The following is a 113,615-nucleotide window of genomic DNA, read 5'->3' on the forward strand; positions in this document are numbered from 1 at the left end:
TTCGTGAGATAAAACGACGAACTTCTTCGTTCTCAAATACGTTCTCAAACACACGACTGCCGACCGCGGAGTCGTGGCTCAACGCCTTCGCCGTCTGGTGGAATCGATGCCAAAGTTAACACGACCCGCCTTCTTCGACGTGCAAGATGTCAAGTGAGTCGCTCCGTGAGCGTCCCGATTCACGATGGTGGTACGGTGTCGCGTTCTTCATCGGAGTTTTTCTAGTAGTGCAGGCATCGTACGGTCTCCTTCAGTTAGTGAGCGAACCACAGGCTGGGTCTCCTCCAAGCCTTGTCCCCGCTAGTCCAGAGACTGGCTTGCTGTTCTTGTTCTCCCTCCTCACGGTGGCAGCGACGGTGCTCGTCGGGAGTCTGCTGGCTCCGCTGTACTCGGTGTGTCTCTATCTCGATGTCCGTACGCTCCATCAAACCAACAGTAATTGGATACCCAGCCGAGTGCTGTGGGGCGTTGTTGCCGTCCTTCACTTGGGTTCGTTCGTGTTTTCAGCCGTGCAACTGGTCACGATTCCGGCGGGTGTACTATATCTCTACAGGCGCCACAAGAAAATCGGGCTCCGATAACCACACAACCTCGCCCTTCTGCAGTGACCGATTTACGATCCGTATGTAACATGGCCGCAGATACCGCCCCGAACGCGATCAGAGGGGGCGGACAGAATACAGAGGGTGCAGGCAGTAGTGGTCACTTGCTATCCAACAGAGCAGGCTTCACGAGGTAGAATGTGAGCAGCACTCCAGCAACGCCACCAAGCCCAGTCATCACTCCCGCGATGAGTGATTGGCCCAAAAAGACCGAAACAAGAGTCACAAGTGCTACTGAGAGGGCGAACAAGCCAATGGCCCAGTTGGGAGGTCTGTTCCGGGAGGAAGCTTTCACCTGAGTTTCTCCCGCTGTCTAGGTTATAAATACAAGAGGCCAGGCCGTGTTGACTATGCACTCTGTGTCTCATTCACCAACTACTCGAACCCTGTCAATTCCTACGTGCGAGAGATAGAGGATGTATAGTAACGTTTGAAAGAAACTGCTCATGCTGTTTCTCAGGCCACCGTCGAAACCGGCTAGGATAGTCCGCGAGACGCACTCGGTTACGAAGAGTTTCAAACGCTACCATATCTCTCATGGAGGCTCCCCGTTTGCTACATCTTGTCTGGATGAACAGCCCGCGAAGTAGCGCGTGCCTATTGTCCGCGGAACAACCGGAATAGGAACATACCGGTTCCCAGGCAGGCACCGCCGAATAATAGTGATCCAGTGAGCTTGGAGGTGAAAGAACTGTTAACTGAGAGTTGCCACAGTACGGCAACGACTGTTACAGATAGAATCACACCCCAGCCAACCAAGCTGAGGGAACCGTACCTCTCCACAGTATACGGCTCTGCTGCTGACGTTAAGACTGTTACGTACGTCAGCGTTATTGAGCGATTTGAGCCCGCCGTTCTAGGGATCGAAGGTGGCACCGAACGCCACGCGACGACGCCGGCGACGGTGACTGCTCCGAAGGGCGCCGCGACCGCGGCGAATCCGACGAAGGGTCCCGACGATCCGGTCCCGACGGTTACCGAGAAGAGAAGCGCGCCGACGAATTGTACGACGAAGTAGAAGGCTGCGGCCCCCGCAGCCGCGGTTGCCATCGCGTGTTCGGCACCGATCTTACCGTCGTCGCCGCGGGGTAGCCGATGGAGGTTCTAATAGGGGGTCACGGCGGTTGGAGCGGGGAGACCCATACTGGAGACTCACAGTATTATCAATTCATTCTTTTGACGGCATCGACATGAGTCTAGACCCCTATCAGCCCGCAGAACACTCTCAACCGGGTCTACACGTTCACAACATTCACCCGGAGCAGACTGAAACCAGGTCGATTCGGGTAGTAACGCGAGGAAGGCGAGTGAGACGACCCCAGGAATCAGTGGAAACACCAGCAACGTCGGGCAGTCTGTCATACACCGTTCGCAAGCGCTACTGCAACCAGTCTGAACAGTCAATACAGTACTGCATACTAATCGCCATTGAAATATGGGATTGCTATATGTATGAGAACGAACAGCGCTAATCCAGATAAGATAAAAACAAACCCAATCACCGGTTGTTCTCCCCAGGGTAGTTCGAGTGGCGCCCTGTCAATCAGACCCACCCTATCTGGGTTACGTATTTGTCCCCAACTTAGTGCAGCGCCGATTGTGACGAGTATCCACGGGCCGTATGTGCCGACTGTAGCTAGATATCCGGTAGTTTGAGTCGGGGCATGAGATGTGGCGTCTTCTGCAATCGTGTCTGAATCGACGTCGAACCTGTATGTGGTATCATCCCCAGTCGTGTCTGATTCGGTGTCGAACCTGTCGTACCAACCGGCGTACAACAGCACCCCGCCGAGTGCAAACAGGGCCGTCCCGAGCGTAGCTGTTTCGACGGGTAGTTCGACCCAGTTGGCTGGAAGGAAGTACAGTATCGCCCCACCAAGCATGAGTATTATCGGAACGTATCCGAGTATTGTCTCGATAGTTCTCATGTCATGAACATTTTACCCGAAGCATTTCAATAACACGCAGTCGGGTTGTGTTTCAGGACGATGGGGCTCCAGATCATCATTCGGAGGCGGCGTTCGAGACGTGCGAATACCATTACGAGTCCTCCCGTACGGACGGCGCTCCGGTTCCAGTTTCATCCCGCACGACGAAGTAGAGAACCCAGACGACGAAACCTCCCATCCCTCCGAAGAACACCCCGAGGAACGATCCGGCACCCCACGCGAATGCGTGAGGTTGACTTCGGCGCTTTGCGTCACGATATATCCACACAGCAACACCAATATTGACGAGAAACAGTACGACGGTAATTCCAAGCACGATGAGGAGTTCGATATTGACCGGACCTCCGGCTTGAAGAACGACCGACATGATTGTGTGTTGAGAGGGAGCCACTATAAAAATGAACGTGGATTTCGCGGCCACGAACCGGTTATTCGCGGCCGTGAAACGGCTGAAGAGGCTCACAGGCAACGTCTACGACCTAGCAGCGCCCCGGTCGTATGATGCGACAGCAGCAAACGCGGCTCTGTTGAGCCCCTTGTCAGCCGATTCATGTTGCCTTTGTGGTGGTCAGTACAGGTGACTCACAGACCAGAGTGGGTTCACCGCTGGTCTTCAGTGATGTACCGCTCATAGCCGTACCCCACAAGCGCACCGAGTGGAACGATGATGGGGGCAGTAATGAGGCCACCGAATACAGCGATTAGAACGGTCAAAAACAGGAACTCGGAGATAGCACCAGCGGGCGCGCCAGCGGAAACCCGACTCAGCGAGAATATAAAACCTATCGAAGCCGCGAATACGACCAGCGTACCGAACGCTGAAGCGACGCCTGCTGCGGCGCCGTAGAGTGGGTTCGGCTCATCCGGCATCATCACGCGCCAGACGACAGTCCCGACGAACGCAGCGACAATCGGTGCGAAGATACCCCCGAGTAAGATGATCCCATTCACTCCCCGTGAATACTCCGCTATACTGGCGGAGTCGAATCCTTGGGCCCTGAACGTCTGGAAGATGTTCCAGAGGTTAATCAGGACGGCACCAAGGAGGGCCGACCCGCCGGCAGCGAGGCCTGCCCCGACATCCCGCCGAGAGACACCCAGATAGTTGGTCATGTTCTAATCGCTAAAGATTGTGACTGCTTACTGATAAAAGAGATGTGTCCCTATTACGGAGATTCAAGGAGAAAGCCCCGTGCTTTAGCGCGGGGATGAATCCGACACTACCTTTCACGAATCATTGCCGATAGCACGGTCTGATATTCCAATAGTTTCTTAATATAGTAACTATTGTTACAAATGTAATGGTCACGGTGACTGTCACCGCGAAGTTCCACAATCCATCCCTCTCACGGAGGAAAGAGTGGCAACAGGGTACTCGTCTCTACCGTGACACCAAGCAGTTCTGTATCGACGGGTGGGAGAACGGTGACTTCGGGAAATCCGTGACCACTGCCAGCATTGACAACGACCTCTACTCGGCCATTCAGAACCAAGCCATCCGAGAGGCAAAATCCGACCACAACAAAGACGGAGAGGTTCGCTACCGAGAGAGTCAACCGTTCGCCGTCAACAATCAGAACTGGGAGATCGACACGACCGAGAACGGCACAGTCGTCGTCGGCTTCCCGTGCGTCTCCCAGTGGTGGTACACGCCTATCGAAGTGTACGACGACATTGCCGACCCCGTAGACCGGCTGGTCGAGGGAAACGCGGACAAGACTCGCCTACAGGTCTACCGTCGTGGCGACGACTGGTACTGTACGTTCAATATCGAGTACGACGCCGACACGTCGGGTGAGACGCCCATCGGTGTCGATATTGGCGAACGTCACATCCTCGCTGTGACGGCCTACGGTGAGGCCGAGTCGATGCTGGTGTCGGGTGGTGAGGCGAAGTACGTTCGACGCAAATATCGTTCCCTACGCGATTCGCTTTCGGAAGCGGGTGCGCTTCGCGCACGCAACCGTGTGGGTGACAAAGAACAGCGTCGCATCAAAGAGCTGAATCACAAACTCTCCCGTCGTCTCATCACGTTCGCGGAACAGTTCGAGAACCCCGTCATTCGGATGGAGGATCTCGAAGGTATCCGTGAGAATAGTTCGTGGTCAGGTGTTCACTCGTGGCATTTCCACCAACTCCAACAGTTCATCACGTACAAAGCCGAACGTGCTGGTATTCGTGTCGAGAAGGTCGATGCGTACCACACCAGCCAACGATGTTCGGAATGTGGTTCGATGGGAACCCGTGATGGCGACCACTTTTCGTGTACGGAGTGCGGTCGAGGAAGACACGCCGACCTGAACGCTTCGGAGAATATCGCACAACGGGAGGGAGAACCATGCACGGTCTAACACTTCGGGTGAGGCGAACCGTGCTACCTCGCTGGTTGGATAGCCAGCCGTCGTTGACGCCCGCTGTATGCGGGGAGGAAGGCCCCATTGACAGGGCTGTACGCGCTGAAACGCACACCGTTGGTCACAACCCGGTGGCAACCTTCGACGGGTCACGCGAAAGCGTACTTGCACCCCGAGGAAACGCGCAACCTGAATATCCACTTCGTGGAATCCTCGCCCTTCAGGGCGGGGAGGATGTCAATGACGTTTGTACACCAGCCAGTACGAGAGTGGGAGTGTAATCGTGAGGATCACGAACGTCCCGAGTAGCTGGCTATAGACGTCTGGAGGCGAGATCTGGGCGGCGATTGCGAATCCGAGGATAATAAGAAAAGACTCGTAGATGACGAACCGGGGAAGGCGTGATAAGTTCATAATCTTGACTCGTACTGCCCTACGAATAACTCCACCGACGACCTTGCAGACCTACCGAGCGGCTGTTGCACGGTCCGGTGTGTCTAAAGAAGAGAACTTCAACAGAGCCGCAAACGCTTATGTAGTTAGTTCGATCCGTGTCAGTTACCGGAGACCGACTGGGCACCGACCGTGTCACTGCCATCGGTCAATCCAGACCCTACCGCACAATGCGCTCGCCAGCGAACAGGAACAGTCCGGCGATCAGTAGCTGCAGTGCGGTGACGCCGACGAACAGCCCGCCAGTCGCCAGGACGGCAGCGAGAGGTTCAATGGGACCTCCAGTATTGTCCAACAGTCCGAGAACAACGAGGGTCGTGATGCTGCTGAGTACAACTATCACCGACAACCCAGCGAGTACGAAGAGCCGGAGGCCTGCCGTGTCCGAAACTGTGAGGAAGCCGATGGAGAGCCGATCGTGCGGGGCTTCGGCGGCGAGGGCGTCTTTTCCTTCGGGAGATAGCGGCCAGTTCGACTCCTGGTAATTGATGTAGTACAGCGTGACCGAGTCGGGATACGTTTCGGCGGCCACGATATCGATTTCCTGCAGCTCGTTCAGTCGATTCCGAACCGTCGCTTTGCTCACGTCCGGCTTAACGAGCGCTTGGAGCTGACGAGCCGAAAAGAACGGCCGCTCGGAGTCGACCATCGTCTCGACGACGTGCTTCTGGGAGAGCGCGTCGTCGAGGTTCTGATCGAGCCGATTGTCGATCCAACTCGGAAGCTCGGACACGGTGGTTCGGTTGAACAGCCGGGAGAGTATAAATACCGAACCGGATTTCGTGGCCGCAAACCGTGAATCAGCAGGTGTGAAACGACGGGGTACTGGCGATCGCAGCGAATCGGTGTGGCGTATCGATTCGGCCTTCTCTTTCAGCGAGTGAAGAGTTCGGGTATGAAGACGATGTTCGCCAGCATACTCACCAGTACAGAGAGGGCCGTGAGCCGTAGGATACCCGCCGCCAGCTGTCGGGGCCTCGGGGGAGACTCAGCAATACCGGCGATGGCTATCACAGCGATCAGAAACTACGGCACTGACTGGTGTCGCACCTTCCACAACGACGTAGTACCCAAACGTGCCGGACAACACGAGTGCTCCACAGAGGTGGACCAGTGCAAGGGGACGACCGGAGGGCTCGCTAAACACGATTTCGGTGATGATGGAGGGCATCGCGTTAGCCATCTCCCGCGACGGACAAATGCTGACTGGATTGGCTTCCCTGCGATAGGTCCACTCATATCTGCGCCGAGCAAACAGCCCGATGGCTCTGACCGACGCGCGGTCTATCCAGAGTCTATCAGTAACAGCATGCTCGATAGAGAGTGTGTATGCAGCACTTCGGTTCTGCGTATGGTACCGGGCACACGGTGCATTCTTTGAAGTAGAGAACAACGGCTCTGTTGAAATCCTATTGTTGCGACACCTTTCTCGCTGAATCAGCCGTTAGATAGGACTGCGTATCCCGCAGTATTCGATCTGTTAGGATACCTCGTAGTGGTGTTCTACGATTCCGCTGCCGTGTGTAGTCGTGTCGACGAGGCTCAGTCTCTGACCGTCGTATTCACCCGAGAACAGCGGTATTCCCTCTCCTAAGAGAATCGGAATGAATGATAGTCGGATTACATCGATCTCTCGCCTCTGGAGAAATGACTGTGCGAGTTGTGCGCCACCGACCAACCATATGTGGTTGTATTGCTGTCTGATTTCAGGCACAAAATCTGCTATCTCGTCGTCAACGAATTGTACTGCCTCGGTTGCGGGTGAGAGACTTCTGTGGGTGAACACGTACGTTGGCTTGTTCCCATAAGGCCACTCACCGAAGTCGATAACTTGTTCATAAGTCGCTGACCCCATTACGAGACAGTCTACTGTCTCGAAGAATTCCGAAAATCCTTCGACATCCTCATCGCCGTCCGACTCCGTTTGAAACTCTTCCAGCCAGTCAACGCCACCCTCCTCATCGGCAATGTATCCATCCACGCTCGCCGCGATGTAGAGTGTGATTTTATCTTCACTCATATGACCTCTTATCGACGCTGATCGTCATTAGAGTTCGGAAGTACATCTTAGTGCTGACCATCCCCTATATCTAACGTTCAGAGTCCCTTGTCGATGTTGTGGGTGAGACAGCCAATAGCGAGTTCACGGAACTGCTTCCACCAGCGTCGTGAGCGGACGAATGCGCCGTATTTACGTTTGAGACGAGAATTCACCGTCTCGTTCTGACTCCGCTGCCCGTAGAGGTCAGCGTCAAGTCGGGAGTTCCACGCCTTGTGGAGTGGCGAAAATTCTCGGTGCTTGATGAGCGGTCGAACACCCGTTTCACGGGCTAACGCGCGAATCTTCTGGTCATCGTACCCCTTGTCACCGAGGAGTATCGCTACTTCATCGGTATTCCGCTTGATGAGTGACGGTGCGATCTGTGAGTCGTGCTTTCTGGTCGTCGTCACGTGCAGATCAATAACCGCGTTTGACTTCGTGTCTACGAGAAGTGTGACTTTCAGCTGCTGAATCGTCAACTTCGTCCGCTTCGTATAGTGCTTCGAGGCGTGACTGCGATCAAAACCGGATGCATCGATACCGACGATACTGTTGGTTGGGAGAATAGTGACTGAGAGATTGAGAAGAACCCGCCAAACAGCCATATCAAGACGGTTGAACGCTTTACACAACGTCGAAGGAGATGGGATCTCCTCAAGATCGAGGGTACTCCGAATCCGAGGCATTTCAATAAGTTCGTCAAGAAGCGCCCGGTACGTCGTATTCTTCCGCACCTTGAGACAGAGGAGGACGATGTGTTGATGAAGTGTGTACCGCCGTTTCGAGAATTTCGACGAGTAACGAGCGACTGCTCGCTGAGCCAACTGCATAGCTTGCTCAACGAACCGGAGTAACCGCGACTTCGGGAGGGTTTTCATCCAGTCAGACTACTAAGCGAACGAGTAACCCTCTGAGGATTTCAACAGAGCCAGAACAACGTATATACCGAACATGGGGTTAGGTGGGGGAATCGCCGCCGTCTGTAAACAGTACGGCCCGGGCCGGCTTCCGTACGCACATCGGCGGGATGTCGGCGCAGGCTATGCGATGGCAACCGTCGCAACACTCACGACGACGGCGTTTATTCTGGTGACACAGCTCGTCGGTATCTCGACGATCATGTCCTCGTGGTATGCGGCGTACGATGGACCGCTGCTCGAGCAGGTCATCGGAATGGTCGCGACGGTTCCCGGAGGATTCCTCGTCTGGCGGGTCCCGAGACTTCGCGTGTGGCGTGGCGTTCCAGCCGGGCTCGCGGCGATGGTCTTGATGTACCCCGCGAGCACCCTGGTCGATTTCTTGGTCATATAGCCGCTTCAGCAGTTGGTTGCCGGCCCCCCCATGTCGCTGTCGGAGTTTCTCTGGCTGCCGATAGTGGCACCGATCTGGGCGGTGGGCTTCGCGTATGCCGCGTTCACGACGACGTTCTGGCTCTCCTTGCCGGCCGGTGCGCTCGGGGCGTACATCCACGAGTACGGTCGAACGCAGTCCACCGCATCGCAATAACCCAACTGCTAGACGTTCGGTTAGTAGATGGCTCCCGATCCTGGGCGAGCACTGCGTCCGCGGTCGATCTGACCCCCATCCTGCATTCGTGCCTGGTATGCAGTACTACCCTCTCTAACTCCTCAGTATGTGTCAGTACCGGTGTGCCCGATACAGAGGGTGTGTACATCACTTCAACGAAACGATTAGTACCGTTGCAAGTAGTCGGTGGATATGGATGACGGCACCTCGTTGATTGTAAGCAGCTTGGGTATGCTGATAGTTGGGAGTTATCAATTATACGCGTACACGGCTGGAGACTCCAGTACAGGGCGACTCTGGCTCGCAGGAGTAGCATTTCTGGTGATGCTGGGAGCAATCTATTCTGGAATGAAGATGAGGGCAAAACGAGATTCTAGAGAATCTTTCTGACATGATGGCTAGAGCATTCGCGCTCTGAATTCAGCACGGGCCTGAAGAACTACCAGCGTGCAGTCAGAACCGGCGTGACCGATACAGAGGCTGAGTTCAGCAAATCACCGATTGTGAATCAGGAGTGTATGCATTCTGTTCTACCAACAAACCTACAATCAAAACTGGAGTAGAGAGAATATGCTACCGAATACCTCCGTTAAGTTGGCTCTCCTTGGAATTGCTATCTTGGTGGCAGGCGTCGGTGCTGTGGTTTGGGCACGATATATTCTATCTTGGATACGCAATTCGAGGAGCTGAAACCTCCAATAATTGGCGAGGAGATGCCAGTTATGTTGACCGACTTGCGCTCTGTATGCAGCATAGCTCGTTTGAGTTTCTCAGTATCTGTCAGGAACGGTGTGACCGATACAGAGGACGAGTTCAGCAAGGCGAGGGTGATGAATAGCAGCACAAATGAGGTAGTCGTCATTTTATTGTTGTCAGCCACGTCATGCGTCATTATGGAGCCCTCCGACAAACTCAATGAAGAAAACGTTCGTGCCATCGTACGTGACGAGCTTATTGGTACAAGTCGCACACTGATTGGAACGATATTCTGGACAATCCTCTCTGTATTTACTGTTCTCGTAGGTCTTCAACTGTTCCAGCTTGCATTTTCCACCTCGTCAGTTCTCGGTTTAGTCGGGGTTCTTCTCGCGGGAGTGCTCGTTCTCGGAGCAAGTCTCTACCTCCTCTATCTCCTCCACTGGAAGTAGCAAGAATTGTTTGAGGCGACCCTTCCAATCTTCGAATTATGGTTGTTTCGAAGTGACCGACCCGCGCTCTGTATGCAGCACAGTTCGTTTGAGCTTCTCAGTATCTGTCTGGAATGGTGTGACCGATACAGAGCGCATAGTCAGCAAGACGCTGCCACCCAAGACTCCCCCTGACGTGAATCAAGGTTACAGGCCGGAGTACTCCTATACTGAGAGCTGAGCAGGTAGTGTCGATCCAATATAGTCCACATGTTCGAAGTCACTGGGGACAGAGGCGGTATACATGAATCGTTCCAACTCGCCCGAAGCAGGGTTCATCGACCCGAGTGGCGATAACGCCGAAGCCGTCCAGAACCTCGCCAAGGACGTCGTTGATCAGCTCCTCGGACAGCTTACAGGGACACAAGACCGGTCGCCGTTGCCAGACGATTCCACCATCCCCGAGGTCAGCATAATTCGAGGTGGAGCCTCCGGCCTCAAGGAGCGACCGGAGCGTAGCGGAGAGAGCGAGTAGGCCGGAGAGGAAACCGACATAGTACGACACAACCGGCATACCCGACCGGCAGACTCCCAAGCGTATAACCACCGCCGCACCTTCTCTGAAGTATGGACGTGCGTCGAACCGCTGTCGTGAAACTCGCCGTTTCCGATGAGCAACGCGACGCACTCCACCGAACCGCCGAGCAATACCTGTACTGCGCGAATCGAACCGCCGACTACTGTTGGGCCGACGCCTCCTACACCGAGTGCAAGACCAACAAGCGGCAGGTTCGTGACGCGCTCTACGCCGAACTTCGAGAGGAGACGGACCTACAGGCACAACTCGTCCAAGCCGCCATCAAACGCGCCGTCGAAGCCGTCAAAGCGTGTGTCGAACGCTGGAAGAAGAGACAGCGCGTCTCTTGTCCGACGTTCACCGCCGAAACGATGGACTACGACGCCCGGAGCGCGACCATCTACCGCAACAAGGTGTCGCTGGCAACTGTTGAGGGTCGAATCGAACCCACGTTCAGTCTCCCGGCAGACAGCCCGACGCCCTACGAGCGGTACGTTCTCTCCGGGGATTATGAGTTCCGTGAGAGTACGCTCCGGTACGACGCGGCAACCGACGAGTTCTACCTCAACATCTCGACTCGGCGGATTGACAGCGACGACACAGAGGTTCCAGCAGATACCGGGCACCCCGACCAAACGGTCCTCGGTATCGACCTCGGTGTCAACAGTCTCGCCGTCTCCTCGACCGGCACGTTCTGGCAGGGAGACGACTACGACCACTGGTGCCACGAGTTCGAGAAGCGGCGTGGTGAAATGCAACAGCGCGGCACGCAGGCCGCGCACAACGCACTCCTTCGCCTCGGCAAGCGTGAAGAAGCGTGGCGGAAACAGTACATCCACACCGTCGCTAACGAACTTGTCACAGAAGCCGTCGAACACGACTGTGACGTTATCGTGTTCGAGGACTTGACAGACATTCGAGAGCGACTACCGCACGCGAAGTGGCACCACGTATGGGCGTTCCGACGCCTGTACGAGTACGTCTCCTACAAAGCACCCGAGCGCGGTGTCTCCGTGGAGCAAGTCGCACCGAACCACACGTCCCAACGCTGTTCGCGGACGGACTGTGGATTCACGCATGAGGATAACCGCCACGGAGAACACTTCAAGTGCCAGAAGTGTGGGTACGAGGTGAACGCGGACTACAACGGTGCGAAGAATATTGGGCTACGGTACGCTCGCAAGCGGACACACAGACTCCGTTCCTCGCCCAAGTCGGGGGGCGGAGACGTAGAAGTAGACCTACGTGTGAATGGTGGGACGTTGAGCGGCGAGAGTCACCAGCCTATTGCTGGCGACTGATTGCCGGGAGTCCACATCAAAGCCCCACCCTCAAGGACCGAGGCGCGGAGCGCCGAGGGAGTAGGGTGGGGTAGTTTACTTGACCGAGACTATCGCCAGGGAGTTCGGCCTCGGGCCCGACGCTGGCGGAGTCCTCACTAGTGGCGGTTCGCTTGCGAACCTTCACGCCCTGTCAGTCGCCCGGAACAACGCGTTCGACGTTCACGAGAGGGGCTCACCGGGCTGGATTGCGAGCCGAAAGTTCAATAGATTCACACTACAGCAGCAGCGACAGCGAGTAACCGATTGGAATCGTAATCACGAGTCCCGCGACGAGACGGGCGCGTCTAACGCCGAGGTCGCGTGCGTCCTGAATCGCGTACGTGAGGAGATAGCCGATCCAGAGATACCCAACAAGACCGGTGAGTGCATTGAACGCGACGAGCCAGAAGGGCATCGTCCCGGGAGCGGTAATCGCCGGCAACCCACCGAACAAGTAGAGAACCAACACGGTCGCAGTGGAAACGCTGTTCGCGATGAGGAGCGGCAGGGCGGCCCACCCGATGTTCGCAGCCGTTCGCGTGACCGACCCTGAGCCACCAGCGGCCTGCGACAAGAGGTAGACGAGAACGGTCGAACCCATCCAGATTCCGGCCGCGCCGATCCCCCCACCGATGAGCACCGCGACGAGAATCACCGCCAGTGGGAGTTCGAAGCCGCTCGCCTGGTTGACGAACGGAGCGCCACTTGTGACGGCGACGACTCCCGTCAGGTAGAAGATGGCAGCAGCACCGATCAGCGAGGGCGTTCGTTGGGCGAAGAACTGACGTGGGGCGAACAGCGGCGTGGAGGGCATCGCTCAGACGAAAACACCACGAGATAACTGATAAACCCGTTGGCCAGCCCGAGACACTCCCGTTCGTCGGTGGTCTCGAACTACACGGCGTGCTAGGCTTTTTGAAATCCCCGTTGTCAATCGGCCCGGACGGGAGCTTCCTGCTCCTGTTGACGGTCGGTGTCGTCGTCCCGACTCTCTCCGATGAGTACTGGTCGCCGTACGACCGAGCGTGGAAGGCAGTCGGCTGGGTGGTCGGTGCCTCAGTAATCGCGTCGGGGTGTTCGTGAGTCTGTACTGGGTCGGAAGCGAACTGGTCGGGTTGTCCCCGCTCCTGGCCAGTGCCGGTGCGTTCCTCGTCACAACGATTGGCGGTATCGCCATCCTCCGCCGGTAAGTCTCAAGCGGTTCTTCGGGATACGCCTGAAAACCGACAGTGGGTCACATCGTCGCTCAAATCCTCGTCGAAGCCTTCGCTGGATTGTTTGTTCCGCCGCCCACCGTGTTCAGTGCCGACGTTTCCTGTCGGCATGAGCTCCTGCCCACTGCGTGACGGGATATGCTCTGTCTCGTCACCCCCACCACCCGTTTTCAGTCACTGGACAAACCACGGCGGCGACCCAGTTTCGCCGTGGAGCAGCCCACAGGAACAGTCACGGGTGGGGGTTCGCCCACTCACGATACAGTCCTCGATACGCCACGATCGCCCCGACAATGAGTAACGCGAACGGGACAGCAGACAGGGGGCTCTCGGGGTTCGTATAGGCAATACAGAGCAGCGATAGCAGCCCGAACGCGAGACAGGCCACAGCCCGTACCCGCCACCGTTCCACCGTCTCTCGGTCGGGGAGAAGCTGGTAGTACACGCCGACGAGAGCGAGAAGAGTGACCCCATACTCGGCGCCGTCCGGCCAGAACGACGTGTCGAGAAGGTCGTCGGCGAGCGCCAGACACCCAAAGACCACGCAGACGGCGAGACAACAGTACAGACACAGCCGGAGCGTTCGAGACGAGACAGTGTGGAGGGCCATCGTCTCGGGCACGAGAGCCCAGAGGTAAATAGCTATCAAGTCCAGGCCCGTTGCTCGGTACGACAGGAACTCCGATGCCCGACGAACACGACACGCCGGCGGACGGTGAACGAGTGGTCGCGGCGCTCGACGCGGTCGACCGCGAAGCGCTGTCGGAACTGCTCACCGAACTGCTCGTGGAGGCGGTCGACGCGGAACGAGAGGAATGACACGGGAAGGAACTCATCGACACGACGCCGCCGACACGCCTGTCGAACCGAATCGCGCGGTGGGAGGCGCAACCGAGTGATGAGTTCGGATTACGACAGACCAGCGCCGCTGGTGGACCTTCTGGAAACAGTCGGCCTGCTCGTCCTCCCCGCAGTGGTGGTGGGTCTCTCCGTGAGTGCTCTCAGCGGACCCGAGAATTTCGTCGCCGGTGTCGCCATCGGTGGACTGTTCGGGGCTATCTTGGCAGGGCTCAGACGGGGGTTCGTTGCCGTTCACACGAGCGACGGAGTCGAACGGAGGCAGCGACCGACCCCGGACGATACCGCGTGGGCACGCCTCGCAGACGTGGAGTACGACCCGCGGTACGACCGCGTTCTCACGGTCGTCCTCTTCGGAATCGCTGTCGTCGCGTTCGGAGCGATTCCGTTCGTCGACCCACAGAACGATTCATTGAGCCTGCGGCTCGTACTCGTCGGGTTCTTCGGACTGGTGAGTGCGCTCGTGAGCCTCGGAGCTTCGGGTGCCACGGACAGGTAGGTGCGGATTCGGGGAGAGGCGCATCAACGACGCCTGAGCGGGCGTGACCACCTCCACACATACATCCCCGTCAGGGGAGGGTCCACTGAATGCGCTAATCCCCGCTCGCACGCGAAGAGTCGATGAAATGAGATGAGATGAGGCATGCTTCGGACGTTGCGATGAGGGGAGCCGCTTGATTTCGGGCGCGCGACTACTCGTGTCGTTCGGTTCGCTCCAGCGCGACACCCGCGTACACACCACCGAGCCATACGCCGCCGAGAAGCAGGACTAACGGAAGCCCATCGGCGGGCGACAACAGCGAACTGTACTGTGGGGTGAACATCACGACGGGTGCAAGCACGCCGACGAGAGAGTACCAGAACCGAGCGTGTGACCCGGACCTCCCCCGATGTTCGGGAAACGCGAAGAGACCGTACGCCGTAATCGTCCAGACAGCCGTGAGCACAGCGCCGAGTACCATATCACCACGCTGTATCCCGAACAGATAGCCAATCGAGAGGCCGACTGCCGCTCCGGCTAACCACGAGTAGCGAGCGTCCATGTCGGTGTGCACTCACCGATTCAGTGTAACCGTTCTGTTCGCACCGGCAGAGACGCGAGCAACGAGTAGAGACGAGTATTGCCGTCAGAAGAGCCCAGTCGTGGTCGACCGCGAACGGCCGTTTTTGATCGTGAGAACTCCCATTGCGGCCAGTGTAAGCCCACAGACGCACAGCACGACGACGAGGAGCATTCGGAACGGGTCGGGAAGCACGCTGGCACTGACGCTGTCGAGAAACAGTAGAGATTGCCCTCGCCCGACGAGGAACAGGCCTGTCGGGAGGGTACCCAGAACAATCATAATCGTACCCGAGACCAGGTCCTCAATCCGGTCCATTTCCATCGATGTACCCACTCCCCACACCCACTTCGTTCTTGTCCCCACCGCAATCACCCACGCCCCGCGACGAACCCCCCGATGGTGAGAACCGTTCCGACGAGAAGGAGAAGACCGTTGACCTCCTCGGGCGCGAGTCGCAAGTCCTGAAAAACGTAGCCGAGCAACGTCAGCTGGACACCCAACAGCATCTCTCTGATACCACCGAGGACTGTCTCCATACCGGTGTCTCTGTGGACCTGATATAAGTATCCTCCAACACGTGTTCTACACGACCATGGCCTCCGACCGGAACGTGGTGGTGAGCCTGTCAATCGGGCTCGTCCACGCAGCCGCCCTCCTCCTCGTCGCCACTCAACTCGGCTATGCAGTCGGTCCCAGCGACTACTCGCTCGTCGGGATGGGGTGGCGGTACGGTGGTCTCATCGTCGTCGCTGCAGTGCCAGTGTGGCTCGCCCTGCGGTACACACTGGTTACACCGCTGTGTGCACTCGTCTTGACGACCGGCTACGTTCTCGGGATGGAACTGTCCCCACCCGGACCGACGTTCCGGGACATCGCAGAACTCGAGCGACTCTCCGAGCCGACCGGCATCATCGTCGTCGAGAACGGCCTCTACATCGTCCGGTACATGCTCAACGCGTCCGTCTGGACGGTCGGGTTCGTCTTTCTCGGTCTCGTCGAATACGTGAGTCGACTGGACTGGGACTGGCTTCCGTCGGTTCCAACTCCACTGCAGTGGGTGCCGATACCCGCCTCGCGGCGACGGGCAGCGACTCTCGCGACTGCTGGCGGTGTCCTCCACGCCGGCGTGATGGTGTGGTTCGCCGTTCGGCTCGGTGTGACCGCGACCGGTGGCTTCGAGTTCCTGTTGTACCTGTTCAGTACCGTAGGAATGTGGCTGCTCGCCGCCGTTCCGCTGTACCTCCTCGTGCGCCACCGGCTCGTCTCTCCTGGGACTCTCCTCGCGGTGTTCGTGCTGAATGACGCCAGAACGGAGTTCGTCGCCACTGTCGACGACCCGCACGCCTTGTACTTCGGGGCCTGGTTCGTCTTCTTAGGGGTCATCCTGGTCGCTGCAGGCGTCGAGCTCGGAGGACGGCGACTCGCGCTCCTCGAGCGTGTTCCGTCGTTGGAGTAGCGGTTCACGCTCGCAGACGGTCGATTCGGTCGCCCAACGCGACGTTCACCGAGAGCGGATTCGGGACTTGACGTCGGGACGGCTCCATCGAGTGGACCGCCGCGTACCGTTCGAACGCGTCGACGACGGTCGAAGCGCCGACCCGGGCGGCGGCGTACTCGTCGGCCGCCCGGACGCCGCGGCGCGTGAGCCAGAACCCGACGAGTACGACTCCGACGGCTGCTACGACGAGGAGCCACCGGGCATCGGACCCCGTCACAGCCGCGACTAGCAAGACGCCAGCGACGATGACGGTCCCTGCACGCCGCGCGAGCAGCCGTGTGCGAACACGCCCCGCCTGAACCGCGAGCAGGGCAGCCGCCGTGTCGTCGTCGAACCGTTCGAGGAACGTGCTCGTGACGAATAAGCGCCGGTAGCGGGGAGGGCCACGAACGAGGGCGTTCGCCGTCTCCTCGGCTTCAGTGTCGAGGATGCGGACGTCTCTGACCTCGAGTCCAGCACGCGTTTGCAGGGCGTTGAGGCGGTCCACGGTCTCTCCGGTGGGTTTCGTCGTACTTCGGAGCACCGTAATAATCCATGGCGACCCAGCCAGGGAGCCGACGACGACCACCGCGAGACCGAGCAAAAGTCCGATGGGTGACGCGAGAGTGCCCCAGAGGCGAAGCGGCAGGAGGGCCACGGCAAGAACGACGCTGACACCGAGAACGTATCGCGCCATTCGGGCCACGGCGGTTCGAGTCGACAGGTCGATGTCACGGGCCGAGCGAATCCCGCGAAGGGTCGGTGTGTAGGCTGCGAGGCCGACGAGTCCGGCAGCCAAGAAGCCGAAGAAGTCGGCGACGAGTGTGCTGACCGGTCCGGCTGTCGGGACAGGGAGCTTCGCGGCGAGCGCGGGGCCGAACGCCAGGAGGGCAAGGACACCGTACGAGAGGAGGGTGAACGGAAGCAGCATACCGAGGTAGAACAGTCGGTACTTGCCAACCGGATTCGACAACCGGCGAACGACGGCGCTCCCAGCCGCCCCCAGGATGAACCCACCGACGGTCAGTACAGCCAACATCGCCGCTGGAGGGGCGAGAGCGGGAGGGGTCGCTTGCAGGACCATCACAGGACGAACGCGATGTCGCTTCGGCAAAAATCGTATCGACTTCTGTTCGTCTCTCCCCACGGCGACGTGGAGGCCGAGACGAGTTTCCGACACTGCGACACTCCCGTCCTGTGACACAGCGAGCATGGGGTATCGAACACAGCGACGCTCGACATCCTCCCCACCTCTCTGCTCCTTTCAGGGTCCGTATGTCTGGTTCGACACGGCGGAAAGAGTACGGCTGGATAACATTTGTCATCCTACACTTATTTACAGTGTCGCGAGAACGACCTGTTCCATGCTCTCCAAAATCAGAGAAATCGTCTTCAGTGAGCCCTCTGGGAGAATCCATGCGTTCGTAATGGTTGCTGGCTCGCTCGTCATGTTGAGTATCTACATCTACTAGGATATTCTACGCGGCGGTTCCTCCATCAGTTCGCTTATCATGGCGGTTGGATTCGCGCTGTCTGGACTCGCCGAGTCCCTTCCGACGGAACACCGACAGATGGCTGGTGGATTGCGTGTCACTGCGATTCTGTTGTTGACCGGTCTACTCAGTCTCACGCTCTTCACTCCCGACGTTGTTCTCGGGCCATCGTAGGAGAGCCCCGTTCAATTCGCACACAGACGTACCAGCTGTTTCAGTCGGAGTCGTGTCGAATCAGTAGCCCTTCGCAGGGTCGATGCGGTGTACCCCGTCTCCTTCCGAGAGCTACTCCGGAAACCCGCCCAGCACACCCCATCGAAGGCGGTAGGCGACGGTTCCCAGACACTGGCCGAGGGCGAATCCGTACCCTCCAGTGACTGACGGGGGCCGAAGCCAGACTCGAACGATGTTGATGACCACGACGAACGCGACCCGACGGAGACGAGAACGCCGAATACCAGCGAAGTCGTAATCGTGAGCAGCATGGTACGAGACCGCGTAGACGACTCCCGCTCCAAGCAGAAGCACTGGGGGACGCCGTGAGTCGAGGCCAGACTGACGTCTCGCGACGACGACCAGGACGAGGATCCAAACCGCGTTGGCGACAACCTGGAAGCGTGCGCGGGTTCGACGAGCAAGCACGATTCGACAAGAACAGACCGGATAATAACCTTTGCTTCGGAGGGATGATGCGGTCCTACCATCCGGCCAACAGCTGGGGGATGACAGTGGAACAATCAGTCCGCGTGGGACCAAACACGCCAAGCACATCGAGCGGTTTTCAGCTCCTCGATCGGGGGCTGATCTGGTGCGTTGAGCGACGGTCTCGGGTATCTCCTACGTTCTCCCCGAGATTTATTTCATCGGAGGGGGTACCACCGGCTATGCCCTCCAAGTACAGACGAGGTCTCGACATCACGTCCGAGAGCCTCGATATGTTCAGACAGAACGCGACGCTCGCGGTGCTCCCCGCGTTGAGTCTGCTCGCCGTCGGGAGCGCATTTGCCGTCCTCGCTGCGCTCGCGTTCCGGCTCGGAATCGTCGACTCCCTGTTCACCAACGACCGCTACAGGTACGGAGCGTTGTTCTGTGCAGTCGCGGTCTCTTCGAGCGTGGCGACGTTCTTCAACGCAGCCGTGGTGCACTGCGCTGCGCGGATGTTCGACGGCGAGGAGACCTCGGTCCGAGACGGCCTCGCCGCTGCATGGCGCGTCCGTCGGCAGGTCGCGACGTGGGGAGTGGTGGCCGCGACGCTCGGGACACTCATGTACGTCCTCGACGAGAAGTTCGGTGCCATCGGGAGCCTCGCGAGACTCGTGTTCGACCTCGCGTGGGTCCTCCTGACGTACTTCATCGTCCCGGTCATCGTCCTCGATAGCGAGACGGGGATTCGACGACAACTCCGCCGAAGCGGGTCGCTCTTTCGGGAGACGTGGGGCGAGAGCGTTTCCGCGACTATCGGCGTCAGCGTCGTGTTCTTCGTCGCCGCGATTCCGGGACTCGTGCTGTTGGGCGTGGGATACTTCCTGCTCGACGGCCTTCTCGGGACAGCGGCGCTCGTCGCTGGTGGGGGTATCGTCGTCGCTTGTCTCGTCTGCTCCCAGACCGTCCAGGCGATCGTCCGAACGGCGCTGTACCGGTACGCGACGACGGGTGAACGGGTCGGCCCGTTCGCATTCCGAGATCCGGCGGGCGTGTTCCCCGAGAAGTGACGGCGTCGGTGCTGAACTGGAAGCCATCATACGAGCACGGCATCGATACATCGTGCGACGACGTCGGCGTTCAGTCGAGAAGCGCCATCAGCGTGAACCCACCGTAGAAGCCGAGCGCGTGTAGGACGACTTCGGTCACGAACTCGGTCGGTGTCGTGATGTCGAACGTGTGAATGAACAACACGTCGGTGGTCACGACGACTGACGTGATGCAGAGACAGACGACCACGCGGCGACCGCTGAGTACCGGACCTGACCAGATGGTATCACTCACGAGTGTACTTCTCGTTCGACTGTCGAGATTTTAATACCTGCTATCGCCGGGAGTAGACGAATCGAGCGCGGGCGGACGAACAAGCACCTGTACTGGGACATCTAGGGGTGATTCTGATTACTGGATGTCAGCGCGTTCGAACCGGAGATACCCGAGAACGAGCGGCAGAGCTGCCCAGACAGCGAGGATGACGAAGCCGACCCAGTCGTCGAGGTAGAACGCACTCCCTTGGGGATAGAACGTGATCGCACTGTACTCGGGGATGACCGCTCTGACGGCGTGCATGAACGCGGTCGAGGGGTTCAACAGGCCGATGAACTTGAACCAGTCCGGCAGTCCCGTCTCGGGGATGTTCTGCCCGTAGATTGCCAACTGCAGCACCAACAGAAGCACGTCCCAGCCGACGAGGAACAGCGAGTACAGCGCTCCGGCACCGACGAACGCCTGCTGGCGTGACTGCATCGCCGCCGAGAACCCCGTGGCGAAGGCGATGTAGACCGCGCCATAGAGCACCGTGAGGAGCGTGTAGCGGCTGAACACGACGAAATCGAACGACTCGTACGTTGCCAGGGCGATGACACCAGCGACAGTGTAGCCGACGAGTATCGAGACGGTGATGACGCCCGTGCGACCGATGAACTTCCCGAAGACGACTTCCAATCTCGAGTTCGGAAGACCCAGCAGGAGTCGGAGGCTCCCGCGGTCCTGCTCGCGGATGATCGTGTCGTACGCGAGGACGAAGCCGATGAGCGGAACCATGAACACAGTCGGTTGTCGCATACTGTTCAGGAGGGCCAGCGTGCTCGCGTCCACGGCGCTGTCCCGGTACATGACGGGAATCCACTGGATGGCGGCGAGACCGGTTGCGAAGACGACGAACAACAACGTCGTCGACAGGAGTGAGAACGACCGAATGGAGTCTTCGAAGTCCTTCCGGATGACGGCCGAGAGACTCATGTACGGCTGTCCACACTGGAGCCACATCGATATTGGGGTGTGAGTCGCGCCGTTCAAACCCGGTTGTGGAGTGGGGAACTACCATCCCGATACCTGGATGTCGTGCTGGCGGACGAACACGTCGTCGAAGGGTGCGTCGAGTGCGGTGGCTGCTTCAGCGACGAGGTCCCACAGGCGGTACAGGCCGGGGGATTCGGCAGCTTCACCGAGAGAAAAGCGAGTCGTCGGCGCGACGACGGATTCCCCCATCCGGCCCTTCGTTGCCGGCCGCGACGCCGGTCTCCCCGCAGTCGTCGATATCGAAGCGAGCCCACCCAGAGACGTCGTGCAGGGCTTCGTCGGCGTCTCCCTGTCTTGATTCGGGGGCGACCGGTGCCTCAGACGTCTCGTCACCGAGGAGTCGCACAAGGGCGTCTCGGGAATCGGTCCGTGATGGCGGGGCTTTTTTATCGGGGTGACCAAACGTCAATCACCCTGTATGTCACGCGACGATGTGCCCCGCTCACTTCGCAACCTGCTTGTCGGACCCGGGGACACTCGCTTCAGACGGAATCTCACTCTCCTGTCCGCAGTCGTACTCGCCGTGTCGACGTGTCTCGCGTACGCAGTCGACCTGTTCACCGTCGCAGGAGGAATCCTCATCATCCCGGGAGACGCGACCGTAGTGGGTCTCGTCGTCGCGACGGGTGTCGGGTACCGGAGTGGGGGCTTGGTTTTCGCGTGGATGCTCTTTTTCGCGGCCTATCTCGGGTTCCACGCTGACTGGGCATTCTTTGGACTCTCGGGAAGAAGCCTCTCTGGAGAACTGGCGTTCTTTTTCGACCCGGTCAGTCTCGCCGTGTTCGGCACCGCAGCTGTACTCCTCGGAACACTCGCCTACGGTGCTGGGTCACTCACTCGCCGGTCCCTCGGCCGCCTCCGTCAATCAGCGACACGAGGTGACCCCTGAACGTGTGCTACAGTGGTGACCGCGCTCACACGTGTACAGGTAAATCACTCGTGATTGACGTATCCCATTACAAGATAAAATTACAGTTATAGCTATGTAAGGCTGTCCTCGAAGTGAGTCACTGTATCACGCTCTCTGGGGGTTGAAAAGCGCGCTCCGCGGCAGCACCCGAACGGCCCTATCTGGCAACGAATCAGTATCTCTTTACACCGCGTTCGAGCTAGTGCAGGTATGGCAGTCCTCCAAGCGCTCCAGACAGCTATCGGTGCGGCGAGACGCAACCCACTGGTGTTCGTCATCGCTGCGGCGTTCAGCCTGTTTCAGGTTCCCAGTGTGCTCGCACAGTCGCTCCATCCCCTCGTCGGGAGCGTCGTCTCACTGGGGGTCAGTGGACTCACGATCTTCGTCGTGCCGTTCTTCTTCGGTGGAATCATCGGGATGGCGAACGAGGCCATCGACGGTCGAACCTCCTTCGAGACGTTCGTTCGCGAAGGCAAGACGCACTACGTGTCGATTCTGGTGGTCTATCTCGGCCTGTTCGCGATAAACCTCGTCCTGGGATTCGTCATCACGTTCGCGGCAATCCTCGGTGGCATCTTCTTCCTCGGAAGTGCCGGCCAGCCGAGTCTCGTCCCACTCGTGATTCTCGCCATCATCGGCGGAATCGCGCTCCTCGGATACCTCCTCATCGCGTTCGTCGTCCAGTTCTTCGGTCACGCGGTCGTCGTTGACGACCTCGAGGCGGTCGACAGTATCAAACGGAGCGCGTGGTGCGTCCGACACAACCTGGTGGCCGTCTTCGGCTACACCGTGCTGGCGGCCGTCGGCGGTGCCGTGTTCGGCGTGTTCGGTGTGCTGTTCTCGCTTCTCACGTCGCCGCCGTTCTCACAGGGGGAGGGTGTGGACCCTGTCGGACCGGCCGCGGGTCCTCTCCCGGTCGACCTCCCGTCTGTGGGCCTCGCTGGCACCGCCGTGCTGGTGGTCCTCATCGTGATACTCACCGGTCTCTTCGCCGGCCTCTTCGCTACCTTCTCGACCGCGTTCTACCGGACGATCCGACCGGTCGATGAGCACACGACTGAGGACGGGACCGAAGTGAGCGGGTGAGCAACGTGAGATCGGTCGCGGCCACCACAAGCGTTGACCGTGCTGCCCGTCCGACCTCCGACGACGAGAAACGGTCAGCTTCGGATTCCTCGGACTCGTCCTCATCGAACCCGGGCAGAGGCGGCGAGCAAATCATCGGAGAATTCGAGAGACGAGTCGTCTCCGGTTCGTTCGCCCACAGTGGAGACGCAACCAGCCAACTGGAGCGCACGTCCAACAGAGCGGGTCGAGGGCGTTCTTGATTCGTGGGGATGACACCCTAGGTACATATCGTGTGCATCTGAAGATGTGGCGTACAACCTGGCTGACAAGACTGCCATCGTGACTGGTGCGGCATCGGGAATCGGAGAACAGACTGCAGAGCGGTTCGCCCAGGAGGGGGCGAACGTCGTCGTCGCGGACGTAGTCGCCGAGGAGGGGCAGAACGTCGTCGACGAGCTCGAATCCGCAGGGGGCACAGCGACGTTCGTCGAGACGGACGTCAGTGACCCTGCCGACGTCGAAGCGCTGGTACAGACGGCTGTCGAGACATACGGGAGCGCCGACATCGCCGTCAACAACGCAGGCATCGAGGGCAGAGATGCCCCGCTCGCAGAACTGACGATGGACGACTGGAATCGAGTGATCGACATCAACCTGAAGGGCGTGTGGCTGTGTATGAAGCACGAACTTCGGGAGATGGTCGAGAACGGTGGCGGTGCGATCGTCAACACCTCGTCGATCGCCGGGCTCGTCGCCGCTGGTGGGCCACCGTACGTCGCGAGTAAACACGGCGTGCTCGGGCTGACGAAAGTCGCTGCGACGCAGTACGCACAGGAGGACGTCCGCGTGAACGCGGTCTGTCCAGGGGTCATCGACACGGAGATGGTTCAGCGCGCTGCCGACGAGGACCCCGACTCGATCGAACAGTTCGTCCAGATGCAACCGCTCGGCCGGATGGGGACGCCGGAAGAAATCGCCAACGCGGTCGTCTGGCTCTGCTCTGACGAGGCCTCGTTCGTCACCGGCAACGCCTATCCCGTCGATGGCGGTTACATGGCGCTCTGAGTGCCCCGGGCCGGCGGAATTTTTGGTCCGATGATGAAAGAAGAGCCCCCATACCCTCCGAATGACAGTCAGCCCACGGCAACCGCGAAATCCTCACTGTCGCCTCAATGAGCCGGGTTTCATCCTGGCTGGAGGTCGCACGACATCGAGCCGGGTATCCAGCAGACGAGGACCGAGTTGGCGTCGGTCCACGCTGAGAGAACGCTACGTCTGCACGGGAAATCTCTCACCCGTCCTGTGACGACGTACCCGTGGTGTCGGCGAACGACCCGCCAGTTCACCGGATTCTCTCGAAACCGAACACGCTACCCCTCGTACCGAGCACGCAGCTTACGACACTCGCCGCCCTCTTCTCCCGTGGAATGCCGACAAGCTCCACCGAACGAACGACCAGGACCGACACGAGAATGAAGGCCGTCGCGGCCACAGCGTACGGCGGCCCGGAGGTCCTCGGGCTCTACTCGGCGCCGAAGCCCACCGCGGAGCCCGACGAGGTCCTGATCCGCGTTCGGGTGTCCACCGTCGGCCCGGCCAACTCGGCCATGCGCGAAGGACGGCCGTTCCCCGTCCGCTTCTTCAGCGGCCTCCGACGTCCCACGTCCATCCCGGGCGACGCGTTCGCCGGTGAGGTCGCGGCCGTCGGCAAGAGCGTCACGCGCTTCGCCATCGGCGACCGGGTGTTCGGGACAATCGCGCCAGAGTCGGGCGCGCACGCCGAGTACGTCTGCGTCCCCGAGGACGGTACGGTCGAACTGACACCCGCAGGTGTGAGTGACGCCGAGGCCGCCGCCGTCGCCGATAACGGCCTCACAGCGATGCTGTTCCTCCGTGACGTGGCCGACCTCCAGCCCGGCCAGTCCATCCTCATAAACGGTGCTTCGGGCGGTATCGGGACGTTCGCCGTCCAGCTCGCCACCCACGTGGGGTGTGAGGTCACCGGCGTCTGCAGCACTAGGAACGTCGACCTCGTGCGCTCGCTCGGTGCCGACAGGGTCGTCGATTACACGACCACCGACGTTACCGAGACGGATGAGACGTACGACGTAATCTTCGACGCCGTGGGCAAGGGGTCGTTCGCGGGGTTCGCGGACGCGCTGAACCCGGGCGGGCTGTACATGACGACCGTCCCATCAGTAGGGGTTCTCCTCGCCATGGCCCGGACGAGGCTGGTCGGCGACAGGCGGGCCGTCTTCGCGGCCACGGGGATGAAGCCAGTTGGCGTGCGGAGACGATACCTCGGGGAGCTACGAACGCTCCTCGACTCCGGGGAGATCCGCTCGGTAATCGGGCGACGGTATCCGGTCAGGGAAGTCGTCGAGGCGCACCGCTACGTCGACACCGGGCACAAGCGCGGAACGGCCGTGGTGACGATCGATTGACCGGCCACCCCGCAGACGAGTCGAGGCAGACACGGTCGTGGGGGCGGCGGCAGAGGTCCGGTCGCTCCCTCGGATGCGGCGCGGAGGTGGCCGTCCCCGTCTCGGCCGTGGCCGTCGTCTCCCGGTCCGGGTGATGATGGCACCGTGAACGAAGAGTCACGAGCGGTGCCCACGAGTCAGCCTCCAGCTGTCCTGCATGGCCGCGACGAAGTTCTCGTCCTCGACGGCGACGGAGACGGATCAACCCGGACGAGAAACCGTTCCAAGGCGAAAACAGCGTAGCTTACCCACGGGAGGTATCGCTTTGCAGGGGTGGATGGGGCACGTCGCCGGTCTTTCGCAGCGTCTTCGCCCCCCAGATCACCGTGATGAGGACTGCAGTCAGGACCCAGGCCGGGTAGTAGTACTCGTCTGCGACCTCGACGGTATCGGACACGAAGTTCACCCATCCGTGCAGGAGGATGATGCCGAGGATGCTACGCGAGGTATGGTTGTAGACCCAGGTGAAAATGACTGACAGTGCGACGATACCGATCATGAACAGCCAGAAGCCGCTCGTCGCGAATCCGACGAACTCGCGTTGAAACGACCCTTCGACGAAGAACAGCGGGAGGTGCCAGACGGCCCAGACGACGCCCAACAGTAAACTTGCACCGAGTGCCGATCGGTCCAGCTGAAGTCGGTCTAATGCGTACCCGCGCCATCCGAACTCTTCGAGAATCGGCGGGAGCGTCGCGAAGAACAGCGTCGGGAGAATCGCCAGTGGATTGCGACTCAGTTCTCGAACGGCCTCACCCCAGACAACGCCTGAGCCGCCCAGCAGTGACGCACCCACCGCGGCCACGACCGTCACTCCGACCGGGGTCAGCAGGATGACCAGGAACCACCGTACGCCGATACGGCGGGGTTGTTTGATTCGATTCCAGAAGTCAGCCCGCCCCCGGTCGTCGTAGACGAGATAGATGAATCCGATACCGGCAGCCCCCGGGCCGAGAAGTGCCAGCAACTGCAACACTACCCCTTCGACGCTCTGAAAACTCACGTCCAGAACTATCGCCAGCAGCAAGAAACTCCACGTAACGGTGTAGGTCACACCGAAGAATATCCACGGATTCCCGAGAGAGGTCGACATCCCACCGAGTGAAATCCGTCTCGGTTCTTGCATGCCGAGAGAACACATGTTATCTATTTAATATTTTCGCGGGGGTGTCACCGGTCGTAAGAGGTGAGGAATGAGGCGATTGATGTTCGAATGCACTCTGTCCGAATTCGACCACCTCAGCCGAAGTGCCGAGTAGATTGACGCGGGATGTGTGGAGCGACAGTGGACACCCCGAGGTCGCGATTCAGGTGTGTATTCAGTTCCGTCTTGCAGAATTATCTATTCTAAATACAAAATAGCAGCTTTATATTTTGGCTTCGATTGGGTTCCGACCGTGACCCACAACTGGGTTCAGAAGGCAGACGTACAGCCCGACATCGATGTCGAATCGAAGCGGATTGTGGTTGACGGAAGTGACAAACAGCACGTGAACGACGTCACGTTTCTGATCGACGAGACGGCTCATCTCGAAGCTGCACTCGACTGACTCGGCCTCCGACATCGCGTGAGTCGGCATGAGAATCGAAACGGTGTCGAACGTATCCATTTTGGATAAGGTCGAAGTACTTGTTATCTTTCAAATATGTTTACGAACGCTCGGCTCCCGACCGTGGACTCGTGGCTGGACTCTTCGCCGGCTGGTAGAATCGGTCGTGAAGTTGACACGACCAGTTGGCACGGCCCGGAGTCCAGCTTCGTGACCTGTCCAGCGGATTCCAACCCCAGCGAATATAGATTCAACAGCAGTTGAAGCGTTCCCCGGATTCATGTACGGCAGTCGTGAAGCAGAGGTATGGCCCTCCAACTCGGCCGTGCGTTGAGCCGCGGTGTTCGACGCAGTGTGTCAGTCAGTGGTCTCGTCGTCCTGGGGTTGACCGTGCTGTATCAGGTCGCGCTCGTCACGTCGCTGAACACCCTCATCCTCAATCAACTCCCGGACCGGATTCAACCACGCGAGGCGGGACTGAGTAGTCTCACACTCCCGCTCTCCACGGACGCAGCGATCGTCGTCACGGTCGTGTCGCTCCTCATCGGATTCGGGGTGTTCCTCGTTGCAGCGCGATTACTCAGCCGGGACCCCGCAGAACTCTCGACGCTGCCTGCCGAGGTGTTTACCCGTCGTATCGGGCGAGCGTTCCTGTCAGCGGCCGCGGTCAGCCTCGTTCTCGGGGTGGTGCTTCCGCTCGGCTTCGCGCTGTTTCTCGTCCCGGGCCTCTTCTTGGCCATCAGTTTCCAGTTCGCCATCTTCGCGGTCGCCGTCGAAGACGAAGGCCCACTAGATGCCTTCCGTCGGAGCTGGGAACTCGCGAGAGGGAATCGATGGCGACTTCTCGGACTGGTCGTCCTCCTCGGAGTGGTTGGCGGGATAGCTGGAGCCGCAGGGTCGTTGTTCTCCCTGGCCAGCCCGCTAGTCGGCCAACTCGTTTCGCTCGCGACGAATTCCGTCTTCCTCGTGCTGACGTATGGGATTCTCGCCGACGCGTTCCTCCAACTGCGTGAAGAGCCACTTCTCGGGAGCGGTGGTGGTCACTCTGGTACGCCCGACGTCGAAGCGCTCTAACGGTAGAGGAAACAGCACGTATCGGCCACAGGAACGGACACCCCTCTATCGATCTGTCCGACGTGTTCTCGTCCGTCCCGAATCGTGTCCGCCTACCAACGAGGTGCGAGCCAGTCTACCCACCTCCCGTTCCCCGAGAGAAAACACCGAGTCGGATGGTTTCGGCCCGCTCGTCGTCGATATGCCCCCGTGAACTCTCTGGTGACTTCCGGTCGACTCGATTGGTCCGTTCCTGAACAGTTCGAACGGATCGATAGAGGGGTCGGCGGACACTTCGAGCCGACCGTGTCTAAGGCCAGACCAGGGTCATCGAGTCCAGTGAGGTACCAGAACAGGAGGGTGCCAGTTCACACACCTCGTTAGACTCCTGCGATGGCAAGTCCGTCCACCGACTGAGCCCTCAGGGATTCGGAAGCGGCACCTCACTTTTTTATCAACACGAGTACAATACTGCCTATGGCTGCAGATTCGACCGCGGTGACAGGCACAGACTCGCTCGTCAACGTTCCATCCCATCCAGTCGCGTACGTCGCGATTCTCGCAGCGGTTGTTACGGCCATCATCCATCTGCTCCTCGGGCCTCGTGTCATGGGATTCAGTCAGCTGCTCGGGATTCTGTTTATCCTGAACGGTCTGGGGTTCCTTGGTGGGCTCGTCCTCTACGTGAGTCGGTACTGGCGACGCGAACTGTACCTCGTTGCTGCTGGGTATTCCCTGGTGACGATTCTGGCGTTTTTCGCCTTCCAGGGCTTCGGCGTGGACGCGTTCTTCAGGAGTGGGAGCCTCAATCAGCTGGCGGTCGGAGCGAAAGCAGCTGAACTCGTGCTCGCCGTGTGTGTAGGGTATCTGTACACGAACACGTCGCGGTAGGTCCGTCGAGCCTCTTTCGGCCGGTCTGCCGGGTCGCAACTTTCTTTTATTTATCATGTGACGTTGGTTCGAACTGAATCGACCGATGAGACTCTCTCCACTTCGCTCCCTGCGCTGGGCCACGCGTACCGCTCTGGCACTCGTGGTGCTTGTCTTGGTCATCGAAGCGACCACAGCGACGCTTGTGTACGACCCACCCGAGATCCAGACCGGCAACGTCGAGTCGTCTGCGACCGGGGCGACGCTCGTCGCGGTGCAGGGGTGGCACGTCGACGGACGTGGGAACGAAAACAAACCGGCACGACTCGTCTCGTTCGATTCCTCCGGGAACGTCTCGTGGGTGCACGACGGTCCAGAACGCAGTGTCGGCTGGTTTTACGACGCCGATCCTCTGCCGGGCGGTGACGTCCTCGTGGTGAACACCATCCGGGAGGGTGGCGTCGGCAAGACGCTCGTATACAGACTCGATCCGGAGACCGGAGACCGCGTCTGGCAGACAAAATTCAACATCACAGATACCCACGACGCAGACCTGATCAACGGCGATCAACTCCTCGTGGCCAACATGCGCGAGTGGGATGCGGAGAACTCGACCAGCAACGACCGGCTGTTCATCTACGACCTCACCGAGGAGCGGATCGTCTGGGAGTGGTACTTCAAGAACCACTACCCAGAATCGATGGACGGAGGAGTGAATCCGGACTGGACCCACGTGAACGACGTCGACAAGATCGGACCGGGGCGGTATGTGGCCTCGCCTCGAAACTTCGACCAGGTGATCGCGGTCGACCGAGAAAGCAAGAACATCACCTTCCAACTCGGTGCGGATGACGACCACGACGTCTTGTACGAACAACACAACCCGACGTATCTCGAAACCGACGACGGCCGGCCGGTCGTCCTCGTCGCCGACTCCGAGAACGACCGCGTCGTGGAGTACACCTGCACCGAGCGCGTCAATCAGAGTTGCACGTGGGAACGCACCTGGACGGTCGGCGCGGGCCAACTCGACTGGCCGCGTGACGCGAACCGGCTTCCGAACGGGAACACGCTAATCACCGATTCGAGGAACCACCGTATCATCGAGGTGACACCGAAAGGCCGCATCGTCTGGGAGGCCTACGTCCCCTGGGGGCCGTTCAGCGCCGAACGAGTCGCCCACGGGAACGACGGCGTCAGGTCACCGACGATGCACGACCTGGGATACCGGGGCTCTTACAATCTGACCGGAACCGCGGGGCTCACACCCGGCACCGAGGAGGATGGCCGCCTGTTCCCCGGGTGGCTTCGTGCGAACTTCGGGGGGCTCCCGGTCGTGGGTGACCCTGCCCGCGCACTCGCCGACCGCTGGCAGGCTGGAGCACAGTGGGTCCGCCCCGTCTGGATGGCTCCCTGGTCGTTCGTCTATCTCGTGTTCGGTGCACTCAGTACACTCATCTGGGCACTCGCGGAGGGACTCTATCAACGCCGTCGGCTCGTCAGTGCGATCAGAACGATTACGGACCGGGTACGGGCCTGGTAGTGGACAGTGCTCGTCAGTGCCGGCCGGTGAACCGGACCGGCGTTGTCACAACGACTCATCCGTCGGACGACCCGCCAATAACTTTCTCGTGTAGGCGGTATCCGGAGCGCCGCGGTCCGGTCGGCGAACTCGTGGGAACCACGAGACATATGCCGTTGGTGCCACCAAACCTACAGAGAGACGATGGTCCCCCTCACCCGCCGCCGCCTCCTCCACGGAACCGTCGGTCTGGTCGCCGGTGTAGCCGGCTGTAACGGACTCCAAGGGAACGGTTCGGCACGAACGTCCTCCCCGACTGCCAGTGAAGATAGCTCTGACACATCCACCGACTCGACGACGAGTCCCGAAACCGCCCGTGTTCGAGTGGCTGACGGCCGTCCACCGATCTGGCTCACAGGTCCCGACCGAAACGACGGCCGTCCCGCTCCGGACGCCCACTCTCGTCACATCTCGTCCCTCATTGTCGACAGTCAATCCCGGGCCGAACGTGTCGAAATCGTCGATGTTCCGGCGGCCGAGCGCGCGCGGTCGTTCATCGCGAGTACATCGTTCGACCGCGAGACGGTCTACATCCAGAACCATCGGGTCAGAGAGTGTTTCCGGCTCGACCTCTGTCACGTCTCGTGGCACTCCACGACAGTCGAAACCGACTACGCGCGGATACTGCTGCCGTACGACGAGCGGTGCGCGGCAGACACGTGGGCCGCCGAAAGCTGGCTCGTCCGCATCCCCGCCGCGCTCTCAGAAGACGAGGTGAGCGGCTACAGCACCTCCGTCGGATCCGCTGCCTGTGACCGTACAGCGGGTCCTGGCGGAGCCACCGGAGAACGTGGCAGCGCCGACACCGCCGACGGTGTCGCCCCTCCATCTCGCGTGCCTCTCTCGGAGAACGCCGACCCGGACGGTGAGCGATGATGCCCGCACGAGGGTCTGTCACCCGACGTGGGCTGCTCGCGCTCGTCGGGACGAGCGCGATGGCCGGCTGTAGTGGGCTCGGAGGCCTGGCTGGCGGACGACGGGAGACGATCAGGGCGTACGATCTGCCCGACATCGACGAGGACTCGGCGCTCGACCCGCCAGTCCAACCGTCCGTCCCGGTCGAAATCGAGGCGTCACATCTCGACGCTGCCCGGAGTCGGACGACCTCACTCCTCGCGAGACTCCCGCTTCCGTTGGGACCCGACGACATCCCGAACGGCCACGTCCGCCGCGAGCTCACGGATGCGGCCGACGATGCGACCGATCGACTCGACGAAGCCCTCGAGGCAGACACCCGATTCGCGGCACTCCGAGCGCTCCGGCACGCCCGCGACCAAGCGCGCTCCGCCGCGGCCGGCTGGGCGGTCGTCGAGGACGGACTCACGGTCGAACGCGTCCGCCGAGAACACCGACAGTCGGTCGCCGACGCGCGGTCGTTCCGTGAGGACCACGAGTACCTCGGGAGGGATCCAGTCCGAGCAGCACTGGTGCACGCCCGGATCGAGACGGCGCTCGAACGGGCCGTAGGTGAGACTCGCGTCCACCCCTCACACGAAGGGTCCGACCTTCTAGCAGTGGCTGCATGGGGTGAAGAAGCCGAATCCGTCCGCGCGCTCGTCGCCGATGTGCGACAACTCGACGCGCAGTTCACCGCGTCGCTCCCGAACGATGTCGGGACGGTCGGGGCGACGATTCGTGGTGCTGCCGAGCGGCTGTTGTCGGATGTCCGCTCGCGCCGGCCCGACCTGCCGCCCGAACCGACCGCCGAGGAGTGGGGGGTCGAAGAGCGGCTCGTTTCAGACCTCCGTCGAGCGGCGTCGAGGGGGCCCAAGCGAATCGCGGAGGCGCTTGGGCCTGCCACTGCGGTGGTCGACGCGAACCGACGACTCGCGTACATCCGGGCGTTACAACGGGTACACTCGCGCCTCGACGAGGACGGCGGGTACCAGATCGAGAGCGCAGCGGACATCAGGTCACTCCGGACCGAGGCCTACGACGCATTGCAGACCGCGCTCGAAGCGAGTCCTGTCCCCGACCTGGCCCGCACCGTCGTGACGGACGCCGGCGGTCGGATTGCGAGTGCCGACTGGGAACTCTCGCGAATCCAGGGTGAGGCACGCCTGTCACAGTTCGACGACGTAATCGGTGGGTACCTCGCCGGGAGGGCGCTGGCTCGCGCGACTCCGGAGGCGTGTCGACAAACTATTGATACACTCGGCACCGGCTAGATCAAACCGTCCACGTCTGTCGTCTGTGACTCCTGTACCGGTCACGCGATTCTGACAGAAAACGGGGAGGCCGCTCAGCAACCACTGGAGACATCGCATCTCGATCACGGAGAACCGTGACCGAGGATGGTTCAACGACCGCTTCAGTCTGACAAACTATTATCACGCGGCTCCATCAAACGGTGATTGAGTCACGATGTCAGACGTTGGTCCCCCTCCCCAGCACGGAACGACACCGTGGAAGTACGCCCTCATCGGTGGGATGGCTTCCCTCCCGTTCACCACCCTCAGCTACTGGCAGACGGGGTCGGAACTCTCGCTTGGAGCAGTGTTGTTCGGTGGTATCCTCGCCGGCTATCTGGCCAGGCGCGCGGGCGGTGAGACCAGCGGGGTCGGGACCCGAGTCGGAATCGTCGGTGGGCTCCCGGTGCTCTGGGTCGTTTTCGACGTAATCGCGGCCACGAGTGGGTTGGCCGGGCCAGCGTGGTTCGTGACGAGCGCGACGCTGCTCACGGTTGGCTTTACTGTTGTGGTTGCAGTCATCGGATTCGGAATCTCCGCGCTCGTCGGTGAAGTCGGGACCCGAATCGGGAGTTGGGTGGCCGGCAATCGCCCAGACGAACCGACCTCGTCGCCACGAGCAGAGTCGTGACACAGTCCCTCCGGTCAACGCTTCGTAGGAGTGCCGTTTCGGCACCGTGGCGATATGCACTCGTGGGCGCACTGTGCTCGCTGCCCGTCGGTGCCCTCCTCGACCGATTGCCGAACTCTTCGGCGACGGTCGGCGGCAGCATCATGCTCCTCGGAGCGTTTCTCGCGGGAGTCATCGCCGTACTCCGCTCGACGGACCCGGCTGCGTCCGGACTCCGCGCTGGTTTCATCGGTGGGGCAGTCGCCGTATGCACGCTGGCGATGAGGGTAATCAGTATGGCGGCCAGTGACATGGCGGCATGGCCGCTCTCCAGAGTCGCGTTCTGGGTCGTCGCCAGTGGGTTTGTGCTGTGTGTCGCCCCCCTCTTCGGTCTCGTGTGCGGTCGCATCGGCGGAGGGCTGACGAACACCGTTTTCTCCCGATTGGTGAGCGGGACAACCGAGTCGTGACCGTCTCTACGGAGGCGTAAAGCGGGTGCCTCCGAGTCGTACGGAAATCGGAGAGATCAGTGCGGACGAGAGACTTCGCCTCTCGGACCAGTTGACCCCGAGGCGGTTCACCTCGCTTGAACGTTCCTCGTGACAGCCAGGATTCACATCCCGGTGAACGAGCGCATCGCTACTGGTCACCGACGTCGCCACGTCACGGTGGAGTTCCGGTCGGCATCGTCCGGACGGCCGCTCACGTCTCCTCGAGAGCGGGCAGTCGGGGCTCGGTGGGCGCGCGGCACTGACCGTCGAACGCGTGTACACGAGCCTGAAATCCGGAAACCTTTTTCATCTTTAGGCGAGCCTAAAACTATGCGGAGAGAGACGCGTCGTGGCGGGGCGTCGGTCCGACGTCAGCATTCGCAGCGGGGACCAGTCGTCCTCGTCGCTGGCCGTGCTGGTGGGTCGACAGCTGAACCGACACGGACGGAACCGGACGAGACGGAACCAGTCGTCGGTGTCGAGAGTCCGCCGGAAGTGAGGCGGTAGCCCGGTGAGACGATGAACCGCACGGCTGCCACTGGTGGAGCGGACCGGGCGTGGAGACGATGGACGGCCCCTGGCGGGACGGGGTGGCCCCCAGCGCGCGGTTCGAGGACGGTCGCCTGTCGGCCAAGGGAAGGGAAGACGGAGACACCATGATCGGGACAACGCTCGTCGACATCCGCGAGTACATCGAGGGACTCGCCGACCCCGCTGGGGAGTACTACCTCGTCTGTGGACGGACAGGCCACCGTCCGGTGCCGGCTGTCGGGCATCGGTTCGAACGACGGACCGCCGCACAGAGTGCGGCCCGGGCGACCGAACAGTACCGTGCGGCGCTGCGTCGATACGACCCACAGTTGCCGCACTACGACGTGATCGTCTGTCAGGACAGCGGTCCGGTTGCGCCGGCCGGACAGACGGCGGGACGACCACGGAGTCGACCCCGAGCGGCCGCTGGCCCGTCGGCGGAAGACGGGATGGGTTCGTCGGAGCACCAGACGCTCGTCGAGTTCTGTCACCGTGTGGCAGCCGCCATCTTCGAGACGCTGTCGGGTCGGGAGTTCGACGCCGTCGAGACCGCCGTCATGGACTCGTACTTCGAACTCGCCGAGCGGGTCGGCGACCTGGACAACCTCTGTCTGTGCCTGCTGGAGAGCACGGCGGCCGAACTCTCGACTCGATTGACCCCTGTCGAGCAGGCCGACGTCCTTTCGGAAGCGGCGACCCGACTGACCGCGAACGAACCGACGGCGCGACCGGTCTCGGCGACGTTTTCGCTGCTCCAGACGCGTGGGCTGCTCGGGGCGTACACGCAGTCGGCGTCGTCGGTCGACCTCGACGAGGGAGTCCAGTCGACCGTCGTCCAGGTGGCGGAGTACGCGCTCTCCCCGCAGGAGGGGCGGCTTCCCACGGTTCCGATCGTCCTCGACCTGTACCGCCGCCAACCCGACTGGCTCCCGTCGTCGGTCCGCGCCGCCGAGGCCGACGATGGCTGGCGTCTCACCTTCGAACTCGCGAGAGAGCCCGAACTGACCGGGCTCGCGAGTGCGCCGATCGACAGCGAGGTGACGTAGCCCACTGCACGTCCAACACAGCTCGTGTGGTCGCGACGTCGCTCACGCGTCTGGCCTCGACCGCCGAGTCGACCACCACTCCGTGCGTACGAGCCAGGCCGAGTCGACGAGCGCCTCGGAGAACTCGACCACCACCGACGGGGGACGCTCACCACGAACCCGCTCTGATTCGCGCCACAGTGTCCGTCCGCGGGCGACGGCGCACCAGCGCGCCGACGACGGACGACGGTGACCGTCCGTGCAGTCCGGTAGCGAAGTCGCGACGGCTTCTTGTGGTGGAGACGCGAACGAGTAGCCGAACGCGCGATGCTGGAACTCTACCGCCTCCCGGGCTGTCCGTACTGTGCGAAAGTGGAGCGGAAACTCGACGAACTCGGCCTCGAGTACGAACGGCACACCGTCCTCCCGTTTCGCTTCCTCCGTTTCGAGGTGAAGTCGGTCAGCGGGCAAGCAGGCGTCCCCGTCCTCGTCGACCCGGACCACGGTATCGACGGGCTGGCAGAGAGTGACGACATCGTCGCGTACCTCGAAGAGACGTATGGCTGACGTGCCCCGACCGGGACGGTGGTGGGTGACCGCGTCTCGTAGGATGACTGGCGGTTCAGTCGTCGGCCGCGAGTCATCCCCGTCGAACCGACGGTGAAACCTATTTCAGTTACGTCGCCACGGGCTGGCTCGGGCGGCCGAGTCGTATTGTGAACTCACCCCACACAGTGTCACTACTGTTCGGTGGACATCTCACCGAAGGCACGCCCTGTACTGGGTGGACCGAACGGAACCCATTCGAATATCGCTAACGTGTCCTCCGTATTGGGTCGTGTCACGCCCGAGACCATATTATTATCAAATATGATTTTCAACGCACAACAGTTACCACCGAAGCGGCGAAACCACGAGAGCAATGGGATCCAGAGCGCTTCGAATCGGTGCCCTCCCACGACCTCTGGGCCTGTCGCTCCCGGTCCGTCCGTGGCCGTGCCCGGTGTCGTCGGACACCGGTTCGGGCTCGACCGCGCACCCGCAGTGGCGGTGGTGTGCATGAGTGACCGTGCGCAGACGACACACGACTACGCGGTCGGCATCAGCGTGTTCCTCCTCACCGTCGCGTTCGTCTTCGCGTACGTTCCGTCCGCACTCGGTGCGGTCGGCGACGGAACCACGGGGGCGGACGCCGCGACAGCCGACCGCCTCGCGACGGAACTGGTCGCCGAGTTGTCCGTCGACGACTATCCGAACCGACTCAACGACTCGTCGGTGTCGACCTTCTTCGCCTCGGGGTCGATGGCGACAGTGCGCACCGACTACGACCTCCGGGAGTCGACGTACGCGAACGTCACCCTCGAGTACGCGAACGGGAGCGTCGTGACGGGACGAGACGTCCACGCGGGTGCGTCCTACGCGGACCAGCGGGCCGCGACGATGACGCGGATGGTCGTCGTCGACGACGTTCGCTACCGGCTGGTGGTGAGGGTATGGTGACCACCGACGACCGCGGACAGGCGTTCACCCTGGAGGGCTTCGTCGCCTCGATCGTGCTGCTGTCTGCGGTCCTCTTCGCACTGCAGGCGACTGTCATCACCCCGACGTCCGGCGGGCAGGTCTCGGAGTCGACGCGTGGACAGCTGTCGACCGAGGCGAGCGACCTCATGGACGCCCTCGCCGACGACCCCGAGACGAACTTCGCGAACGCCATCCGACGCTGGGATGCGACCGGACAGGTGTTCGACGGTGCCGTCGACGACTCGTCCGGATACGGCTCCGAGGGACCCCCACCGGAGCTGTTCGACGAGGCGTTCGAGGAGACGTTCACCGAACGTGGCTACACGTACAACCTCGTCTTCCACTACCGCGGCGGGAACGTCTCGGACCTGAACGACGGCGGAGGAACGCTCGCACTGGTGTACCGTGGCCCTCCCGCACCGGACGCCGTCTCGGTGAGTCAGACGGTCACGCTGTTCGATAACACCACGCTCGACCAGGAGGTCAACAACGACGACCGACAGCTCTGGGAGTACGACACCGACCCGTCCGACGGCGACGACGGCTACTTCCCGATTCCGGATGCCGCCCCGCGGAGCCGGCTGTACAACGTGGTGGAGGTGCGTCTGACCGTATGGTGACCGTGCTCGACGACGACGCCGGACAGCTCATCCTCGTCGGGGGAATCGCGCTCGCGTTCGTCGTCATCGCGCTCGCGCTGGCGTTCAACGGCGCACTCTTCGCCGACTCGCTCGCGGACTCGACGGCCAGAGCCGACCTCGACGTGTCGGAACAGGTCGACCGACAGGCCGCTCGCGACGCTCCCCGGTTGCTCCTGTATCTCAACCACCGAACCCCGTACGCGGACGTCGGAACGCTCGACGAGGCGGTGACGGCCAACGTCTCGACGTACACCCGGTTGACCACCGAGACCCGACTGCAGTCCAGACCGGGCGTGGTGAACGTGACGCTCGTCAACCGGACGTACGGCACGCGCGTGCTGCAGTCCACCGACGGCCCGTTCACCGAGGACGGCTCGGTCGGCGGTGACCCGAGTTGGCAGCCCGTCGACGACCGACGGGCGGTCGGGTGGGCCGTCCTCAACCTCGACGCCGCGAACGTGACGGACGCAGACGGCGCGGACCGGTTCACGATCGAACTCCGAGACGGCGTCGGGAACTCGGCGACGCTGTACCTCTCGCGGAACACGACGACGGGCGACGACTCGCGAACGGTCGACGTGGAGACGGTGCTCTCGAGCGGGAACGGAACGGCACCGACGCCGTGTGCGCCGTCACAGGGACGACTGCTGCTCGACCTGCGGGACGGGTCGAGCTACGGCGGCGGGTGCACGTTCAATCTGACCGGACCGCTCGATGGCCCGTACGAGGTCCGATTCACGAACGGGGACGCCGCGACCGGCACGTACGCGTTCGTCACGTCCGGGTCGCCACCCAACACGCTCGCGGCGGGGTCGTACGCGTGCCCCCTGCCGAAACCGTGTAACGCGCCCGTCGTCTGGGAGGCGACGGTCGTGACGTCGTACGAGACGGGGACGGCGACGACCACGAACAACCGGACCGTCGAGGTGTACTCGTGAGTCGCGCCGACGTGTTCTGGACGGCGGACCGTGGGGTCGCGACGACCGTCAACTACGTCCTCGCGATCGCGATCACGACCGTCCTCATCAGCAGCCTCCTCGTCGCGGCCGCGGGGTACGTCGACGACCGCCGAGAGCGGGCGGCCCGGGCGGAACTGGAGACGGTCGGGAGTTCGCTGGCCGCCGATATCGCCGAGGCGGACCGCCTCAGCCGACAGGGGATGGACGTGACCCTCCGCGCGCGTCAGCCCGAACTCTCAGCGGCCGACAGCTACACGGCCACCCTCACCACCGACTGCCCCGCCGGACAGGACGCCTGTCTCGAGCTGCAGAGTTCGGGCCCGACGGTGACCGTCGTCGTTCCCGTCACTAACGAGACGCCGCTCTCGCTCGGCTCGATGGCCGGTGGCTGGCAGGTGTCTTCAGCCGGGACCGGCGCGGCGGTCGCCCCGCCCCGAACGAGTACGGTCGGGCCCAACATCGGTATCGGCCGGGGCGTCTCCGGGCGTCCCTCGGCCCGCGACATCGTCGACCCGACGAACCGGGCACCGATTCCCGGGTTCGCCTACGACCCGTACATCCCGTTCCCGAACGAGACGGTCCTGTTCGTCAACGACACGGCGGACCTCGACGGCAACCTGGATTCGTTCACCTGGGACTTCGGCGATGGGTCCCCGAAGACGAGCGGGGGCGTCGTCACTCACTCGTACGCGGAACCGGGGCGTTACACGGTGACGCTGACGGCGACAGACTCGGAGGGAGCGACCGACAACATCTCCAAACAGGTCGTCGTCTCCGGGCTCGTCTACCAGAAGGACGCACTCGCGTTCGACGAGGACGGCGACGGCTATCAGGGCGGGGTGAGTTTCGGTGTCCGCAACGACTTCGACGACCCGGTCTACATCGAGGACGTCCTCGTCGACCCGACGGCCGACGTCGCGACGGTGGGGTCGTTGAGCGACCGTGACGACCGGGAACTGACGAGCGACGGCGTCGCCCGCGAGAGCGTCGAGGTGTACGTGGGTGCCAACGACCCCGGCTGGGTCGACTACGGCCAGGACGGCGACACGGACACGACCGCCGGGATGACACTCGCCTCGGGCGGCCAGCTCGTCTCGCTGAGCGACGACCAGTCGTCGCCGCAGGTCGAATCCGGCGACGACCGGGCGCGGCTCACCCAGAACTCGGTCGCCACCATCGAGTTCACCGAGTTCCGTGAGGACGTCAGCATGGTCGGGCGGAACATCACCGTCGGCTTGCGGTACACGGTGAACGGAACCTACTACGCCTCGCGCTTCGTCATCGAGCCGATCAGCGGGCCGAGCGCCGAGTTCGGCTTCGCCCCGTCGGACCCGACGGTCGGCAACCCCGTGACGCTCAACGCTGCGGGCTCGGACGACCCCCAGGGGGCCATCACCGCCTACGAGTGGCGCTTCGGCGACGGGTCGACCGGTACCGGTGAGACGGTCACGCACGACTACGCCGACCCGGGCCTCTACATCGTCACCCTGACCGTCACGGACGACGACGGGTATCAGGACTCGACGACGCGGCTCGTGTTCGTCGAGGACAGCGACGTCGTCTGGGCGGAGAACGTCAACGGCGACGAGTACACGTCCCAGGACGGCGTCCGCTACGAGGACGACGCCGCCGGGTACAACGGCTGGTCGACGACGGAGCCAGTGGCGGACACGCAGGACGACTTCGTCTACCAGACGGGGGCGTACTACTGGAACGACGTCGTGTACGCTCAGAACGTCCCGAACGGCGAGTACGAGGTGACGCTCAAGCTCAACGACCCCGGCGACTTCGGGCGGATGGACGTCGAGATGGAGGGACAGCTCGCCGTCTCCAACCTCGACATCGACGAGGAGGCCGGTGGGTCCGACACGGCGCTCGACGTGACGCGAACCGTCGAGGTGACCGACGGACGACTCGAGATCCGGTTCGACCCCGACGACGGGGAGTACGCCCTCGTCTCCGGCATCGTGGTCAGGGAGGCCGACAATGCGTGACGGACGGGATGCGTGGGGCCGCTCCCTGCCGAGCGACTGCGCCGCTCGGCGTCGCTGCACCGACACCGGAGGTGTGACACGGTGACGCTCGGACGACGGCTCGCCGGCGGGGACGACCGTGCGGTCAGCGACACCATCTCGTTCGTCCTCGTCTTCGGACTGGTCATCACCGGCGTCGGGCTCGTCTCCGTGTTCGGCATGTCGGCACTGACGGACGCGAAGGACGGGGTGAGTGCGGAGGCGGCCGAACGGGGGTTCGTCACGCTCGCGACGGACATCGACGACCTGGAGACAGCACAGAGCCCGGTCCGCACGAGCGAGCTCTCACTGACCGACGCGGAGATGGCGGTGACGGGCGGGCCCACCGTCGACGTCGCCGTCGGGAACACCTCGTTCGCGGAGACGCTCCAACTGGGCGCACTGGAGTACCGGACCGCGGCCACGACAGTGTCGTACGCGGGCGGAGGCGTGTTTCGGACCCAGGCCGGGGGGACCGTGGTCGTCTCTCCGCCGTCGGTCCGTTGCACGCCGGCGTACGCCACACTCTCGCTCGTCCGCCTGACCGTCGACGGCTCGAACGCCGTCGGTGGAGGGACGACTGCCGTCGCGGTCACGCGGTCGGAGACGACGCTCGTGTTCCCCGAGACGCGCACGGCCCAGCACGTGACGAACGTCTCCGTCACGACGTCCGACCCGCGGTGGCGGCAGTACTTCGCGTCACAGTCGGGGTGGGCCAGCACGGGCCCCGACACGAGCACGTGTACGACCGACCGCGTCTACGTGCGAACGACGACCGTGTCGGTCGACCTGGAGTGAGTCCTCATGAACGACCAATCAGCTTCGACGAACGCGGACGAGTCGGCCGAGACGACGCTTTCCGAGCGGTTCCCAGCGGCGAGGGGGAGCGAATGGCGTCGAGAGACGAGGGCGGCGAGTGAGACGGTCGGAACCGCCCTCCTGATCGGCATGGTGTTGACCAGTGTCGTCATCATCTCGGTCGCCGGTGCGGGCGTGCTCCAGTCGCTACAGACCGATATCGACCAGGAGGAGACCGAGGTCGGAGTCAGAGAGGTCGACAGCCGGCTCTCGTCGCTCGCAGGGGGTGGGGCGACGTCGGCGGAGCTCTCGTTCTCACAGAAGTCGGTCCAGTCGGTCACGGTGAAGAACGGGTCCGCGGGCGGGGCGGTCCACGTCTCTCTCAACGGGGGGACCTGCAACGTCACCCTCCCGATGAGTTCGATTCGATACGACGAACGCGGGCAGACGACCGTGTACGAGGGCGGCGGGATATTCAGGGTCTCCGACGACGGTCTCGGTGTCGCGGTCGTCTCACCGCCCGACATCACGGTCGAGGAGGGAACGGTCGACATCACGACGCTGAACCTCACGAGCGGGGTCGGGAGCGACCGCGCGACGGTCACCAAACGCGGGGCGTTCTCGGCCACCCAGAGTGCGGAGTTCGAGTACGAGTTGTTCAACAGCGCGGACGAGTGCCGCCGCCCGGACAACGCGACGGTCGCCGTCACCAGCGACTACTACCGCGGCTGGGCGAAGTATCTCGAACAGGAGACCGGGACGACGGCGACGGTCGACCCGGCCACCTCGACGGCCGAAGTAACGCTGTCGAGTGCAGCCCTCCCCGAGAGCACCAACGACAGCCTCAACGCGGTGGTCAACCTCTCGGACCCGTCGATAGCCACCGTCGACAGAGCCCAGGGGACGATCAAGGTGGACAAGAACGTCTCGAACCAGTACACGGCAACGGCCCGTCCGCTCGCGGAGGGCATCCAGGTGAGTTCGGTCAAGAAGTTCGAGACGAACGTCGCCTACCGGCGACCAATCACGGTCGTGTTCGTCTTCGACGAGTCGGGGTCGATGAACTACGACGACGACCGCGGGCGGTACTGTACGGAGTCGTACCTCAACCCAATCAACGGGCCCGGGAACCGGTGGGGACAGACCAACGACCCGGCGTGTACGACCCGGATGGACCGCGCGCAAGACGCCGCGAAGGCGTTCGTGAGTCTCATGAACGAATCCCGAGACCGCGGCGGCGTCGTCGGCTTCTCGAGCAGCGAGTACACGCGCTACGTGACCACGCCGAACGGGCAGTACGTCACCGACGAGTTCGGCGCGACGGGACTCAACGGCAGTATCGACCAGCTGGTGACCGGCGGCGGGACCGAAAGCGCAACCGGCCTTCGCCGCGCGAACGTCGTTCACGACCTCAAAGGCGAGAGTGCCGGCCAGCGCATCGTGATCTTGCTGAGCGACGGGCAGGACGACACCACCGCACCGGACCCGCTCGACGAGGCCGAAATCGCGGCCGAGAACGACATCACGATTCACACGGTCGGCTTCGGCGACGGGGCCGACAACGCCACGCTCGAATCGATCGCCGACGAGACGGGGGGGACGTACTCCTACGCGGCGACGGACGACGACCTCGACGACGTCTTCACCGAGGTGTTCGCGACGATCGCGGAGACGGACGTCATCGTGAACGAACCGGTGGCGCTGGACGCCGGTGTCGGCGGGAAGGTGTTCAGGCCGTCTCTCGGGGGGAACGCGGACTACGTCGCAACGGCCGGCGGGAACGTGAACGTGAACGACCCGACCGCACCGGCGTTTCGGTTCTCGATGACCGCCGACGACGGTAACGTCGTCGAAATGAACGCGACCACGTACGACTGTGAGGAGTACGAGGTGACTAGTATCGTCCAGGAGAACGGGACGAGCGAAGACCTCGTGGAGTTACGCTGTGCGGAGATCGACGAATCGTCGGCCACCACGATTCCCCCCTCGAACGTGAGTGTCTACCTCGACGGCGACGACGCCGGTCCCGTCATCAACGAGTCGAGCGCGTGGTGGGACGGCGATATCCGGAACGACACGTTCGCACAGGGCGACAGCGACGCACTGGTCGACGCGACCGATACGTTCACACTCGCGAGTAACCAGGCAGTCGTCGTCTTCGAGTTCGGAGCCAACGACCGGGCACCGAAGCGGCTCGTCATGCTGTACGAGATCGGCATCTCCGAGGACACCGCCACCGCGAACGTCGTCAACATCGACGTGACGACCGCCGACGTCGACGAGTGAGGGCCCGGCGGTCGCCGGCGCTCAGCTCCGAAGCGCGTCCACGGGCCGCTCGCTCGCCGCTCGCCACGCCGGGTACGCGCCGGCGAGCAGGCTCGTCCCGACCCCGAACGCGACCGCACCGAGCAGGTATAGCATCGCCGTGCGACTGAACGCCAGCGGGTCGCCGAGGAACACCGCGTTCGCGACCATCGTGGCGGCGAGGGCGATGACGAATCCACCGCCCGCACCGATGGCACCCAGGAGTGCCGCCTCCGCCAGCAGGATGCGGACGATATCGCCCTTGGTGTAGCCGACAGAGCGCAGGACGCCGATCTCCTCGCGACGCTTGATGACGGCCATGAGCATCGTGTTCGCGATGGAGACACCGGCCACCAGGAGCGAGATGCCGCCCAGCCCCACGAGGAAGAGGTTGATGCCGTTCACGATGGTCTGAAACAGCCGAACGAGCGACGTGAGTTCGAACACCAGCAGGCGGTCCTCCCGGTCGTTGAACCGCTCGCGGAGCGCCGTCGCGACGCGCTCGGCCCGCTCGACGGAGGTCGTCGTGATGCGCACCTGACTGTACTGTCGGTTCTGCGCCTCTTCGATGGGGAGGAACACCTCGCTCACGCCGAACGACTGCGTGGGCTCGAGCACCGCGACCACCCGGTAGGCGCGTTCGGTCTCGGTCGCGTTCGCCCCCTCGCCGGACGACTGGACCAGTTTGACGCGGTCGCCGGGCTGGACGCCGTGCTCGGTCGCGAACGCCGCCGAGACGACCGCTCGCTGGCGCCAGTTCGCCGGGAACTCGCCCGCACCGATGTCGTACTGGACCCGCGGGTCGTCGAGATAGGTGACCGATACCTGTTCGCGTCTGCCCGCGCGCTCGACGTACTCCATCGACTGCTCTTTCGTCGCGACGATGCCGGCCGGGCCGACCACCTCCTCGATACTGACGAGGTCTTCGCGGTCGAAGTACTGCTGTTCCTTGTCGGGGCCCGGCGAGAGGAAGACGTTCGTCGCGCCCTGGCTCTGGATGCTGTCGAGTTGGCTCTGCTTGAACGCCGCCCCGCCAGCGCCGATGGTGCCGATGGCGACGACCCCAATGAGGATTGCCGCCGCGGCGAGGATCGACCGGACCTTCGCCCGCGAGACGTTCCGCCGTGCGATGACGAGTCGCGGGAAGCGGCCGGCGAGCCGAGAGAGCCAGTTCACGCGGCACCACCCCCAACGTCGCGTCCACGGACGGCGGGTCCCGCTCGCACGGGAGCCACCGTCTGCGCCGGTTCGGCCGCCACCACAGCCGACCGGGTCGTCCGTTCGTCAGACATCAGTCCAGCGCCTCCACGGGTCGCTTGTTCGCCGCTTTCCACGCGGGGTACAGGCCGGCGACGAGCGCCGTCACGACGCCGAACGCCATCCCGAGACCGACGTAGCGAATCCCCTCGGGCGTGAACGCCAAGGGGTCACCGACGAGTAGTTGGTTGGCGACCAGTCCGATGCCCAGCGCGAGCGGTGCACCGATCGATGCGCCGATCACACCGAGGATGGTCGCCTCGGCGAGGAGCAACCGCACGACGGCCGTCTTCGGGTAGCCCACCGCGCGGAAGACGCCGATTTCCCCCTCCCGCTCGATGGTCGACATCAACATCGTGTTCGCGATGGTGACGGCCGCCACGAGCAAGGAGATGCCGCCGACGCCGATGAGGAACTGGTTGATGGTCTCGAGCGACTGCTCGACCTGGTCGCGCTGTTCCTGCACGGGGTTGACGAAGACGCGACGTTCGCGCGCGTTGAACTCGGCTTCGAGTTGCTGTTCGACCGTGTCGATGCTCCGGGACTGGGCGTCCACGCGGACGATGGCCTCGTCGTACGCGTCGGTCTCGAACTGCGAGAGGGGAACGAAGACGGTCTGGTCGGCCGCCAGGGGGTCGGTGAACCCCTGTGGTTCGAGGACGGCCACCACCCTGAACGACCGGTCGAACTCGCCCGCGACGCGGACCGAGACGCGGTCGCCGACCTGGATGTCGTGTTCGTTCGCGAGCCGCGAGCCGACCACGACGGTCCGGTCCCAGTTGTCCGGCAGTTGGCCCGACGCCGGGTCGTAGAACGCTCCGGGGTCTTCGACACCGGTGACGCGTGCGGTCGGGATGGCCTCGCCCGCCCCCGTCCGGACGGTCGGGGTGTACTCCTGGACGATGGGGAGGACGACCGCCCCGCGCGTCACCCGTCGCATCCGGTCGAGTTCCTGTTCGGAGAAGGTGCGGTCGGTCGGGTCGGCGTCGGCGTAGACGACGGGCGAGACCGTCGCGGTGCCGCCGAACCCCTCGTACGCCTCGAGCTGGTCCTGTTTGAACGCCTCGCCCCCGATGCCGATGCCGCCGACGGCGACGACACCGATCACGATGGCCGCGACGGCGAGTATCGACCGGGCGGAGGCCCGAGAGAGGTTCCGCCGGGCCAACACCAAGAGGGGGAACAGCGAGGCGAGTCGACGGAGCGCGTTCACCCCGACCCACCCCGCAGAGACGGCTGTCGGTTCATCGTTCGACGTCCTCCGCGTCGGGGGACACTTCGCCGTCGATGAGTTCGACTACCCGGTCGGCGGAGTCGGCGACGTACTGGTCGTGGGTGACCGTGACCACGGCGACGTCCTCGTCCGCCCGGAGCCTGTCGAAGAGGGCGAGAATCTGGTCGCCGGTGTCGCGGTCGAGGTTCCCCGTCGGCTCGTCCGCGAGCACGACGGCGGGATCGTTGATGAGCGCGCGGGCGATGGCCACCCGCTGTTTCTGTCCCCCCGAGAGTTCGTCGGGGTAGTGGTCCAGCCGGTCGCCGAGGCCGACCTGTTCGAGCAGGTCGGTCGCGCGGTCGCGTGTCGCCTTCGGTTGCCGTTCGAGCATCCGTGGCATCTCGACGTTCTCCAGCGCGGTCAGCGTCGGGATGAGGTAGAAGCTCTGGAACACGAAGCCGATCAACTGCTTGCGTTTCTGCGTGCGCTGGCCGTCCGAGAACGTCTCGACGGGGGCGCCACGGATTCGAACCGCGCCGCGGGTCGGGACGTCGAGCAAGCCGAGCAGGTTGAGGAGCGTCGACTTCCCACTCCCGGAGGGCCCGACGACCGCGACGGAGTCCGACGGTTCGATACGGAAGTCCAGCCCTTTCAACGCCTGGACGACCTGTCCGCCGGTCTCGTACTCCTTGACGACCCCGTCGCCGCGGATGATGGGGGGGCGGGTGTCGTCGGTGGGCGGTGCGTCGACCGTCGAGTGCTCGCTGTCGTCGCGGGAACGGCTCGCGGCGACGTCGCCGGAGCGTCGGTCTGCACCCATCGGCTCACCTCCGCCAGCGGTACACGACGCCCGCGAGGACGAGGACACCGACGGCCGCACCGACCGGCAGGAGGGGCGGGCCACTGGGCTGTGGTTCGGGCTGTCGGGTGCGCGCCTGTTCGACGGGAATCTCTACGGTGTGGGTCTTTTCGACGCCGTCGACGAGATACCTGACTTCGACCGGGACCGAGGAGACGTTGCCCGCGACGCTCGTGGTCAGCGTGAACGAACTGAAGTCGCTCCCTTCGACGCTGCCGACGAAGTAGTTCGCGCCGGCGACCGCGTCGGTGTCGTCGATGGCGACGACGACGCCCTCGACTTCGGTCGTTCCGACGTTACTCGCCGTCGACGATATCTCGAGGGTTCCACCGCGGGCGACGGCTTCCGTCCCGGTCAGCATGATCTCACCGGGGTTCGACGGCGCGCGGAAGTCCGCGCGGAACGTGCGATTGAGCGACCGGCGGTCGCCGTCGTCCGTGTACTCGAGTTGGACGTCGACGGGGTACCGACCCGCTTCGGACACGGTCGCGGGGAAGCGGAACGTCGTCGTGTTCTGCGCGCCGACCTGCGCCTGCACGCGCCGCTGGACCTCGAAGTCCGCCTCCGGAGAGGAGACGGTGACCGCGACCTGGTCCAGCGCACGCGGCCGACCGTTCCCGACGGTGACGTTCACCGAGCGGCTGGCACCGGGGACGGCCCGCTGGGTGGAGAGTTCGATCTGCGGCCGCGTCTCGTCGACGACCTGCACCGTCACGGGGTACTGAATCACGACCGGCACGTCGGAGGGGTTCACGCCTCTGACGTTGACCGTGAACGTGTGTCGTCCCGGTTCGTCGAGCGTCACCGGGACCGACACCGGCATCGACGAGCCCGCCGGGAGGCTTCCGAGGTCGTCGGCGACGTACGTGTCGGCACCCTGGCCGCTCACGTACACCTCGTTGATCTTGAACGGGCCGCCGTTGCCGGCGTGGTTCCTGATGGTCACTTCGACTTCGAACGACTCACCGGGTGTCGGCGTCTCCGGCGTGTGCGTGACGTTCGTCACCGAGACGTACGACGCGTCCGACTGCGCGGCGACTGGCGCGCCCGACAGGCCGACGGCGACCAGCGGGAGGCAGACGACTGCGACGAGGAGGAGGGCACTCGTGGAGGGTCGAGCTGGGGACATCAGCCGGAAGAAACCACGGCCGCCGTATAGTGTTTATGCTCGGTCAGGTTCGGTAGCGTGTCACAGACAGCCACGCCTCTCGGCACGCGCGAGACTAGCGAACGCGTCGCCCCCACAGTGGGCGACCGACCCTGCGGCTGCGTCGACGGACAGCGACGAGCCCGCGGCGAGCGTTAAACCGCTCTTTGACTCTCCACAACACATAGTCGGGCGGGGGGCGAAGCGGCGACCGGTGAGATTCGATGGACACACCACCTGAGTGGTCCCGACGGACGGTGCTCTCCACGGCGGCACTCGCGAGCCTCGGCTCGGTGACCGGCTGTCTCGGCTCCGCGGCCGACGTGCCCGGAGTTGCTCGCCCGGCCGACGCCACCGACGAGGAGGCGGCCGAGACACCGGCGGCCGACGCGCGGTGTCTGACCGACTTCCTCGCGGGGGCCAACGGCTACGACGGCCACACGAAGCGGTATGGCCCCGAGGCCGAACCAACGGTCATCGTGGGGGCGAGTCCCGACGGCCGCGACACACACGACGCGTTCGACCCGGTCGTCGTCCGCGTCGTGCCCGGGACGACCGTCTCCTGGCGGTGGACCGGGTACGGCGGGCCGCACAGCGTCGTCGCCCGCGATGGGTCGTTCGACAGCGGTGCGCCGGTCGAGACCAACGGGACGCACGTCACGCACACGTTCGCCGAACTCGGCACGTACCGGTACGTCTCGGAGGCGGACGGCGACCGGGGGATGCGCGGCGTCGTCGAAGTCGCGGAACCACCCACCGGGGAGTACCCGGCCGTCGACGAGTGGCTCGCTACCGTCGAAGGGTACGACGGGACGATTCCGGACCGCCGCGAGCAGCCCGCCGTGACCGTCACCGTCGGGTCGGCGGCCGGCCCCGACGCGTTCGACTTCGCGCCGCCGGCGGTCAAAATCTCCCCCGGGACGACGGTCACGTGGGTCTGGAGCGGCGACGGCGGTCCGCACAACGTCGCCTTCGAAGACCACGACGTCCGGTTCGACTCGTTCGAGCCTGAACCGGGCGTCCACTTCGAGCACACGTTCGACGAGACCGGGGTGTACCGGTACGCCTGTGAGCCTCACGAGAGCCTCGGCCAGCGGGGCGCGCTCGTCGTCGAGGAACCGTCACAGGACTGAGCCGCACTCGTTCTTCGCGCGGAGCGACCAGCCGCGCCCGAAGCCGGATGGCTCGACGGGCGGGTCCGACCGCTCGGCGGTCCGCACGAGCGCCCGACGGTCGGCGCGCTCGACACCGAGAACGGGAACGGTTGAGCACCGCGCACGCGACACGACCCGCTCACGGTCAGGTGACGGGTCGACCACGGCCGTCGGCTACCGACCCTTCGACGCGACGTCTCGAGAGACGCCGCTCGGGTGTGTTATCGGCCGGCGAGAAGAAAGAGAAGACGGCACGCGATGGGATGGGATGACGGGACGGGGGGGCGTCCCGAAGTGGGCAGGAGCTTGTGCCGACACGGAACGTCGGCAACAGGGACGACGGGCGGGAGGGAAAAAGAGCCAGCGAAGGCCACGACGCTCGTTTGTGTGACGAGTTCACACAGTGTTGGGGGATGCGTCGACGGACGAACTGGCGGCCGGCCGTCGGAGCGCCCAAAGACTCGTGTCCGCTCCGCATCTGCCGGGACGCATGGACGAGCAGGACGAAGCCGAGGAGGGCGACGAGGGCGAGAGACACTCGACCGTCGTGACGACGAGGCGGTCACCGAGTTCGAGAACGAGGGGGGCGAGAACACGGTCGGCGGGTCGACCGAGAGCCAGCCGCTTCACACTCGCCGGGACGCCGCCGCCGACGAGCACGGCAGTCACAGACGAGAGACGTCGTGATGGCTCTACAGGCAGGTGGTCGGAGGACCGACCGTACGCCGTATCCGGACACTGGTTCGGCCGCATCGACAGAGCTGGTGATTTATAAGCGCACGGAGTCGCCTACCGCGTATGGAAACACAGACGCGGTCGCTGCTCGACCACCTCTCGCCCGAGCGGCGGGCGGCTATCGAGGAGCACGTCGAGACGCTGCTCTCGGAGTTGACCCTCGAACAGAAGGTGGGGCAGTTGAACCAGGTGAACGCCGACTTCGCGACGGGGACTGCCGTCGCCGACATGGACCTCGAGGAGGGAATCCGCGACGGCGACATCGGGTCGGTGCTCAACTTCGCCGACCTCGACGAGGCCCGGCGGTTCCAGGAACTCGCCGTCGAGGAGTCCGACCACGGCATCCCGCTCGTGCTGGCGCTCGACGTCATCCACGGCTACCGGACGATCTTTCCGATCCCGCTCGGCGAGGCGGCGTCGTGGAATCCGGAGATGGCAGCGCTGTCGGCGCGTGTCGCCGCGACCGAGGCGGCTGCCGATGGGGTACACTGGACGTTCGCCCCGTCGGTCGACGTCGGTCGTGACCCCCGCTGGGGCCGCGTGATGGAGGCCGCGGGTGAGGACCCGTACCTCACCGCCGAAACCTCGAAGGCACGCGTCCGTGGCTTCCAGGGCGACGACCTCGCTGCGGACGACACCGTCCTCGCCTGTGCGAAGCACTACGTCGGCTACGGTGCCTCCGAGGCCGGCCGCGAGTACAACATCGTCGACATCTCCGAGACGACCCTCCGTGAGGTCCACCTCCCGCCGTTCGAGGCCTGTCTGGAAGCGGGTGTCGGCAGCGTGATGAACGCCTTCAATCTGCACGAGCGAATCCCGGCCAGCAGTAACGATGAACTCGTCGAGGGAATCTTGCGCGGCGAACTCGACTTCGAGGATCTGGTCGTGTCCGACTGGAACTCGTTCGGTGAACTCATCGAGCACGGCGTCGCCGGTGACCTGCGCGATGCGGCTCGGGCGTGCATCGAGGCTGGCTCCGACGTCGACATGGTCAGTGGAGCCTACGCGACCGAACTGGTCGGGCTGGTCGAAGACGGTGTCGTCGACGAAGCACTCGTCGACGACGCGGTCCGCCGTCTCTTGACCGTCAAAGGCGTTCTCGGGCTGTTCGACGACCCTTACCGGTACTTCGACGAGGAGCGTCGGTCCCAGCGGATTCTCACCGACGACCACCGCGCGGCCGCCCGCGAGGTAGCCCGTGAGTCGCTGGTCCTGTTGAAGAACGAAGCGGACCTGTTGCCAGTGGACGAGCGCGACGACGTCGCACTCGTCGGCGGGCTCGCGGACAGTGCCACCGACATGCTCGGTGCCTGGCGCGCCGAGGGCGACCCGGACGACGTGACGACGCTCAGGACGACACTCACTGACCGCGTCGAGAGCCTGACGTACGTCGAGGGCTGTGACAGAGACGGCGCTGTCGGCGACGAGCAACTGGAGCGAGCAGTGGAGGCGGTCACGTCCGCGGACGTCGCGATCGTCGCCGTCGGCGAGCGCTACAGCCAGAGCGGTGAGGCGGCGAGTCGCGCCCACCTCGACCTGCCCGGCGACCAGCGGGCGCTGCTCGAAGCACTCGTCGAGACAGGGACGCCCGTCGCCGCCGTGCTGTTCAGCGGCCGACCCCTGGCTATCGACTGGGAGGCCGACCACGTCCCCGCACTCCTCGAGGCCTGGTTCCCCGGTGTCGAAGCCGGTCCCGCCATCGCCGACGTCCTCCTGGGCGAGGACGACCCGTCGGGGCGGCTGCCGATGAGTTTCCCCATCACCGAAGGACAGATCCCCCTCTACTACAACCGGCTGAGAACCGGGCGGCCCGCTGAAGACGGCGAGGTGGACCTGACGGTCGCCCCAGAGAACCACGCGGAGAAGTACCTCTCACGGTATCTCGACGTCCCGAACGAACCGCTGTACGCCTTCGGTCACGGGGAGAGTTACACGGAGTTCGCGTACACCGACCTCACCCTGGGGACGGATGCGGTCACAGCCGAGGAGACGCTCTCGGTCGAGGTGACCGTCGAGAACACGGGCGACCGCGCCGGGACCGAGGTCGTTCAGCTGTACGTCAGTGACCCGGTCGGCAGTCGCGCACGGCCGGTCAGAGAGCTCGTCCGCTTCGACAAGGTCGACATCGACGCCGGCGACTCGGCGACGGTCTCGTTCGAGTTGACGGCCGCTGACCTCGCGTTCTGGACGGCTGACGAGACGTACGCGGCAGAGCCCGGCGCGTTCGAGGTGCAGGTCGGCCACGCGTCCGACGACATCACCGCTGTCGAGCGGTTCGAACTGGTCGAGTAAGGCACCCAGAGCTCTCCACGTTCGCTTCGACACGGCTCGTCGTTGCGACCGTGACCGTACGTGCTTGCTTCGTGCGCACGCGTCTCCGACATCACGACGGCCGTGAGAGAGCCGGTGAGTGGACGAGAGACACACCACGGGAGCCGTCCCGGAGTCGCCGTGGTGCTAGCTTTTTGGACCACGCGCCCCCAAGCGAGTACTATGCCCTCCACAGACGTCGTCACACGGATACGTGAGCGGCTCTGGACGCAGCGGAACCTGACCGTCGTCGTCGCGATCTCGCTCGGGCTCGCGCTTACCCACGGATTCAGCGTCGTGTTCGGCCCCGACGGGAGCTTCCTCCTCCTGTTGGCGGTCGGGGTCGTCGTCCCGACACTCTACGACGAGTACTGGCCGCGGTACGACCGAACGTGGAAGGCCGTCGGCTGGATCGGCGTGGCGGCGGGAGTCGTGGCAGCCGCGTTCGCCGGCCTCTACTGGGTCGGCACCGAGGGACTCGCGCTGGCTGAGCTTCCCGCCAGCGCGGGCGCGTTCGTTCTCATCACCGTCGGCGGCATCGTGACGCTCGGTCGGTGGAGCCACCGGTAGGGTCGCTGTCGCCCGAGACGTGCACCGGTGGGGACTCGCCCACGTCCGGTGTAGTCCCCTGGACGCCACGAGTGCCCCAGTCACGAGCAGGACGACTGCGACGGCCGTCAGGGGACTCTCGGGGAGCGTGTACACGAGGACGAGAGCTGACTCGGCGTCTCCCGTTCCTGCCGAGACGGAGAGCGTCGGGCTGTGCGGCCGTCACCTCCGTCAAAAATAAATCGCCGTCACGTCCATCGCGTGTATGGCCTACCGAAGGCAGCGGCAGGTGGTCGGTGCCGTCGGGCTCGCGCTCGTGGCGTTCGTGGCCGCCGTCCTGGTCGCCGCCGGCCCGCCGCACTCGCTCCTCGTCGCCGTCCAGCTCGCCGCGCTCGGACTCGGAGGCGCGTGTGACCTCGTGTCAGCCGTCGACAGCCCGCTCACGCGCCGCGTACCCTGGTACAAGTGGAGCGGTGCGGGGAGCATCCTGCTGGGTATCTCGATCCCGCTGGGGGTGGTCCCGACAGGGAGCCAGGAGGGCGACGCACTCTTTCTGTTCGGGATGACCGTCCTCGCGAGCCTCTCGATCACGGCGATTGGAGTCGAGTTGCTCCTCTTCGACGGCGTCCACCTCTTCGACGACCCGCCGGACGGTGCGTCGGCGAGCACTCACTGAGCGGTCGCTTCGGGCGGAGCGAGGTTCTTCAACGCGGCCGTCGTCCCCGGCACCGGGGGGTCCTCGAAGGGAAGGAGTGGTTTTGTCCGTCCCGGGTCACCGCCACCGCGAAGCTGCGGCGGCGCGACCGATGGATGCGGCTCCGCCGACGGACACGACAGCGTGCGAACAGAACGGCCAAGTGGGGCCAGTTCCGAGGTGTCGACGTGACACGGTCTGAACCACGCGTCGTCACCGGCCTCATGCTGGGCGCCTTCCTCGCGTTCGGCATCGACACGCTGGTAATCGTCGCCGGGCTCTGGTACGTCGACCGGCTCTCGGCCGCGGCGGCCAGGTGGGTCAGCGTCGCCGTGCTGGCCTTCTTCGCGCTCTGGGTCGGGGGCCGGTGGGCCCGCCTCCGGTTGCGCAACGGTGCAGGGGACGGCGGCGACACGGGCGACGACAACACCCACCAGCGCGACCCGCTCGAGAAGCTGAAACAGCGGTACGCCGACGGTGAGCTCTCGGACGCGGAGTTCGAGGAGCGACTCGACACGCTCCTCGACGCCGACCGGCGGGCCGAATCGACGGGCGAGACGGCCCGGCTCGAACTGTCCCGCGACTCCGAGTGACGACCCCCGGAACCGGCAGGACCAGTGTGGACCGCTCGGTTCGCGCCCTGCTCCTCGGCGGCACCGAAAGCCGTGTCGAGCGGAACTGCAGGCACCTCTCGGTCGTTGCGCTGGCCGGTGCGCGGTTGGGGCGTACGCCGTCGGGCTGTTCGGCGTCGCCGAACCGTGCTCGTCGTCTCGGGCGACGCGACATTCGTCGGCCTCGTCGTCGCGCTCGCGTTCGGTGTCGGTGCGCTCACACGGGGGGTGGTCAGTGTGGTCGGAGACGCCTGATTCTCGCACGGGTGCGAGCGACGATTGTGTTCGACCCGGTCACTCGTGAGGGTATCGTCCGTTCCGAGACTCGATTACACAGATAGCTGTGTAACGTTATGACGCGCGTGACCGGTGCGCTCACGCGTCGTCAGTCGAGACTATAGTCGTGCTGCTGCCGGTTTGTCGGCGCTGTCACACAGCAGGTTGGCTCTGACTCTCGTGTCGTGAGAGGGGCTGAGCAACCTCGTCAGCGTGCACACGCCCTCAGCCGGCCGTGGCGTCGTGTGCTCACCGAGAGCGACGCCGAGCGCGTCCCCGAGCAGTCAGGTCATCACTCCTGTCGCGCGTTGACGGAGACGACGGGCATCTCCGCCCCGCGAAGCACCCGGCCGGTCGTACTCCCTAAGACGAGTCGACTGAGTCCCGCCCGGCCACGCGTGCCCATCACGACGAGGTCGATGTCGTGTTCGTCCGCGTAGTCGAGGAGGGCCGCGGCGGGGGCTCCCTCGAGAACGGTCGTCAGCGCGTCGACCCCGCGCGTTCGGGCCTGTTCGGCGAGCGCCCGCGCCGCCGCTGCGCCGCGGGAGTCGGGGGTCGTGTCCGGTTCGTTCCCGGCCGCGGCGGCGGCCCGTTCTGCGCGGTCGGCCGCGGCGGCGACGTACACGGCGTGGACGCGGGCCCCGGTGTGTGCGGCAATCTCGAGGCCGTGGTCGACCGCTGCGGCCGCCGGCTCGCTCCCGTCCGTCGGCACGAGCACGTCGTCGTACCCGTCCGCGACGCGACTGCGGTCGAGCGAGCGGACGGTGAGCACCGGGGCCTCGGCCAGGCGGACGACGCGTTCTGTCACACTCCCGGCGACGAGTCGGCGGAGCCCGCTCCGTCCGTGCGTCCCCATCGCGAGCAGGTCGACGTCGTGGTCGTCCGCGTAGTCGAGAATCTCCTCGGCCGGCTCGCCCTTTCGGACGGCCGTCTGCACCGACGCCGAGCCGTCCTGCGTGTCGACGACAGCCTCGACGGTGGCGTCCGCCTCCGCTTCGAGGCGGTCGATGAACGCCTTGTCGACGCCGCCGGCGCTGAACGGGCCGGCCGCCTGCTGTAGGTCGATGACGGCGAGGACGTGGACCGTCGCGTCGAACGCGTCGGCGAGATACCGGCCGTGTTCGGCCGCCCGCAGGGCGTGGTCGCTGCCGTCGGTCGGAACGAGGATACGTTCGTACATCACTCGGTGGGCAGATGCGCGTGGCGGGTACATAAAAGGCGGCCGACGAGGCCGGCGCTCGGGGGACGCGCCGACGCCCACGACAAGACACTTATCGACTGCCCGTGACCGACCGTCGATGCCCGACCAGGCTGTCGTTCGCTGGCTGCTCGTCGCCCTCGCGCTCTGTGCGGGGTGTGCGAGTCCGAGCGCGCCGCAACCGTCGACGCCGACTGACGCGGTGCCGCCGTCCACGACCGACACGGCGGCCACGACGAGGGGCGCGACGACCGACTGTCCGCCCACCCTGCAGGTGACCGTCGCGACAGACAGCCAGCGCTCGCGAACGGACCGACGGGTCGAGTTCGCCGCCCTGGCTCCGGCGAGACAGCGCGAGTTCGAGGCGGCGCTCGCGAACGGTACCGTCGAACTGGACGACGCCCTCCCGGAGCCGTGGTCGGCACCACTGCTCGTCGACTACCGGGGTGAGCAGTACTACGCAGTCGCGCAGGTGTGTTGAGTCGGGGACCTCGTCTAGCCGCGAACGCGTCCAACTCGATCCGTCGAGCCAGCGCGTCACAGGCGTCGGCGAGCGGCCCGACGCACTCGGGACACTGGTGCGTTTTTTGTCGGTTTTCTATTAGGATTGGCCGGTGAACCGCGAATCAGAACGCGCGCTCGTCGGCACACTGGTCGCCGAACTCGGCGCGCTCACGCTGGACGACCTGCTTGCTCGTAGTCGGCCTGTTCGGAGGTAGGGCGTTCCTCAAGGAACGTCACAGTCGCTGCGCATCGTCGCGCGCTGCTTCGTCGACATCGGGCTGGTGATTCCCCACTGGGTGGCCCGCGACGTCCGGCAGCAGATGGCCGACCCGGCGTGCATCTGGATGCACGTCGCCGCAATTTTGGTGATTGATCTCGTTGGACATGCGGTGTCTCTCGCGGAACGTTCGAGATGGCGTGGACGGCGGCAGTCGCCCCCCGCAAAGGAGAGTTGCGGGTCACCTCCCGTACTCCGATGAGGCGGCCCGTTCGACCACTCGCCGAGATGGTGAGAACGGACGGAACGGTCCCGCCGAGTCAACACTTGTCGGGACGGGTGGAGTCAAGACGCTGTGAGTCGTCTGATGGGGTATGCCTGAAGAGACGATATTCGAGTTCGAACGGAGCATGGGGACGGCCGAAGTCGCGGAGTACCTCCGGACGGTCGCGGACCGCCTCGAGTCTGGCGAGGAGTTCACCCTCGAGTCGGGTGGGGAGTCGGTCACGCTCCGTCCGCCGGGACGCATGGAGTTCGAGGTGGAGGTCGAGCGGGAGACGTCGAAGTCGGGCGGGCCCGCCGAGATCGAGGTCGAGTTCGAACTCGAGTGGGACGAAGCCGACGACGACGACGGGTCGCTCACGATCGAGTGAGCGGGCCGCCGGGCTTCCGACCCCCCGCGCTTCCGAGCTCGCGACTGCCAGCGTGCGGTGCGGCCCGGCCACCGGCCGTACTGGTCTCGGGGGCGCTCGCGCCGCGGCTCGGCATCTCGACGGTGACGTCGGCGACCGCCGCGAAGCGCTCGCTGTCCATCGCCGGGAGTTGTGAGCGGTCGGTCACCCCGGCTTCGACGAGCGACCGCGCGCGGACGTCGCCGCTGCCAGTGATGTCGTCGAGGACGCCCGTTCGAGCCGGCGCTCGAAACGGTCGAGCGGTCGGGACAGGCGACTGGCGCGTCCACACCGTGGTGGCGGAACGGCGAGCACGGGCCGACGTTCATGACTCCTCGGGGCGCTGACGACGACCAGTAAATGAAATTATACCGATACGTAGGGGACGGTCGTCCGCCTTCGGCGACGTCGAGAGCCGGCAAATGAGTCGAGTTCCCGACCACCAGACACGGCCGTTCGGCGGGTTTCACTCCAGTCAGTCCGGGTTTCAGGGTCTTCCGGGCTCGCGGACATACCGCGACAGCGCAATCACACTTATTTCTTGTCAGGTCGATTGTATAGGAGCGAGGAACACTCATGAAAGACGCAGAACGGCAGGCGAAGCTGGCGAAGTTCCGGAGGGAGGTCGAGGACCTGGACAACGTCGTCGGGACGGCGATCGACCCCAAGACGGGGAAGATCGTCGCGCTCGTCACCGAGAAAAAACCAGAGCAAGACCTGCCCGATAACCAGCTGGTCGCGAACAACACGTCGCTCTCGAAGGACGAACACGGCGTCGTCGAGGTGGGTGAGCTCCGGGCACACTCCGTCCCGCTCGCGGCGGAGTCGTCGGCGGTCGTGCGGCCGGTCGAAGCGGGTGCCGAAGAGCAGCCGAAGAATCGCGACTGGGTCGGGACCGCGAGCTTCCTGGCGCGCGTGGTCGACACCTCGAAAGGGGAGTGGAGCACCGGCGTCTCGACGGGCAGCGTGGTCCGCCTGTCGAACTGGCACGTGTACGTCGGGGACGAGTTCGTGCCGCACCGCCCCATCAACCAGCCGTTCAAGGGCGGCAAGGTCGGCGAACTCGTCGGTGAGGTCCCCATCACCGACGGGGTGAAGGTCGACGTCGCCGCCCGTTCCGTCTCCATCGAGGACGGCTGGGGGACCATCGGTCTCGAGACGGCCGAGAACGGTGAGGAGTACGGCCGACGGGTCGTCTACGACATCACGGACGAACACGGCGGCAAGACGGTGACGAAGTCGGGGCGGACGACGGACGTGACCACGGCGGAGATCGTGCTGGTGGACGTCTCCGTCGACATCGACTACGGCGAGCCCGGCCACCCGAACCTCGTCCGGGTCGACGACTGCGTCATCACGACCGACCTCGGCGCGCCCGGTGACTCGGGCTCCCCGGTGTTTCTCACCGAGGACGGCGCGCTGTGTGGGCTGTACTTCGCCGGCTCCGCCGTCTCGGGCGTCTTCAGCCAGATCGGGAACGTCCGGGACGCACTCGGCGTCGAGCCCATCACCGACTGGGACGAGGACACACCGCCGACGGACTACGTCGTCGACAGGCCGACCGACGACGACCTCGAACAGTTCAAGCGCGACCTGGTCGAGTTCGTCGAGAACTGGCACCCGTCGTAGCCCGCTCGCCCGGCCGGGGCGACCACGGAGGGCCGTGTCCGCGCCCGCGACGGCGGGTCGCCCGCGCCACCGCGAGGCGTCCGGGAGACAGCGTCATACGCCGTGAGCGACTCCAAAGAGACAGATGGACGACTCACAGACCGAAGCGGGATGGCGTTCCGACCCGATCTGGCAGCTGTACGCCGCCTACGGGCGAGCGCACGTCGCCTACGCCGGCCTGGGCGTCGTTTCGACGGTCCTCGGTCGACTCTTCGGACTCGTCCCCGCGTTCGTCATCGGGCTGGCGGTCGACGCCATCTTCCTGCGCGAGCGCCCCTTCGGCCTGCCGTTCGTGCCCGCGGCGTGGCTGCCGACGAGTCCGGTCGACCAGCTGACCCTCGCCATCACCGTGTTGGTCGTGGCGACGGTCGGCGGAGCCGTCGCCTCCTGGCTCGAAGACTGGGGGTGGAGCGTGTTCGCCCAGCGCATCCAGCACGCGCTTCGGGTCGACGCGTACGACCGCCTCCAGCGCTTCGACCTCGCGTACTTCACGAACCGGCGGACGGGTGACCTGATGAGCGTGCTCAACAACGACGTGAACGCCCTCGAGACGTTCCTCGAAGACGGCCTCAGCGCGATTATCTGGATCGGGGCGACGGTCGTCGGGATTGGGGCGATACTGCTCACGCTCAACGTCCCGCTGACGCTCGTCACCCTGCTTCCCATCCCGGCGCTCGTCGCGTTCACGCTCTTTTTCACGCGCGTCATCGAACCGAAGTACCTCGCCATCAGGGGGAAGATCGGCGACCTCAACTCCCGGCTGGAGAACAACGTCAGCGGGATCGAAGTCATCAAGACCGAGGGGGCGGAGGCGTACGAGCGCGACCGCGTCGAGTCCACCTCGCGGTCGTACCTCACCGCGAACCTCACGGCCATCCGGACGCAGACGACCTATTACCCCGGGCTGACCGTCATCTCCGGCGTCGGCTTCGCCGTGACCTTCCTCGTCGGCGGCCTGTGGATTCTGACCGGCGCGCCGTTCGGCCTGTCGGCGACGCTCTCACCCGGCGAGTTCGTCACGTTCGTCATCTACGCCCAGCAGTTCGTCTGGCCCGTCCTCCGTTTCGGGACCGTCGTCGACGACTACGAGCGGGCGAAGGCCGCGGCCGTCCGCGTCGCCGACGTGATGGCGCGCGAGAGCCGCATCGCAGCCGCGCCGGATGCGACCGACCTCGACGTCCGTACCGGCGCGGTCGAGTTCGACCACGTCTCGTTCGGCTACGACACCGACCGCGGCCGGCGCGTTATCACCGACGTGTCACTCGACGTCGCCGGCGGCGAGACCATCGGCGTGGTCGGCCCGACGGGCGCGGGCAAGTCGACGCTCCTCAAACTCGTCCCCCGGCTGTACGACGCAGACGAGGGCGCGGTCCGCATCGACGGTCGGGACGTCCGCGACGTGACGCTCACGAGCCTCCGACGGGCCGTCGGCTACGTCAGCCAGGAGCCGTTCTTGTTCTTCGGGACGATTCGCGAGAACATCCGCTACGGGACGTTCGACGCGACGGACGAGGACGTCGAACGCGCCGCGAAGCGAGCACAGGCGCACGCGTTCGTCCAGAACCTCCCCGACGGGTACGAGACGCGCGTGGGCGAACGCGGCGTGAAACTCTCCGGTGGGCAGCGACAGCGCATCGCCCTCGCACGGACCATCCTCAAAGACCCCGCGATTCTCGTCCTCGACGAGGCGACCGCCAGCGTCGACACCGAGACGGAGGCGCTCATCCAGCGGAGCATCGCCGAGTTCGCTCGCGACCGGACGACGTTCGTCATCGCCCACCGGCTGTCGACCGTCCGCAACGCGGACCGCATCGTGGTCGTCGACGACGGCCGAATCACGGAACGGGGGACTCACACCGAACTCCTCGCTCGCGACGGCCTCTACGCCAACTTCTGGCGCGTCCAGGCGGGCGAGGTCGACGCGCTCCCCCCGGAGTTCCTCGAACGGGCGATGGCGCGGGGTGCCGAACGCCACGACAGGGGCTGAGCGGGGCGTGTCGCCTGGCCGGACGCAGCCGTCCGGAACTCGGACGTATTCACCGAGAGTGTTCAGTGTTCGTGTTCACTAGTGGTGTTCACTGGTGAATTCGTCAGACGGCGCATCCGTCTCGGTCGGGGCCTACGCGTGTGCCGCAGGGGGTCGAGACGGTGGTCTCGCTCTCGGACGCCATCGTGTGACACCGATGCGTTCGGTGTGTTCGCGGGCGTCCTGGGCCGCGGCGTTGCTCACAGGGTGGAGTGACGGTGAGAGTGACGGTGTCGGACACCGCCGGGCGTCACTCCGCGTCGAGCTTCGCCTTCGTGTACGCCTTCAGCCCACCCTGTGAGACGAGCTCTTGCAGGAATGGCGGGAGGGGCTCGGCGTCGTACGTCTCGTCTTTCGTGTGGTTGCGGACGACACCCGCGTCGAGGGCCATCGACACCTCGTCCCCGTCGTCGATACCGCCCGCGCCCGGACAGATGAGCACCGGCAGTCCCAGATTGATGGCGTTGCGGAAGAAGATGCGCGCGAACGACTCCGCGACGACGCCCGCGACGCCCGCACCGAGGAGGGCGAGCGGTGCCTGTTCACGCGACGACCCGCTCCCGAAGTTCGTCCCCGCGACGACGAAGTCGCCCGGCTGGACCGTCTCGGAGAACGCCGGCCGGAGGTCGTTGAAGGCGTGCTGGGCGAGTTCGTCCGGGTCCGAGGAGACGATGAACCGAGACGGGGTTATCTGGTCTGTGTCGATGTCGTCGCCGAAGCACCACGCGCGACCCGGGTCCGCCGGGTCCGGTCGGGCGCTCACGACTCCGCCCCTCCGGCGGTCGTCGACGAGGAGACGACGTGGTCGTCGTACCGGTTCGTCGCGTGGGTCCGCGGGTCGGTGATCTCGCCGTACAGCGCGGAGACGCCGACGGTCGCGGGGCTGGCGAGGTAGACCCGCGACTCCATCGACCCCTCGCGCCCGGGGAAGTTCCGGTTCGCGGTGGCGAGACAGACGTCGCCGTCCCCGAGGACGCCCTGGTGGTAGCCCGCACACGGGCCGCAGCCGGCGGCCTGGACAATCGCGCCGGCGTCGACGAGCGTCTCCGTGACCCCCGTCGCGAGCATCTCCCGGTAGACCGCCCCCGAGGCAGGGACGACGACCATCCGGACGCCCGGTGCGAGTTCCTCCCCCGCGAGGATGTCCGCGACGAGTCTGATGTCCTCGTACCGCCCGTTGGTGCAGGTCCCGACGAACAGCTGGTCGAGCGGGGTCCCTTCGACGTCGGTGACGTCCACGGCGTTCTCGGGGTTCGACGGCTTCGAAACCTGTGGGGCGATGGCCGACCCGTCGTAGGAGTAGACGGCCTCGTACTCGGCCGACTCACCCGCGTGGGCGTACGCGGGAATCTCGACCGTGTCCCCGGTCTGGGCTTCGAGGAACCGCACCGTTCGGTCGTCGGCCTCGACGATTCCCGCCTTGCCGCCCATCTCGATGGCCATGTTCGCGAGGACCAGCCGTTCGTAGATGGGCAGCGACTCGACGGTCGACCCCGCGTACTCGGCGGCCCGGTACGTACAGCCGTCGAAGCCGACGTCGCCGATGAACCGCAAGATGAGGTCCTTCGCGTACACGCCGTCCGCGAGGTCGCCGTCGACCTCGAACCGGAGGGTCGTCGGGACGCGGAACCACAGCTCGCCGGTGGCGAGTGCCGTCCCCAGGTCCGAGGAGCCGACGCCGGTCCCGAAGCCCCCGAGTCCGCCGTAGGTCGTCGAGTGTGAGTCCGCGCCGATGACCAGGTCACCGGGTCCGACGAACCCCTCCTCGACGAGCACCTGGTGACAGATGCCGTCGCCGACGTCGTACTGCGCCGCCCCGTGTTCGGCCGCGAACTCCCGGAGCCGGTTGTGGTTGTTCGCGGCCTGCACGCCGTCGGCGGGCGCGTGGTGGTCGATGGTGAACACGGTCCGCTCGGGGGCGAACAGCGTCCCGTCCCCGCCGGTCACCTCCTCGAAGGTGTCGAACGCGAGGGGGCCGGTGATGTCGTGAGCCATCGCGACGTCGATGTGCGCTTCGACGTACTCGCCCGCACGGACGTCCGCGCCCGATTTCGCGGAGAGGAGGTTCTCCGCGAACGTCTTGGTCTCGTCGCGGTCGCGCATCACTGCTCGCCTCCCATATCACCCATGTTACCCTCGCGAGAGCCGGTGGCGGCCGACGAGACCGTCTCCAGCACCCGCTCGACGGTCCCGCCCATGAGAACGTGGCTCGTCGCGCCGAGGCCGAGTCGGTCGGACACCTCGCGGGCGACCGCCTCCACTCGCGCGACGTCCGCCGAGACGTCGACGTCCATCCCGTCGAGCATCCGGACCAGGTCCTCCGTCGGGGTGTTGCCGACGCCTCGCAGCCCGCCCGGGAGGACGACGCCGCCGCCGAGTCCGCACACCGAGGAGTCGAAGCGGTCGACGCCACACTGCATCGCGACGAGCGTGTTCGCGAGGCTCATCCCGTTCGTGTCGTGCAGGTGGAGCCCGACGTCCAGGTCGGGGTGCCGCTCGAACACCGCGGTGAACAGCTCGTACACCTCACGCGGGTTCGCGAGCCCCATCGTCGTCGCCAGCGTCACCTCGTCGACGCCCGCCTCGACGACCCGGTCGACGACGGTCAGCGTCGCCTCCATCGGGATGCGCCCCTCGTAGGGGCAGTAGAAGCTCGTCCCCATCCCGGCTTCGACCGCGATGCCGTGGTCGTGTGCGAGGTCGACCGTCGCCTCGATCTCGTCCAGTGTCTCTGCGACCGTCATCGACTGGTTCTTCGCGCTATAGCTCTCTGAGACCGTCACGAGCGCGTTCACCTTGTCGACCTCGGCCGCGACGGCACGTTCGGTGCCGATTCGATTGGGGACGAGCGCGCGATAGGTCACCTCGGGGTTGCGGTCGATCCGTCTCGCGACCTCGTCGGCGTCTCGCAGCGTGGGGACCGCCTTCGGGTGCGTGAAGGAGGTGAACTCGATCTCGTCGACGCCGGTGGTCGACAGCGCGTCGATGAGTTCGACCTTCTCGGCCGTCGGGACGAACTCGTCCAGTCGCTGAAAGCCGTCTCGCGGGAGCATCTCGACCAGGTGGGCTTCGTCGGGGAGCGAAAGCGAGAAGGTCATATCACACCCTCCGCGTCGAGTTCGACGAGCGTCTCCGCGTCGTACCCCAGGATGTCGCCGTACACCCGGTCGTTGTGCGCGCCGAGGGCGGGACCGAGAAAGTCGATGCCGCCGGGCGTCTCGCTGAAACGAGGAAAGGTGTTCTGGACGCGAACCTCGCCCACGTCGGGGTCGTCGACAGAGACCACCGCCTCGCGCGCCCGATAGTGCTCGTCGGCGAGGATGTCCTCGACGTTGTAGACGGGGCCGAGAGTCGCATCACACGCCTCGAAGCGGGCCATGACCTCCTCGCGCGTGTGTCGGTCCATCCACTCTTGGATGATGGCGTCGAGTTCGTCGCGGTTCGCCACGCGCGCGGCGTTGTCCGCGAAACGCGGGTCGTCTCTGAGGTCGGGCCGCTCGATGGCCTCGAGCGTCCGCATGGCGAGCGGCTGTGCGCTCGCGGAGATGGCGACCCAGCGGTCGTCTTTCGTGCGGTAGACGTTCCGCGGTGCCGAGGAGTTCGACTGGTTGCCCGACCGCTCTTCGATCTCGCCGAGGAGGTCGTAGCTGAGCGGCTGTGGCCCGAGCAGGCTGAAGATGGGCTCGATGAGGCTGGTGTCGATGACCTGGCCCGACCCGCCGTTGACGTCGCGGTGATAGAGCGCGAACGCGACGGCGAACGTCGAGAAGAGCGCGGCGATGCTGTCGGCCAGCCCCGTCGGCGGCAACAGCGGTGGTCGGTCGGGAAACCCGTTCAGATACGCGAAGCCGCTCATCGCTTCCGCCAGGGTGCCGAACCCCGGGCGGTTCGCGTACGGACCGTCCTGGCCGAACCCCGAGACCCTGAGCATCACCAGGCCCGGGTTCAGCTCCTGTAGGCGGTCGTACCCGAGGTTCCACTTCTCGAACGTCCCGGGGCGGAAGTTCTCGACGAGGACGTCCGCCTCGCTCACGAGGTCCTCGAAGACCACCTGGCCCCGCTCGCTCCCGAGGTCGAGGGTGACTGACTGCTTGTTCCGGCCCAGATACTTCCACCAGAGGCCGGCCCCGTTCTTCTGTGGGCCGAAGTTACGGAGGTGGTCGCCGAACGCCGGATGTTCGATCTTGATGACGGTCGCGCCGAAGTCGGCGAGGATCCGACCGACGGTCGGTCCGGAGATCATCGAGCCGGCCTCGATGACGGTGACGCCGTCGAGTGGCCGCACGGCAGTAGTTGAATCTGACATGGCTGGTGCTGGTGCGTACTCCCCCGTGTCGCGCTCCGAGGGGCGACGCGGCGATAGTGGCACAGATTGGCACCCACGGGCAATAAAGATGGCCGACCCGCCGGGTCGGCCAGGCGGTCTCGGCGGGTCGCCGGTGAGCGCTCAGAACAGCTCGACCCGCATGCCGCGCGCCTCGACGTCGTCCGCGAACGCCTCGGCGTCCGTCTCGATGGCCTCGAACGTGTCGTAGTGCACCGGGAGGACGAGCGCCGCACCGACGGCCTCGGCGAGGGCGGCCGCCTCGTGACGGTCCATCGTGTAGGTCCCGCCGATGGGCGGGATGACGACGTCCGCGCGGAGGTCGCGGTGGTCGTCGAGGAAGTCGGTGTCGCTCGGGAAGTAGACGGTAGTGTCACCGATGTCCACCACCACCCCGACGACCTCACCCACCGCGTGGTACGGGTTCCCGTCGTCGTCGACGTGGTCGCCGTCGGCGCGGTTGTACGCCGGGACCGCCTCGACCGAGAGCCCATGGACCGTGACGGTCGCGTCGGCCGCCAGAGGCGTCACTGGTCGGCCGAGGTCGCTCGTGTCGATGGCCTCGTAGGCGACGACCGTCGTCGCGTCGTTCGAGACCGCGTCGATGCCGTCGGGGTCGTAGTGGTCGTCGTCGTCGTGGGTCACGACCACGACGTCGGCGTCACCCGGTTCACCGTCGACGACGTCGCGCCACGGGTCGATGTAGACGACCACGCCTTCGGACTCGATGCGCACGCTCGCGTGGCCGGGGTGGGAGAACTCGATGCCGTCGTACGCGACTCCGTCGACTACCATACCCGACCGTCGGCGGCGACGGTGATAGAGGTGGGGGCTAGACGACCTCGTCAGCCTCGAACGCCTCGCGTTCCGCCGGCGAGTAGCCGTACTCGGCCAGCACCTCGTCTGTGTGTTCGCCGAGGAGCGGCGGGTGCGCTCGAATCGACGCCGGCGTCCGCGAGAAGTGCATCGGCGTGCCCGACATCTCCACCACCCCCGCCGTGGGGTGGTCGACCGACTGGCGCATCCCCCGCGCGCGGACCTGTTCGCGGTCGAACACCGATTCGAGGTCCTCGACGGGGCTCGCGGGGACGCCCTCGCTGTCGAGCAGTTCTACCGCCTCCGCGGTCGTGTACGCCGAGAGTTCCGCGTCGAGGAGCGGGTCCAGCACGTCGCGGTGCTCGACCCGCGCCTCGTTGGTGGCGAACCGCTCGTCGTCGACGAGGTCCGCGCGGTCGATGGCGCGGCAGAAACGCGGCCACATGTTCTCCGAGGAGACGGCGACGACGACGTAACCGTCGCTTGTGGTGAGTGCCTGGTACGGCGCGATGTTGGGGTGTTTCGAGCCCATCCGTCCGGGCGGCCTCTCGGTCGCGAAGTACTGGCTCGCCATGTACGACATCCACGCGACCTGCCCGTCGAAGAGGCTCACGTCCACCTTCTGTCCCTCGCCGGTCCGCTCGCGCTCGAAGAGCGCGGCGAGGACGGCCTGCGTGGTGTACATCCCCGCGCCGATGTCGGCGATAGCGACGCCGACGCGCACGGGCGCGCCGTCTTCGGGGCCGGTGATGCTCATCATCCCCGCCTCCGCCTGGATGGCGATGTCGTACGCCGCCCGGTCGCGGTCGGGTCCCCACTCGCCGTAGCCAGAGAGCGAGGCGTACACCAGTTGGGGGTTCTCCGCCGCGAGGTCGTCGTAGCCGAGTCCCCACGCGTCCATCTTCCCGACGCGGAAGTTCTCGACGACGACGTCCGCCTCCCGGGCGATGCGCCGGAAGACCGCTCGGCCGTCCTCGCACCCGAGGTCGAGCGTCACCGACCGCTTGTTGCGGTTGACGCTCAGGTAGTACGACGACTCGTCGCTGTCGCCGTACGTCGGCGGGCGGAACCCGCGCGTCTGGTCGCCGACCCCCGGCCGCTCGATCTTGATCACGTCGGCACCGAGGTCGCCGAGTTGCATCGTACAGAACGGCCCCGCGAGGACGCGCGAGGCGTCGAGGACGGTCACGCCGTCGAGGGGGCCCACGTCACCCGTGGGATGCTGTGCTTCACCCACCATGGGCGTCGGTGGGGGCCGCGGCGGTCAGAGTGTGAGACGGGCAGTCGTGCGCGGACATACCCGAGGGAAGTGACCGTTCCACATAATCGTATGGTCTCCGGTGGTGACACCGAGGCTCGCCGACGCGCGTCTCAGCGGGCCGTCACGAACAGTTATACCGGCGTGGGGTGAGCGACTCACATGGTTAGCGTGCCGGAAGACAGCGCCTGGCTCAGCGACGTCGCAGCGTTCCTCTCTGGCCCCGTTCCGCCCGCGGTCCGAGACCGGGGGGCGCAGGTCGTCGCGGACGTCCTCACGGCGACCGTCGCGGGCGCGGCCGTCCCGGCGAACGACGCCGTCTCCGCGCAGGTGGCGCTCGGGGCGGGCGACGCCTCCGTCGTGGGGACGGAACGGACGGCCGACGCGGGCAGCGCCGCACTCTTGAACGGGACGGCGAGCATCTCACAGGAGATCGAAGAGGGACACAACACCGGCGGGCACGTCGGGGCCGGCGTCGTCGTCGGGGGGTTCGCCCTCGCAGAGCACGCCGACGCCGACGGCGAACGCCTCGTCGAAGGGGTGGTGAAGGCGTACGAACTGTGTGCACGCATCGAGAACGCCATCTTCCTCATGAAAGACCGGATGAACGAGGCGCTCCCGTGGCTCGTCCGTGACCCCCACTCGACGTGGACGACGCTCGGGCCCGCGGTCGCGGGGGCCATCGCGCTCGGTGCCGACGAGGAAGCAGTGCTGGAGGCGTTCAGACTCGGGGCGAACCTGGCCGTGGTCTCGATGTGGGACCCCTACCGCGAGGGTGCGCCGGCGCGGAACTACACCGCGGGGTTCTCCGCACAGGCGGGCGTCAACGCGGCGCTGTTGGCCGACTCCGGGCTCGCGGGGTCGCGCGCGGCCATGCATCACGTGTACGACCCGCTCCGGGAACTGAAAGGCGAGGCGTTCGACCGCGCCTTCGCCGAACTCGGTGAGACGTGGGAGATCGAGACGAACTACTACAAGTTCGCCCCGTCGTGTCGGTACACCCACGCCCCGCTGGGTGCGGTCGAAGAACTCGCCGACGAGGTCGACGTCGAACGGGTCGACGCCATCGACGTCTACTCGTATCGCAACGCCTGCGACCTCGACTACACCGACTACACCAACGCGACGAGCGCGAAGTTCTCCATCCCCTACGTCCTCGCGCGCTACCTCACGAGCGGCCCGTTCTGGCTCGACGACTTCGACGAGACGTCCCTCTCGGACCCCGCGGTCCGGGCGCTCGCAGCGCGCGTCAGCGTTCACTACGACGAACAGTACGAGGAGACGTTCCCCGAACACTGGAGCGCGCGCGTCGCGGTGACCCACACCGACGGGTCGACCGTGGCGGCCGAGTGCATCGACCCGCCGGGCGACTACCGGAACTTCCCGGGGACGGACGCCCTCCGAGAGAAGTGGCGGCGACTGCTCGCGTCCCGCCTCGACGACGCGGACGAGGCGTTCGACGCGCTCGTGTCGATTCGCGAGCGTGACGCGCGCGCCGTCGGCGAGGCGCTCAGACGCGGTCCCTGAGGTCGTCTTCTGGACCGAGGGTCCCACACGCGAGGGTCAGTCGGGTCAGTGCGCCGTGTAGCCGCCGTCGACGACGAGACACTGTCCGGTGATGTATCGCCCGAGGTCCGAGGCGAGGAACGCGGCCATCGCGCCGACGTCGTCGGGGTCGCCGAGGTACGGAAGCAGCGTCGCCGATTCGAGGAAGGCGCTCGAGTCGGGGTCCGACAGCGCCTCCCGGGTGAGTTCCGTCCGGACGACGCCGGGGCAGATAGCGTTGACGAGGACGGGCACGTCCGCGTAGTCCACGGCCAGTTGCCGGGTGAGCGAGACGACACCGCCCTTCGAGGCGAGGTAGGCCGGCTTCCGCGGACGACCCACGAGCGCGAGCTGGGAGGCGACGTTGATGACCCGGGCGGCGGGGCTCCGTTTCAACACGGGCATCGCGTGGTGGACGCCGTGGTAGACGCCGGTGAGGTTCACCCCGAGGACGCGGTCCCAGGTCTCGGGTGTCGTCTCCTCGACAGTGCCGTCGTGTGAGACGCCGGCGTTGTTGACGAGCACGTCGAGCCCGCCGTAGGACGCGACGGTCTCGGCGACCAGCGCCTCGACCGCGTCGCCGTCGGCGACGTCGGTCTCGACGTAGCGCGCCTCGCCGCCGGCTGTTTCGATGGCCTCGACGGTGGGGACGACCTCGCCCGTCGGCGGTGTCTCGTCGACGTCGGCGACGACGACGCTCGCACCTGCCTGCGCGAGCGCGAGGGCGATGCCGCGGCCGATACCGGCGCTCGCGCCGGTGACGATGGCGACCCGGTCAGTGAGGGAGATTTCGAGCGACATGGATGACGTCACCGGGAGCGGCCGAACCGCTCGCGGAGCGAGATGAGGCCGTTGGGGAGCAGCAGCGCGATGGCGACGAGCGCGACGCCGTAGACGACGTCGTCGAGGCCGACGACCTGGTCGACGTTGACGCGGAAGAACTCCGCGAGCGGGAAGACGACGAACGCCCCGAGGATGGGACCGGCGACCGTCCCGATGCCGCCGACGACCGCCGGGAGGAGGATTTCGACGTTCTTGAAGAGGCCGAAGACGGTGTCCGGGCGGACGATCTCGAAGTACATGCTCCAGAACGACCCGGCCCACGCGGTGAAGAAGGCGCTGACGCCCGTCGCGAGCATCTTGTAGCGGTAGGTGGGGATGCCGACGCTGGCGGCGGCGTCCTCGTTCTCCCTGATGGCGAACAGATACAGCCCCGCCTGGGACTCCCGGATGGCGTAGGCGACCGTCGTGACGACGACGAGCAGGCCGAGGATGAGGTAGTAGTACGGCAGGTCGCTCGTGAACTGGAAGGCCGCGAGGCCGTAGTCGAGGCCGTAGTCGCGGGGGAACGGGCGGTAGAAGCCGATGGCCCCGCGGAGTTCGCTGACGTTGTTGGTCCCGACCGAGAACAGCATCGCGACGGCGAACGTCGCCAGCGCGAAGTAGTGCCCGCGGAGGTTGTACCGGAAGTTGAGGTAGCCGACGGCGAAGCCGACGACCATCGCGACCACACCACCGACGAGCATGCCGACCCACGGGTTGACCGCGAAGTCGATGGCGAGCTTCATCGTGGCGTACGCGCCGATGCCGAAGAAGGCGGCGTGGCCGAACGAGAAGTAGCCGGTGAAGCCCGAGACGATGTTCCACGACTGGCTGGCGTAGGCGAACACGAGCGTCACGATGAGCATCTTCAGCGTTAACACGGAGCCGAGGCTGAACCCCAGCAGTTCGAACTCGATGATCATCGGCAAGAGCGCGAGCAGGCCGAAGCCGGCCCCACCCTTCAGCAGGAAGCCGTACGACCAGGCGTCGAGCCGGGCGCGCACCGTCTCGGTCCCGAGGGCGTCTCGACTCACGTCACACCTCCCGAGCCCCGAACAGGCCCGTGGGTTTCAGGTAGAGGAGGAGGACGAACAGGACGAAGATGAGCACCTCGTTGACCGTGCCCGGCAGGTAGAAGCCGCCGAACACCTGGATGAATCCGACGATGAGGCCACCGACGAGCGCGCCGGGGAACGACCCCAGCCCGCCGAGGACGACGATGACGAACGCCTTCACCAGATACGACTCGCCGATGAACGGGTCGAACGGCGAGAAGATGACGATAGCCGACCCCGCGAGGCCGGCGAGCGCGCTCCCGATACCCACCGTGAGGTGGTCGATGTGCGGGACGTTGATGCCGACGTACCACGCGCCGTCGCGGTTGTCCGCGGTGGCGCGAATCGCGGTCCCGAGTTCGGTCTTCTGGAGGAACACCCACAGCCCGGCCATCGCCACGACGGCGAGGGCGAGCGCGTAGAGTTGCCCGCGCGGGATGAGCGCGCCGTAGAAGTCGATGCGGCCGAGGTCGAGCGCGATGGATCGGGGGTCGCCCGTGAAGATGATCTGGATGATCGCCAGCAGGATGAACGTCAGCCCGAGCGTGACGATGAACTGGTTCTCCTGGGGTGCCTCGATGATGGGTTCGATGGAGGTGACGCTGATGACGACGCCCACGACGAAGAGGAAGGCGACGGCGACGGGAATCGCGAGGAACGGGTTCACGCCGAACGTCGTCGTGAGGAAGAACACGGTGTACATGCCGGTGACGATGAGCATGCCGTGGGCGAAGTTGACGACGTCCATCACCCCGAAGATGAGCGTCAGGCCGAGCGCGGCGAGGGCGAAGACGCCGCCGAGCAAGACGGCGAAGACGCCGAGCTGCAACAGGACGGGGTCCAGGGTAACGACGTCCTGGACGAACTCCGAGAGCGGCCCGACGACGTCGTCGGGCGTGATGAGCGGAAGCGTGAGCGTGAGCATGAGTGGATCGGGGTATGGTGGGTGCAGTGAGAGACGGGAACAGGTGCCGGGTCAGAACTGGACGTCGGCCTGTGCGTACTCCTCGGGCCAGACGACGACCGGTTCGAGGTCTTGGACCTGGTACATCGGCGAGAGCGCGTTGGCGTTCTCACCGTTCTCCTGGAACTCGATGGGGCCCGCCGCCGCGGGGTGGTCGTCGACGGAGACGGTCTTGAGCGCCTCGTTGATGTCGTCGGGGTCGGCGGAGCCGGCCTCCTCGAGCGCCGCCCGGACGACACTCACGACAGAGTAGGTCATCACCGCGTGGGTGACGCCGAGCCGGCGGTCGTACTCCGCCTGGTAATCGGCGAAGACGCGGTCGGTCAGGTCGTTGGTGTAGTCCCACGAGTAGTTGTTGCCGAACCCGCCGTTCGCGAACTCCCCGATCTGGGAGATGACGTCCGAGTCGGTGAAGGTCGGCGTCGACGTCCCCGACATGATCGGCGGGCGATACTCGACGTTCTGCAGCGACTGCATCATCCGAATCCCACCGGCACCGTAGCCGACGAAGATGAACGCGTCGGCGTCGGCCTCCTTGACCTGCGTCGCCTCGGTGTCTAAGCTCTCCTGGCCGAACGAGTACGCCGACTCCATGACGAGTTCGACGTTCTCACCCGGGAGGCGCTCGACGAGCGTCTGCCGGATGGACTGGCCGAACGAGTTGTCGAGGTAGACGAGCGAGGCGGTGTCCATCGTCTGGCCGTTGTCCCGAGCGAGTACCGGCATGAAGTCGGCGTAGTTCCCCGCCATCCCGCTCGCGGGCGTCTGGATGCGGTAGGTGTAGTTGAGCCCGCGCCCCTGCAGGATGTCGTTCGAGACCGAGACGTCGATGATGTGCGGGATACCCGTCCGCTCTGCCACCTGCGTGGCCGCCAGCGTGACCGGCGAGGAGTAACAGCCGGTGAGGACGTGTGCGCCCTCGTCGATGAGCTGCTGTTCGACCTCGCCGCCGAGCTCCTGGGTGCCCTCGTTGTCGGCGCTGATGAACCGGAGCTGTGCGCCGTCGAGCGCCTCGATGCCGCCGGCCTCGTTGACGTGCATCGCCGCAATCTTGCCCGTGTTCGACATCGCGGTCCCCGCCGGGCCGAGCGAACCGGTCAACGGGTGGTTCGCACCGATGACGACCTCTTCGATTGGCGTCTGGGGCTCGCCCGTCGACGTCCCGCCGCCGCCTTCGCTTCCACCACCACCCTCGCTCCCGCCACCGCCGCCGCCCTCGCTGCCGCCACCCTCACTTCCACCACCACCGCCGGTACAGCCTGCGAGACCTGCCGTCACGCCGACACCGATGGCTTTCAGATACGTACGTCTGCTCGACGGGCGGGTCTTGCTATTGTCTCTCATGCTGACCAATGCGCTGTATAGTCTGTGACTCTACTTATAATTTCGTACACCGGACGGGCGTCGCTCGGGCCGCTGGGCCGTGAGACGGGAGGATTCGTGGCGGACGGTTCAGCCGCGGGCCGGGTGAGAGGCGAACGACGCGAATCTCTATGTAGTCTTACGTCCGACAGGTCCGTACATGGTACGTGTGAGCACTGCCCGGACGACACGGGAGCGCCAGCGGAGCACGAATCGGCCGGGGGGCGGGGAGAGACACGATGGAACGCGGTGAGGTGGCCGCGTCGGCGGGCGGCGACCCCGTCTCGGACGCCGAGGCGCGGGCGGCGGCGTTCGCGGCCGACCTGAGGCTCGCGGACGTCCCACCGGAGGTCCAGACACACGTCGGGCTCGTCATCGCAGACACGGTGGGAGCGGTCGTCGGCGGGGCGACCGACCCCGCGGTCGGCTCGCTCGTCGACCGCCTCGCGGACGAGGCAGCGCCGCAGGCACCGACAGCGGCCGTGCTCGGGACCGCGTCTCGGCTGTCGCCGCGGCTCGCCGCGCTCGTCACCGGCACCGCGGGCACGGTGCTCGAACTCGACGAGGGCCACAAGTACGCCGCCGGCCACCCGGCCATCCACGTCCTCCCGGCGGTCCTCGCCGCGGGGGACGCGACGGACGCCACCACCGAGGAGTTCCTCACCGCGTTCGTCGCCGGCTACGAGGTGGTCACCCGTGTCGCGCGAGCCTGTGCTCCGCTGACCGCCGGCTACCACCCACACGGGGTCTGGGGGGCCGTCGGGGCGGCCGTCGGTGTCGCCCGGCTCCGGGGGCTGGACGCCGAGACGACGCTGACGGCGATGCGCATCGCCGCGAACGGGGCACAGCACACCCGGATGGCCGCCGCCACGGAGGGGGCGACGGTACGAAACAGCTACGCGGGCAAGGCCAACCTCGACGGGATGCTCGCCGTCGAACTCGCCGAGGCCGGCTTCACCGGGCTGGTGGGTGGGGTGGCCCGTCACCTCTCGCCCGCCTGCGGCGACGGCTTCGACGCCGACGAACTCACTCGCGACCTGGGCGAGCGGTGGGACGTGACGGGCGGCTACTTCAAGCGTCACGCCGCCTGTCGGTACACCCACCCCACCCTGGACGCGCTCGACGCGCTCTTCGAACGCGTCTCCTTCGACGCCGACCGGGTCGCCGAGGTGGACGTCGAGACCTATCCGATGGCGGCCGAACTCACGGCGGTGCGCCCGACGAACGCGCTGCAGGCGAAGTTCTCAATCCCGTTCGCGGTCGCGACGCGCCTGCTCACCGGCTCGTCGGGGAAGCCGTCGTTCGACGAGCGGGCCCGCTCCGCGGCGACGTTCGAACTCGCCGAGCGCGTGACGGTCCGGGGGGCGTCCGACCTCACCGCACGGCTCCCCGACGCCCGAAGCGCACGTGTGCGGGTCACGCTCGACGACGGGCAGTCCTACGAGGAGGAGGTCGTCCACGCCCGGGGCGGGGCCGAGCGTCCCTGGGCCGAAGCGGAACTCCGCGAGAAGTTCGACGAACTCGTCGGGCCGGTGCTCGGCGACGACGCGGCGGACACGCTGTGGCCGGCGGTCCGCGAGCGTTCGGTCACGCCACGGGAGCTCGGGGTGCTCGCGTCTCGGTGACGTGACCGAACAGCGCTACTCGAGCCCGAGGTAGAGTTCGATGAGTTCGTCCTCCTCGCTGAGGGCCGTCGCCGGCCCGTCGAACTGCGTCTTCCCCTGGGCGAGGATGTAGACGTGGTCCGCGATGCGAAGCGCGGCGCGGACGTTCTGTTCGACGAGGACGACCTGCGCGCCGTGGTCGACGAGAGTGCGGACCTGGTCGATGACGTCGTCGACGAGCGTGGGCGAGAGGCCGGCGCTCGGCTCGTCGAGCAAGAAGACGTCCGAGTCCGAGATCATCGCCCGCCCGAAGCTGACCATCATCTGCTGGCCGCCGGAGAGCGCGCGCGCTTTCGAGGAGAGCTTGTCTCGGAGGTCGGGGAACGCCGCCAGCGCCGCCTCCAGCCGCTCGTCGACGACCGACTTGTCCGAGACGGTGTACCCACCCAGTCGGAGGTTCTCGCGGACGGTGAGGTTCGGGAAGAGCCCACCGTCTTGCGGAAGCGTGATGATACCGCTCGCGACCACCTCGTTCGGACCCATCGCCGTGAGGTCCGTCTCTCCGTAGGTGACAGCGCCCGACCAGACGGGGACCATGCCGTTGAGCGCCTTGATGAGCGTCGACTTGCCGCTGCCGTTCGGGCCGAAGATACAGGTGACACCGTCGTGGCTCTCGACCGAGACGCCGTGGAGGATTTCCGAACTGCCGTAGCCGGTGACGATGTCCCGGCCGACGAGTCGCGGTCGGTCCACCTGGCCGTCCGTCGCCGGGGACTCGGCGGCGGTCATGGGAGGACGTCCTCCACGCCCGCCTCGCTCCCGAGATACGCCTCTCGGACCCGGTCGTCCCCTTTCACCTCGTCGAACGAGCCCTCGGCGATGACGCGCCCCTGGTCGAAGACGGTGACCGAGTCGGCGAACCGCTCGATGAGCGACATGTCGTGCTCGACGATGATGAACGTCTTCCCGCGGCGGTTCATCTCCTCGAGCCGGTCGAGGATGCGGTTCTGGAGCGCGGGGTTGACGCCCGCGGTCGGCTCGTCGAGGAGGATGCACTTCGGGTCGAGCATCAACACCCGCGCGAGTTCGAGGAGCTTCTGCTGCCCGCCGCTCATCTCGCTGGCCTCGTTGTCGGCGATGTGGTCGATCTCGAGGAACGCCAGAATCTCGTCCGCGCGGTCGCGTTTCTCCCGGGAGACCCGCAGGCCCGGCGTGTACACCGCGAGCAGGTTCTCCTTGACCGTCAGGTCCTCGAACGGCGAGACGATCTGGAACGTCCGGGCGAGTCCACGGCGGGCGATGGCGTGCGTCGACCACCCGGTGACGTCCGTCCCGTCGAACGTGACCGTCCCCCCGTCGGCCTGATAGAAGCCGGTGAGCGTGTTGAAGAACGTCGACTTGCCGCTCCCGTTCGGACCGATGATACCCCTCACCGCGCCGTCCGGTACCGAGATGGAGATGCCGTCGTTCGCGACGAGCGCGCCGAACGTCTTGGTGAGCCCATCCGTCTCGAGGAGTGCGACCATCTGGCAGTAGTTCCGGCTTCCGAGCAATAAACTTTCGTCTCCGGCCGGTTTCAGGCCTGTGAGCCGCTGTACCGTCCAGACGGAACGGTTTTGTCGGCTCCGACACGTGTGAGCGGCGTGAACACTCGTGACAGTCGAAGCGACACACACCCGACGCACACTCGGCCTGCTCGACGACCCCACCCTCGACGAGTCGAGAGGGCTGGCCGGCACCGAGCGAGCGGCCCGCACACGGTTCGCGACCCCACCCGACGCGAGGGCTGACCGGCCCATCGTTCGCGCGTCGACGGCTACTGACGCGGACACACGCCGGCGGACGGTCGAGGCCCGCACACCGTGGGGCCAGTCGTGACCGACCAGCGAGCGGGCACGGGCGAACTCGCGGGGAAGACGGCCGTCGTGACCGGTGGGGCGAGCGGTATCGGGCGCGAAATCGCCGCCGCGCTCGCCCGCGACGGGGCGAACGTGGTCGTCGCGGACCGACGCGAGACGCCGCGCGAGGGGGGCCCGCCGACCGTCGAACGGATCGAATCGGCGTTCGAGGTCGAGGCGGCGTTCGTCACCTGCGACGTCGCCGACCCCGCGGCGTTCGAGGCAGTAATCGACGCCGCAGCGGGTCTCGGCGGCGTGGACGTGATGGTGAACAACGCGGGCGTCTTCCGCGCCAGCGAGTTCCTCGAGACGACGCCCGCGGTGTTCGACGAGGTGATGGCCGTCAACGCCCGCGGCGTCTTCTTCGGGGCGCAGGCCGCGGCGCGGGCAATGGTCGACGGGGGGCGAGGCGGGAGCATCGTCAACCTCTCCAGCACGGCCGGCCTGTACGGCGTCGGCGACTACGTGGCGTACTCCGCCTCGAAGGGAGCCGTCCGTCTGATGACGTACGCGATGGCGGACGCACTCGGTGACGCGGGAATCCGGGTGAACGCCGTCCACCCGGGCGTGGTCGAGTCGGCGATGACGCGACGTGACTCGGCGGTCGTCGACACCGCCCGCGGGGAGGCGTTCGAGTCCCGAATCCCGCTCGGGCGGTTCGGCGTCCCGGGCGACGTCGCCGAGGCGGTCGTCTATCTGGCGAGCGACCGGTCGGCGTACGTCACCGGGAGTTCGCTCGTCGTCGACGGCGGCCTCGCCAACACGGGGTGAGGGGCGGTCACAGCCCGGGCGTGCCCCGACGCACAGCTTGAAGGCCCCGTCTCACCCACGGAGGTCATGCGTGTGAGTTTACGCGAGCGACTCGGTTCGGAAGGTATCCTCATCGCCCACGGTGCCTGGGACGCCCTCACCGCGCGGATGGCCGAACAGGCGGGTGCCGAGGCGGTGTACATGTCGGGGTCGTGCGTCTCCTCGTCGGTCCACGGCGGCCCCGATATCGGCCTCACGACGATGACGGAGATGGCCGCGCGCGCCCGACAGATGGCGGGCGTCCTCTCGGTGCCGCTCGTCGCCGACGGCGACACCGGGTACGGGAACGCGCTCAACGTCCGCCGGACGGTCAAGGAGTACGAGCGCGCCGGCGTCGCGGCCATCCAGCTAGAGGACCAGGACTTCCCGAAGAAGTGCGGGCACTTCGCGGGGAAGCGCCTCGTCGACGCCGCCGAGTTCGCCGCGAAGGTCGAAGCCGCCGTCGACGCACGGGAGCACGACGACTTCCTCGTCATCGCCCGCACCGACGCCATCGCCGTCTCGGGCGTCGAGGACGCCATCGCCCGGGCGGAACTCTACCGCGACGCCGGTGCCGACGTCCTCTTCGTCGAGGCCCCCACCTCCCCGGAGATGATGCGGGAGGTGACGAGCGCCGTCGACGGCCCACACCTCGCGAACATGGCGGCGAAGGGAAAGACGCCGCCCCTGTCGAAACAGGAGCTACACGCCCTCGGCTACGACGTCGCCATCCACCCCTCCGACGCGTTCAAGGCCGCACTCAAGACGGTCAGGGAGGTGTACGAGACGGTTATCGCCGAGGGGAGCCAGCGGTCGGTCCTCGACCGGATGGTCGAGTGGGACGAGCGCGACGACATCACGGCGAAGGGCGAGTGGAACCGCCTGGAGGAAAAGTACGACGAGCGCGAGACGCAGTACGCAGCGCGGTTCGCCCGAGAGGACTAGCGCGTCGCACGCTGTCGGTACGCCACCAGCCCGCCGGCTTCGAGTATCTCCAGCAGGTCGGGCGGGAGCGGGTCGGTGTCGAACGACTCGCCGGTGGTGAGGTTCTCCACCTCGCCGCGAGCGACGTCGACCCGGAGGGTGTCGCCGTCGGAGACGTGGTCGGAGATTCCGGGCACGACGGCGATGGGGAGGCCGACGTTGATGGCGTTCCGGTAGAAGATGCGCGCGAACGACTCCGCGACGATGGCGCCCACCCCCGCGTTCCGGAGCGCGACCGGGGCCGACTCGCGAGAGGAGCCGAGCCCGAAGTTCGTCCCCGCGACGAGGACGTCACCGGCTTCGATGCGCGCCGCGAAGTCGGGGTCGTACCCCCGAAGCGCGTACTCGCCGAGTTCCTCGTTCGGCACCGTCGTCAGGAACTCGCCGGGGAGGATCTGGTCGGTGTCGACGTCGTCGGGGAGCCGGTGAACGCGCCCGCGACGCTCCATCAGCGGACCTCCCGGGGGTCGGTTATCTCGCCGTAGATGGCAGTCGCGGCCGCCGTCTCGGGGCTGCCGAGGTAGATCTCCCCCTCACCCATCCGCCCGGGGAAGTTGCGGTTCATCGTCCCGAGACAGACGTCGCCCTCGCCGAGGATGCCGCCGTGCGCGCCGAAGCAGGGGCCGCAGCCGGGGGTGCCGACCATGCCGCCGGCCTCGACGATGACGTTGGTGAGCCCCGCGTCGTTGAGTCGCACGAGCGCCCGCCGGCTCCCCGGGATGACGATGAGGTCCGTTCCCGACGCGACGGTCTCGTCCTCGACGAGCCGGGCGAAGGCGGCGATGTCCTCGTAGTCGGAGTTGTTGCAGGTGCCGACGAACACCTGGTCGACGCGGGTACCGACGTGGTCGGCGACGCTCCCGACGTTGTCCACGCGCGAGGGACGCGCGAGGAGCGGCTCGACCGTCCGGGCGTCGACGCGGACCTCGCCGACGTACGCGGCGTCGTCGTCGGGCGTCACGACGTCGGGCGCGCGTCGTGCCACGTCCTCGACGGCCGCCGCCGTCGTCTCGTCGGGCGGCACCAGTCCGGCCATCGCCCCAACTTCGACGGCGAGGTTCGAGAGCGTCCGCCGCTCGTACATCGCGAGCGCTTCGACGCCCTCGCCGTGGTACTCCAGCGCCTCGTAGATGGCTCCCTTCGCCGTCAGCTGCCCCATCAAAAAGAGCCCGAGGTCCTTCGCCGACGTGTGGGGAGGGAGGGTGTGTTCCACGACGACCCGCCGCGTCTCGGGGACGCGCAGCCACAGCCGCCCGGTGCCGAGCGCGTCCGCGCAGTCGGTGTGGCCGATGCCCGTCCCGAACGCGCCGTACGCGCCGTGGGTCGTCGTGTGCGAGTCCGCGCCGAGGATGAGCGCACCGGGGGTCGAAAACCCCTCCTCCGCGAGGACGTTGTGGCAGATGCCGGAGCCGGCGGGGAAGAAGTGCTCGATGCCCTGTTCGCGAACCCACGCCTCGACCTCGTTCAGGTGGTCGGTGATGAGGCTGCTCTTCGAGGGGACGTGGTGGTCGAAGACGACGACGTGGCGGTCGGGGCGAGCGACCCGGTCGAAGCCGAGTTCGGCCAGCCGGTTCATCACCGGGTACGTCGAGAGGTCGTGGGTGAGGACCCAGTCGGGCGTCACGGTGACGTGTTCGCCCGGTGAGACCGACGCCCGGTCGGCGTGGGACGCCAGTATCTGCTGGGCCATGGTCGCACCAGTCATACCGTCTCAGAGGCGAGCGCGGGATGATAACTATTGTCCCACAAACGAGACGTCGGCCGAGACGCAGGACGTCTCACGACTAACGGGCGACCGATTCGAGCATCGCGAGCACTTCGGTCGTCTCGCGGACGTCGGCGTACTTCATCCACATGTCGAGCAGGGAGACGCGGTGTGAGAGGTCGAGGCGGTCGAAGACGCACTCCTGGGGGACGACCACGTTGAAGCCGGACTGCTGGGCGTCGACGACCGTCGCCCGGAGACAGCCGCTCGTCGTGCCGCCGACGACGACCAGGGTGTCCACGCCCGCCCGGACGAGCCGCGAGACGAGGTCCGTCCCGTGGAAGCAACTGGCGTAGCGCTTGTCGAGGACGTCGTCTTCGGGGGCGGGCGCGAGCGCGTCGACCACCGCCAGGTCCGGATGCCCGGGGTCGTCGTACGCGGGCGGGACGACTCGGGTGTAAGTGATGGGGTGTCCCAACTCACGGGCTCGTTCGACGAGGTCGACCATCTCCGCCATCGCCCGCCACGCCCCCTCACCGATGGCGATACGCGACGTCTCCTCGATGGCCTCGAAGATGGAGACGTCCTCGGCGACGATGAGCCGCTGCATGTCCACGACGAGCACCATCGGTCGCTCGCCGACCCCTCTCGTGTTCCAGTTCGATGCGCCTCGCGCGTCGTAGCCTGCCGCCTCGATGACCTGGCGGTCACGCTCGGAGAGCAGGTCGTCCCACGGTCGTTCAGTCATGACGTGTGGTCACGTCGTCCACACAGTCGAGGGACGTGACGGTTGCGGTGTTCGAATCAGCGAGACACGCGGGCGCGCTCACAGCGCCCGCTCCCCCGCCGGCCCGCGGGCGAGGAACCGTCCGCCGCCGGGGTCGGCGAGCAGCGTGCGGTCCGCGACGGCGAGGTCGCCGCCGACGATGGTGTGAGTCGCCATCCCCTTCACGTCGCGCCCGTGGACCGACGACCAGCGGGGCTCGCGGGTGTGGAAGAAGTCGTCGTCGACCGTCGTCTCGCGGTCGGGGTCGACGACGACCAGGTCGGCGTCCGAGCCGACCGCGATGGCCCCCTTGCGGGGGTAGAGCCCGAACCGCTTGGCGTTGTTCGTCGAGCAGACCTCGACGAGTCGCTCCATCGAGAGCCGGTTCCGGTTGTACCCCTCCGTGAGCAGCATCGGGAGCATGAACTCCATGCCCGGCTGGATACCCGGAGGGGCGTCCCAGAAGTGCTCGCCGTACCGTCCCTCGCCGAGTTCCTGTTCCTCGACGGTCATGGCGACGTGGTCCGACCCGATGTGGTCGATGGCACCCACGCGAACCGCCTCCCACAGCGCCTTCTGGTGGCGAGGGCCGCGGAGCGGTGGCGACACCTTCCCCCAGACGCCGAGGTCGTCTTCGACCGTGTTGGCGAGGAACGTCACCAGGGTCTCGCCGACGACGTCCGCCCCCCGGTCTCGGGCGCGGGTGACGGCCGCGACACCCTCGGCGCTGCTGACGTGAACGACGTAACAGCGCGCGTCGGCGAGGCTCGACAGGTGACCGATCTGGTCGATCTGCATCGCCTCCGCCGCGGGGGGCGAGGCGTCGGCCCACGCCCGGAGGTCGTGACGGCCCGCCGCTCGGATCTGGCGTTCGCACTCGCGCTGGAGTTCGGCGTTCTCCGCGTGGAACATCCCCACCGCTCCCGGAATCTCGGCCACCTGCGCGAGAACCCGGTAGACCCGGTCGGCCTCGCAGGGCTCGATGTCGATGTCGCTGTACTTGTACATGTTGAAGAACATCTTGTACGACGTCACCCCCCGCTCGGCGAGGGCGGGTATCTCGTCGATGTGGTGGGCGTGACTCATCACCACGTGGTAGCCGAAGTCGATGTACGAGTTCGCCTCGCCGACCTCGATGAAGACGTCGAGGTCGGGCACGTAGTGGCCGCCCTGTTCGACGAAGTTCAACAGCGAGGTCACACCGCCGAACAGTGCGCCGCGCGTCTCGGTCTCGAAGTCGACTACGAGCTGCTCCGGATAGCCCGTGCCCCGTCGCCCGAGGTGGACGTGTGGGTCGATAAGCCCCGGGATGAGGTAGTTCCCCTCGGCGTCGACCTCCTGGTCGCCGCGCGGGAGCGTCGGGTCGGCCGCCACGGCGACGATGACCCCATCGTCGACGGCGACCCCGCCGCGACGCGTCCCTTCGGGGGTGACGACGCGTGCGTCGCGCACGACGAGGTCGACGGTACTCGGTAGCATACGCCCCGTGCGCGGCGAGCCCGCTAAAAGCTACCTCCCGTGACGTCGCGAGCGGAGAGCGTGGGTACCGGCGGGCCGGCTCACGAGTGGGTGGGGGCGAACGTCCGGACGACGCGTTCGGCCTGGTCTCGGTCGGCGGCCGTCGGCGCGCGGACGATGGGGAGGTCGACGCCGGCCTCGCGAATCGCGGCGAGTCGCGTGCGCGTCTCGTCGGGAGTACCCCACACCGCCAGGGTGTCGAGGAAGCCGTCGGAGACGTGTTCGAGCGCCTCGGCGGTCGAGTCGGCGGCCTTCACCGACTGCACCTCGTCGGCGAACCCCGCCTCGGCCGCCGGTCTGTCGTAGTAGCCCGGGATGTCCCGGAGGTAGTAGACGACGTGTTCGGCGGCCAGTCGCCGGGCGACGTCGGCGTCGTCGTCGACGGCGGTGAGGACGTACATCGCGACGTCGATATCGTCGACGTCCCGCCCGGCCCGCTCGGCTCCGACGCGAAGCTGGTCGAGCGCCTCGTCGAACGCGTCGAGCGGGTACAGGTTGGGAAGCCACCCGTCGGCGAACTGGCCGGTGAGCCGGATGTTCGCGGGACCGAGCGCGGCGTTGTAGATGGGAATCTCGGCCCGAGGTGGCTGGAAGGCGTCCCAGAAGCTCGTCCGCTCGGGCGAGCAGAACTCGCCGTCGAACGGCTCGGCAACGCCAGCGAGATACCGACGCAAGAGCCCGATATACTCGTCCATGCGGGCGAGCGGGCGCTCGAACGGGAGGCCGTGAAACCCCTCGACGACCCCCGGATGCGCGACGCCGAGGCCGAGGATGGCGCGGCCGTCGGAGTGGGCGTCGAGCGTCGCGGCCTCCTGCGCCAGCGCCGCGGGCGTCCGCGAGAAGACGTTGACGATGCCCGTCCCGAGTCTGATCGTCGAGGTGTGCACCGCCCAGCGTTCCAGCTTCCCGAAGGCGCTCTTGCCCTGTCCTTCGGCGCTCCACGCGCTCTCGTACCCCAGCTCCTCGGCTAACTGGACGAGCGAGGGGTCATCACGCAGGGCGAAGAGGACGCCCGTGCGCTCGGTCGACGGCGCGGTCATACCACACCCTCGACGGCGAGGTCGTTCCAGATGTCGAGCCGCGTGATGCGGCCGTCGACGACCTCGTAGACGTCGACGTAGCGGACCCCTTCGAACGCGTCGCCCGCCCGGTCGACGCCGGAGAGCGTCCCGATGCTCACGACCTCGTCGCCGCTCTCGAGCCACCTGTCGAACTCCTTTTCGGCCCACTCGTACCGGGGCGCGAGGAACGCCAGGAACTCACCCGGGGCGTCGGGGCCCGAAAAGCGCGCACCCGGGAGCGTGACGACGGCGTCGTCGGCGAACAGCTCGGCGATGGTGTCGCGGCGCTCGTCGGCCATCCGGTCGAAGAACTCCTCGACCACCGCCCGCGGCGTCGACAGTGGTGTGGGTGAAGGTGGCATACGAGTGGCTCTGTGAGGGGTGATGGCAAAAGGGTTCCTGCGGCGGTCGGGGGCGACCCGCCCATCGCACGAGCGCTTATCATCCCTCCGGAGAACGTCCAGCGATGCACCAGCGGCCACTAGAGACCATCACGGTTATCGACTGGGCGACGCTCATCGCGGGGCCGATAGCGGCGACGTTCATGGCCGACTCATCGGCCGGGCGGACGTCACCAACCAGGCATAAGCGGGGGAGAGACACGGTTAAGACGCTGACCCGAATATGGCACCTGTGAGCAGTACTCATGGTGTCAACAGACCCCGCAGATTGCCTCTCCCCGCAGGACCGTGCCGTCCTCGACGCGACGGGCCCGAAGCCACTGCCGGGGCTGGACGTCCGCCCGGTGCGGGGGGCCGTCCCGGCCGTCCTGGCCATCCACCTGCAACGACACCTCTTCGGTGACCACGTCGACGTCGTCGACGTCGTCGACGCCGTCGCGCCACAGAACGGCGACGCTGTCCGCGACAGGTCGTCCTCGAGCGCCTTCTCCGGGACGGACCTGCTCTCGCGGCTCGTGCGCGCCCGGCGTGACCCGGTCGTCGCCCTCGGCTGTGCGGCGAGCGGATGTGTCCGGTCGACGATGCTCGATGCCGCCCAGCACGGGTTCGCGGTCCTCGCCCCGCGCGAGTGCGTCTTCGACCGGGTGCAGGCGTCGACAGCCATCGCGCTACTGGACGCGTCCGCGTCGTTCGCCGAGGCCGCATCGACCGGCGAGGTCCAGAGGTATCTCGAGGAGGTGGCGGCGTGAGGACCCACGACCTCGTCGTTCGGAACGGGACCGTCGTCACCGTCGAACACGGGACGTTTCGCGCCGATGTCGCCGCCGACGGCGACGTCATCTCGGCCATCGCCGCGCCGAACACGCTGTCGGGTGACGACGAGGTCGACGCCACCGGGAAGTACGTCCTGCCGGGGGCCATCGACCCGCACGTCCACTACGGCCTCCACCACGACTACGCCGAAGACCACGCGACCGAGACGCACGGCGACCTAGTCGGCGGGGTCACCACCGTCGGGAACATCTTCCGACGGCCCGACCCCTACCTGGCGGTCATGGACGGCTACGTCGCCCAGAGCGAGGCGAACAGCTACCACGACTACTTCTACACCCTCGGGGTGCTCACCGAGACGCACGTCGGCGAACTCCCCCGAATCGTCTCCGAACTGGAAATCACCTCGTTCAAGTGGTACGTCCTCTACAAGTACCTCGCCCGCGAGAAGTTCGGCCTCGACCGCGACCTGCTGGACGACATCGGTGACGGGCTAGTCCGGTCGCTCGCCGCCGTCGACGCGCCGACGACGCTCGGCTACCACTCCGAGAACCCCGAGCTCACGCAGTCGCTCCTCGACCCCGGTCCGGCGGACGCGGGCTACGACGCGCTGCGAGAGCGCTTTCCGGGCTCCGCCGAAACCCAGAGCATGGTCGCCGGCGCGTCGCTCGCGAAGACCCACGGCTACGACGACCACTTCTACGCCGTCCACATCTCCTCGGGGACGACCGCGAACGAACTCGCCGCGCTCAGAGCGGCGGGCTACGGCGCGTGGGGCGAGACCTGTCCACACTACCTCACGCTCACGAGCGAGGCCTGCGACGAGCGGATGAAGGTCACCCCGCCCATCCGGTCGGCGTGGGACCGCGACACGCTGTGGGCGCGCGTCGCCGACAGCACCATCTCCTGTATCGGGACCGACCACGTGCGGAACACGACGGCCGAGAAGGTGGGCGCGGACATCTGGGAGACGGGACTCGCCTTCTCGGGCACGCAGACGATGCTCCCGCTGATACTCTCGGAGGGGGTGAACGCGGGCCGCATCTCGCTCGAACGCGCCGTGGCGGTGACGAGCACGAACACGGCGAAGGCGTGGAAGCTCTACCCGAAGAAGGGGACCATCCGTGTCGGGTCCGACGCCGACCTGGTGGTCGTCGACCTCGACGAGACGAAGACGGTCACCGCCGACCTCCTGCAGGCCGGGTCGGACTACTCTATCTACGAGGGCCGGGCGGTGACGGGCTGGCCGACCCACACAGTCGTCCGCGGGCAGGTGGCCTTCGCCGAAGGAGAGGTCGTCGGCGACAAGGGGTACGGCACGCAGGTTCGTCGCCCGGTCTGACGCACACGGGGCGACCCGCCTCCCGACCCGGGGTCACCGCAACCGATACAGCGAAGCCACCCGGCGCAGTCGGGAGCGGTGGATGCAGCGACCCGACATCGACAGCGTCCGGAGCCACCTCGCCGCACTGGGTGAGGAACTCTGGCGCGACGGCCGCGGGTGGGTCTTCCTCGTCGTCACCGTCGGGTGGTTCTTCGCCATCGGCGGGCGCGTCGTGTTCCCGGCGCTGATTCCGCGCGTCCGGGTCGCTCTGGACATCTCGCTCGCGACTGCCGGGGTGGTGTTGACGCTCCTGTGGCTGGCGTACGCCCTCACGCAGTTCCCCGGTGGACTCCTCGGTGACCGCGTCGGCGACCGGGCGGTCCTCGTGGGGAGCATGGCGGTCACGGGGCTCAGTCTCGCCGTCGCCGCCGCCGCGCCGGGCCTGGCCGCGTTCGTCGCGGCGGCGGTGCTGTTCGGCGTCGGCTCCGGCCTGTTCTCGACGACGCGGCTGACCGTCATCTCGGACGTCTACCCGCGCGTGGCGAGCACGGCCATCGGGCTGAACCAGGCGGCCGGCAACGTCGGGACGTCCCTCCTCCCCGTGCTCGCGGGTGTCGTCGCCGCGACGACACTGGGCTGGCGGAGCGGGTTCACGGTCCTCGTCGTCCCCGTGTTCCTCACGGTCGGGGCGCTGTGGCTGACCGTCCCTCGCCGGACGCACGCGACACCGTCGCGGGAGTCGCTGTCGGTGCGGGCGGTCCTCGCGGGCGTCCGTCAGCCGACGCCGCTGCGTCTGACGGCGATGATGTTCACCATGTCGGCGGTCTACCAGGGGTTCACCAGCTTCTATCCGGCGTATCTGGTGAGCGAGAAGGCGCTCTCGGACGCCAACGGGGCCACCCTGTTCGGCCTCTTCTTCGCCACCGGCGTCGTCGTCCAGCCGCTGGCAGGGGTCGCCGCGGACACGTTCGGCCCGAAGCGGACCCTGACTCTCACCACCGTCACGACCATCGCCGGCCTCCTCGTCCTGCCGTTCGTCGAGGGGCTGGTGGGTCTCACGCTCGTGACAGTGCTCCTCGGCGTCCATCTCGGGTTCTGGCCGGTCATCAACTCGCTGACCATCTCGGTCATGCCAGCGTCCATCCAGGCGAGCGGCTTCGGGCTCATCCGCACGCTGTATCTGGTGTTCGCCGCCGCCACCCCCGCGGGAATCGGGCTTCTCGCCGACGCGGGACTGTTCGACGAAGCGTTCGTGGGGCTCGCGGGGGCGGCGCTCGTCTCTCTGGCCGTCGGGCGACGGCTCCCGGCGAGCGAGTGAGACGCGGCGGCGGCCCCCGACGGTTCACTCGCTGAGCGACTTCCGAGCGTGGATGCCGGCGAGCCGTCCGAGTCCCAGCGCCGCCGTGAGGCCGTTGCCGCTGAGGTAGCCGCCCGCGCCGTGGCCGCTGATTCCGCACGCGACCCCACCGCCCGCGTAGAGGTTCTCGACGGGCGTGTCGTCGGCGCGGAGGACGCGCGCGTCGCCGTCGACGACGAGGCCCCCCTGCGTGTGAAAGAGCGACCCCGTAATCTTGGTGCCGTAGAAGGGCGGCGAGAGCGTGTGGACGCCGTCCGTGCGCCCGACCTCGTCGGGGTCGCCATCCGCGACGGCCGCGTTGTACCGTTCGACTGCCGCGGTCGCGGCGTCGGGCGCACAGCCGATAATCTCACAGAGGGCCGCGGCGGTGTCGGCGTGGTCGTACGCGCCGAGTTCGACCGCGTCGTCGAAGTCGTCGAACTGCCCCTGGAGCTTCTCGAAGATGCGCCCGTCGAACAGCTCGAAGGCGACACCGCCCGGTTGACGGAGCACGTCGATGGCGAACTCCGAGTAGCCAGCGGACTCGTCGCCGAAGCGGTCGCCGTCGACGTTCACGAGGATGCCGCCGTTCATGATGACGGCGTACGTCGAGAGCATCCCCGTCTGGTGGGCGACCGTCGCGTGGCCCTGGTACGAGTCCATGTAGGCCAGGTCGCCGCCGAGTTCGGCACCGAACCTGATGCCGTCTCCCGTGTTGCCGTCCGATCCGAAGTAGAGCGCGTCGACGATTTCCTCGTCGCAGAAGTCACGGACCATCCGCTTGTTCCCGGCGAAGCCGTCGGTCGCGAGGACCACCTTCCGGCACTCGATGGCCTCTTCACGCCGGGAGCCGGCGACGACGCCGACGACCCGCCCGTCGTCGTGGACGAGCTTCGTCACGGGCGTGTTGGTGAGGAGTTCGACGTTCGGCTGGGCACGTAACAGGTCGACCAGCTCCGCGACGAGGTTCTCCCCGTTGTTCCCCGTGGGGGCGTGCATCCGGAACTCGGAGTGTTTGGGATACTTGAAGTCGTCCACGAGGTGGAGTGTGACGTCCCAGTCGTCGACGAGCCAGTGGATGAGGTTCACGCTCTCCGCGGCGAGGTGTCGCACCATCGCCTCGTCGGCCTCGTGGCCGTTCTTCTCGAGGATGTCCCGCACCATGTCCTCGGGCGTCTCCTCGATTCCCTTCGCTTCTTGAAGCCGCGTCCCCGCGGCGGGAATCATCCCCGTCGACAGGGCCGTGTTCCCGCCGGGGTCGGGAGCCTTCTCCAGGACGGTGACCGTGAGGTCGGGGTTCTCACACGCGGCGAGTGCCGCGACGAGTCCGGTTCCGCCCGCGCCGGCGACGAGAACGTCCGTCGCGACGTCCCACTCGACGGCCGAGACCGGGATGGTTTCCGTGACGTCGTCACCGATGGTCGGCTGTTCGGCCTCACTCATACGTAGGGGGGTGCCCCTACCGGATTGTAAACATATCGCATGGAGTTTCGATGCGCAGGGGTCACGCCGAGACCAGCGATGCCGGGTCACGTCACCGGGGCCCGAGTGACGAGCGAGGGCACCACCGGATACGTTTATCTCTCTCGCTGATAACGTGTCACACATCCACATGACGAAACGAATCTGGGAAGACCTGCTCACCGAGCAGGACAGACAGGTCATCACGAAGGCGGGGTACGACAAGGAGGGCGCGGCCTCGTGGGAGTCGCGGGGGCTCGGCGAGAACCCGATGGTGCTCGTCATCGACATGCAGCGGCTCGTCGTCGGGGAGAACGTGCCCATCCTCGAGGCGGTCGAGGAGTACCGCACGGCGATGGGGTCGATCGCCTGGGACGCCATCGACTACATGGTTCCCTTCCTCGCGTTCGTCCGCGAACGCGACATCCCCGTCACCTACACCCGGGTCGTCCCCGCGAGCTACGACGACCCCGACCACCCCGACCTGGCCATCGTCGACCCCGTGGCCCCCGAAGAGGGTGAGACGGTCATCGACAAGTCCTACGCGAGCGCCTTCTACGGGACGGACCTGCTCTCACGGCTCGTGCGCGCGGGGACGGACACGCTCGTCGTCGTCGGTAACTCGACGAGCGGCTGTGTCCGGGCGACCGCCGTCGACGCCCAGTCGAACGGCCTGAACGTCATCCTCCCCCAGGAGTGTGTCTTCGACCGCATCGAAGCCTCGCACAAGGTCGGGCTCCTCGACCTGTGGATGAAGTACGCCGAGGTGCTGGAGGTCGGGGAGGTCGAGACGTACCTCGAAGAGATGAGCGCGAGGGGAGCAGACGAATGAGCCACGACCTCGTCGTTCGGAACGGGACCGTCGTGACACCGGAGCACGGGACGTTCCGCGCGGACGTCGCCGCCGACGGCGACCGCATCTCGGCCATCGCCGCGCCGAACACGCTGTCGGGCGACGACGAGGTCGACGCCACCGGGAAGTACGTCCTCCCCGGAGCCATCGACCCGCACACCCACCACAGCATCTACCGGGGGATGGAAGCCGACGCGGAGAGCGAGTCGCGGTCGGACCTCGTGGGAGGGGTCACCACCATCGGGAACTACTTCCGGCGGGCCGGTGCCTACCTCGAAATCATGGACGACTACTTCGCCGAGGCGGAGGCCAACTACTACCACGACTACTTCTTCTCGCTCGGCCTGCTCTCGTTCGAACACGTCGAGGAGATTCCCGACATCGTCTCCGAGCTCGGCATCACCTCGTTCAAGTGGTACATGAACTACAAGGACTCCGCGCGGCAGAAGTTCGGCGTCGACTGCGACATGCACGACGACTTCGGTGACGCCTTCATTCGGACCCTCGCCGAACAGGAGGTCCCCACGACGCTCGGCTACCACTCGGAGAACGTCGAAATCACCAACGCCCTCGCCGGGGGGAACGTCTATCTCACGTCGGAGGAGGAGTCGAGCGGGCCGACCGACGAGGGGTACGAGGTGATGGTCGAGGAGTTCCCCGGCTACGCCGAGACTCAGAGCATGGTCGCCGGCGCGTCGCTCGCGAAGCTCCACGGCTACGACGACAGTTTCTACGCGGTCCACATCTCCTCGGGGAAGACCGCGGACGAACTCGCCGCGCTCAGAGCGGCGGGATACCGCCACTGGGGTGAGACCTGCACGCACTACCTCTGTCTCACGACCGACGAGTGCGACGAGCGGATGAAGGTCAACCCCCCGGTGCGCTCGCAGGCGGACCAGGACACCCTGTGGAAGCGCGTCGCCGACGGCACCATCTCCTGTATCGGGACCGACCACTGTGCGAACCGCACCGAGGACAAACTCGGCGAGGGTATCCGCGACAGCCAACTCGGCTTCCCGAGTTCCGCGACGATGCTCCCGCTGCTGCTCTCGGAAGGGGTGAACGCGGGCCGCATCACGCTGGAGCGGGCGGTCGAAGTGACGAGTACGAACACGGCGAAGGCGTGGAACCTCTACCCGAAGAAGGGGACCATCCGTGTCGGGTCCGACGCCGACCTGGTGGTCGTCGACCTCGACGAGACGAAGACGGTCACCGCCGACCTGCTCCAGGGCGGTGCCGACTACTCCATCTACGAGGGGCGGGCGGTGACGGGCTGGCCGACCCACACGGTCGTCCGCGGACGGGTGGCCTTCGCCGAGGGTGAAATCGTCGGCGAGAAGGGGTTCGGGACGCACATCGACCGGCCCATCTGATCGGCCTGCCCCGCGTCTTCTCCGACGGCGTATCGGCCGCACGAGCCGACGCGACGAGTGAGTGATAGGAGTTCACTGAGGTACCGAGACAACGGTCACCGCCAGCCGTCCCCCCGTCCCACTCACGACTCCCAGTGTGTTCCGTCAGGAGGAACCGTCGTTCGAGCAGCTTTCGTGAGGAGAGAGGGTCCGAGCGCACGAATCCGGTCGATTCGTCGGCGAAGCTTCGTTAGCGAGGGCGGAACAGTCATGAGGATTGGTGTCGTGCCCCACGTATGAGCTCCCAGCCACACGAGTCGGGTGCGGTGAAGGCAGCGGAGACGATGTTCGACGTCATCACGGGGATCCGGGAACTGGATGGGGCGCGAGTGACCGAACTCGCCGACGAACTGGGCCTCGCGAAGAGTACGGTCCACCGGCATCTGACGACGCTCGAACGCAACCACTACGTCGTCAAAGAGGGCGTCGAGTACCACCTCGGCCTCCGGTTTCTCGGGCTTGGCGAGTACACCCGCGAACGCAACCCGGTCTACCCGCTGGCGCGGACGCTCGTCGACCAGATCGCCGCCGAGACAGAAGAGCGCGCGCTGTTCATGGTCGAAGAGCACGGGCTCGCGGTGTACCTCTACCGGGGCCTCGGAAGCCACGCAGTGCGGACGAACTCGCGGGTCGGGACGCGGCGACACCTGCATACGATCGCCGGGGGGAAGGCCATCCTCGCACACCTCCCCGCCGAGCGAGTCGATCAGATCGTCGAAGAGTGGGGGCTGCCGGCGGACACACCCGAGACGATCACCCAGCGTCGCGACCTCGAGACGGAACTCGACCGCGTCCGCGAGCGCGGGGTCGCGTTCAACCGAGAGGAGTGTATCGTCGGTCTGAAGGCCGTCGCCGCGCCGGTGCTCGGTCCCGACGGCGAAATCATGGGTGCCCTGAGCGTCTCGGGGCCGGCTCACCGGATGAAAGGCGAGTGGTTCGAATCGGAGATTCCCGACCTCCTGCTGGGGTCGACGAACGAGCTCGAACTGAACCTCGAGTACGCCAACTAATTACACCAGTAGGTATGTAATTTCGGTCCGGCCCGAGTGACGATCGTCGCGACAGGCGGATGACGAATCACACACTAGATAGAGAACTACTTGTAATCAACAGCGCTGATTCAGTGGACGAGTGGCGCGGCTAACCGGCATCGAGAGCGGCTGTGGCCGCTCGAGCGAATGGGTGCAAAAGTATTTTGGGAATTCAGTTTTGAAATGAACTCTCTTTGGACGTATTATTCGGCTTTTTGTGTCAATTCCCGTCTGTATCGATATATCGTAGAGAGTGCATCGAGTGAGTAGCGTCAAGTCCCCGAGTTCGACCGAGAGTGAGCGAAGGTCTCGTACCAGCCAGAGTCTAAGTAATTATAAGCAATTGCGGGCAGGTCGTCGTGGCGGTCGCTCTTCCGGCAGCGGGTTCGGTGCCGAGGCAAGGGTGATGCCCCTGGTCCGCGTGGGTGCGGACGATGATCGTCGCGACGTCGGAGGCGGGGTACCGACTCGTCACACAGAACGAACACGGCGCACAGGTCGGCCAGCTAGCGGCGGCGTGGGGCGGAGACGCGTTCGCGGCTCCCGACCCACGGGCGGCCGTTCGGATGGCGGCGGCGCTGCACGACGCCGGCTGGTGGGAGCACGACTTCGCCCCACGACTCGTCGACGGCGCGCCGGCGTCGGTAATCGAGGCGTCCCACGACGACTGGACCGCGTTCTACGACCACGGAATCGTGAGTGTGGCCGAACGGGACCCCTACGCCGGACTGCTGTGTGCGCTCCACGGGGCGGGCGTCCGACGGCAGCGATACGGGACACAGCCGTCGATGTCGGACCGGACGGCGGCGTACGCGTCGTTCATCGAGACCCAGGAGGACCGACAGCGCGAACTGCTCGACGCGCTCGTCGACGACCCACAGTACGCGGCCGTCGTCACCGAGGCGGACCGTGCGGTCCTCACGGAACTGCGGGAGACGGGGAGCGTCGACGGGCCGACGGACAGCGGCGTCTGGCGGAACTTCCGCCTGCTCGAGGCGTGGGACCGGCTCTCGCTGTACTGCTGTCGTAACGCCGACCCCGAGCCGACGACGCTCGAACCGGTCCCGCTCACCCCGGACGCGGCTGACGTGGCGCTCGAACTCACGCCCGTCGACGCGACGACCGTTCGTCTCGACCCCTATCCGTTCGTCCGGTCACCGATGGCGGTCCCGGTTCGAGCGCGGACGATTCCGGCCCGCGACTACGGTACGGAGACCGCGCTGCGTACAGCGTACTACGACGCCCCTCTCGAATCGGTCCCGTTCGAGTTCGTCGCGTGACCGTGCGGTGACGACATCCACTCGGGCAGGCGAGGGCGTGCTCGTGTCGTCGGTCGTGGCCGTGGACGGCCCAAAGTCGTTCTGTGTCGCGGAACGAGAGCGGAAGGCGGAGACCGTGCCTCGTCGGCCCCTCGGGGCCGACTCGTGGGCAGCAGACGTTTACCACGGGAGAGAACGCGGTTCTGTGTCGCGGAACGAGACGTGTCTTCGGAGCCACACGACAGCGTCGTCGGTTCCGGGTCGGGACAGCAGTCGCGAGGGCGGCGAGGGCGGGACGGGCGACGAGAGCAGAGTCACATCGAGCGGTCGGGACGGACCACGGCGGCGTCCGCTACTCGCCGCTGGGACTCCCGATGACGAGCGAACGGACGGCAGACGCGTAGACGCTCATCTCCCGCCCCTTCGAGGAGTACCGGGTGCCGACGACGGTGACGAGTCCGGCGTCCTCGAGTTTCGAGAGGTGGTAGCCGACGTTCTGCAGCGACGTGTCGACCCGGTCGGCGACCTCGCCGGGCGTCCCCGGTTCGTCACTCAGTTCGACCAGAATCGACTGTGCGGTCTTCGAGGTGAGCGAGTCCAGCACGGGGCCTGCCTCCTCGAGCGAGAGACACCGGTGGTCGGGGTCGGGCGCGTCACACTGCTCCGCGTTCAGACGTTCGAGCGTCGACATCAACAGACAGTACCGGTGGAGATAATAATAGCCTCATGCCGTGGCTGTTCGGTATCCGCGGAGGCTACACGGAGAGGTCGTCGAACACCGTCGTGAGCAGTTTGCGGTGGGCCGCCTGCAGGTGCTGGTGGAGCGTCGACGGGGCGATGTCGAGCGACTCGGCGAGCTCACGCGCGGTGGTCCCTCGCGGACTGTCGAAGTACCCGGCGAGGAACGCCGCCCGCATCGCCGCGCGCTGCTTGTCTGTCAACCGGTCGTCGACCGCCTGCCGGACCGTCGTCACGGAGCGGTCGGAGACGTCGACGACCCGTTTGGCGACCAGTTCGGCCGAGGGAAACGCCTCGCGGGTCACCGCCATCGCCTCCCGTGGGGCCGTCGACGCCGGGAACCGGGCCGTGACCGTCCCCCTGCCGGCTGTAGCGGTCGCCGTCCGGACCGTCGCGCCGTACTCGGCGATGCTCCCGAGACCCGCGTCGTCCCGCCGGACGGTACACTCGCCGAACCACTGGTCGCCGTCCGTGGCCAGCGTGCTCACGCGCTCGATAGCCGGAAGCGCGGCGAGTTCGGCGGGGACGGTGTCGTTTGTCACGTCCTCGACCGTGACGTACTCGGTGAGCGCGTCGTCCCCGGTCGGGACCAGCCCCTCGACGGTGACGCGTCCGTCGAGACGCTCGGCCGCCGGGACGAACCACGCGTTCGTGCCGTCGAGTGCCACTCGCAGTTCGACGGCCGTCGTCCCCAAGAGCAGTTGTCGGTTGTTGGTCGCGTTGGTGATGAACCCGACGACGCGGCCGAGCGTCTCGAACGCGGTCGCCTCGCGGTCGCTGAAGCCGTCCGGCGTCGGCGCGAAGACGAGGAGTGCCCCGAAGACCGTGTCGGCGTACGCCAGCGGTGCGACGAGACAGGCCTCCGCGCCGACGTCGCGGGCGACCTCCTGCGCCTCCGACGAGAGGCGGTCGTCGTCGACGTGTGACACCACCTGCAGGGTCCCCTCCTCGATTGCCGTCGCGGCGGGGGTCAGACCGGAGAGTCCCTCCGTGGTCGCGGGTATCGAATCGGAATCAGGGTCGGCGTCCGTCGTCCCGGTTCGCCGGACGACGCGGCCCGCGGAGTCGCGCTCGACCACCCACGCACCCACGTACAGCTCCGACGACGCCAGGCTGTCGCAGACGGTTCGCTCGATCTCCGCGCGCGTCGCGGCACCGACGAGCGCGCCGATGGTCTCTTCGACGAGCGCGTTGATGCGGTTCAGCGTCTCCAGTTCGTCGCGTCGACGCTCGAGTTCGCGACGGCGGGCGCGGCGTGCCGCCAGTCGGTCTGCGCGTTCGAGCGCGGTCTCCGCGTTCGCCGCCAGGACGCGACTCAACGAGACGTCGACGTCGTCGAAGGCACCGACGGCCGGCGACGACGCGTTCAGCACGCCGTACGACCCAAGCGGGAGGACGAGTTCGCTCCGGACGCTCGTCTCGGGGTCGTACACCTCCTGTGCGGTGGTGATGTCGTCGTAGACGCGGTAGCGCCCCGAGTCGAACGCCCGACCGACGAGGCTCCCCTCGACCGGGAACGCCGGCGGTTCACCGTACTCTTCGACGCCCTCGTCGGTCCACGCGACCGGGTCGAGCATCGCCCGGTCGGGGTCGTAGAGCCAGAGGCCACACAGCGACAGACCGAGGATTCGCTGTGCGGCCGTGACGGCGATGTCGGCGACGTCCTCGTGGGTCTCGGCGCGCATCAGGCGGCGGCTGGCGTCGTGGAGGTCTCGCAACCGTTCGCGCGCGCCCGCTCGCTCGTCAGAGGTGGGAGGAGAGTGCCACCACACCCGGCCGCGCGCGCCAACCTTCTTCGTCTCGACTACTCCCTCGTCGGCGAGGCGGGTGAGCTTCTTGTGGGCGGTCCGCCGCGCACAGCCGACGTGCTCGGCGACCTCGGGAGCAGTGAACGGGGTCCCGGCGTCGTCCGTGAGCACGGTCAGGACCGCGGTGGCGGCGACCCTCGACGGTTCGGACATCGGATGGACGGTGCGTCATCCGCGCGGGTCATAAATTGTTCCCTCAACGGTATCGGTCGGCCGTCGGCCCGCGACGGCAGGTCACTCGTGTTCGTCGGCCGTCTCGCGGGCAGTCCACTCGCGCTCGAGGACACCGAAGTAGTGCGTGTCGTGGTACGCGCCGTCGAAGAATGCGTCCTCGCGGCCGACGCCCTCCTCGACGAAGCCGAGCGAGTCGAGCAGCTTCCGCGAGGCGTCGTTGGCGGCGTAGGCGTTCGCGGTCACCTTGTGGAGGCGGAGTTCCGAGAAGGCGTAGTCGACGACCAGTGCGACGGCTTCGCGGGCGAGTCCGCCGCGGCGTCTGTCGGGGTGGATCCAGACGGCGAGGTCGGCGACGCCCGTCTCCCGGTCGATGGGGTCGAGTTCGACGACGCCCACCCGCTCGTCGTCGGCCGTGACGAGCAACTGGACGGCGTCGGTGCGCTCGTTCATCTCCGCGAAGTACCGGCGTTCGCGGCTGAGGCTCGTCGGGACCGACTGCCCGACCAGCCCGCGAACCCGCGGGTGGTTGACGCCCTCGGTGACGAACTCGAGGTCCGCCTCCTCGAGCGGGTGGAGCGAGACGCGGTCGCCCTCGGCAAACGTCGCGTGTGGCATGCTCGAGGAGAGGCCCAGCAGTCGTTTCAACCTACTCCTCGTCACTCCTCAGCGGGGTTGTAATGGGTTTCGGGGTCGTACTCTCTCCGTTCAGCACCGCTAAGTGGTGGTTCAAGCAACACGAACTGGATGTCCTCGGCCTCACCGGCGACGGCCTCGTCGCCGGCGAGTGTACGTTCACGTCCAGACCCGTGAGCGAAGGCGTCCTCGCCGACCTCGAACGAACGGCGTCGAAAGTCCGGTGGTCAGAAGAACCAGCAGACGGAGAGACGCTGTACGTCTTGTTCAGCCGCTCTGGGTACACTGACGACCTCACAAACGTCGCTGACAGGCGTGACGACATCCGACTCTTCGAGTTGTCCGCCCTGCTGACGACTGACACGAACACGTAGCAGAGAGTGTCGGTCGCGTATCGGAGTTCCTCGACGGTGACGTCTCTCCCACACGTGGGAAGCCTCGCCGTGTCCGGCGAAAGGGAGGTCACTTTGCAGACTGTGGCCCGAGATACCCCCACGCCTGTAGCCGGTCGCCGTCGCCGTCGATCCATCGCTCACCGATGTCGTCTCGGTAGTAGAGGTTCGGGATGACGATGTTGTCCACGCGCTCGTAGGCCTGTCGGCGGGCGTTCTGCATCGTGTCTCCCTTCCCGGTGACGACGAGCGGCATGCCGCTCTCACCAGCGACCCGCCACTGTCCATCGACCTTCTTGGTGTCCTCTAAATGGATTCCGTCGCGGCTCTCGGTGTCGAAGACGACCGCCGCGTTTCGAGAACTCTCGTCGTACGTCTTCTCGTCGTCGAACGGGAAGGGCGGCAAGACGACGCGGACCCCGATCTGATAGCCGTTGTGGACCTCCAGTTCGGGGTCGTTGCCGTGGGCGAGGTCGAAGAAGAACTGCCCGGTCGGCGATTCGAACGACTCCTCCTGGAGGGCGATGGTCGGATAGCCGAATCTCGGGGTGAACTCTAGCGGGTAGATGCCGGTCTCGTTGACGATGCAGTTGATGTCGATACTCCCGACGTACCCTTCCGCCGCGAGCCACTCTTCGAGCCTCCCGAACGTCTCCTCGAACAGTCTGTTCCGCCCGCCCCAGAACATCGACGTCCCCATCTCACCGGTCGAGGGGCCGATGTTGCCCGGGAAGAGTCTCTTATGCTCGAAGTTGAAGTTGACCTGGTCGATGAACCGCTCACCGTTGAAGAACCCACAGATGGCGATTTCTACCCCCTCGACCTTCCGCTGGAGTTGGAAGCCCTTCATGCGGTGGCCCCACGCTTTCTTGTAGGCACGGAGGACGTCGACGACGTCGCTACCGTCGTCCTCGTTGCCGACGTAGAGGAGTCGCTTGACGTTCTGGACCTCCCCGAGCGGTTTGATTACGTACGGTGCGGGGTTCTCCTGGACGTGCTGGATACCGGCGTCGAACTCGGAGAAGACGTGGTGCTCGATAGTGTTGACCCCGTGGGCTTCGAGAATCTCCATCGCGTAGCCGCGGTCCTCTTCGAGGCGGTCGGTGTTCGGCGTGCCACCGACGACGGCCTTCCCTTGCTCACGGAGCTCGTTCGCGAGTTGGCCTGTCCCGATATCCGAGCCGACCCAGATGTCGTCGAAGACGATGACGTCGGCCCACTCGACGTCTGCCTCCCAGTCGTCGGTCTTCGGGACGAACCCATCGCCGATTTCTGTGTCCGATTCGGCTTCGATGTAGTACTTCACGTCGTGGCCTTCTCGATGAACTTGCCACGCGAGGTCGGTGATCAGTGCCGAGTCGGCCGAGACGAACAGGAAGTGTTTCGAGTCCATACCGCCCCGACGAGCGCCGCCGGTATTAAACACGTCAGTGCCCCGTCTAATTCTACTCCACGAGGAGGGCACGAGGAGTGGGAGGACCGCGAGGGCCGCGAGCCGACGCGAACGGTTATGACACTCACCAGTGTCAACCACCGGTAATGAGTGAAGACCGGGAAGCCGCCCTCCAGCCGAGCGACAAGGACGCCATCGTCAGCGCCCCACTCGGCAACGGGACCGAGGTGCTCGCAACAGTCAACAAGTACCCCGGCGTCGGGCGTCTCGGCTGGAACGGGGCCCTCATCGAGGACACCTCGGCGTTCCGACTCGACGTCGAGCAGTTCTACGATATGCACACGCTGCTGTGGGACGAGGCGGTGGGACAGACGCTCGACGTCCGCAACGACGCCGTCGGGAGTTCGGTCGAGTACCGCTCCAGCCGCGTCCCGGAGATCAGTCTCCACAACGCGTTCGAGTTCCGGGACGGGACCACCGCGGACCTCGACCAAGACGTCCTCGTGAGCGTCGATACGGCCGCGCTCTTCGTGCGGAGTCGCGCGCAGTTCGCCGCGCCGTCGACGCGAACCATCTACACGCTGTTCGGTCTCGGCATCCACGACGGCTCGGGGAGCGACGACGTCGACGAGGCGTACGTCGTCCACGAGCACGGCTACGACTTCGTCGTCGCCCACGATTCGGGTCGCTATCTCGCCATCGCCCAGCGCCGACCCGCGACGGGACAGACGACGTTCGACGGCTGCCGCGTCGGGCGACAGGGCGTCCCCCGAGGGCCCGAAAAGAGCGCCTGGCGCGACATCTACGTGGAGAACGACGGGTTCGTCGACGACAACGACCACCTCCGTGGGAAGGTCGACGTCGGCTTCGGCCTGTTCGTCGACGACGCCACCGACGTGACCTGGGTCACCGCCGTCGGGTTCGGTGAGGACGAACTCACCGCCGTCGAGAACGCGCTCGAGACGCTGTGGAACGGCTATCGCGCGGAGCAGTCGATGTTCGCCGCCGTCTGGGAGAGCTGGCACGAGAACTGCTCGGGCTGTCCGGTCGATGACGGGTTCGCCACCGAGACGTACGAGCTGTCGCTGACGAGCATGAAGTGCGCACAGGACCGCCGCGGCGGCATCGTCGCCGGGGCGTTCAAACCACAGCAGTTCGCCTACCGGTTCGTCTGGCCGCGCGACCTCGTCGTCGTCATCCAGGCGTTCCTCTCTGCTGGTGCCCACGTCGAAGCACGGGAGGCGCTCGACTGGCTCTATCACGCCCAGATCACCGACGAGGTGACCGACAGCCGCGGCATCGACCGCTACGGGACGTGGTGGCAGAACTACTACGCGGACTGGGAGCCACACTGGCGGGCGCTCCAACTCGACCAGGTCGGCGGCCCCATCTACGCCCACTGGCTCTGCTGGCGCGAGACCGGCGACGACTCGCTCCTCGACGCCTACTACTCGATGAGTCGGCGCGCCGCGGACTTCCTCCTCGGGTGGGACGACGGCGGCTTCCCGAGACGACACCAAGACCCCTGGGAGGAGATCTGGGGGTACACCACCGAGGGCAGTGCGGCCGCCATCGCTGGCCTCCGCTCGATGGCCGAGTTGGCTGTGGCGAGGGGCGAACCCGAGTACGCAGCCGAGTGCCACGCCGTGGCCGACACCTGGGCGGGGAGCTTCGACGCCCGCTGTTTCCGGCGTGACGGCCTCCTGGGTGACCACTACGTGACGGCCACCGACCCCGAGTGGGAGGACCACCCCCCTGCCGACGAACGCCCGGACGCCGCGGCGTTCATGGCGTACTGGCCGTGGAACGTCGTCGCCGCCGACAGCGACGCGATGCGTTCGACCGTCGCCCACGCCGACGACCCCGCCTGGAGCGCCGACGGAACCCCCTGCGTCGGCCGGTATCCCGGGGACGACTACACGCCGACCGGAACGGCCGAAGACGGCGGCTGGCCGCTCTGCGAGGCGTACGCCGACGTCGTGCGCTGGCAGGGCGGCGTCGACGCGGACGCGGTCGCAGACCACCTCTTCGCGCACAGCCAGGCGTGGCGGACGGCCGCCGGCCTCCTCCCCGAACGTGTCGACGGTGACGGCCAGGTCCGCTGGAACTCGAACTTACAGTGGAGTCAGGCGATGTACGTCCTCCTCGTCGAGAGCGACGCTCGTGGGGAGCCGTTCGGGTTCGCCCCCGAGGGGTGAGCTCGGGCCGACGGCGGGCGCGGCGGGCGGTTACAGCGCCGACGCCAGCGCGTCCATGGCGCGGTCGACCTTCTCGACCTCGGCGTTGGCACCCATGTGTCCCACGCGGAGGACGTCGTCGGCCAGGTCGGCGAGCCCCGTCGCGAGGACGACGTCGTGTTCGTCCGCGAGTGACCGCTGGAGGCGCTCGGCCTCGCCGGGGATGTGCAGCGCCGTCACCGTCGGGGCGCTCCGTTCGACGGCCGGGTAGAGGTCGATGCCCAGTTCCGCGGCGCGGTCGCGACAGTGAGCGGCGACCGTCTCGTGGCGGTCGTAGACGGCGTCGAGTCCCTCCTCCAGAAGCATCGACAGCGACTCGTCGAGCGCGGCGACGTTGGCCGCCAGATGCGTGTACGGAAAGCCCTCGCTCGTGTCCCGCCACGGGAGGAGGTTGGTGTAGAGCGACGCGGGGGCGCGGTCCGCGATGACCTCCCACGCGCGGTCGCTGACGGCGGCCGTCGTCAGTCCCGGCGGCGAACTGAACGCCTTCTGTGACGCGCCGAGGTTGATGTCGATGTGCTCGCTCGGGACGGGCGTCCCCCCCAGCGACGAGACGGCGTCGACGACCGTCAGCACGTCGTGGGCTGAGAGGAGCTCGAGGACCGGTTCAATGTCGTTGAGCGTCCCCGTCGGCGTCTCACAGTGGACCATCGTCGCGAGTTTGTACTCGCCGTCGGCGAGCGCCGCCTCGACTCCCTCGACGTCGACCGGGTCGGTGTACGCCGCGCCGACGAGCGTCGGGTCGCCGTCGTAGCTCTCGACGAAGTCGGCGAAGCCGTCGCCGTAGAGGCCGTTCGAGACACAGAGCACCTCGTCGCCGGGAGCGACGGTCGAGGCGATAGCGGCTTCGAGGCCGAGGATGCCCTCACCCCCCATGACGACCACGTCGTCGTCGGTGTCGTAGACGGTCTGGAGTTTCTCACAGACCCCGTCGTAGAGGTCGAAGAAGGACTGTTCGATGTCGGGGTTCGGCATCGGGTCGCTCATCCGGTCGCGGACCCGTGGCGGCACCGCCGTCGGGCCGGGAGTCAACTGCATTGCCAGCGGCTACGGCGGACGGAATCTTAGTCGTACGGGCTTCGTCTTCGACAGCTGTCACGTTCCGCGTCGGCCGCGAGCGGCGGTCTGTCTGCGTGCGCGGTGGCGTCGAACCGCATCTACTTATCAACATTTCGTCAGGGTTCGTTTCCTGCGCACAGTCCAGGTCGGGTGGTCGCGTCCGCCGGCGCTCACCGGACGCGACCACCCGAGCGTATTCAGCAGTGATAGCCGGGGGGTGATGTTTAACAGAGTCGACACGCACCGAGTGGTATGACAGATCGGTCGGACGACGGTTCTTCGGGAGGCGGGCAGGTGGCCCTCGACCATCGGGCCTACATCGACAACGCTCCCGTCGGGGTGTTCGTCGTCGACGCGGCTGGCAGGTACGTCGACGTGAATCCCGAGGCCTGTCAGATGCTCGGCTACTCCCGCGACGAGTTGCTGTCGATGTCGATCGTGGATGTCACGGCAGCCGACGTCGAAGGTGACCCCTCGAGCGATGCGGCGTTCTTTCGGGTGACGCACGACGGACGCGCCAGAGAACAGGTCTCGCTCGTCCATCGCGACGGCCACGTGGTCGAGGTGATCCTCGACGCCGTCGCGCTCCAGAACGACCACTACCTGGCGTACTGTCAGGACATCACCGAACGCAAGGCGTACGAACGCGAACTGCAGACGCAGCAGCGAAAGTACGCCACGCTCGTCGAGCAGAGTCACGACGGGGTCGTCATCATCACCGACGGGAGGTTCGCCTACGTCAACCGGCAGGTCGAACAGCTCACGGGGCGGAGCGCCGCGGACCTGGTCGGCACGCCGTTCCAGACGGTCGCCGCACCCCATCAGCAGGACCGACTGCTCGACAGATATCGGGCGCGGATACGGGGTGAGGACGTCGAGTCCCGGTACGACATCGATATCCGCCACCCGGACGGCGGCAGTCGAGCCGTCTCGGTGCAGGCGAGCACCATCGACTACCGCGGCGAGACGGCCGTCCTCGCCACGCTGCGCGATATTACGGAACGGAAGGCGTACGAGGAGATGGTCCGCGAGCAGAACGAGAAACTCCAGCTGTTCAACGAGATCGTCCGACACGACATCCGGAACGACATGAACGTCGTCCTCGGATACGCGGAACTGGTCGGCGAGACGATCACCGACCCCGACGCGCGTGCGAAGTTCGAGACGCTCGTCGAGCGCAGCGAACACGTCGTCGAACTGACCGAGATCATCCGGGACCTGACCGACGTCATGTTGAACGAGCCCGACCAGGAGGCGCAGGTGGATCTGGTGACCGTCCTCGAGGACGTGATCACCGATGTGACCACCTCGACAGCCCTCGCCGTCGAGCCGTCCTGGGCGGAGACGCGCGTGATGGTCACGGCCGACGACTCGCTAGGTATCGTGTTCACGAACATCCTGACCAACGCGGTCAACCACAACGACACCGACCAGCCGCGTGCCGTCGTCTCACTCCAGCAGTCGGCGGAGGCAGTCACCGTCCGAATCGCCGACAACGGCCCCGGTATCGCCGACGACGAGAAAGAGCGTGTCTTCGGCCGAGGCGAGAAAGGACTGGACAGCCCCGGCACGGGCATCGGGCTGTATCTCGTCGAGCGACTCGTCGACGGGTACGGCGGTGAGGTGTGGATCGAGGACAACGAGCCGACCGGCTCGGTGCTCAACGTGCGGTTGGCGACGGCCTGACCGGGCAGTGGCGGACGTGAGCGGTGGCCGAACGACTCGGCGGGTCGGTTCGTCCCGCCGACTCGTCGGCTCCGCTCACCGAGTCCTCGTGGACGAGTCCGTGCGAGGGGTCACTCCCGAATCGACAACTCCCCCTCCGCAGCCGTCGTGGCCTGACGCCACCACACGAGCTCGAACTCGATGCTCTGTTTCGCCTCCGTGTCACCCTCCGACCAGTCGGACTCCCCTTCGAGTTTGAACGTCACCGGGTCGGACGGATCCAACAGGACCTCGGTGCCGCCGAGTTCGAGCGTCATCTCACCGCCGCCGTCGAGTTGGTCGGCCAGTCCGCGGAGGTAGTCGGCGATTTCGCTTCGACTCATCTGTGCTTCCGTCTCGAGTTCTCCCATACGTCTCGTGAGAGGAACCCTGAACTGAAATACGTATCAGTGAGTTTTCAACTATCGAGAACCGGTCGCTCGTCGTCAGCCCGGAGCGGTGTGGCTGGGCGAGAGGGGAGAAATCGGGGCGTCCCCGACGGTCGTTCGCCGCCGCGAACGGGCATCGGCGGAGTCGGGGCGGGCATCTGGGTGCACCGCGCCGGACGGGAAGACAGAAAAGCGGACCCACACAGGGTAGGGTATGAGCAAACTCTCGCCCGCGGACCTCGAGCGGTACATCTTCTCGCGGACAGGGGCGGACAACGACGACCTGCTCGTCGGTGCCGGCTACGGCGAGGACGCCGCCGCCGTCGCCATCGACGGGTCGACGATGGTCGTCAACACCGACCCCATCTCGCTCGCCGCCGAACGCATCGGCACGCTCGGCGTCGCTATCGCGAGCAACGACGTCGCCGCGTGCGGTGGCGTCCCCGAGTGGCTGGTGTGCACCATCCTGCTCCCCGAACCGGACGTCGAACTGCTCGACGACATCACCGCACAACTCGACGCCGAGGCCAGACGGCTGGGCATCACCATCATCGGCGGCCACACCGAGACGGTCGTCGGTCTCTCTCAGCCGCTCTTATCGCTCACCTGTCTGGGTGAGACCGACCGGTACGTCCCGACGTCGGGTGCGGCGCCCGGCGACGCGGTGCTCTGCACGAAGGCGGCGGGCATCGAGGCGACCGCCGTCCTCGCGACCGATTTCCGTGCCGAACTCGACGAGGCCGGTGTCGACACCGACACCGTCGACCGCGCCGTCGCGTTCTTCGACGACATCAGCGTCCTGCCCGAGGCGGCCGTGCTCGCACCCGCCGCAACCGCGATGCACGACCCGACCGAGGGGGGCGTCCTCAACGGGCTCGTCGAACTCGCCTGTGCCTCTGCCGTCCACGTCGGCGTCGACGTCGACGCCGTCCCGGTCCGGTCCGAGACGCGGACACTCTGTGCCGCGATGGGCGTCGACCCGCTTCGGGTCCTCGGGTCGGGCGCACTCCTCGCGACGGTGCCCGGCGACGAGGCCCAGTCGGCAGTGGCGGCACTCGGCGCGGAAGGGGTCGACGCGACGGTGGTCGCGACGGTCGAGGAGCCGACGGACGCGGCCGGAGCCGGCGTTACCTACGACGGCCGACACTACACGGGCGGCGTCCGTGACGAGATGTACGACCTCTGGGAGTAAGCAGGGAGCGAAGGACGGTCGGATGAGAGTGCGGACAGGGGCGATCGCTCGACTGTGTTAACCAACAGAAACGGGTGAGCAGCGCGGTTTGTTGGTTAACATCGCCGGCGGTTGCAGCCCTGACAGCCCCCAGTGAGAGAAAAGCGAACACACACACCCCTCGTCCAGAGTGTAAACCGACGAGAGGGGGTGGGGGTGGTTCCACACGAAACGGGGGTCGAGGGTCGGTGAGCCGACACCACCATCGAGAACATCCCACGATTTCGGCGGGGAGAAGCCGTGAGGAGGGTGGAGGACGGCGGAGAACACGGAGCGGGAGGGAACAGAGGGCGAACACCCCGAGGTCGGTTTCCACACCGGCCAGACGAATACCGCCTTCGTCTATATTTCTAACTGAAATACACTTGGTGGGCTTTTCGCCTGTATAGTATAAGAATCATACGTTAAGTATACGTAAGATGATACAACTAGTCGAGTACACGTTCTATCCTGTACTAGTCCCCGGAATGAGGCCACAATGGCACCGCCTTCGTGCGGTTTCGTCAGGTGACAGTCCAGTGGGGCCGACCACACCCCCCGACCCCTTCGGACTGTTACACTCTGGACGAGGGGTGTGTGGGTCCGTTCGTCCATCGGTGCCCTCTCGCTCCACGGGCCCTCACCCCCGGTCGACCACCCGGAGCGTCACCGCCGACACCGTCCGTGACCGGAGAACTGGTCAACGTAACCACATCGGCCCGAACGCGTCTCTGTGTGACCTCCACTGCCGTTTACACTCTGGACGAGGGGTGTCTGCCGGACGTCAGACGTTCGTTTCTCTGTTTGACTCTCGAATATTGATACGAGCGGACCGCTGTTACACTCTGGACGAGGGGTGTCCCTGGTCGACTTGCGGGTCCACCTCGGGGCCTCGGTCCTTCGCACTCACCGACACGAACGGCCGCTCGACTTCTCACGTTTACACTCTGGACGAGGGGTGTCCGACGCGCGCGGCGACGCGACTAGTGTGTCCCTCTCGACGTCGTATCACTCGGGACAGAGTCCGTTAGCACCTGTTCGATACACGCTCGAATACGCGTTACCGTCCAGCCAGCCGTCGATTTACACTCTTGCCGAGGGGGGCGAATGATTATATACTGGGAGGACGCGTATGTGATACCGATGGCTGACGAATCCTCACGGCTCTCTGATTTCGGCGACCGGTTCGAGGACCCCTCTGAGGACCCGCTGTTCAACCTCGACGAGGACGACCCCGACCGTGTCGACATCTTCGCGCGCAAGGAGCTGCTGAAAGTCGGGCACGTCCCCGAGAGCGCGCGCATCGTCGGCCGCGATAACGAGATCGAGGCCGTGGCCGCGGAACTCCGACCGATCGTTCGCGGCGACCCGCCGAACAACGTGATCATCTACGGGAAGACGGGCACGGGCAAGTCGCTCGTCGCTCGGCACGTCACCGAGCGTGCTCGGCGGGCCGCCGAGTCGAACGGCAAGCTCGTGGGAACGGTGTACGTCGACTGCGCACAGCACAACACCCAGACGCGCGTCGCCCGCATGATTACGCGCTCGCTCAACGACACCGCGCGCACTGACTTCGAGATTCCCCGTGCGGGGATCGGGAGTGGCGAGTACTACGACTACCTCTGGGAGATTCTCGACCAGGCCTACGAGTCGGTGATCATCATCCTCGACGAGGTGGACCGCCTCGACGACGACGACATCCTCATGCAACTCTCACGTGCCCGCGAGTCGGGCAAGGCCGACTGTCACCTCGGGGTCATCGCCGTGAGCAACAAGATCGAGTACCGGAACCGCCTGAACGAGCGGGTCAAGTCCAGTCTCCGCGAGGAAGAGTTCGTCTTCCAGCCGTACGATGCGAACCAGCTTCGTGGCATCATGGAACACCGGCGCGACGCCTTCCAGGAGGACGTCCTCTCCGACGACGTCATTCCCCTCACCGCCGCCGTCGCCGCACAGGAACACGGCGACGCGCGGAAGGCAATCGAGATCCTCCGCCACGCCGGTGAACTCGCCGAACGCGACGGTGCCGAGTGGGTCACCGAGGACCACGTTCGCGACGCACAGGAGTGGGCCGAGGTCGACCGATTCGAGGAACTCCTGCGCGGGTCGACGACGCAGGTGAAGTACATCCTCTACTCGCTCGCGCTCTTGACCGAGGAGAACCCCGACGCCGACGGTTTCTCGACGAGTCGTATCTACCGCCACTATTCCGAGACGGTGAGCACCATCGACGCCACGACACTGAGCGAACACCGGGTGTACGAACTGCTGAAAGAGCAGGCGTTCCTCGGCGTGGTCGAATCGACCCGAACGGGCGGCGGGCGCGGCCAGGGGAGCTACCTCGAACACCGACTGGTCCAGGATACCGATATCGTCCTCAAATCCGTCCTCCGGGACAGCCGGCTGAAAGAACTCGCGTAGCCTGGGAACGCGACCCCTCGTTCCCGCCCGCCCTCTCGTTCGAACCGGCTGGCTGTTCTCCGCCGACACCCCTCATCAAGAGTGTAACTTCGGGCGAGACGGTCCGTCGGGATTCGACGGTCGCGACTGCCCAGTCGCTCGCGGAACCGCCGGACGACTCCCGGTAGCACTCCTGAAGGCCACCAGAGAGACATCGGGCACCACTAGTGAATGTTACTAATGAACACCATTAGTGAACATACGAGCTGACCGCAGCGGACTCGTCGCTCGACTGTCTCGCTGGTGCCTTTCCTCCCCCATCTGCCGAACGGGTTGACGCGTGGTGGGACGTCGCGTTCAGTCCGTTGACACGACTTCGTATCGGTCAAACCGTGTGTGTCGGCCAACCCGTGTGCCGAAGAACCGTGTGAACAGACGGGCTAGCTGATGTCCGCCAGCGGACCGAAGTCGTCGACCGGGAGTACCGAGTAGTCGACTGTGAGCGTGTCTTTGGTCGCTCTGATCTTCCCGACGAACGTGGAGATGTCCTCGAGCGAGCCTTCGAGCACGAACAGTTCCATGCAGTGGTGGCCGCCGACGTGGCTGTGGAAGTTCGAGGCGACGGTGTCCTCGTACTCGTGACGGAGCCGCATCATCTTCTCCTCCACGCTGGTCGTCTCGTAATCGAACACCACCGTGACGATGCCCATCAGTTCGCGGCCTTCGAGTTTCTTGTCCTGGAACTCGCCGAGGAGGTTACGGCTCGCCTCACGGAGCACCTCGCTGCGACCCGTGTAGCCGTGGTCGTCCGCGAACTGGTCGATCCGCTCGAGTAGTTCCTCCGGCATGGAGATACTGACGACGGTCATATAACAATTCAACCGCCGTCAAATATTAAGAGTTATTATTTATCTGTGGACCGTTGCCGTGGATCGGGGTACCGTGTGGTTCACACACGCCGCCGCAGGCCAGCGCGGTCGCGCCACTCGTCGCCGAGCGTCGCATCGAGCGCCTCGTCGAGGAGCCCATCAGACACGACCCGTTCGACGGCCCGAATGTCCGGTGCAGGGGGGCGGTCGTCGTCGAGCGCGGGCACGACTGCGCGGACGGTGTCGTATGTCGCCCCCGTGCCGTCCCCGTACGCGAGGTCGTCGTCGACGAACTCCGCGGCCTGCGCACCACAGAGGAGTTCGATGGCGGTCACCTTCCTGGCGTGGTCGAGTGTCCGACGGGTCGCGAACGCCGAGGTGGCCGAGAGGCTGACGTGGTCCTCCTGGTTCCCCGAGACGACCGCGTTGTCAGTCGCCGGGTTTCCGACGCTGCGACACTCCGCGACGAGCGACGCGGCAGTGTAGCCCGCGATCATGTACCCGGAGCGGACGCCGCTCTCGCGGGTGAGAAACGGCGGGAGATGCGACTCCTGTACGTTGGGGTTGAGCATCCGGTCGATGCGGCGCTCCGCGATGGCCGCGAGTTCGGTGAGCGCGCTCGTGACGTAGTCGAGGCGGAGCGCCAGCGGCTCGCCGTGGAAGTTGCCGCCCGAGACCACGTCGGCGTGCTCCGTCCCCGAACTCCGGAGGTCAACCTCCCCGGGAGGAAAGACGAGCGGGTTGTCGGTCGCGCTGTTGAGTTCGACCACGACCGCCTCGCGGAGGTGGTCGACGGCGTCACGGACCGCACCGTGGACCTGTGGCAGGCACCGCACGGAGTACGCGTCCTGCACGCGGTCGCAGTTGCGGTGTGACTCGACGACCTCCGACCCCGCACAGAGTCGCTTGACCATCCACGCGCTCGTCGCCTGTCCGGCGTGCGGTCGGACACGCTGGATCGCCGAGTCCGAGGCGACGGTCGAACCCATCGTCACCTCCGTGGTGAGCGCGCCGGCGGCGTCGGCGGCGCGGAGCAGTTGCTCGGCGTCGTGTACGACGAGTGCGGCGAGTCCGACGCTGAGTTGGGTCCCGTTGATGAGCGCGAGCCCCTCCTTCGCGCGGAGCGTGATTGGCTCGCAGCCGGCGGCCGCAAGCGCGTCCTCGCCGGAGCGACGCTCGCGGCCGTCGTCCGTCTCGACGTCCGCCTCGCCCTCGCCGAGCAGGACGAGCATCGCGTGCGAGAGCGGGGCGAGGTCGCCGCTGGCCCCGAGACTGCCGCGCGAGGGCACGACGGGTGTCACCCCCGTATTCAACAGCGCGAGGAGGTGGTCGACCACCTCCTCGCGGACGCCGGAGTAGCCCTTGACGAGCGCGTTGATTCGGGTACAGAGGAGCGCGCGGACCTCCTCGCGGTCGAGTTCGCGCCCGACACCGGCGGCGTGACTGCGGACGAGGTTGGTCTGGAGTTCGTCCACGCGGTGGTCGTCGATGCGCGTGTCGACGAGTTCGCCGAACCCCGTGTTCAGCCCGTAGACGGCCTCACCGGTCTCGACGACCTCCTCGACGCGACGACGAGCGGCGCGGACGTCCGCTCGTGCGGCCTCGCTCACCGCGACGGTCGCATCGTCACGAGCGACCCGGACCACGGCCGCCGGTGTGAGCGACGCCCCGTCGAGGACGACCGTCGCATCCTCGGGGTCGAGGCACGCTTCGGTCATCGAACACCACCCGAAGCGAGTCGCTCCGTGTCGTGCACCACGGTTCCGCCTTTGAGTACGGTCCCGACCCGGTTCACGCCGAACGAGTAGGGGATGTGGACGTGCGTCGGCGCGTCGAGAACGACCAGGTCGGCCGGCGCGCCCGGTGTGAGCGTTCCGACACCGTCCGCCCGGTCGAGTGCGAGTGCACCGCCCCGCGTCGCCGCATCGAGCGCGTCGCGAGGGGACAGCCCCATCCCGACACACGCGAGCGCGAGCGTCATGCCCATCGACGACGAGTGACAGTTCGGGTTGAAGTCGGAGGCGATGGCGATGGTCGCTCCGGCCGCGGTGAACGGCTCGGCGTCGGCGTACGCCGTCCCGAGCGAGAACGCGGTGCCCGGGAGGAACACGGGCGTGACGCCGGCCGCGGCCAGTGCGGACGCGTCCGCTGCGGTCGCCTGGAGGAGGTGGTCGGCGCTGGCCGCGCCGACCTCCGCACCTAACTGTGCCCCGCCCAGGTGGCTCAACTCCTCGGCGTGGATTTTCGGCGTCAGGCCGTACTCGCGCCCGGCTTCGAGGATGCGCCTGGACTGGTCGACGGAGAAGACGCCGTCCTCACAGAAGACGTCGCAGAACTCGGCGACGCCCTGTGCGGCCACCGCGGGCAGCTGGTCGTCGATTACCTCGGCCGTGTACGCCTCGGCGTCTCGGCCAGTCGGCACCGCGTGCGCACCCATGAACGTCGCCACGACGTCCACCGGGTGGCGTGCGTTCGCCGTGTCGATCACCTCGAGCATCCGGAGTTCGGTCTCGGCGTCGAGGCCGTAGCCCGACTTCACCTCGACGGTCGTCGTCCCGTGTGCCAGCATCGTGTCCAGCTGACCGAGCAGGTTCCCGAGGAGGCGCTCGTCGCTCGCCTCGCGGACGGCCTCGACGGTGCGGAGGATACCGCCCCCTGCGGCCAGAAGCTCCTGATACGTCTTCCCGCGGAGCTTCGCGGCGAACTCGTCCGAACGGTCACCGGCGAAGAGTGCGTGCGTGTGCGCATCGACGAGTCCCGGAATCACGGCCCGCCCGGTCGCGTCGACCCGTTCGACGGCGTTCTCCGGTGGATACTCGCGCGTGACGGCGTCGGTCGACCCGACCCTGGCCACGCGACCGTCTTCGATGGCGACCGCGCCGTCGGCGTACGACTCGCCCGGGGCGACGACCAGTTCGGCGGCGTCGTGAACGACGGCGTCGATCACGAGCCATCACCTCCCAGGGCACAGACGACGTGAGCAATCGCGCGAGCGGCCGCAGCGACGGTCAGCCCGTCGCGGTCGAGCGGAGGCGCACACTCGACGACCTCGAAGCCGGCGAGTCGGTCGTCCGACGCGAGGTGGCGGAGGAGTCGGAAACACTCGCGTGTGGTCAGCCCGCCGGGCGTGGGTGCGCTCACCCCGGGGGCCGCCGTGGCGTCGAGCACGTCACAGTCGAGCGAGAGGTAGAGTCGGTCCACGTCACCCATCGCGTCGAGCGCTCGGTCCGCTGCGGCGACCGGGTCGTCACCGACTTCCTCGGCCGTGACGACCGCTCCGTCCCGCTCGCGAACGTACTCGTGGTACCGTGTCGAGGTCTCGAAGTGGCGCGCGCCGAGACACGCGTACGCGTCGAGTCCCGCCTCGAGGAGTTGGCGATAGGGCGTCCCGCTCGTCGCGCCGTGCCGTTGCTCGCGAACGTCCAGATGTGCATCGAGGTTGATGACGCCGAGTGAGTCCGCCAGCAACGGACTCGCGTTCGCGTAGGTGAGCGAGTTGTCGCCACCGAGGAAGACGGGGACGCTGGTCGTCTCGTGGACCGACGCGGCGACCGACCGCACCGCCCGCTGGACCGTCCGCACGTCCCCGGTCGGCAGGGCGACCGTCCCGAGGTCGCCGACGCGTGCGACCGGGCCGGCGTCGAAGTGGTGGGTCTTCAGTCCGGCGAGCGCCTCGCGGATGGCCGCCGGTCCGTCTTTCGCGCCGGGTCGACCGATGACGCCCCCGTCGTAGGGCTCGCCGACGAGCGTGACGTCGTACTCGTCGGCCAAGTCGAGCGTCGTCGGCTCGACCACGTCGCCGAACTGTTCGTCGTTCGGGTCGTCCGAAGGACCGACCCACTCGACGGTCGGCGGATGGAGCGCGCTCATTCGCCCTCGCGGTCGTCCATGGGGACGGCCACGTCGGACCGCTCGGCCGCCTCGATGGCCGTTTCGTAGCCCGCATCGGCGTGACGGATCACGCCCATCCCGGGGTCGGTCGTGAACACACGGCGTGCCTTCTCGGCCGCGAGGTCGGTCCCGTCGAGGACGACGTGGTTGTTGGTGTGGAGCGCGTTGCCGATGCCGACCCCGCCGCCGTCGTGTACGCTGACGATGTCGGCACCGGCCGCGCAGTTGACCAGCGCGTTGAGAATCGGCCAGTCGGCCACCGCGTCGGAGCCGTCTCGCATCGCCTCGGTCTCGCGGTTCGGCGAGGCGACGGAGCCGGCGTCGAGGTGGTCGCGCGTGACGACGACCGGCGCGGCGATCTCGCCGTCACGCACCAGTTCGTTGATCCGAAGCGCGAATCGCGCACGCTCGGTGAGCCCCTCCGCGTCCGTCTCGTACCCGAGCCAACACACCCGCGAGGGGAGGCCCTGGAACTGCACCTGCGCTTGCGCCAGTTCGATCCACCGGTGTAACGACTCCTTCTCGGGGAACAGCGCTCTGACGGCCTCGTCCGTCCGGTGGATGTCCGCCGGGTCACCGGAGAGCGCGACCCACCGGAACGGTCCCTTCCCCTCACAGAACAGCGGACGGATGTACGCGGGCACGAAGCCGGGGAAGTCGAACGCGTCGGCCACGTCGCGGTGGGCTTCGACCTGTCCACGGATGTTGTTCCCGTACTCGAACGCGACGGCCCCCTCTTCTTGGAGGTCGAGGATGGCCCGGACGTGCCGCGCCATCGTGTCGAGGCTCGCCTCGACGTACGCCTCGGGAGCCGACTCACGGAGGCGGTCGGCCTCCGCGACCGTGTAGCCCGACGGGTAGTACCCCTCCAGTTCGTCGTGCGCACTGGTCTGGTCGGTCACGAGGTCCGGAACGAACCCGCGGTTGAGCATCCCTTCGAGCATGTCGGCGGCGTTCATGTGGACCGCGATGGAGTACGCCTCACCTGCCGCGGCGGCGGCGTCGACCCGCTCGATGGCCTCGTCGAGGTCGTCGGTCTTCTCCTGACAGTATCCGGTCTCGATTCGCCGGTCGATTCGGCGCTCGTCGACCTCCGCGGCGAGACAGCACCCGCCGTTCATCGTCACCGCGAGCGGCTGTGCCCCGCCCATCCCGCCGAGTCCACCCGTGGCCGTGACCGTCCCCGTCAGGTCGCCGTCGAAGTGCTGTCGACCGGCTTCCGCGAGCGTCTCGTAGGTGCCCTGGATGATGCCCTGTGTCCCGATGTACGCCCACGACCCGGCGGTCATCTGTCCGTACATGATGAGCCCCTTCGCCTCGAGTTCGTGGAAGTGGTCCCAGTTGTCCCACTTGCCGACGAGGTTGGAGTTCGCGATGAGCACGCGTGGGGCCCGCTCGTGCGTCTCGAACCGGCCCACGGGCTTGCCCGACTGAACGAGCAGCGTCTCCGTATCCCCCAGTTCCCGGAGCTCGGCCACGATGGTGTCGTACGCGTCCCACGACCGCGCTGCACGCCCAGTCCCGCCGTAGACGACGAGGTTCTCGGGGTCCTCGGCCACCTCCGGGTCGAGGTTGTTGTTCAGCAGCCGGAGGGCCGCCTCCTGTCGCCAGCCGTTGCACTCGATTTCGGCCCCGGTCGATGCCCCCTGGGA

Annotated in this window: 112 protein-coding genes and 3 pseudogenes (1 of these 115 running past the window's edge); 59 read left to right on the forward strand and 56 right to left on the reverse strand. The window is 65.7% G+C overall.

Features of this window, described 5'->3' with window-relative positions; all coding sequences use genetic code 11:
• Together E6N53_RS15390 and E6N53_RS15395 are read left to right on the forward strand one after the other, a co-directional pair.
• A pseudogene (locus E6N53_RS15390) lies at positions 1-119 on the forward strand (IS6 family transposase); the annotation flags it as partial.
• Positions 120-1,272: 1,153 nt separating this feature from the next.
• Positions 1,273-1,620: a hypothetical protein gene (locus E6N53_RS15395; protein ID WP_142860452.1), complete on the forward strand. Its 348-nt coding sequence runs from the start codon at positions 1,273-1,275 to the stop codon at positions 1,618-1,620.
• 400 nt (positions 1,621-2,020) lie between these two features.
• Here the strand turns inward: E6N53_RS15395 and E6N53_RS15400 are convergent, their stop codons facing one another.
• The 3 genes from E6N53_RS15400 to E6N53_RS15410 all read right to left on the reverse strand — a co-directional run bounded on the left by E6N53_RS15400 (position 2,021) and on the right by E6N53_RS15410 (position 3,664).
• Positions 2,021-2,530, reverse strand: a complete 510-nt coding sequence (locus tag E6N53_RS15400; protein WP_142860453.1) for a hypothetical protein — start codon at positions 2,528-2,530, stop codon at positions 2,021-2,023.
• A gap of 112 nt (positions 2,531-2,642) precedes the next feature.
• Entirely contained in the window at positions 2,643-3,014 is a 372-nt protein-coding gene (locus E6N53_RS15405) for a hypothetical protein (protein WP_236642378.1), read from the reverse strand.
• 137 nt (positions 3,015-3,151) lie between these two features.
• Positions 3,152-3,664 carry a hypothetical protein gene (locus E6N53_RS15410; RefSeq protein WP_142860454.1) on the reverse strand — a complete coding sequence of 171 codons (513 nt, stop codon included), beginning with the start codon at positions 3,662-3,664 and terminating at the stop codon, positions 3,152-3,154.
• A 188-nt stretch (positions 3,665-3,852) separates the two neighbouring features.
• Between E6N53_RS15410 and E6N53_RS15415 the strand changes: the two genes are divergently transcribed.
• Positions 3,853-4,902, forward strand: coding sequence for an RNA-guided endonuclease InsQ/TnpB family protein (locus E6N53_RS15415; protein ID WP_142860455.1), 1,050 nt, complete (start codon positions 3,853-3,855; stop codon positions 4,900-4,902).
• Positions 4,903-5,142: 240 nt separating this feature from the next.
• Here the strand turns inward: E6N53_RS15415 and E6N53_RS21745 are convergent, their stop codons facing one another.
• The 5 genes and pseudogenes from E6N53_RS21745 to E6N53_RS15440 form a co-directional block, all read right to left on the reverse strand.
• The gene (locus E6N53_RS21745; protein WP_449421036.1) at positions 5,143-5,319 is read right to left on the reverse strand and encodes a DUF7534 family protein; all 177 of its coding nucleotides are present in this window, start codon (positions 5,317-5,319) and stop codon (positions 5,143-5,145) included.
• Positions 5,320-5,518: 199 nt separating this feature from the next.
• Positions 5,519-6,091: a helix-turn-helix domain-containing protein gene (locus E6N53_RS15425; RefSeq protein WP_142860456.1), complete on the reverse strand. Its 573-nt coding sequence runs from the start codon at positions 6,089-6,091 to the stop codon at positions 5,519-5,521.
• A 140-nt stretch (positions 6,092-6,231) separates the two neighbouring features.
• Positions 6,232-6,529, reverse strand: a pseudogene (locus E6N53_RS21650) (hypothetical protein).
• 309 nt (positions 6,530-6,838) lie between these two features.
• Entirely contained in the window at positions 6,839-7,378 is a 540-nt protein-coding gene (locus tag E6N53_RS15435; RefSeq protein WP_142860457.1) for a dihydrofolate reductase family protein, read from the reverse strand.
• A gap of 77 nt (positions 7,379-7,455) precedes the next feature.
• On the reverse strand, positions 7,456-8,277 hold the full coding sequence (locus E6N53_RS15440) for an IS5 family transposase (protein ID WP_142860458.1): 822 nt from the start codon (positions 8,275-8,277) through the stop codon (positions 7,456-7,458).
• 169 nt (positions 8,278-8,446) lie between these two features.
• Between E6N53_RS15440 and E6N53_RS15445 the strand changes: the two genes are divergently transcribed.
• From E6N53_RS15445 to E6N53_RS15455, 4 genes are all read left to right on the forward strand, one after another.
• A complete protein-coding gene (locus tag E6N53_RS15445) occupies positions 8,447-8,710 on the forward strand; it encodes a hypothetical protein (RefSeq protein WP_142860459.1) in 264 nt (87 codons plus the stop codon).
• Between the two features lie 63 nt (positions 8,711-8,773).
• The gene (locus E6N53_RS21470) at positions 8,774-8,905 is read left to right on the forward strand and encodes a hypothetical protein (protein WP_269090099.1); all 132 of its coding nucleotides are present in this window, start codon (positions 8,774-8,776) and stop codon (positions 8,903-8,905) included.
• 213 nt (positions 8,906-9,118) lie between these two features.
• Positions 9,119-9,316 (forward strand): hypothetical protein, encoded by a 198-nt coding sequence (locus tag E6N53_RS15450; RefSeq protein ID WP_142860460.1) that lies wholly within the window; start codon positions 9,119-9,121, stop codon positions 9,314-9,316.
• A gap of 401 nt (positions 9,317-9,717) precedes the next feature.
• Positions 9,718-10,074 carry a hypothetical protein gene (locus E6N53_RS15455; RefSeq protein WP_236642379.1) on the forward strand — a complete coding sequence of 119 codons (357 nt, stop codon included), beginning with the start codon at positions 9,718-9,720 and terminating at the stop codon, positions 10,072-10,074.
• Positions 10,075-10,333: 259 nt separating this feature from the next.
• On the opposite strand, the gene E6N53_RS15460 is transcribed toward E6N53_RS15455, so the two are convergent.
• Complete coding sequence (locus tag E6N53_RS15460; protein WP_142860461.1) at positions 10,334-10,627, reverse strand: hypothetical protein; 294 nt, start codon at positions 10,625-10,627, stop codon at positions 10,334-10,336.
• A gap of 53 nt (positions 10,628-10,680) precedes the next feature.
• On the opposite strand from E6N53_RS15460, the gene E6N53_RS15465 reads away from it, so the two are divergent.
• The gene (locus tag E6N53_RS15465; protein WP_142860462.1) at positions 10,681-11,931 is read left to right on the forward strand and encodes an RNA-guided endonuclease InsQ/TnpB family protein; all 1,251 of its coding nucleotides are present in this window, start codon (positions 10,681-10,683) and stop codon (positions 11,929-11,931) included.
• Positions 11,932-12,187: 256 nt separating this feature from the next.
• Here E6N53_RS15465 and E6N53_RS15480 read toward each other — a convergent pair whose 3' ends face one another.
• Positions 12,188-12,766, reverse strand: a complete 579-nt coding sequence (locus E6N53_RS15480) for a YIP1 family protein (protein ID WP_142860463.1) — start codon at positions 12,764-12,766, stop codon at positions 12,188-12,190.
• Positions 12,767-12,879: 113 nt separating this feature from the next.
• On the opposite strand from E6N53_RS15480, the gene E6N53_RS20780 reads away from it, so the two are divergent.
• Positions 12,880-13,035, forward strand: a complete 156-nt coding sequence (locus E6N53_RS20780; protein WP_161596572.1) for a hypothetical protein — start codon at positions 12,880-12,882, stop codon at positions 13,033-13,035.
• Between the two features lie 363 nt (positions 13,036-13,398).
• On the opposite strand, the gene E6N53_RS15485 is transcribed toward E6N53_RS20780, so the two are convergent.
• A complete protein-coding gene (locus E6N53_RS15485; protein ID WP_142860464.1) occupies positions 13,399-13,776 on the reverse strand; it encodes a hypothetical protein in 378 nt (125 codons plus the stop codon).
• 74 nt (positions 13,777-13,850) lie between these two features.
• On the opposite strand from E6N53_RS15485, the gene E6N53_RS21475 reads away from it, so the two are divergent.
• Together E6N53_RS21475 and E6N53_RS15490 are read left to right on the forward strand one after the other, a co-directional pair.
• On the forward strand, positions 13,851-13,985 hold the full coding sequence (locus E6N53_RS21475; protein WP_269090100.1) for a hypothetical protein: 135 nt from the start codon (positions 13,851-13,853) through the stop codon (positions 13,983-13,985).
• A gap of 79 nt (positions 13,986-14,064) precedes the next feature.
• Positions 14,065-14,523 (forward strand): hypothetical protein, encoded by a 459-nt coding sequence (locus tag E6N53_RS15490; RefSeq protein WP_142860465.1) that lies wholly within the window; start codon positions 14,065-14,067, stop codon positions 14,521-14,523.
• 193 nt (positions 14,524-14,716) lie between these two features.
• Here E6N53_RS15490 and E6N53_RS15495 read toward each other — a convergent pair whose 3' ends face one another.
• From E6N53_RS15495 to E6N53_RS20785, 3 genes are all read right to left on the reverse strand, one after another.
• Complete coding sequence (locus E6N53_RS15495) at positions 14,717-15,067, reverse strand: hypothetical protein (protein ID WP_142860466.1); 351 nt, start codon at positions 15,065-15,067, stop codon at positions 14,717-14,719.
• Positions 15,068-15,151: 84 nt separating this feature from the next.
• Entirely contained in the window at positions 15,152-15,409 is a 258-nt protein-coding gene (locus E6N53_RS15500; RefSeq protein ID WP_142860467.1) for a hypothetical protein, read from the reverse strand.
• Positions 15,410-15,456: 47 nt separating this feature from the next.
• Positions 15,457-15,624: a hypothetical protein gene (locus E6N53_RS20785; protein WP_161596573.1), complete on the reverse strand. Its 168-nt coding sequence runs from the start codon at positions 15,622-15,624 to the stop codon at positions 15,457-15,459.
• Between the two features lie 56 nt (positions 15,625-15,680).
• Between E6N53_RS20785 and E6N53_RS15505 the strand changes: the two genes are divergently transcribed.
• Positions 15,681-16,544 (forward strand): hypothetical protein, encoded by an 864-nt coding sequence (locus tag E6N53_RS15505; RefSeq protein WP_142860468.1) that lies wholly within the window; start codon positions 15,681-15,683, stop codon positions 16,542-16,544.
• A gap of 4 nt (positions 16,545-16,548) precedes the next feature.
• Here E6N53_RS15505 and E6N53_RS15510 read toward each other — a convergent pair whose 3' ends face one another.
• Positions 16,549-17,649: a M48 family metalloprotease gene (locus E6N53_RS15510; protein ID WP_201741165.1), complete on the reverse strand. Its 1,101-nt coding sequence runs from the start codon at positions 17,647-17,649 to the stop codon at positions 16,549-16,551.
• A 1,293-nt stretch (positions 17,650-18,942) separates the two neighbouring features.
• Between E6N53_RS15510 and E6N53_RS15520 the strand changes: the two genes are divergently transcribed.
• Positions 18,943-19,770 (forward strand): DUF6159 family protein, encoded by an 828-nt coding sequence (locus E6N53_RS15520; RefSeq protein WP_142860469.1) that lies wholly within the window; start codon positions 18,943-18,945, stop codon positions 19,768-19,770.
• A 70-nt stretch (positions 19,771-19,840) separates the two neighbouring features.
• Here the strand turns inward: E6N53_RS15520 and E6N53_RS15525 are convergent, their stop codons facing one another.
• From E6N53_RS15525 to E6N53_RS20790, 3 genes are all read right to left on the reverse strand, one after another.
• Positions 19,841-20,044: a hypothetical protein gene (locus E6N53_RS15525; RefSeq protein WP_136591206.1), complete on the reverse strand. Its 204-nt coding sequence runs from the start codon at positions 20,042-20,044 to the stop codon at positions 19,841-19,843.
• A 117-nt stretch (positions 20,045-20,161) separates the two neighbouring features.
• On the reverse strand, positions 20,162-21,001 hold the full coding sequence (locus E6N53_RS15530) for an ABC transporter permease subunit (protein WP_142860470.1): 840 nt from the start codon (positions 20,999-21,001) through the stop codon (positions 20,162-20,164).
• 78 nt (positions 21,002-21,079) lie between these two features.
• Positions 21,080-21,250, reverse strand: a complete 171-nt coding sequence (locus tag E6N53_RS20790; RefSeq protein WP_161596574.1) for a hypothetical protein — start codon at positions 21,248-21,250, stop codon at positions 21,080-21,082.
• A 334-nt stretch (positions 21,251-21,584) separates the two neighbouring features.
• Between E6N53_RS20790 and E6N53_RS15535 the strand changes: the two genes are divergently transcribed.
• The 4 genes from E6N53_RS15535 to E6N53_RS15550 all read left to right on the forward strand — a co-directional run bounded on the left by E6N53_RS15535 (position 21,585) and on the right by E6N53_RS15550 (position 25,483).
• On the forward strand, positions 21,585-21,950 hold the full coding sequence (locus tag E6N53_RS15535; protein WP_142860471.1) for a hypothetical protein: 366 nt from the start codon (positions 21,585-21,587) through the stop codon (positions 21,948-21,950).
• A gap of 231 nt (positions 21,951-22,181) precedes the next feature.
• Positions 22,182-23,057, forward strand: coding sequence for a DUF7847 domain-containing protein (locus tag E6N53_RS15540; protein ID WP_142860472.1), 876 nt, complete (start codon positions 22,182-22,184; stop codon positions 23,055-23,057).
• Between the two features lie 288 nt (positions 23,058-23,345).
• Positions 23,346-24,104 (forward strand): SDR family oxidoreductase, encoded by a 759-nt coding sequence (locus E6N53_RS15545; RefSeq protein WP_142860473.1) that lies wholly within the window; start codon positions 23,346-23,348, stop codon positions 24,102-24,104.
• A 407-nt stretch (positions 24,105-24,511) separates the two neighbouring features.
• Complete coding sequence (locus E6N53_RS15550; protein ID WP_236642380.1) at positions 24,512-25,483, forward strand: NAD(P)-dependent alcohol dehydrogenase; 972 nt, start codon at positions 24,512-24,514, stop codon at positions 25,481-25,483.
• Between the two features lie 283 nt (positions 25,484-25,766).
• Here the strand turns inward: E6N53_RS15550 and E6N53_RS15555 are convergent, their stop codons facing one another.
• Positions 25,767-26,648 carry a CPBP family intramembrane glutamic endopeptidase gene (locus E6N53_RS15555; RefSeq protein ID WP_142860475.1) on the reverse strand — a complete coding sequence of 294 codons (882 nt, stop codon included), beginning with the start codon at positions 26,646-26,648 and terminating at the stop codon, positions 25,767-25,769.
• 271 nt (positions 26,649-26,919) lie between these two features.
• Here E6N53_RS15555 and E6N53_RS20795 point away from each other — a divergent pair, with 271 nt between their 5' ends.
• The 16 genes from E6N53_RS20795 to E6N53_RS15630 all read left to right on the forward strand — a co-directional run bounded on the left by E6N53_RS20795 (position 26,920) and on the right by E6N53_RS15630 (position 43,640).
• The gene (locus E6N53_RS20795; RefSeq protein WP_161596575.1) at positions 26,920-27,072 is read left to right on the forward strand and encodes a hypothetical protein; all 153 of its coding nucleotides are present in this window, start codon (positions 26,920-26,922) and stop codon (positions 27,070-27,072) included.
• A gap of 354 nt (positions 27,073-27,426) precedes the next feature.
• The gene (locus E6N53_RS15560; RefSeq protein WP_201740221.1) at positions 27,427-28,146 is read left to right on the forward strand and encodes a DUF7847 domain-containing protein; all 720 of its coding nucleotides are present in this window, start codon (positions 27,427-27,429) and stop codon (positions 28,144-28,146) included.
• Positions 28,147-28,602: 456 nt separating this feature from the next.
• Entirely contained in the window at positions 28,603-29,016 is a 414-nt protein-coding gene (locus E6N53_RS15565) for a DUF7475 family protein (RefSeq protein WP_136591178.1), read from the forward strand.
• A 145-nt stretch (positions 29,017-29,161) separates the two neighbouring features.
• Entirely contained in the window at positions 29,162-30,538 is a 1,377-nt protein-coding gene (locus tag E6N53_RS15570) for an aryl-sulfate sulfotransferase (protein ID WP_236642413.1), read from the forward strand.
• A gap of 363 nt (positions 30,539-30,901) precedes the next feature.
• On the forward strand, positions 30,902-31,453 hold the full coding sequence (locus E6N53_RS15575) for a hypothetical protein (RefSeq protein WP_142860477.1): 552 nt from the start codon (positions 30,902-30,904) through the stop codon (positions 31,451-31,453).
• A complete protein-coding gene (locus E6N53_RS15580; protein ID WP_142860478.1) occupies positions 31,450-32,745 on the forward strand; it encodes a hypothetical protein in 1,296 nt (431 codons plus the stop codon). Before E6N53_RS15575 ends, E6N53_RS15580 begins: the two co-directional genes overlap by 4 nt.
• A gap of 196 nt (positions 32,746-32,941) precedes the next feature.
• Entirely contained in the window at positions 32,942-33,397 is a 456-nt protein-coding gene (locus E6N53_RS15585) for a DUF5518 domain-containing protein (protein WP_142860479.1), read from the forward strand.
• Complete coding sequence (locus E6N53_RS15590) at positions 33,394-33,846, forward strand: DUF5518 domain-containing protein (RefSeq protein ID WP_142860480.1); 453 nt, start codon at positions 33,394-33,396, stop codon at positions 33,844-33,846. Before E6N53_RS15585 ends, E6N53_RS15590 begins: the two co-directional genes overlap by 4 nt.
• A gap of 677 nt (positions 33,847-34,523) precedes the next feature.
• Positions 34,524-35,444, forward strand: a complete 921-nt coding sequence (locus tag E6N53_RS15595; RefSeq protein WP_142860481.1) for a DUF7551 domain-containing protein — start codon at positions 34,524-34,526, stop codon at positions 35,442-35,444.
• Between the two features lie 306 nt (positions 35,445-35,750).
• A complete protein-coding gene (locus tag E6N53_RS15600) occupies positions 35,751-35,990 on the forward strand; it encodes a glutathione S-transferase N-terminal domain-containing protein (protein ID WP_142860482.1) in 240 nt (79 codons plus the stop codon).
• A gap of 492 nt (positions 35,991-36,482) precedes the next feature.
• Complete coding sequence (locus tag E6N53_RS15605) at positions 36,483-36,923, forward strand: DUF7287 family protein (protein WP_142860483.1); 441 nt, start codon at positions 36,483-36,485, stop codon at positions 36,921-36,923.
• A complete protein-coding gene (locus tag E6N53_RS15610) occupies positions 36,917-37,564 on the forward strand; it encodes a DUF7288 family protein (protein ID WP_142860484.1) in 648 nt (215 codons plus the stop codon). The genes E6N53_RS15605 and E6N53_RS15610 overlap by 7 nt, the downstream gene beginning before the upstream one ends.
• Positions 37,558-38,523 (forward strand): hypothetical protein, encoded by a 966-nt coding sequence (locus E6N53_RS15615; protein WP_142860485.1) that lies wholly within the window; start codon positions 37,558-37,560, stop codon positions 38,521-38,523. Before E6N53_RS15610 ends, E6N53_RS15615 begins: the two co-directional genes overlap by 7 nt.
• The gene (locus E6N53_RS15620) at positions 38,520-40,538 is read left to right on the forward strand and encodes a DUF7266 family protein (protein WP_142860486.1); all 2,019 of its coding nucleotides are present in this window, start codon (positions 38,520-38,522) and stop codon (positions 40,536-40,538) included. The genes E6N53_RS15615 and E6N53_RS15620 overlap by 4 nt, the downstream gene beginning before the upstream one ends.
• Before the next feature lie 81 nt (positions 40,539-40,619).
• Positions 40,620-41,354: a DUF7289 family protein gene (locus E6N53_RS15625; RefSeq protein ID WP_136591150.1), complete on the forward strand. Its 735-nt coding sequence runs from the start codon at positions 40,620-40,622 to the stop codon at positions 41,352-41,354.
• A 6-nt stretch (positions 41,355-41,360) separates the two neighbouring features.
• Positions 41,361-43,640, forward strand: coding sequence for a vWA domain-containing protein (locus E6N53_RS15630; protein WP_142860487.1), 2,280 nt, complete (start codon positions 41,361-41,363; stop codon positions 43,638-43,640).
• A gap of 21 nt (positions 43,641-43,661) precedes the next feature.
• Here E6N53_RS15630 and E6N53_RS15635 read toward each other — a convergent pair whose 3' ends face one another.
• The 4 genes from E6N53_RS15635 to E6N53_RS15650 all read right to left on the reverse strand — a co-directional run bounded on the left by E6N53_RS15635 (position 43,662) and on the right by E6N53_RS15650 (position 48,116).
• Positions 43,662-44,834 (reverse strand): ABC transporter permease, encoded by a 1,173-nt coding sequence (locus E6N53_RS15635; protein ID WP_142860488.1) that lies wholly within the window; start codon positions 44,832-44,834, stop codon positions 43,662-43,664.
• A 115-nt stretch (positions 44,835-44,949) separates the two neighbouring features.
• Positions 44,950-46,128, reverse strand: coding sequence for an ABC transporter permease (locus tag E6N53_RS15640; protein ID WP_142860489.1), 1,179 nt, complete (start codon positions 46,126-46,128; stop codon positions 44,950-44,952).
• A gap of 31 nt (positions 46,129-46,159) precedes the next feature.
• Positions 46,160-46,948 carry an ABC transporter ATP-binding protein gene (locus E6N53_RS15645; protein ID WP_142860490.1) on the reverse strand — a complete coding sequence of 263 codons (789 nt, stop codon included), beginning with the start codon at positions 46,946-46,948 and terminating at the stop codon, positions 46,160-46,162.
• Between the two features lie 4 nt (positions 46,949-46,952).
• Positions 46,953-48,116 (reverse strand): COG1361 family protein, encoded by a 1,164-nt coding sequence (locus tag E6N53_RS15650; RefSeq protein ID WP_142860491.1) that lies wholly within the window; start codon positions 48,114-48,116, stop codon positions 46,953-46,955.
• 242 nt (positions 48,117-48,358) lie between these two features.
• Here E6N53_RS15650 and E6N53_RS15655 point away from each other — a divergent pair, with 242 nt between their 5' ends.
• The 5 genes from E6N53_RS15655 to E6N53_RS15675 all read left to right on the forward strand — a co-directional run bounded on the left by E6N53_RS15655 (position 48,359) and on the right by E6N53_RS15675 (position 54,169).
• Complete coding sequence (locus E6N53_RS15655; protein ID WP_142860492.1) at positions 48,359-49,267, forward strand: halocyanin domain-containing protein; 909 nt, start codon at positions 48,359-48,361, stop codon at positions 49,265-49,267.
• An 819-nt stretch (positions 49,268-50,086) separates the two neighbouring features.
• Positions 50,087-52,315, forward strand: a complete 2,229-nt coding sequence (locus E6N53_RS15660; RefSeq protein ID WP_142860493.1) for a glycoside hydrolase family 3 N-terminal domain-containing protein — start codon at positions 50,087-50,089, stop codon at positions 52,313-52,315.
• A 201-nt stretch (positions 52,316-52,516) separates the two neighbouring features.
• Complete coding sequence (locus tag E6N53_RS15665; protein WP_142860494.1) at positions 52,517-52,903, forward strand: hypothetical protein; 387 nt, start codon at positions 52,517-52,519, stop codon at positions 52,901-52,903.
• A gap of 244 nt (positions 52,904-53,147) precedes the next feature.
• On the forward strand, positions 53,148-53,558 hold the full coding sequence (locus E6N53_RS15670) for a DUF7994 family protein (RefSeq protein ID WP_142860495.1): 411 nt from the start codon (positions 53,148-53,150) through the stop codon (positions 53,556-53,558).
• A 206-nt stretch (positions 53,559-53,764) separates the two neighbouring features.
• Entirely contained in the window at positions 53,765-54,169 is a 405-nt protein-coding gene (locus tag E6N53_RS15675; RefSeq protein WP_236642381.1) for an SHOCT domain-containing protein, read from the forward strand.
• 586 nt (positions 54,170-54,755) lie between these two features.
• Here E6N53_RS15675 and E6N53_RS15680 read toward each other — a convergent pair.
• Positions 54,756-55,643, reverse strand: a complete 888-nt coding sequence (locus E6N53_RS15680; protein WP_142860496.1) for a universal stress protein — start codon at positions 55,641-55,643, stop codon at positions 54,756-54,758.
• Positions 55,644-55,761: 118 nt separating this feature from the next.
• Between E6N53_RS15680 and E6N53_RS15685 the strand changes: the two genes are divergently transcribed.
• Complete coding sequence (locus E6N53_RS15685) at positions 55,762-56,142, forward strand: DUF7979 domain-containing protein (protein WP_142860497.1); 381 nt, start codon at positions 55,762-55,764, stop codon at positions 56,140-56,142.
• 256 nt (positions 56,143-56,398) lie between these two features.
• Here the strand turns inward: E6N53_RS15685 and E6N53_RS20800 are convergent, their stop codons facing one another.
• Positions 56,399-56,551 carry a hypothetical protein gene (locus E6N53_RS20800; protein WP_161596576.1) on the reverse strand — a complete coding sequence of 51 codons (153 nt, stop codon included), beginning with the start codon at positions 56,549-56,551 and terminating at the stop codon, positions 56,399-56,401.
• A gap of 205 nt (positions 56,552-56,756) precedes the next feature.
• Here E6N53_RS20800 and E6N53_RS15690 point away from each other — a divergent pair, with 205 nt between their 5' ends.
• Positions 56,757-57,035, forward strand: a complete 279-nt coding sequence (locus tag E6N53_RS15690) for an amphi-Trp domain-containing protein (protein ID WP_142860498.1) — start codon at positions 56,757-56,759, stop codon at positions 57,033-57,035.
• Here the strand turns inward: E6N53_RS15690 and E6N53_RS15695 are convergent.
• A complete protein-coding gene (locus E6N53_RS15695; RefSeq protein WP_142860499.1) occupies positions 57,022-57,345 on the reverse strand; it encodes a hypothetical protein in 324 nt (107 codons plus the stop codon). The genes E6N53_RS15690 and E6N53_RS15695 overlap by 14 nt on opposite strands.
• Positions 57,346-57,629: 284 nt before the next feature.
• On the opposite strand from E6N53_RS15695, the gene E6N53_RS15700 reads away from it, so the two are divergent.
• Entirely contained in the window at positions 57,630-58,682 is a 1,053-nt protein-coding gene (locus E6N53_RS15700; RefSeq protein WP_142860500.1) for a chymotrypsin family serine protease, read from the forward strand.
• Positions 58,683-58,806: 124 nt separating this feature from the next.
• Positions 58,807-60,708, forward strand: coding sequence for an ABC transporter ATP-binding protein (locus tag E6N53_RS15705; RefSeq protein ID WP_142860501.1), 1,902 nt, complete (start codon positions 58,807-58,809; stop codon positions 60,706-60,708).
• A gap of 289 nt (positions 60,709-60,997) precedes the next feature.
• Here E6N53_RS15705 and E6N53_RS15710 read toward each other — a convergent pair whose 3' ends face one another.
• The 6 genes from E6N53_RS15710 to E6N53_RS15735 all read right to left on the reverse strand — a co-directional run bounded on the left by E6N53_RS15710 (position 60,998) and on the right by E6N53_RS15735 (position 67,127).
• The gene (locus E6N53_RS15710) at positions 60,998-61,510 is read right to left on the reverse strand and encodes a 3-isopropylmalate dehydratase small subunit (protein WP_136591134.1); all 513 of its coding nucleotides are present in this window, start codon (positions 61,508-61,510) and stop codon (positions 60,998-61,000) included.
• On the reverse strand, positions 61,507-62,850 hold the full coding sequence (locus E6N53_RS15715; protein WP_142860502.1) for an aconitase/3-isopropylmalate dehydratase large subunit family protein: 1,344 nt from the start codon (positions 62,848-62,850) through the stop codon (positions 61,507-61,509). The genes E6N53_RS15710 and E6N53_RS15715 overlap by 4 nt, the downstream gene beginning before the upstream one ends.
• Positions 62,850-63,845 (reverse strand): hydroxymethylglutaryl-CoA lyase, encoded by a 996-nt coding sequence (locus tag E6N53_RS15720; protein WP_142860503.1) that lies wholly within the window; start codon positions 63,843-63,845, stop codon positions 62,850-62,852. Before E6N53_RS15720 ends, E6N53_RS15715 begins: the two co-directional genes overlap by 1 nt.
• Positions 63,842-65,053: a CaiB/BaiF CoA transferase family protein gene (locus E6N53_RS15725; RefSeq protein ID WP_142860504.1), complete on the reverse strand. Its 1,212-nt coding sequence runs from the start codon at positions 65,051-65,053 to the stop codon at positions 63,842-63,844. The genes E6N53_RS15720 and E6N53_RS15725 overlap by 4 nt, the downstream gene beginning before the upstream one ends.
• Before the next feature lie 141 nt (positions 65,054-65,194).
• Positions 65,195-65,866 carry an MBL fold metallo-hydrolase gene (locus E6N53_RS15730; RefSeq protein ID WP_136601439.1) on the reverse strand — a complete coding sequence of 224 codons (672 nt, stop codon included), beginning with the start codon at positions 65,864-65,866 and terminating at the stop codon, positions 65,195-65,197.
• A gap of 37 nt (positions 65,867-65,903) precedes the next feature.
• Positions 65,904-67,127, reverse strand: a complete 1,224-nt coding sequence (locus E6N53_RS15735) for a CaiB/BaiF CoA transferase family protein (protein ID WP_142860505.1) — start codon at positions 67,125-67,127, stop codon at positions 65,904-65,906.
• Between the two features lie 180 nt (positions 67,128-67,307).
• On the opposite strand from E6N53_RS15735, the gene E6N53_RS15740 reads away from it, so the two are divergent.
• Positions 67,308-68,672, forward strand: a complete 1,365-nt coding sequence (locus tag E6N53_RS15740; RefSeq protein WP_142860506.1) for an MmgE/PrpD family protein — start codon at positions 67,308-67,310, stop codon at positions 68,670-68,672.
• Positions 68,673-68,717: 45 nt separating this feature from the next.
• On the opposite strand, the gene E6N53_RS15745 is transcribed toward E6N53_RS15740, so the two are convergent.
• The 4 genes from E6N53_RS15745 to E6N53_RS15760 are packed head-to-tail and all read right to left on the reverse strand — an operon-like array spanning position 68,718 to position 72,875.
• The gene (locus E6N53_RS15745; protein WP_136601436.1) at positions 68,718-69,491 is read right to left on the reverse strand and encodes an SDR family NAD(P)-dependent oxidoreductase; all 774 of its coding nucleotides are present in this window, start codon (positions 69,489-69,491) and stop codon (positions 68,718-68,720) included.
• Positions 69,492-69,499: 8 nt separating this feature from the next.
• Positions 69,500-70,546, reverse strand: coding sequence for a branched-chain amino acid ABC transporter permease (locus tag E6N53_RS15750; RefSeq protein ID WP_394343775.1), 1,047 nt, complete (start codon positions 70,544-70,546; stop codon positions 69,500-69,502).
• 1 nt (position 70,547) lies between these two features.
• Entirely contained in the window at positions 70,548-71,492 is a 945-nt protein-coding gene (locus E6N53_RS15755) for a branched-chain amino acid ABC transporter permease (RefSeq protein ID WP_142860507.1), read from the reverse strand.
• Positions 71,493-71,543: 51 nt separating this feature from the next.
• Complete coding sequence (locus tag E6N53_RS15760; RefSeq protein ID WP_136601435.1) at positions 71,544-72,875, reverse strand: ABC transporter substrate-binding protein; 1,332 nt, start codon at positions 72,873-72,875, stop codon at positions 71,544-71,546.
• 257 nt (positions 72,876-73,132) lie between these two features.
• On the opposite strand from E6N53_RS15760, the gene E6N53_RS15765 reads away from it, so the two are divergent.
• Entirely contained in the window at positions 73,133-74,518 is a 1,386-nt protein-coding gene (locus E6N53_RS15765) for an MmgE/PrpD family protein (protein WP_142860508.1), read from the forward strand.
• A gap of 15 nt (positions 74,519-74,533) precedes the next feature.
• Here the strand turns inward: E6N53_RS15765 and E6N53_RS21275 are convergent, their stop codons facing one another.
• Positions 74,534-75,286 carry an ABC transporter ATP-binding protein gene (locus E6N53_RS21275; protein WP_236639624.1) on the reverse strand — a complete coding sequence of 251 codons (753 nt, stop codon included), beginning with the start codon at positions 75,284-75,286 and terminating at the stop codon, positions 74,534-74,536.
• Positions 75,283-76,023 carry an ABC transporter ATP-binding protein gene (locus E6N53_RS21280; protein ID WP_236642382.1) on the reverse strand — a complete coding sequence of 247 codons (741 nt, stop codon included), beginning with the start codon at positions 76,021-76,023 and terminating at the stop codon, positions 75,283-75,285. The genes E6N53_RS21275 and E6N53_RS21280 overlap by 4 nt, the downstream gene beginning before the upstream one ends.
• Positions 76,024-76,150: 127 nt before the next feature.
• Here E6N53_RS21280 and E6N53_RS15775 point away from each other — a divergent pair, with 127 nt between their 5' ends.
• From E6N53_RS15775 to E6N53_RS15785, 3 genes are all read left to right on the forward strand, one after another.
• The gene (locus E6N53_RS15775; protein ID WP_142860509.1) at positions 76,151-76,375 is read left to right on the forward strand and encodes a hypothetical protein; all 225 of its coding nucleotides are present in this window, start codon (positions 76,151-76,153) and stop codon (positions 76,373-76,375) included.
• A complete protein-coding gene (locus E6N53_RS15780) occupies positions 76,372-77,166 on the forward strand; it encodes an SDR family oxidoreductase (protein WP_136591123.1) in 795 nt (264 codons plus the stop codon). Before E6N53_RS15775 ends, E6N53_RS15780 begins: the two co-directional genes overlap by 4 nt.
• Positions 77,167-77,238: 72 nt before the next feature.
• Complete coding sequence (locus E6N53_RS15785; protein WP_161596577.1) at positions 77,239-78,129, forward strand: isocitrate lyase/PEP mutase family protein; 891 nt, start codon at positions 77,239-77,241, stop codon at positions 78,127-78,129.
• Here E6N53_RS15785 and E6N53_RS15790 read toward each other — a convergent pair.
• The 6 genes from E6N53_RS15790 to E6N53_RS15815 form a co-directional block, all read right to left on the reverse strand.
• Complete coding sequence (locus tag E6N53_RS15790; RefSeq protein WP_142860511.1) at positions 78,126-78,617, reverse strand: 3-isopropylmalate dehydratase small subunit; 492 nt, start codon at positions 78,615-78,617, stop codon at positions 78,126-78,128. The genes E6N53_RS15785 and E6N53_RS15790 overlap by 4 nt on opposite strands.
• Complete coding sequence (locus tag E6N53_RS15795) at positions 78,617-79,873, reverse strand: aconitase/3-isopropylmalate dehydratase large subunit family protein (protein WP_201741166.1); 1,257 nt, start codon at positions 79,871-79,873, stop codon at positions 78,617-78,619. The genes E6N53_RS15790 and E6N53_RS15795 overlap by 1 nt, the downstream gene beginning before the upstream one ends.
• Positions 79,874-79,952: 79 nt before the next feature.
• Positions 79,953-80,621: an isochorismatase family protein gene (locus E6N53_RS15800; RefSeq protein ID WP_142860512.1), complete on the reverse strand. Its 669-nt coding sequence runs from the start codon at positions 80,619-80,621 to the stop codon at positions 79,953-79,955.
• Positions 80,622-80,699: 78 nt separating this feature from the next.
• Complete coding sequence (locus E6N53_RS15805; RefSeq protein ID WP_142860513.1) at positions 80,700-82,118, reverse strand: dihydroorotase; 1,419 nt, start codon at positions 82,116-82,118, stop codon at positions 80,700-80,702.
• Positions 82,119-82,198: 80 nt separating this feature from the next.
• Positions 82,199-83,197 carry an LLM class flavin-dependent oxidoreductase gene (locus E6N53_RS15810; RefSeq protein WP_136591117.1) on the reverse strand — a complete coding sequence of 333 codons (999 nt, stop codon included), beginning with the start codon at positions 83,195-83,197 and terminating at the stop codon, positions 82,199-82,201.
• Complete coding sequence (locus E6N53_RS15815) at positions 83,194-83,580, reverse strand: nuclear transport factor 2 family protein (RefSeq protein WP_142860514.1); 387 nt, start codon at positions 83,578-83,580, stop codon at positions 83,194-83,196. Before E6N53_RS15815 ends, E6N53_RS15810 begins: the two co-directional genes overlap by 4 nt.
• Before the next feature lie 284 nt (positions 83,581-83,864).
• Here E6N53_RS15815 and E6N53_RS15820 point away from each other — a divergent pair, with 284 nt between their 5' ends.
• From E6N53_RS15820 to E6N53_RS15830, 3 genes are all read left to right on the forward strand, one after another.
• A complete protein-coding gene (locus E6N53_RS15820; RefSeq protein WP_142860515.1) occupies positions 83,865-84,368 on the forward strand; it encodes an isochorismatase family protein in 504 nt (167 codons plus the stop codon).
• Positions 84,365-85,732, forward strand: coding sequence for a dihydroorotase (locus E6N53_RS15825; protein ID WP_142860516.1), 1,368 nt, complete (start codon positions 84,365-84,367; stop codon positions 85,730-85,732). The genes E6N53_RS15820 and E6N53_RS15825 overlap by 4 nt, the downstream gene beginning before the upstream one ends.
• 82 nt (positions 85,733-85,814) lie before the next feature.
• Positions 85,815-87,032, forward strand: coding sequence for an MFS transporter (locus tag E6N53_RS15830; RefSeq protein ID WP_142860517.1), 1,218 nt, complete (start codon positions 85,815-85,817; stop codon positions 87,030-87,032).
• A gap of 24 nt (positions 87,033-87,056) precedes the next feature.
• Here the strand turns inward: E6N53_RS15830 and E6N53_RS15835 are convergent, their stop codons facing one another.
• Complete coding sequence (locus E6N53_RS15835) at positions 87,057-88,493, reverse strand: FAD-dependent oxidoreductase (protein WP_142860518.1); 1,437 nt, start codon at positions 88,491-88,493, stop codon at positions 87,057-87,059.
• 169 nt (positions 88,494-88,662) lie between these two features.
• Between E6N53_RS15835 and E6N53_RS15840 the strand changes: the two genes are divergently transcribed.
• The 4 genes from E6N53_RS15840 to E6N53_RS15855 all read left to right on the forward strand — a co-directional run bounded on the left by E6N53_RS15840 (position 88,663) and on the right by E6N53_RS15855 (position 93,087).
• A complete protein-coding gene (locus E6N53_RS15840) occupies positions 88,663-89,343 on the forward strand; it encodes an isochorismatase family protein (RefSeq protein ID WP_142860519.1) in 681 nt (226 codons plus the stop codon).
• Positions 89,340-90,737, forward strand: a complete 1,398-nt coding sequence (locus tag E6N53_RS15845) for a dihydroorotase (protein WP_142860520.1) — start codon at positions 89,340-89,342, stop codon at positions 90,735-90,737. The genes E6N53_RS15840 and E6N53_RS15845 overlap by 4 nt, the downstream gene beginning before the upstream one ends.
• Before the next feature lie 275 nt (positions 90,738-91,012).
• Positions 91,013-91,786, forward strand: a complete 774-nt coding sequence (locus E6N53_RS15850) for an IclR family transcriptional regulator (protein WP_136591110.1) — start codon at positions 91,013-91,015, stop codon at positions 91,784-91,786.
• 455 nt (positions 91,787-92,241) lie between these two features.
• Positions 92,242-93,087 (forward strand): DUF3891 family protein, encoded by an 846-nt coding sequence (locus E6N53_RS15855; RefSeq protein WP_142860521.1) that lies wholly within the window; start codon positions 92,242-92,244, stop codon positions 93,085-93,087.
• A 331-nt stretch (positions 93,088-93,418) separates the two neighbouring features.
• Here E6N53_RS15855 and E6N53_RS15860 read toward each other — a convergent pair whose 3' ends face one another.
• The 3 genes from E6N53_RS15860 to E6N53_RS15870 all read right to left on the reverse strand — a co-directional run bounded on the left by E6N53_RS15860 (position 93,419) and on the right by E6N53_RS15870 (position 96,401).
• The gene (locus E6N53_RS15860; RefSeq protein ID WP_136591108.1) at positions 93,419-93,757 is read right to left on the reverse strand and encodes an ArsR/SmtB family transcription factor; all 339 of its coding nucleotides are present in this window, start codon (positions 93,755-93,757) and stop codon (positions 93,419-93,421) included.
• A gap of 64 nt (positions 93,758-93,821) precedes the next feature.
• Complete coding sequence (locus E6N53_RS15865; RefSeq protein WP_142860522.1) at positions 93,822-95,765, reverse strand: bacterio-opsin activator domain-containing protein; 1,944 nt, start codon at positions 95,763-95,765, stop codon at positions 93,822-93,824.
• An 81-nt stretch (positions 95,766-95,846) separates the two neighbouring features.
• Positions 95,847-96,401 carry a GNAT family N-acetyltransferase gene (locus tag E6N53_RS15870; RefSeq protein WP_142860523.1) on the reverse strand — a complete coding sequence of 185 codons (555 nt, stop codon included), beginning with the start codon at positions 96,399-96,401 and terminating at the stop codon, positions 95,847-95,849.
• A gap of 101 nt (positions 96,402-96,502) precedes the next feature.
• Between E6N53_RS15870 and E6N53_RS15875 the strand changes: the two are divergent.
• Positions 96,503-96,793: pseudogene (locus tag E6N53_RS15875) on the forward strand (ATP-binding protein); the annotation flags it as partial.
• An 88-nt stretch (positions 96,794-96,881) separates the two neighbouring features.
• Here E6N53_RS15875 and E6N53_RS15880 read toward each other — a convergent pair.
• Complete coding sequence (locus E6N53_RS15880) at positions 96,882-98,204, reverse strand: phosphoribosylglycinamide synthetase C domain-containing protein (protein WP_142860524.1); 1,323 nt, start codon at positions 98,202-98,204, stop codon at positions 96,882-96,884.
• Between the two features lie 146 nt (positions 98,205-98,350).
• On the opposite strand from E6N53_RS15880, the gene E6N53_RS15885 reads away from it, so the two are divergent.
• Positions 98,351-100,402 carry a glycoside hydrolase family 15 protein gene (locus E6N53_RS15885; protein ID WP_142860525.1) on the forward strand — a complete coding sequence of 684 codons (2,052 nt, stop codon included), beginning with the start codon at positions 98,351-98,353 and terminating at the stop codon, positions 100,400-100,402.
• Between the two features lie 30 nt (positions 100,403-100,432).
• Here the strand turns inward: E6N53_RS15885 and E6N53_RS15890 are convergent, their stop codons facing one another.
• Positions 100,433-101,479 carry a pyridoxal-phosphate-dependent aminotransferase family protein gene (locus E6N53_RS15890; RefSeq protein WP_142860526.1) on the reverse strand — a complete coding sequence of 349 codons (1,047 nt, stop codon included), beginning with the start codon at positions 101,477-101,479 and terminating at the stop codon, positions 100,433-100,435.
• 273 nt (positions 101,480-101,752) lie between these two features.
• On the opposite strand from E6N53_RS15890, the gene E6N53_RS15895 reads away from it, so the two are divergent.
• Entirely contained in the window at positions 101,753-103,186 is a 1,434-nt protein-coding gene (locus E6N53_RS15895; protein WP_142860527.1) for a sensor histidine kinase, read from the forward strand.
• 110 nt (positions 103,187-103,296) lie between these two features.
• Here E6N53_RS15895 and E6N53_RS15900 read toward each other — a convergent pair whose 3' ends face one another.
• On the reverse strand, positions 103,297-103,575 hold the full coding sequence (locus E6N53_RS15900; RefSeq protein ID WP_142860528.1) for an amphi-Trp domain-containing protein: 279 nt from the start codon (positions 103,573-103,575) through the stop codon (positions 103,297-103,299).
• A gap of 232 nt (positions 103,576-103,807) precedes the next feature.
• Between E6N53_RS15900 and E6N53_RS15905 the strand changes: the two genes are divergently transcribed.
• The gene (locus E6N53_RS15905) at positions 103,808-104,785 is read left to right on the forward strand and encodes an AIR synthase family protein (RefSeq protein ID WP_142860529.1); all 978 of its coding nucleotides are present in this window, start codon (positions 103,808-103,810) and stop codon (positions 104,783-104,785) included.
• Between the two features lie 1,161 nt (positions 104,786-105,946).
• Complete coding sequence (locus E6N53_RS15910) at positions 105,947-107,224, forward strand: Cdc6/Cdc18 family protein (protein WP_136591099.1); 1,278 nt, start codon at positions 105,947-105,949, stop codon at positions 107,222-107,224.
• A 419-nt stretch (positions 107,225-107,643) separates the two neighbouring features.
• Here the strand turns inward: E6N53_RS15910 and E6N53_RS15915 are convergent, their stop codons facing one another.
• The 5 genes from E6N53_RS15915 to hutU all read right to left on the reverse strand — a co-directional run.
• Complete coding sequence (locus E6N53_RS15915) at positions 107,644-108,072, reverse strand: CopG family ribbon-helix-helix protein (protein ID WP_136591098.1); 429 nt, start codon at positions 108,070-108,072, stop codon at positions 107,644-107,646.
• An 80-nt stretch (positions 108,073-108,152) separates the two neighbouring features.
• Positions 108,153-109,790: a histidine ammonia-lyase gene (gene hutH / locus E6N53_RS15920; RefSeq protein WP_142860530.1), complete on the reverse strand. Its 1,638-nt coding sequence runs from the start codon at positions 109,788-109,790 to the stop codon at positions 108,153-108,155.
• Positions 109,787-111,019, reverse strand: a complete 1,233-nt coding sequence (gene hutI / locus E6N53_RS15925; protein ID WP_142860531.1) for an imidazolonepropionase — start codon at positions 111,017-111,019, stop codon at positions 109,787-109,789. The genes hutH and hutI overlap by 4 nt, the downstream gene beginning before the upstream one ends.
• On the reverse strand, positions 111,016-111,942 hold the full coding sequence (gene hutG / locus E6N53_RS15930; protein ID WP_142860532.1) for a formimidoylglutamase: 927 nt from the start codon (positions 111,940-111,942) through the stop codon (positions 111,016-111,018). The genes hutI and hutG overlap by 4 nt, the downstream gene beginning before the upstream one ends.
• On the reverse strand, positions 111,939-113,615 hold the 3' portion of the coding sequence (hutU, locus tag E6N53_RS15935) for a urocanate hydratase (protein WP_142860892.1). 63 nt of this gene lie beyond the right edge of the window; only the last 1,677 of its 1,740 coding nucleotides appear in the window; its start codon lies beyond the right edge, outside the window; it ends in the stop codon at positions 111,939-111,941. Before hutU ends, hutG begins: the two co-directional genes overlap by 4 nt.

This window comes from Salinigranum halophilum, from assembly GCF_007004735.1.
Lineage (GTDB): Archaea > Halobacteriota > Halobacteria > Halobacteriales > Haloferacaceae > Salinigranum > Salinigranum halophilum.

Bases quoted from the DNA above. Each gene is read 5' to 3' on its own strand.
- E6N53_RS15400 (WP_142860453.1), bottom strand. From the start codon at position 2,530: ATGAGAACTATCGAGACAATACTCGGATACGTTCCGATAATACTCATG.
- E6N53_RS15410 (WP_142860454.1), bottom strand. From the start codon at position 3,664: ATGACCAACTATCTGGGTGTCTCTCGGCGGGATGTCGGGGCAGGCCTC.
- E6N53_RS15415 (WP_142860455.1), top strand. From the start codon at position 3,853: ATGGTCACGGTGACTGTCACCGCGAAGTTCCACAATCCATCCCTCTCA.
- E6N53_RS21745 (WP_449421036.1), bottom strand. From the start codon at position 5,319: ATGAACTTATCACGCCTTCCCCGGTTCGTCATCTACGAGTCTTTTCTT.
- E6N53_RS15435 (WP_142860457.1), bottom strand. From the start codon at position 7,378: ATGAGTGAAGATAAAATCACACTCTACATCGCGGCGAGCGTGGATGGA.
- E6N53_RS15440 (WP_142860458.1), bottom strand. From the start codon at position 8,277: ATGAAAACCCTCCCGAAGTCGCGGTTACTCCGGTTCGTTGAGCAAGCT.
- E6N53_RS15445 (WP_142860459.1), top strand. From the start codon at position 8,447: ATGGCAACCGTCGCAACACTCACGACGACGGCGTTTATTCTGGTGACA.
- E6N53_RS15450 (WP_142860460.1), top strand. From the start codon at position 9,119: ATGGATGACGGCACCTCGTTGATTGTAAGCAGCTTGGGTATGCTGATA.
- E6N53_RS15460 (WP_142860461.1), bottom strand. From the start codon at position 10,627: ATGCCGGTTGTGTCGTACTATGTCGGTTTCCTCTCCGGCCTACTCGCT.
- E6N53_RS15465 (WP_142860462.1), top strand. From the start codon at position 10,681: ATGGACGTGCGTCGAACCGCTGTCGTGAAACTCGCCGTTTCCGATGAG.
- E6N53_RS15480 (WP_142860463.1), bottom strand. From the start codon at position 12,766: ATGCCCTCCACGCCGCTGTTCGCCCCACGTCAGTTCTTCGCCCAACGA.
- E6N53_RS15485 (WP_142860464.1), bottom strand. From the start codon at position 13,776: ATGGCCCTCCACACTGTCTCGTCTCGAACGCTCCGGCTGTGTCTGTAC.
- E6N53_RS21475 (WP_269090100.1), top strand. From the start codon at position 13,851: ATGCCCGACGAACACGACACGCCGGCGGACGGTGAACGAGTGGTCGCG.
- E6N53_RS15490 (WP_142860465.1), top strand. From the start codon at position 14,065: ATGAGTTCGGATTACGACAGACCAGCGCCGCTGGTGGACCTTCTGGAA.
- E6N53_RS15495 (WP_142860466.1), bottom strand. From the start codon at position 15,067: ATGGACGCTCGCTACTCGTGGTTAGCCGGAGCGGCAGTCGGCCTCTCG.
- E6N53_RS15500 (WP_142860467.1), bottom strand. From the start codon at position 15,409: ATGGAAATGGACCGGATTGAGGACCTGGTCTCGGGTACGATTATGATT.
- E6N53_RS20785 (WP_161596573.1), bottom strand. From the start codon at position 15,624: ATGGAGACAGTCCTCGGTGGTATCAGAGAGATGCTGTTGGGTGTCCAG.
- E6N53_RS15505 (WP_142860468.1), top strand. From the start codon at position 15,681: ATGGCCTCCGACCGGAACGTGGTGGTGAGCCTGTCAATCGGGCTCGTC.
- E6N53_RS15510 (WP_201741165.1), bottom strand. From the start codon at position 17,649: ATGGTCCTGCAAGCGACCCCTCCCGCTCTCGCCCCTCCAGCGGCGATG.
- E6N53_RS15520 (WP_142860469.1), top strand. From the start codon at position 18,943: ATGCCCTCCAAGTACAGACGAGGTCTCGACATCACGTCCGAGAGCCTC.
- E6N53_RS15530 (WP_142860470.1), bottom strand. From the start codon at position 21,001: ATGAGTCTCTCGGCCGTCATCCGGAAGGACTTCGAAGACTCCATTCGG.
- E6N53_RS20790 (WP_161596574.1), bottom strand. From the start codon at position 21,250: ATGGGGGAATCCGTCGTCGCGCCGACGACTCGCTTTTCTCTCGGTGAA.
- E6N53_RS15540 (WP_142860472.1), top strand. From the start codon at position 22,182: ATGGCAGTCCTCCAAGCGCTCCAGACAGCTATCGGTGCGGCGAGACGC.
- E6N53_RS15550 (WP_236642380.1), top strand. From the start codon at position 24,512: ATGAAGGCCGTCGCGGCCACAGCGTACGGCGGCCCGGAGGTCCTCGGG.
- E6N53_RS15555 (WP_142860475.1), bottom strand. From the start codon at position 26,648: ATGCAAGAACCGAGACGGATTTCACTCGGTGGGATGTCGACCTCTCTC.
- E6N53_RS15565 (WP_136591178.1), top strand. From the start codon at position 28,603: ATGGCTGCAGATTCGACCGCGGTGACAGGCACAGACTCGCTCGTCAAC.
- E6N53_RS15580 (WP_142860478.1), top strand. From the start codon at position 31,450: ATGATGCCCGCACGAGGGTCTGTCACCCGACGTGGGCTGCTCGCGCTC.
- E6N53_RS15585 (WP_142860479.1), top strand. From the start codon at position 32,942: ATGTCAGACGTTGGTCCCCCTCCCCAGCACGGAACGACACCGTGGAAG.
- E6N53_RS15595 (WP_142860481.1), top strand. From the start codon at position 34,524: ATGATCGGGACAACGCTCGTCGACATCCGCGAGTACATCGAGGGACTC.
- E6N53_RS15600 (WP_142860482.1), top strand. From the start codon at position 35,751: ATGCTGGAACTCTACCGCCTCCCGGGCTGTCCGTACTGTGCGAAAGTG.
- E6N53_RS15605 (WP_142860483.1), top strand. From the start codon at position 36,483: ATGAGTGACCGTGCGCAGACGACACACGACTACGCGGTCGGCATCAGC.
- E6N53_RS15610 (WP_142860484.1), top strand. From the start codon at position 36,917: ATGGTGACCACCGACGACCGCGGACAGGCGTTCACCCTGGAGGGCTTC.
- E6N53_RS15615 (WP_142860485.1), top strand. From the start codon at position 37,558: ATGGTGACCGTGCTCGACGACGACGCCGGACAGCTCATCCTCGTCGGG.
- E6N53_RS15630 (WP_142860487.1), top strand. From the start codon at position 41,361: ATGAACGACCAATCAGCTTCGACGAACGCGGACGAGTCGGCCGAGACG.
- E6N53_RS15645 (WP_142860490.1), bottom strand. From the start codon at position 46,948: ATGGGTGCAGACCGACGCTCCGGCGACGTCGCCGCGAGCCGTTCCCGC.
- E6N53_RS15650 (WP_142860491.1), bottom strand. From the start codon at position 48,116: ATGTCCCCAGCTCGACCCTCCACGAGTGCCCTCCTCCTCGTCGCAGTC.
- E6N53_RS15655 (WP_142860492.1), top strand. From the start codon at position 48,359: ATGGACACACCACCTGAGTGGTCCCGACGGACGGTGCTCTCCACGGCG.
- E6N53_RS15660 (WP_142860493.1), top strand. From the start codon at position 50,087: ATGGAAACACAGACGCGGTCGCTGCTCGACCACCTCTCGCCCGAGCGG.
- E6N53_RS15665 (WP_142860494.1), top strand. From the start codon at position 52,517: ATGCCCTCCACAGACGTCGTCACACGGATACGTGAGCGGCTCTGGACG.
- E6N53_RS15670 (WP_142860495.1), top strand. From the start codon at position 53,148: ATGGCCTACCGAAGGCAGCGGCAGGTGGTCGGTGCCGTCGGGCTCGCG.
- E6N53_RS15680 (WP_142860496.1), bottom strand. From the start codon at position 55,643: ATGTACGAACGTATCCTCGTTCCGACCGACGGCAGCGACCACGCCCTG.
- E6N53_RS15685 (WP_142860497.1), top strand. From the start codon at position 55,762: ATGCCCGACCAGGCTGTCGTTCGCTGGCTGCTCGTCGCCCTCGCGCTC.
- E6N53_RS20800 (WP_161596576.1), bottom strand. From the start codon at position 56,551: ATGTCCAACGAGATCAATCACCAAAATTGCGGCGACGTGCATCCAGAT.
- E6N53_RS15690 (WP_142860498.1), top strand. From the start codon at position 56,757: ATGCCTGAAGAGACGATATTCGAGTTCGAACGGAGCATGGGGACGGCC.
- E6N53_RS15700 (WP_142860500.1), top strand. From the start codon at position 57,630: ATGAAAGACGCAGAACGGCAGGCGAAGCTGGCGAAGTTCCGGAGGGAG.
- E6N53_RS15705 (WP_142860501.1), top strand. From the start codon at position 58,807: ATGGACGACTCACAGACCGAAGCGGGATGGCGTTCCGACCCGATCTGG.
- E6N53_RS15715 (WP_142860502.1), bottom strand. From the start codon at position 62,850: ATGCGCGACCGCGACGAGACCAAGACGTTCGCGGAGAACCTCCTCTCC.
- E6N53_RS15720 (WP_142860503.1), bottom strand. From the start codon at position 63,845: ATGACCTTCTCGCTTTCGCTCCCCGACGAAGCCCACCTGGTCGAGATG.
- E6N53_RS15725 (WP_142860504.1), bottom strand. From the start codon at position 65,053: ATGTCAGATTCAACTACTGCCGTGCGGCCACTCGACGGCGTCACCGTC.
- E6N53_RS15730 (WP_136601439.1), bottom strand. From the start codon at position 65,866: ATGGTAGTCGACGGAGTCGCGTACGACGGCATCGAGTTCTCCCACCCC.
- E6N53_RS15735 (WP_142860505.1), bottom strand. From the start codon at position 67,127: ATGGTGGGTGAAGCACAGCATCCCACGGGTGACGTGGGCCCCCTCGAC.
- E6N53_RS15740 (WP_142860506.1), top strand. From the start codon at position 67,308: ATGGTTAGCGTGCCGGAAGACAGCGCCTGGCTCAGCGACGTCGCAGCG.
- E6N53_RS15745 (WP_136601436.1), bottom strand. From the start codon at position 69,491: ATGTCGCTCGAAATCTCCCTCACTGACCGGGTCGCCATCGTCACCGGC.
- E6N53_RS15755 (WP_142860507.1), bottom strand. From the start codon at position 71,492: ATGCTCACGCTCACGCTTCCGCTCATCACGCCCGACGACGTCGTCGGG.
- E6N53_RS15760 (WP_136601435.1), bottom strand. From the start codon at position 72,875: ATGAGAGACAATAGCAAGACCCGCCCGTCGAGCAGACGTACGTATCTG.
- E6N53_RS15765 (WP_142860508.1), top strand. From the start codon at position 73,133: ATGGAACGCGGTGAGGTGGCCGCGTCGGCGGGCGGCGACCCCGTCTCG.
- E6N53_RS21275 (WP_236639624.1), bottom strand. From the start codon at position 75,286: ATGACCGCCGCCGAGTCCCCGGCGACGGACGGCCAGGTGGACCGACCG.
- E6N53_RS21280 (WP_236642382.1), bottom strand. From the start codon at position 76,023: ATGGTCGCACTCCTCGAGACGGATGGGCTCACCAAGACGTTCGGCGCG.
- E6N53_RS15790 (WP_142860511.1), bottom strand. From the start codon at position 78,617: ATGGAGCGTCGCGGGCGCGTTCACCGGCTCCCCGACGACGTCGACACC.
- E6N53_RS15795 (WP_201741166.1), bottom strand. From the start codon at position 79,873: ATGACTGGTGCGACCATGGCCCAGCAGATACTGGCGTCCCACGCCGAC.
- E6N53_RS15800 (WP_142860512.1), bottom strand. From the start codon at position 80,621: ATGACTGAACGACCGTGGGACGACCTGCTCTCCGAGCGTGACCGCCAG.
- E6N53_RS15805 (WP_142860513.1), bottom strand. From the start codon at position 82,118: ATGCTACCGAGTACCGTCGACCTCGTCGTGCGCGACGCACGCGTCGTC.
- E6N53_RS15810 (WP_136591117.1), bottom strand. From the start codon at position 83,197: ATGACCGCGCCGTCGACCGAGCGCACGGGCGTCCTCTTCGCCCTGCGT.
- E6N53_RS15815 (WP_142860514.1), bottom strand. From the start codon at position 83,580: ATGCCACCTTCACCCACACCACTGTCGACGCCGCGGGCGGTGGTCGAG.
- E6N53_RS15820 (WP_142860515.1), top strand. From the start codon at position 83,865: ATGGTGTCAACAGACCCCGCAGATTGCCTCTCCCCGCAGGACCGTGCC.
- E6N53_RS15830 (WP_142860517.1), top strand. From the start codon at position 85,815: ATGCAGCGACCCGACATCGACAGCGTCCGGAGCCACCTCGCCGCACTG.
- E6N53_RS15835 (WP_142860518.1), bottom strand. From the start codon at position 88,493: ATGAGTGAGGCCGAACAGCCGACCATCGGTGACGACGTCACGGAAACC.
- E6N53_RS15840 (WP_142860519.1), top strand. From the start codon at position 88,663: ATGACGAAACGAATCTGGGAAGACCTGCTCACCGAGCAGGACAGACAG.
- E6N53_RS15845 (WP_142860520.1), top strand. From the start codon at position 89,340: ATGAGCCACGACCTCGTCGTTCGGAACGGGACCGTCGTGACACCGGAG.
- E6N53_RS15850 (WP_136591110.1), top strand. From the start codon at position 91,013: ATGAGCTCCCAGCCACACGAGTCGGGTGCGGTGAAGGCAGCGGAGACG.
- E6N53_RS15855 (WP_142860521.1), top strand. From the start codon at position 92,242: ATGATCGTCGCGACGTCGGAGGCGGGGTACCGACTCGTCACACAGAAC.
- E6N53_RS15860 (WP_136591108.1), bottom strand. From the start codon at position 93,757: ATGTCGACGCTCGAACGTCTGAACGCGGAGCAGTGTGACGCGCCCGAC.
- E6N53_RS15865 (WP_142860522.1), bottom strand. From the start codon at position 95,765: ATGTCCGAACCGTCGAGGGTCGCCGCCACCGCGGTCCTGACCGTGCTC.
- E6N53_RS15870 (WP_142860523.1), bottom strand. From the start codon at position 96,401: ATGCCACACGCGACGTTTGCCGAGGGCGACCGCGTCTCGCTCCACCCG.
- E6N53_RS15880 (WP_142860524.1), bottom strand. From the start codon at position 98,204: ATGGACTCGAAACACTTCCTGTTCGTCTCGGCCGACTCGGCACTGATC.
- E6N53_RS15885 (WP_142860525.1), top strand. From the start codon at position 98,351: ATGAGTGAAGACCGGGAAGCCGCCCTCCAGCCGAGCGACAAGGACGCC.
- E6N53_RS15890 (WP_142860526.1), bottom strand. From the start codon at position 101,479: ATGCAGTTGACTCCCGGCCCGACGGCGGTGCCGCCACGGGTCCGCGAC.
- E6N53_RS15895 (WP_142860527.1), top strand. From the start codon at position 101,753: ATGACAGATCGGTCGGACGACGGTTCTTCGGGAGGCGGGCAGGTGGCC.
- E6N53_RS15900 (WP_142860528.1), bottom strand. From the start codon at position 103,575: ATGGGAGAACTCGAGACGGAAGCACAGATGAGTCGAAGCGAAATCGCC.
- E6N53_RS15905 (WP_142860529.1), top strand. From the start codon at position 103,808: ATGAGCAAACTCTCGCCCGCGGACCTCGAGCGGTACATCTTCTCGCGG.
- E6N53_RS15910 (WP_136591099.1), top strand. From the start codon at position 105,947: ATGGCTGACGAATCCTCACGGCTCTCTGATTTCGGCGACCGGTTCGAG.
- E6N53_RS15915 (WP_136591098.1), bottom strand. From the start codon at position 108,072: ATGACCGTCGTCAGTATCTCCATGCCGGAGGAACTACTCGAGCGGATC.
- hutH (WP_142860530.1), bottom strand. From the start codon at position 109,790: ATGACCGAAGCGTGCCTCGACCCCGAGGATGCGACGGTCGTCCTCGAC.
- hutG (WP_142860532.1), bottom strand. From the start codon at position 111,942: ATGAGCGCGCTCCATCCGCCGACCGTCGAGTGGGTCGGTCCTTCGGAC.